This window comes from Gluconobacter sp. P5B12 (genome assembly GCF_018812035.1).
Classification (GTDB): Bacteria; Pseudomonadota; Alphaproteobacteria; order Acetobacterales; family Acetobacteraceae; genus Gluconobacter.
Map to the genome: position 1 here is coordinate 57,672 of NZ_JACRVV010000002.1, position 115,343 is coordinate 173,014.

The 115,343-nt window shown below is 54.7% G+C and carries 95 protein-coding genes, 1 tRNA gene, 3 pseudogenes and 1 riboswitch (2 of these 100 cut by a window edge); of the genes and pseudogenes, 45 read left to right on the forward strand and 54 right to left on the reverse strand.

From position 1 onward, the window contains the following. On the forward strand, window positions 1–1,722 hold the 3' portion of the coding sequence (gene htpG, locus KP702_RS04320; protein ID WP_215768561.1) for a molecular chaperone HtpG. It extends 144 nt beyond the left edge of the window; 1,722 of the gene's 1,866 nt are visible here — the last part of the coding sequence; its start codon lies off the left edge, out of view; its stop codon occupies window positions 1,720–1,722. Between the two features lie 85 nt (window positions 1,723–1,807). Here htpG and KP702_RS04325 read toward each other — a convergent pair whose 3' ends face one another. The 3 genes from KP702_RS04325 to KP702_RS04335 form a co-directional block, all read right to left on the reverse strand. Continuing rightward, window positions 1,808–2,671, reverse strand: coding sequence for a helix-turn-helix domain-containing protein (locus tag KP702_RS04325; RefSeq protein WP_215768562.1), 864 nt, complete (start codon window positions 2,669–2,671; stop codon window positions 1,808–1,810). Between the two features lie 151 nt (window positions 2,672–2,822). Then, window positions 2,823–6,230, reverse strand: coding sequence for an AAA family ATPase (locus KP702_RS04330; protein WP_215768563.1), 3,408 nt, complete (start codon window positions 6,228–6,230; stop codon window positions 2,823–2,825). Then, complete coding sequence (locus tag KP702_RS04335; protein ID WP_202206894.1) at window positions 6,230–7,462, reverse strand: DNA repair exonuclease; 1,233 nt, start codon at window positions 7,460–7,462, stop codon at window positions 6,230–6,232. The genes KP702_RS04330 and KP702_RS04335 overlap by 1 nt, the downstream gene beginning before the upstream one ends. Window positions 7,463–7,517: 55 nt before the next feature. Here KP702_RS04335 and KP702_RS04340 point away from each other — a divergent pair, with 55 nt between their 5' ends. After that, complete coding sequence (locus tag KP702_RS04340) at window positions 7,518–8,957, forward strand: discoidin domain-containing protein (protein ID WP_252348552.1); 1,440 nt, start codon at window positions 7,518–7,520, stop codon at window positions 8,955–8,957. Between the two features lie 18 nt (window positions 8,958–8,975). On the opposite strand, the gene KP702_RS04345 is transcribed toward KP702_RS04340, so the two are convergent. The 4 genes from KP702_RS04345 to KP702_RS04360 form a co-directional block, all read right to left on the reverse strand. After that, window positions 8,976–9,482: a DUF892 family protein gene (locus KP702_RS04345; RefSeq protein ID WP_202206896.1), complete on the reverse strand. Its 507-nt coding sequence runs from the start codon at window positions 9,480–9,482 to the stop codon at window positions 8,976–8,978. Window positions 9,483–9,642: 160 nt separating this feature from the next. Next, window positions 9,643–12,132, reverse strand: a complete 2,490-nt coding sequence (locus KP702_RS04350; RefSeq protein ID WP_202206897.1) for a TonB-dependent receptor — start codon at window positions 12,130–12,132, stop codon at window positions 9,643–9,645. Window positions 12,133–12,356: 224 nt separating this feature from the next. Beyond that, on the reverse strand, window positions 12,357–13,103 hold the full coding sequence (locus KP702_RS04355; protein ID WP_202206898.1) for a sulfotransferase family 2 domain-containing protein: 747 nt from the start codon (window positions 13,101–13,103) through the stop codon (window positions 12,357–12,359). 110 nt (window positions 13,104–13,213) lie between these two features. Then, window positions 13,214–14,209 carry a bile acid:sodium symporter family protein gene (locus KP702_RS04360; protein WP_202206899.1) on the reverse strand — a complete coding sequence of 332 codons (996 nt, stop codon included), beginning with the start codon at window positions 14,207–14,209 and terminating at the stop codon, window positions 13,214–13,216. Window positions 14,210–14,320: 111 nt separating this feature from the next. On the opposite strand from KP702_RS04360, the gene KP702_RS04365 reads away from it, so the two are divergent. The 3 genes and pseudogenes from KP702_RS04365 to KP702_RS04375 all read left to right on the forward strand — a co-directional run bounded on the left by KP702_RS04365 (window position 14,321) and on the right by KP702_RS04375 (window position 19,157). After that, window positions 14,321–16,255: a glycoside hydrolase family 32 protein gene (locus tag KP702_RS04365; RefSeq protein ID WP_215768564.1), complete on the forward strand. Its 1,935-nt coding sequence runs from the start codon at window positions 14,321–14,323 to the stop codon at window positions 16,253–16,255. Window positions 16,256–16,312: 57 nt separating this feature from the next. Next, window positions 16,313–16,744 (forward strand): annotated as a pseudogene (locus tag KP702_RS04370) (MgtC/SapB family protein); the annotation flags it as partial. A gap of 253 nt (window positions 16,745–16,997) precedes the next feature. Next, a complete protein-coding gene (locus KP702_RS04375; protein ID WP_252348553.1) occupies window positions 16,998–19,157 on the forward strand; it encodes a phage/plasmid primase, P4 family in 2,160 nt (719 codons plus the stop codon). 428 nt (window positions 19,158–19,585) lie between these two features. On the opposite strand, the gene KP702_RS04380 is transcribed toward KP702_RS04375, so the two are convergent. Then, entirely contained in the window at window positions 19,586–20,197 is a 612-nt protein-coding gene (locus tag KP702_RS04380; protein ID WP_215768565.1) for a hypothetical protein, read from the reverse strand. A 257-nt stretch (window positions 20,198–20,454) separates the two neighbouring features. Between KP702_RS04380 and KP702_RS04385 the strand changes: the two genes are divergently transcribed. The 7 genes and pseudogenes from KP702_RS04385 to KP702_RS16515 all read left to right on the forward strand — a co-directional run. Next, window positions 20,455–20,892: a hypothetical protein gene (locus KP702_RS04385; protein ID WP_215768566.1), complete on the forward strand. Its 438-nt coding sequence runs from the start codon at window positions 20,455–20,457 to the stop codon at window positions 20,890–20,892. A 94-nt stretch (window positions 20,893–20,986) separates the two neighbouring features. Then, window positions 20,987–21,529, forward strand: coding sequence for a hypothetical protein (locus KP702_RS04390; protein ID WP_215768567.1), 543 nt, complete (start codon window positions 20,987–20,989; stop codon window positions 21,527–21,529). Continuing rightward, complete coding sequence (locus KP702_RS04395) at window positions 21,526–22,770, forward strand: phage major capsid protein (protein WP_215768568.1); 1,245 nt, start codon at window positions 21,526–21,528, stop codon at window positions 22,768–22,770. Before KP702_RS04390 ends, KP702_RS04395 begins: the two co-directional genes overlap by 4 nt. A 3-nt stretch (window positions 22,771–22,773) precedes the next feature. Then, window positions 22,774–23,316, forward strand: a complete 543-nt coding sequence (locus KP702_RS04400; RefSeq protein ID WP_215768569.1) for an HK97 family phage prohead protease — start codon at window positions 22,774–22,776, stop codon at window positions 23,314–23,316. Next, window positions 23,316–24,644 carry a phage portal protein gene (locus KP702_RS04405; RefSeq protein WP_215768570.1) on the forward strand — a complete coding sequence of 443 codons (1,329 nt, stop codon included), beginning with the start codon at window positions 23,316–23,318 and terminating at the stop codon, window positions 24,642–24,644. Before KP702_RS04400 ends, KP702_RS04405 begins: the two co-directional genes overlap by 1 nt. Continuing rightward, entirely contained in the window at window positions 24,641–24,910 is a 270-nt protein-coding gene (locus KP702_RS04410) for an AlpA family transcriptional regulator (protein ID WP_146911312.1), read from the forward strand. The genes KP702_RS04405 and KP702_RS04410 overlap by 4 nt, the downstream gene beginning before the upstream one ends. A 449-nt stretch (window positions 24,911–25,359) precedes the next feature. After that, a pseudogene (locus KP702_RS16515) lies at window positions 25,360–25,899 on the forward strand (tyrosine-type recombinase/integrase); the annotation flags it as partial. Window positions 25,900–26,038: 139 nt separating this feature from the next. Here KP702_RS16515 and KP702_RS04420 read toward each other — a convergent pair. The 7 genes from KP702_RS04420 to hisG all read right to left on the reverse strand — a co-directional run bounded on the left by KP702_RS04420 (window position 26,039) and on the right by hisG (window position 30,641). Continuing rightward, a tRNA-Phe gene (locus KP702_RS04420) sits at window positions 26,039–26,114 on the reverse strand. Between the two features lie 61 nt (window positions 26,115–26,175). Then, complete coding sequence (locus KP702_RS04425; RefSeq protein ID WP_202206901.1) at window positions 26,176–26,352, reverse strand: DNA gyrase inhibitor YacG; 177 nt, start codon at window positions 26,350–26,352, stop codon at window positions 26,176–26,178. Beyond that, the gene (locus tag KP702_RS04430; RefSeq protein ID WP_215768571.1) at window positions 26,349–27,392 is read right to left on the reverse strand and encodes a ribonuclease E/G; all 1,044 of its coding nucleotides are present in this window, start codon (window positions 27,390–27,392) and stop codon (window positions 26,349–26,351) included. Before KP702_RS04430 ends, KP702_RS04425 begins: the two co-directional genes overlap by 4 nt. After that, window positions 27,389–28,036, reverse strand: coding sequence for a nucleoside triphosphate pyrophosphatase (locus KP702_RS04435; RefSeq protein ID WP_215768572.1), 648 nt, complete (start codon window positions 28,034–28,036; stop codon window positions 27,389–27,391). The genes KP702_RS04430 and KP702_RS04435 overlap by 4 nt, the downstream gene beginning before the upstream one ends. 13 nt (window positions 28,037–28,049) lie before the next feature. Continuing rightward, window positions 28,050–28,268, reverse strand: coding sequence for a translation initiation factor IF-1 (gene infA / locus KP702_RS04440; RefSeq protein WP_007282896.1), 219 nt, complete (start codon window positions 28,266–28,268; stop codon window positions 28,050–28,052). Window positions 28,269–28,641: 373 nt separating this feature from the next. Further along, window positions 28,642–29,940 (reverse strand): histidinol dehydrogenase, encoded by a 1,299-nt coding sequence (gene hisD / locus KP702_RS04445; protein WP_215768573.1) that lies wholly within the window; start codon window positions 29,938–29,940, stop codon window positions 28,642–28,644. Then, window positions 29,937–30,641, reverse strand: coding sequence for an ATP phosphoribosyltransferase (gene hisG, locus KP702_RS04450; RefSeq protein ID WP_233126082.1), 705 nt, complete (start codon window positions 30,639–30,641; stop codon window positions 29,937–29,939). The genes hisD and hisG overlap by 4 nt, the downstream gene beginning before the upstream one ends. Before the next feature lie 118 nt (window positions 30,642–30,759). On the opposite strand from hisG, the gene KP702_RS04455 reads away from it, so the two are divergent. Further along, window positions 30,760–31,200, forward strand: coding sequence for a GntR family transcriptional regulator (locus tag KP702_RS04455; protein WP_215768574.1), 441 nt, complete (start codon window positions 30,760–30,762; stop codon window positions 31,198–31,200). Between the two features lie 2 nt (window positions 31,201–31,202). Further along, window positions 31,203–32,126, forward strand: a complete 924-nt coding sequence (locus KP702_RS04460; protein ID WP_064275205.1) for a slipin family protein — start codon at window positions 31,203–31,205, stop codon at window positions 32,124–32,126. A gap of 1 nt (window position 32,127) precedes the next feature. On the opposite strand, the gene KP702_RS04465 is transcribed toward KP702_RS04460, so the two are convergent. Further along, window positions 32,128–33,030: a LysR family transcriptional regulator gene (locus tag KP702_RS04465; protein WP_202206906.1), complete on the reverse strand. Its 903-nt coding sequence runs from the start codon at window positions 33,028–33,030 to the stop codon at window positions 32,128–32,130. A gap of 131 nt (window positions 33,031–33,161) precedes the next feature. Between KP702_RS04465 and KP702_RS04470 the strand changes: the two genes are divergently transcribed. After that, window positions 33,162–33,935: an SDR family oxidoreductase gene (locus KP702_RS04470; protein ID WP_202206907.1), complete on the forward strand. Its 774-nt coding sequence runs from the start codon at window positions 33,162–33,164 to the stop codon at window positions 33,933–33,935. Window positions 33,936–33,982: 47 nt separating this feature from the next. On the opposite strand, the gene KP702_RS04475 is transcribed toward KP702_RS04470, so the two are convergent. From KP702_RS04475 to KP702_RS04485, 3 genes are all read right to left on the reverse strand, one after another. Next, a complete protein-coding gene (locus tag KP702_RS04475; protein ID WP_202206908.1) occupies window positions 33,983–36,601 on the reverse strand; it encodes a TonB-dependent siderophore receptor in 2,619 nt (872 codons plus the stop codon). A gap of 182 nt (window positions 36,602–36,783) precedes the next feature. Continuing rightward, complete coding sequence (gene gmk, locus KP702_RS04480; protein WP_202206909.1) at window positions 36,784–37,416, reverse strand: guanylate kinase; 633 nt, start codon at window positions 37,414–37,416, stop codon at window positions 36,784–36,786. Window positions 37,417–37,496: 80 nt separating this feature from the next. Then, on the reverse strand, window positions 37,497–38,762 hold the full coding sequence (locus KP702_RS04485) for an AI-2E family transporter (RefSeq protein ID WP_202206910.1): 1,266 nt from the start codon (window positions 38,760–38,762) through the stop codon (window positions 37,497–37,499). A gap of 174 nt (window positions 38,763–38,936) precedes the next feature. On the opposite strand from KP702_RS04485, the gene pqqA reads away from it, so the two are divergent. The 6 genes from pqqA to KP702_RS04515 all read left to right on the forward strand — a co-directional run bounded on the left by pqqA (window position 38,937) and on the right by KP702_RS04515 (window position 43,253). After that, window positions 38,937–39,017: a pyrroloquinoline quinone precursor peptide PqqA gene (gene pqqA, locus KP702_RS04490; RefSeq protein ID WP_010502998.1), complete on the forward strand. Its 81-nt coding sequence runs from the start codon at window positions 38,937–38,939 to the stop codon at window positions 39,015–39,017. 88 nt (window positions 39,018–39,105) lie between these two features. Beyond that, window positions 39,106–40,020, forward strand: a complete 915-nt coding sequence (gene pqqB / locus KP702_RS04495; protein WP_202206911.1) for a pyrroloquinoline quinone biosynthesis protein PqqB — start codon at window positions 39,106–39,108, stop codon at window positions 40,018–40,020. Beyond that, entirely contained in the window at window positions 40,017–40,736 is a 720-nt protein-coding gene (gene pqqC, locus KP702_RS04500; protein WP_215768575.1) for a pyrroloquinoline-quinone synthase PqqC, read from the forward strand. The genes pqqB and pqqC overlap by 4 nt, the downstream gene beginning before the upstream one ends. Continuing rightward, window positions 40,733–41,008, forward strand: coding sequence for a pyrroloquinoline quinone biosynthesis peptide chaperone PqqD (gene pqqD, locus KP702_RS04505; RefSeq protein ID WP_064275210.1), 276 nt, complete (start codon window positions 40,733–40,735; stop codon window positions 41,006–41,008). Before pqqC ends, pqqD begins: the two co-directional genes overlap by 4 nt. Continuing rightward, window positions 41,005–42,072 carry a pyrroloquinoline quinone biosynthesis protein PqqE gene (gene pqqE / locus KP702_RS04510; protein WP_215749663.1) on the forward strand — a complete coding sequence of 356 codons (1,068 nt, stop codon included), beginning with the start codon at window positions 41,005–41,007 and terminating at the stop codon, window positions 42,070–42,072. The genes pqqD and pqqE overlap by 4 nt, the downstream gene beginning before the upstream one ends. 20 nt (window positions 42,073–42,092) lie before the next feature. Then, entirely contained in the window at window positions 42,093–43,253 is a 1,161-nt protein-coding gene (locus tag KP702_RS04515; RefSeq protein WP_215768576.1) for a pyridoxal phosphate-dependent aminotransferase, read from the forward strand. Window positions 43,254–43,274: 21 nt separating this feature from the next. On the opposite strand, the gene ribH is transcribed toward KP702_RS04515, so the two are convergent. The 6 genes from ribH to KP702_RS04545 all read right to left on the reverse strand — a co-directional run bounded on the left by ribH (window position 43,275) and on the right by KP702_RS04545 (window position 48,467). After that, complete coding sequence (gene ribH, locus KP702_RS04520) at window positions 43,275–43,751, reverse strand: 6,7-dimethyl-8-ribityllumazine synthase (RefSeq protein ID WP_202206914.1); 477 nt, start codon at window positions 43,749–43,751, stop codon at window positions 43,275–43,277. Further along, window positions 43,748–45,001, reverse strand: a complete 1,254-nt coding sequence (gene ribB, locus KP702_RS04525; protein WP_215768577.1) for a 3,4-dihydroxy-2-butanone-4-phosphate synthase — start codon at window positions 44,999–45,001, stop codon at window positions 43,748–43,750. Before ribB ends, ribH begins: the two co-directional genes overlap by 4 nt. Then, a complete protein-coding gene (locus KP702_RS04530) occupies window positions 44,998–45,636 on the reverse strand; it encodes a riboflavin synthase (RefSeq protein ID WP_064275216.1) in 639 nt (212 codons plus the stop codon). The genes ribB and KP702_RS04530 overlap by 4 nt, the downstream gene beginning before the upstream one ends. Next, window positions 45,618–46,589: a bifunctional diaminohydroxyphosphoribosylaminopyrimidine deaminase/5-amino-6-(5-phosphoribosylamino)uracil reductase RibD gene (gene ribD / locus KP702_RS04535; RefSeq protein ID WP_252348572.1), complete on the reverse strand. Its 972-nt coding sequence runs from the start codon at window positions 46,587–46,589 to the stop codon at window positions 45,618–45,620. Before ribD ends, KP702_RS04530 begins: the two co-directional genes overlap by 19 nt. A gap of 183 nt (window positions 46,590–46,772) precedes the next feature. Further along, a riboswitch (FMN riboswitch) is annotated at window positions 46,773–46,934 on the reverse strand. Between the two features lie 185 nt (window positions 46,935–47,119). Then, complete coding sequence (locus KP702_RS04540; RefSeq protein WP_046900458.1) at window positions 47,120–47,311, reverse strand: entericidin A/B family lipoprotein; 192 nt, start codon at window positions 47,309–47,311, stop codon at window positions 47,120–47,122. A gap of 139 nt (window positions 47,312–47,450) precedes the next feature. Continuing rightward, window positions 47,451–48,467 (reverse strand): DUF563 domain-containing protein, encoded by a 1,017-nt coding sequence (locus tag KP702_RS04545; RefSeq protein ID WP_202206916.1) that lies wholly within the window; start codon window positions 48,465–48,467, stop codon window positions 47,451–47,453. A 197-nt stretch (window positions 48,468–48,664) separates the two neighbouring features. On the opposite strand from KP702_RS04545, the gene KP702_RS04550 reads away from it, so the two are divergent. The 5 genes from KP702_RS04550 (at window position 48,665) to KP702_RS04570 (ending at window position 56,581) form a co-directional block, all read left to right on the forward strand. Next, window positions 48,665–49,597 (forward strand): ribose-phosphate pyrophosphokinase, encoded by a 933-nt coding sequence (locus KP702_RS04550; protein ID WP_046900960.1) that lies wholly within the window; start codon window positions 48,665–48,667, stop codon window positions 49,595–49,597. 27 nt (window positions 49,598–49,624) lie between these two features. Beyond that, window positions 49,625–50,227, forward strand: a complete 603-nt coding sequence (locus KP702_RS04555) for a histidine phosphatase family protein (RefSeq protein WP_202206917.1) — start codon at window positions 49,625–49,627, stop codon at window positions 50,225–50,227. 140 nt (window positions 50,228–50,367) lie between these two features. Then, window positions 50,368–51,486: a hypothetical protein gene (locus KP702_RS04560; protein WP_237389871.1), complete on the forward strand. Its 1,119-nt coding sequence runs from the start codon at window positions 50,368–50,370 to the stop codon at window positions 51,484–51,486. 89 nt (window positions 51,487–51,575) lie between these two features. Continuing rightward, on the forward strand, window positions 51,576–53,513 hold the full coding sequence (locus KP702_RS04565; RefSeq protein WP_215768578.1) for a M61 family metallopeptidase: 1,938 nt from the start codon (window positions 51,576–51,578) through the stop codon (window positions 53,511–53,513). 254 nt (window positions 53,514–53,767) lie between these two features. Continuing rightward, on the forward strand, window positions 53,768–56,581 hold the full coding sequence (locus tag KP702_RS04570) for a hypothetical protein (RefSeq protein ID WP_215768579.1): 2,814 nt from the start codon (window positions 53,768–53,770) through the stop codon (window positions 56,579–56,581). 131 nt (window positions 56,582–56,712) lie between these two features. On the opposite strand, the gene KP702_RS16120 is transcribed toward KP702_RS04570, so the two are convergent. The 4 genes and pseudogenes from KP702_RS16120 to KP702_RS04585 form a co-directional block, all read right to left on the reverse strand. Then, window positions 56,713–57,498 carry a hypothetical protein gene (locus KP702_RS16120; RefSeq protein ID WP_252348554.1) on the reverse strand — a complete coding sequence of 262 codons (786 nt, stop codon included), beginning with the start codon at window positions 57,496–57,498 and terminating at the stop codon, window positions 56,713–56,715. Between the two features lie 852 nt (window positions 57,499–58,350). Next, window positions 58,351–58,728: pseudogene (locus tag KP702_RS16520) on the reverse strand (discoidin domain-containing protein); the annotation flags it as partial. A 14-nt stretch (window positions 58,729–58,742) separates the two neighbouring features. Then, window positions 58,743–60,704, reverse strand: a complete 1,962-nt coding sequence (locus KP702_RS04580) for a discoidin domain-containing protein (protein WP_215768581.1) — start codon at window positions 60,702–60,704, stop codon at window positions 58,743–58,745. A 100-nt stretch (window positions 60,705–60,804) separates the two neighbouring features. Next, window positions 60,805–61,917 carry a hypothetical protein gene (locus KP702_RS04585; RefSeq protein ID WP_202206923.1) on the reverse strand — a complete coding sequence of 371 codons (1,113 nt, stop codon included), beginning with the start codon at window positions 61,915–61,917 and terminating at the stop codon, window positions 60,805–60,807. Window positions 61,918–62,031: 114 nt separating this feature from the next. On the opposite strand from KP702_RS04585, the gene KP702_RS04590 reads away from it, so the two are divergent. The 4 genes from KP702_RS04590 to KP702_RS04605 are packed head-to-tail and all read left to right on the forward strand — an operon-like array spanning window position 62,032 to window position 66,275. Further along, window positions 62,032–63,501 carry a glycoside hydrolase family 32 protein gene (locus tag KP702_RS04590; RefSeq protein WP_215768582.1) on the forward strand — a complete coding sequence of 490 codons (1,470 nt, stop codon included), beginning with the start codon at window positions 62,032–62,034 and terminating at the stop codon, window positions 63,499–63,501. A gap of 49 nt (window positions 63,502–63,550) precedes the next feature. After that, window positions 63,551–63,925 carry a capsular biosynthesis protein gene (locus KP702_RS04595; protein WP_202206925.1) on the forward strand — a complete coding sequence of 125 codons (375 nt, stop codon included), beginning with the start codon at window positions 63,551–63,553 and terminating at the stop codon, window positions 63,923–63,925. After that, window positions 63,922–65,544, forward strand: a complete 1,623-nt coding sequence (locus KP702_RS04600) for a capsular biosynthesis protein (protein WP_215768583.1) — start codon at window positions 63,922–63,924, stop codon at window positions 65,542–65,544. The genes KP702_RS04595 and KP702_RS04600 overlap by 4 nt, the downstream gene beginning before the upstream one ends. Next, window positions 65,544–66,275, forward strand: a complete 732-nt coding sequence (locus tag KP702_RS04605) for a glycosyltransferase family 2 protein (protein ID WP_202206927.1) — start codon at window positions 65,544–65,546, stop codon at window positions 66,273–66,275. Before KP702_RS04600 ends, KP702_RS04605 begins: the two co-directional genes overlap by 1 nt. A 79-nt stretch (window positions 66,276–66,354) precedes the next feature. Here the strand turns inward: KP702_RS04605 and KP702_RS04610 are convergent, their stop codons facing one another. From KP702_RS04610 to KP702_RS04625, 4 genes are all read right to left on the reverse strand, one after another. After that, window positions 66,355–67,866, reverse strand: a complete 1,512-nt coding sequence (locus KP702_RS04610; protein ID WP_202206928.1) for an efflux transporter outer membrane subunit — start codon at window positions 67,864–67,866, stop codon at window positions 66,355–66,357. Then, complete coding sequence (locus KP702_RS04615) at window positions 67,863–70,973, reverse strand: efflux RND transporter permease subunit (RefSeq protein WP_215768584.1); 3,111 nt, start codon at window positions 70,971–70,973, stop codon at window positions 67,863–67,865. The genes KP702_RS04610 and KP702_RS04615 overlap by 4 nt, the downstream gene beginning before the upstream one ends. Before the next feature lie 19 nt (window positions 70,974–70,992). Then, window positions 70,993–72,129 carry an efflux RND transporter periplasmic adaptor subunit gene (locus tag KP702_RS04620; RefSeq protein ID WP_202206930.1) on the reverse strand — a complete coding sequence of 379 codons (1,137 nt, stop codon included), beginning with the start codon at window positions 72,127–72,129 and terminating at the stop codon, window positions 70,993–70,995. A 276-nt stretch (window positions 72,130–72,405) separates the two neighbouring features. After that, complete coding sequence (locus KP702_RS04625) at window positions 72,406–73,191, reverse strand: OmpW family protein (protein ID WP_202206931.1); 786 nt, start codon at window positions 73,189–73,191, stop codon at window positions 72,406–72,408. Window positions 73,192–73,461: 270 nt separating this feature from the next. Between KP702_RS04625 and KP702_RS04630 the strand changes: the two genes are divergently transcribed. Next, window positions 73,462–74,064: a Crp/Fnr family transcriptional regulator gene (locus KP702_RS04630; protein WP_306795930.1), complete on the forward strand. Its 603-nt coding sequence runs from the start codon at window positions 73,462–73,464 to the stop codon at window positions 74,062–74,064. A gap of 76 nt (window positions 74,065–74,140) precedes the next feature. Further along, window positions 74,141–74,587: a hypothetical protein gene (locus KP702_RS04635; RefSeq protein WP_202206933.1), complete on the forward strand. Its 447-nt coding sequence runs from the start codon at window positions 74,141–74,143 to the stop codon at window positions 74,585–74,587. A 46-nt stretch (window positions 74,588–74,633) separates the two neighbouring features. On the opposite strand, the gene KP702_RS04640 is transcribed toward KP702_RS04635, so the two are convergent. From KP702_RS04640 to KP702_RS04650, 3 genes are all read right to left on the reverse strand, one after another. Beyond that, a complete protein-coding gene (locus KP702_RS04640) occupies window positions 74,634–76,085 on the reverse strand; it encodes a deoxyribodipyrimidine photo-lyase (protein WP_215768585.1) in 1,452 nt (483 codons plus the stop codon). Window positions 76,086–76,164: 79 nt separating this feature from the next. After that, window positions 76,165–77,097, reverse strand: coding sequence for a hypothetical protein (locus KP702_RS04645; protein ID WP_202206935.1), 933 nt, complete (start codon window positions 77,095–77,097; stop codon window positions 76,165–76,167). 72 nt (window positions 77,098–77,169) lie between these two features. Further along, window positions 77,170–78,285, reverse strand: a complete 1,116-nt coding sequence (locus KP702_RS04650; RefSeq protein ID WP_202206936.1) for an energy transducer TonB — start codon at window positions 78,283–78,285, stop codon at window positions 77,170–77,172. 197 nt (window positions 78,286–78,482) lie between these two features. On the opposite strand from KP702_RS04650, the gene KP702_RS04655 reads away from it, so the two are divergent. Further along, entirely contained in the window at window positions 78,483–79,133 is a 651-nt protein-coding gene (locus KP702_RS04655) for a DNA-3-methyladenine glycosylase (RefSeq protein WP_046900471.1), read from the forward strand. Here KP702_RS04655 and KP702_RS04660 read toward each other — a convergent pair. Beyond that, the gene (locus KP702_RS04660) at window positions 79,130–79,909 is read right to left on the reverse strand and encodes an alpha/beta fold hydrolase (RefSeq protein WP_202206937.1); all 780 of its coding nucleotides are present in this window, start codon (window positions 79,907–79,909) and stop codon (window positions 79,130–79,132) included. The two genes, KP702_RS04655 and KP702_RS04660, sit on opposite strands and share 4 nt — an antisense overlap. A gap of 131 nt (window positions 79,910–80,040) precedes the next feature. Between KP702_RS04660 and KP702_RS04665 the strand changes: the two genes are divergently transcribed. The 6 genes from KP702_RS04665 (at window position 80,041) to flgA (ending at window position 86,297) form a co-directional block, all read left to right on the forward strand. Then, a complete protein-coding gene (locus tag KP702_RS04665) occupies window positions 80,041–81,816 on the forward strand; it encodes a chloride channel protein (RefSeq protein ID WP_202207250.1) in 1,776 nt (591 codons plus the stop codon). A gap of 65 nt (window positions 81,817–81,881) precedes the next feature. Next, window positions 81,882–82,349 carry a RidA family protein gene (locus tag KP702_RS04670; protein WP_010503058.1) on the forward strand — a complete coding sequence of 156 codons (468 nt, stop codon included), beginning with the start codon at window positions 81,882–81,884 and terminating at the stop codon, window positions 82,347–82,349. Between the two features lie 126 nt (window positions 82,350–82,475). After that, window positions 82,476–83,663, forward strand: a complete 1,188-nt coding sequence (locus KP702_RS04675) for a GNAT family N-acetyltransferase (protein ID WP_202206938.1) — start codon at window positions 82,476–82,478, stop codon at window positions 83,661–83,663. Between the two features lie 76 nt (window positions 83,664–83,739). Next, window positions 83,740–84,480 carry a flagellar basal-body rod protein FlgF gene (gene flgF, locus KP702_RS04680; protein ID WP_202206939.1) on the forward strand — a complete coding sequence of 247 codons (741 nt, stop codon included), beginning with the start codon at window positions 83,740–83,742 and terminating at the stop codon, window positions 84,478–84,480. Between the two features lie 33 nt (window positions 84,481–84,513). Continuing rightward, on the forward strand, window positions 84,514–85,305 hold the full coding sequence (flgG, locus tag KP702_RS04685; protein WP_046900475.1) for a flagellar basal-body rod protein FlgG: 792 nt from the start codon (window positions 84,514–84,516) through the stop codon (window positions 85,303–85,305). Window positions 85,306–85,340: 35 nt separating this feature from the next. Then, window positions 85,341–86,297 carry a flagellar basal body P-ring formation chaperone FlgA gene (gene flgA, locus KP702_RS04690; protein ID WP_237389874.1) on the forward strand — a complete coding sequence of 319 codons (957 nt, stop codon included), beginning with the start codon at window positions 85,341–85,343 and terminating at the stop codon, window positions 86,295–86,297. A 61-nt stretch (window positions 86,298–86,358) separates the two neighbouring features. Here flgA and KP702_RS04695 read toward each other — a convergent pair whose 3' ends face one another. From KP702_RS04695 to KP702_RS04705, 3 genes are all read right to left on the reverse strand, one after another. Then, window positions 86,359–89,664 (reverse strand): efflux RND transporter permease subunit, encoded by a 3,306-nt coding sequence (locus KP702_RS04695; protein WP_237389875.1) that lies wholly within the window; start codon window positions 89,662–89,664, stop codon window positions 86,359–86,361. An 80-nt stretch (window positions 89,665–89,744) separates the two neighbouring features. Beyond that, window positions 89,745–90,551 carry an SDR family oxidoreductase gene (locus KP702_RS04700; RefSeq protein WP_202206941.1) on the reverse strand — a complete coding sequence of 269 codons (807 nt, stop codon included), beginning with the start codon at window positions 90,549–90,551 and terminating at the stop codon, window positions 89,745–89,747. Beyond that, on the reverse strand, window positions 90,548–91,735 hold the full coding sequence (locus tag KP702_RS04705) for a lipase family protein (protein WP_202206942.1): 1,188 nt from the start codon (window positions 91,733–91,735) through the stop codon (window positions 90,548–90,550). Before KP702_RS04705 ends, KP702_RS04700 begins: the two co-directional genes overlap by 4 nt. A gap of 132 nt (window positions 91,736–91,867) precedes the next feature. On the opposite strand from KP702_RS04705, the gene KP702_RS04710 reads away from it, so the two are divergent. Genes KP702_RS04710 through KP702_RS04720 form a run of 3 tightly spaced genes read left to right on the forward strand, consistent with a single transcriptional unit; the run spans window position 91,868 to window position 94,344 of the window. Continuing rightward, complete coding sequence (locus KP702_RS04710) at window positions 91,868–92,119, forward strand: DUF3297 family protein (RefSeq protein WP_046900479.1); 252 nt, start codon at window positions 91,868–91,870, stop codon at window positions 92,117–92,119. Next, the gene (locus KP702_RS04715; protein WP_202206943.1) at window positions 92,116–93,069 is read left to right on the forward strand and encodes a nucleoside hydrolase; all 954 of its coding nucleotides are present in this window, start codon (window positions 92,116–92,118) and stop codon (window positions 93,067–93,069) included. The genes KP702_RS04710 and KP702_RS04715 overlap by 4 nt, the downstream gene beginning before the upstream one ends. Window positions 93,070–93,108: 39 nt before the next feature. After that, the gene (locus tag KP702_RS04720) at window positions 93,109–94,344 is read left to right on the forward strand and encodes an FAD/NAD(P)-binding oxidoreductase (protein WP_215768586.1); all 1,236 of its coding nucleotides are present in this window, start codon (window positions 93,109–93,111) and stop codon (window positions 94,342–94,344) included. 114 nt (window positions 94,345–94,458) lie between these two features. On the opposite strand, the gene KP702_RS04725 is transcribed toward KP702_RS04720, so the two are convergent. The 4 genes from KP702_RS04725 to KP702_RS04740 all read right to left on the reverse strand — a co-directional run bounded on the left by KP702_RS04725 (window position 94,459) and on the right by KP702_RS04740 (window position 101,576). Then, window positions 94,459–97,548, reverse strand: coding sequence for a TonB-dependent siderophore receptor (locus tag KP702_RS04725; protein WP_202206945.1), 3,090 nt, complete (start codon window positions 97,546–97,548; stop codon window positions 94,459–94,461). A 277-nt stretch (window positions 97,549–97,825) separates the two neighbouring features. Continuing rightward, window positions 97,826–98,344, reverse strand: a complete 519-nt coding sequence (locus KP702_RS04730; RefSeq protein ID WP_202206946.1) for a cupin domain-containing protein — start codon at window positions 98,342–98,344, stop codon at window positions 97,826–97,828. Between the two features lie 3 nt (window positions 98,345–98,347). Further along, window positions 98,348–98,911: a VOC family protein gene (locus tag KP702_RS04735; RefSeq protein WP_202206947.1), complete on the reverse strand. Its 564-nt coding sequence runs from the start codon at window positions 98,909–98,911 to the stop codon at window positions 98,348–98,350. A 76-nt stretch (window positions 98,912–98,987) separates the two neighbouring features. Then, the gene (locus KP702_RS04740; RefSeq protein ID WP_215768587.1) at window positions 98,988–101,576 is read right to left on the reverse strand and encodes an MMPL family transporter; all 2,589 of its coding nucleotides are present in this window, start codon (window positions 101,574–101,576) and stop codon (window positions 98,988–98,990) included. A gap of 71 nt (window positions 101,577–101,647) precedes the next feature. Here KP702_RS04740 and KP702_RS04745 point away from each other — a divergent pair, with 71 nt between their 5' ends. Then, window positions 101,648–102,247 carry a YigZ family protein gene (locus KP702_RS04745; RefSeq protein ID WP_202206949.1) on the forward strand — a complete coding sequence of 200 codons (600 nt, stop codon included), beginning with the start codon at window positions 101,648–101,650 and terminating at the stop codon, window positions 102,245–102,247. A gap of 102 nt (window positions 102,248–102,349) precedes the next feature. After that, a complete protein-coding gene (locus KP702_RS04750; protein ID WP_215768588.1) occupies window positions 102,350–104,044 on the forward strand; it encodes an alginate export family protein in 1,695 nt (564 codons plus the stop codon). Between the two features lie 7 nt (window positions 104,045–104,051). Here KP702_RS04750 and KP702_RS04755 read toward each other — a convergent pair whose 3' ends face one another. The 10 genes from KP702_RS04755 to pspA form a co-directional block, all read right to left on the reverse strand. Then, window positions 104,052–106,004, reverse strand: coding sequence for a glycosyltransferase family 4 protein (locus KP702_RS04755; RefSeq protein WP_215768589.1), 1,953 nt, complete (start codon window positions 106,002–106,004; stop codon window positions 104,052–104,054). A gap of 23 nt (window positions 106,005–106,027) precedes the next feature. Next, window positions 106,028–107,590 carry a Hint domain-containing protein gene (locus KP702_RS04760; RefSeq protein WP_215768590.1) on the reverse strand — a complete coding sequence of 521 codons (1,563 nt, stop codon included), beginning with the start codon at window positions 107,588–107,590 and terminating at the stop codon, window positions 106,028–106,030. A gap of 235 nt (window positions 107,591–107,825) precedes the next feature. Then, window positions 107,826–109,226, reverse strand: a complete 1,401-nt coding sequence (gene radA, locus KP702_RS04765; RefSeq protein WP_215749752.1) for a DNA repair protein RadA — start codon at window positions 109,224–109,226, stop codon at window positions 107,826–107,828. Between the two features lie 77 nt (window positions 109,227–109,303). Continuing rightward, window positions 109,304–109,507 carry a hypothetical protein gene (locus KP702_RS04770; protein ID WP_064275240.1) on the reverse strand — a complete coding sequence of 68 codons (204 nt, stop codon included), beginning with the start codon at window positions 109,505–109,507 and terminating at the stop codon, window positions 109,304–109,306. After that, on the reverse strand, window positions 109,504–110,292 hold the full coding sequence (locus KP702_RS04775; protein ID WP_215768591.1) for an ABC transporter ATP-binding protein: 789 nt from the start codon (window positions 110,290–110,292) through the stop codon (window positions 109,504–109,506). Before KP702_RS04775 ends, KP702_RS04770 begins: the two co-directional genes overlap by 4 nt. Beyond that, window positions 110,289–111,074 carry an ABC transporter permease gene (locus tag KP702_RS04780; protein ID WP_046900490.1) on the reverse strand — a complete coding sequence of 262 codons (786 nt, stop codon included), beginning with the start codon at window positions 111,072–111,074 and terminating at the stop codon, window positions 110,289–110,291. Before KP702_RS04780 ends, KP702_RS04775 begins: the two co-directional genes overlap by 4 nt. 48 nt (window positions 111,075–111,122) lie before the next feature. Then, window positions 111,123–112,538: a GIN domain-containing protein gene (locus tag KP702_RS04785; protein ID WP_252348555.1), complete on the reverse strand. Its 1,416-nt coding sequence runs from the start codon at window positions 112,536–112,538 to the stop codon at window positions 111,123–111,125. Then, on the reverse strand, window positions 112,538–113,749 hold the full coding sequence (locus KP702_RS04790; protein WP_237389877.1) for a hypothetical protein: 1,212 nt from the start codon (window positions 113,747–113,749) through the stop codon (window positions 112,538–112,540). Before KP702_RS04790 ends, KP702_RS04785 begins: the two co-directional genes overlap by 1 nt. After that, window positions 113,746–113,988: an envelope stress response membrane protein PspB gene (gene pspB / locus KP702_RS04795; protein ID WP_143412284.1), complete on the reverse strand. Its 243-nt coding sequence runs from the start codon at window positions 113,986–113,988 to the stop codon at window positions 113,746–113,748. The genes KP702_RS04790 and pspB overlap by 4 nt, the downstream gene beginning before the upstream one ends. Before the next feature lie 25 nt (window positions 113,989–114,013). Further along, window positions 114,014–114,697, reverse strand: coding sequence for a phage shock protein PspA (gene pspA, locus KP702_RS04800; RefSeq protein ID WP_046900493.1), 684 nt, complete (start codon window positions 114,695–114,697; stop codon window positions 114,014–114,016). Window positions 114,698–114,809: 112 nt separating this feature from the next. On the opposite strand from pspA, the gene pspF reads away from it, so the two are divergent. Continuing rightward, a protein-coding gene (gene pspF, locus KP702_RS04805; RefSeq protein ID WP_215768592.1) for a phage shock protein operon transcriptional activator crosses the window boundary here: on the forward strand, window positions 114,810–115,343 show its 5' portion. Its footprint extends 519 nt past the window's final position; only the first 534 of its 1,053 coding nucleotides appear in the window; its start codon is at window positions 114,810–114,812; its stop codon lies off the right edge, out of view.

Consider the following 115,343-nt stretch of genomic DNA (forward strand, 5'->3'; position numbering starts at 1 on the left):
AAACGTCGGTTTGAAGGGCTGACGAATTCTGCTCTCGCTCTTCCAGAAAATGCGTCAATTCGTATTGCTCCGGAAAAAGACAAGAAAGAGTTGGTCATTTCTGACGATGGCGTGGGAATGACACATGATGAACTGGCTCAAAATCTAGGTACGATTGCCCGTTCAGGCACACGCGCTTTCGGTGAAAAACTAAACGCAGCCAAAGCTGAAGATCGCCCAAGTCTGATTGGTCAGTTTGGTGTTGGGTTCTACGCGGCGTTCATGGTTGCCGACAGGGTGGATGTGACGTCCCGCAAGGCTGGGGCAGACGAGGCCTGGACTTGGTCTTCAGACGGGAAGGGCGCTTTTACCCTGACGCCTTCCACCCGCTCTACGCCTGGCACTGACATTGTTCTGCATATGAAAAGTGATGCGGAAGAGTTTCTGGATAGCTGGCGTCTTCGGTCGATTATCCGCAAATGGGCCGACCATATTTCCTGGCCGATCACCTTGCGTGAGGTTAGTGAAGACGGAACAGTCGAAGAAAAAGCTGCCAACGAAGGAACAGCCTTGTGGCGCAAGCCGAAGGCTGAAATTACGCCTGAGCAATATACGGAATTCTACAGGCACATCGCGCGTGCCTTTGATGAGCCTTATGCAACCATGCACTGGCATGCAGAAGGGACGACAGAGTTCACAGCCCTTCTGTTTCTCCCCAGCGCTCGACCATTTGATTTCATGGAACAGTCTAGGGAAAGCAAGATTCACCTGCATGTTCGCCGCATGTTCATCACGGACGACGCAGATCTGCTTCCCAACTGGATGCGCTTTGTCCAGGGCGTAGTCGATACGGAAGACCTTCCGCTCAATGTCTCTCGTGAAATGCTGCAGGCAACCCCAGTTCTTGCTCGTATCCGCAAGGCTGTCACGAAACGGGTTCTGACGGAGATTAAAACCCGGGCTAAGGACGCAGATGCTGGATTTAATGCATTCTGGGAAAACTTTGGAGCGGTTCTCAAGGAAGGCTTGTGGGAAGATAGTGAGCACCGTCAGGAAATTGCCGGTTTCGCACGGTTCCATACCACTCATGATGACGATCTAACGACGCTTGATGGCTATATCTCGCGCATGAAGGATGGACAGGACGTTATTTACTTCCTCACGGGCGATAACCTTGAGGCTTTGAAAGCATCCGCACAGTTGGAGGGCTTCCGAGCCCGTGGACTGGAGGTTCTTCTCCTCGCAGATCCGGTAGATGCATTCTGGCCAGAGCGATTACATTCATACAACGACAAAATCTTGCGGTCAGTCGTGTATTCTCATGGAGATCTTGAGAAGTTCCCTACGGACAGTGAGGAAACAGTCGAGGCAGCCAATGTAGACACCCTTGTTCCTGCGTTGAAGGAGGCTTTGGGTGATGCAGTGAAAGATGTTCGTAGTACGGTTCGTCTTACGGATAGCGCGGTCGTCATGACTTCTGAGGGCGGACCAGATCTGGCCATGCAGAGGTTAATGCGCCGGTCAGGCCAGGCTCTTCCAGAAACACTGCCCATTTTGGAAATTAATCCTCGTCACCCGCTGATCAAAGCTTTGGCTCAGCGTGTCGAGAATAAAGAAAACATTCAGGATCTTGCACGCGTGCTGTTGGATTTGGCTCGTGTTCAGGAAGGTGAGCCTTTGCCAGACCCGACCGGTTTTGCCCGCCTGCTTGCAAAGCTGCTTGCTGGCACTTCTGCTACTTAATTGAGTGCTAGTAGCGGTCTGGACAGAAAAAAGGCGGAAGATTACTCTTCCGCCTTTTCTAGGTAATTGGGTAACGAGTAATACTTTATCCTGTCAGTTTCTTCTGACGAAATTCCCTAGGCGAAAGTCCAAACTTTTGACGGAAGCGCCTTGAGAAATGAGCTGCATTTCTGAAGCCATGTTTGGCAGCAATCTCGGCGATGGTCATGGAAACGTAAGTGGAAGACTGAAGGTCTTTGTAAATCCTTTCCAATCTCTGGCTCAAAATCCACCCCGAAACAGCATCTGGTTCTCCATCAAAGAGTTGGTAAAGTGCTCGGGAAGAAATGCCATAGGCATCTGCAATGCTTTTTGGCGTCAGATCGGGTTCTTGCAAACGGCTTTCGATGTAGGATCGAATGTGTTTCTGGCGATGTCTACGTCGGCCTGCAACGCTGAGTTCCAGATCTAGAGAATCCAGAAGGGTTGTGATCAGAAGATCTGTCAGATGTTTGAACAGACGCGTTTGAGTCTGAGAAGGAGAGGCTTCTAAGGCGCCTTCAAGAATTAATTCACAACACGTGAAGAGAAAACGACCAGGTCCCGAGTGGACCTCAAAATGAACAACAGGCAGGCCGGACAACACGGGCAGGTGATTAAGCAGAACGCTTTGTGTCACAGATATAAGAATGCTGCCCGTAATTAAATTTTCATGCTCAGGACGGAACACCTCAGAACTATAAGATCTTCTGAGGTGTTCGCGATCTATATACAGGTTTCCACCGTTTTCTCGCGAGATTACGAAGAGAGCTTGTCCATTTTTGAAGTATGGAAAAAGGCTCTCGGGCATTTCTTGGAGGGAGCGTTGTTGTCTTTGGACAACCGGTTGCAAGCCAGAGGATGGAATGGCAAGCGTCGCAAGAGGAATGATGCGAGCGGGCAGCTCTGGGGAATGCCCTTTTTGGGTCATGGCAGAAACTCTAAGGAGCCTCCAGAGGAACACAGGAGTAGCCTGCTATAACGAAATTACTCATGTAGTGGAATGAAAATATGGAATTTCGTTTCATGTCGGCAGATAACATCTGAAAGATATTTATAAAGTATTCCTCGGATAGGATAAATTAGAGATTCGTGAGATGGCCGAAATTTTTTGCGATATCTGCAATATGTTCATGGTGTGTAAAGAATAATATTTGAGTTCTTTTTGCTATGGAGGAAAGAAGTTCAAGTCCTGAAAGAGACCTTTTCTCATCGAATGTTATAAAGAGATCGTCAGCGATAAAGGGAAGCTGAATGCCACGATCTAGAGACTGTTCTACGGACGCAAGGCGGAGTGCCAGATAAAGTTGATCTCTTGTACCTTCGCTCATGGCATGCACCGAGACGAGGGAGGATTCATCGGCAAGGAGACCAGATAGAGTCAGGTTGTCTGTTCCCGTGTCTTCCAGGGCAATCCCTGCATAGCGATGTTGTGTCAGATGTGAAAACATGGCCCCCGCTCTTTTCAACAAGGGGCCATGAGTCTCCTGACGCTGTTTTTCTACGAGACGACGTAACATCAGGCTTTGAAGGCGAAGAGAGACATATCGTGCTGCGCGATCGTTCAGGTCGGCTTCGACTTCCTGTATTTGCTCAGCCGTTTCATGCGATCCACTTTTATCCTCTAGGGTTTTTAAATTCTGACGGGCATCCCATAATTTTTTTTCAATTTCAGAATGCCTTTGTTTCAGAGAAAGATTCTGCTGCTCCAATTCATCCGACTCTTTTTCAAGAGTTTCGGGATCAGCCTGTTTCGCTTCTGATAGAAGAGTCTCCAGAGAGCGCCCGTTACCTGCGGAGAGAATAATCGCTTTCAGTTCTTCACGTCTTTGAAGAAGGTTGGCACGATGTCTGAGTTCGGTAGCGACACTATACAGGCCTTCTCCGAATGGAATTTCAAGCCGCGATAAAATTGGAGAAAGGGTCTGCTTTAGTGAAGTAAGTCGTGCATTGGTCGCGTCAAGTGTTTCCAGAAGTGTTGCCCGCTGCGCCATAAATTCTTCGCGTTTTCGTTCTGTTTCCTGAGCCTGTTTGAGTGAAGCGCACAATTCATCCAATGAGGTCGTATTATTTTTTTCGAGAACAAAATTGAGTGAATTTTTGAACTCTAGGATATCCGTATTATTTTTAAGCTGTTCGCTTTCTTCATTTTCCAAGCGAATTTGAATGGCTCGAGCTTCCTGTACATCCCCAAGGTCAACTTGGCGGGGACCAGCAGGATAGTGACAGGAGGCACAGGCTGTATCCCACTCGACTTGCCATAGGGCCAACTTATCCCGCAGCGCTTCAAGTTGATTTTCTTCAGCAGCAAGAGATGTTTCTAGTCTTTCCTGGGCCTGTTTTTTATCCCTAGCGGCTCTTAAACGATTTTCATACTCATCCTGGATATTTTGTGCATGTTGAAGACAGAGCGCAAAATTATCATTCTGAGTATCAGATATATAAGGTACTAACTCTTTGAGTGCCGAATGCTTTTGTTGCTGCTTTTGCTGCAGAATTTCGTAAACTCGATTCTGATCCTCTGATTTTGAAAGAGCATCGATTCTGGCATCACACCAACCGAGAAATTCTGCAGGCGCAAGTTCGGGCAAGCCGAGATATTTTAATTTCGCATACCAAGATTGCTGCCGAGATATCTGGTCTGATTTAATAAGAGAAACGGTTCTTTCAGCCTGCTCAATTTCTATTTTTATTGTGGTAATTTGCTGGCTAAGATCGTTTAATCGAGCAGACTTCTCAGCATATGCGTGCCGCCGATCCGCAAGTGTATCTGCATTTTCAAGTAAAACCGAGAAAGCGTTTAGAACGGATGATTCGGGATGCTGCTTAGTTTGCAGGAGGCTTTGAATTGATTCCCAAGCCGCATTACGCATCTGCCGCGCGTTTAAGAGCGATTCAGGAGAAACGGCTTCTCCATTTCTTTCCAAGGCATCGTAATCAAAACTTTTCTTCGAGAAGTCTTTTTGGAGCGTTAAAAGAAGATCACGTTCTTTGAAGTGTCTATCCTCAAGCTCACGCCAGACAAGGCACTCAGCGTCAATGATTGTTTTTTGTAGAATAGGCAGACCGTCAAGCGCTCTCCAGCGCGTAGATGGATCGGCGGGAGTCCAGGGAAGGAGACGATCAAAAGCGGCATTAGTGGCATGAATGGCAGCTTTTAGCGCCTTTTGCAGTTCTTGAAGATCATCATCAATGGCTCCAAGGTTGCGCGCGTGGTTCAGGCTGGCTTTTAAGCGTTGAAGATCGATCGTAGAAACACTCTTGGGTCCGTCGGACAGGGACTTTATGGCATCTTGCTCTTGTCTCAATCTCGAGATGCGAAGTTTTATTTCCTGCTCAAGAGTAATGAAATTTTCCCGCTTCTGAAGCTTTTTGTTTAAAGCCTCCAATGCGGCTGCGCTGGGAAGGCGGCAAGGGGAAGCATGATGACGCGCCCAGAATTGCTCCAACCAGATTTTGTCATTTCGAATTCGACTTGTTTTTAAGTTCGTATCGTTTTCGATCTTATAAATAAGATCGTTTCTGTTTTCTAATGAAATGATTTTCTCGCCATCATTCAGAATGGCGGATTTGTCCGGGAGTGATTTGATATATTCCGAAACCGTTTCTAATCTTAACTTTGTTTCGTTATCAATAGAAGTTTGAGTTTTGATTTCAGAGAGGATGGCTTCGAAGTTGTCGCATTCAGGGCTGGAAAATTCTGGGAGTTTGGATCCGGAGAGTTGCGATTGCAGATCTAACAATTGAAGGTAGGGGATGCTGATGTTTCTGGCGCGGCTATTCTCTCGCTGCCGCATCAAGAGACGCTGTTGTTCCGCGTTGCATTCTGAAAGAGCCTGCTCTTCTTTCGCTTGCGCTTCACGGGCAACAATCAGGTCATGAGGAAGGACGGCATTGCTTCTCAAGGCTTTATTGAGTTCCGAAAGGTCGCGCTTCGTCTTGAGAATTTCTGACTTGCTGCTCCCTTTTCTCCATTGGGTACTCGTTTCTTTATCAAGAGAGGTCATTAGACCCCCCAGACCGCCTATTCCCAGACCTGCTGATAGAATTTGGAGGCCGGCGTCGTCTTTGAGGCGTCTCATTTCTTCCCCGCCCTCACGGAGCCGGGTGTGGTTAAGAGCCCATCCAGCTTCGAAGCTTTTTGCGTCCAGGTCTCCCATCCAGCGCTTTAGAAGGTCATCACTTTGTGGGGTGAAATCGTCTGGCTCATAGAAAGTCTGTGTGCGTGCCCTTCGGCGCACGCCCTCCAGAACTTCTCCTTCATGGCTTACTTTTCCACCCACTCGCAGAAGGGGGGCAGCACTCATCCAGTCTGCGCTGATGTGATGCGGAAACTGGAAAAGAAAATCCCTTATAGCTGCAAGCATTGTGGATTTTCCGGCTTCATTATGCCCATGAATGACATGGAAATCCGCTTCCGATTCAGGGAAGGCAATGCTGCGATTTTGAAAGCCGCCATATCGGAAGAGGTCAAGACGATCAAACCGCATCAGGTGGTACTTCCCATAAGTCGTGCTCGTAAGGCAGATCTGGCCTCTTCCAAGGGCCAGTTGCTATCGTCAGCCATTAATGCGCTTTTCTCTACGCAGCTGGGTAATGCAGAAAAAAACATTTCAAACTCTTCGGGGAGCATGGCCAAAAACTCAGGATCGCTGATTAACTCTGCCAAAGCGGCATCTACATCGTGCAGTGTCTTTGCCGATGGTAGAGACGTCGTCTTGTTCCGGAGTTTTTCCAGCGCAATCTGGTTCTGACCTGTGTCCAGAGAGACAGCTATGCTTCGTAAGTCGTCTTGCCAGCATGTAGATGCACAGAGACTGTCATGAAGGGAGGATGCACCCGTTAACGTGACCCGTGCAATAACAGTACGTCCCTCTGCCTGAGTAAGTGCCTTCTCCATGTACCGTCTTGCAGCATGATTAATGTCCTCCATGTCATGCATGTCGGCTATATCTATGACGATATGGGTCCAGCGTACGACGTCACATGCGAGCGGCGTAACAGACTGAACGATGTTATTTTCGACAGTCACAAGTACCGCACCACACGAGCCTGTTTCGCGGATATGCCGGCCTTGCAGTACGCCTGGGAAAACGATCCAGGGATGGCGACAGACAATTTGTTGGGCATGAACATGCCCCAGAGCCCAATAGTCGTAGTGTTTGGATGTAAGTGTCTCTATGGAGCAAGGAGCATAGGTTTCGTGTTCGCCGTAGCCTGAAAGAGACGTATGCAGGACGCCAATATTGAACCAACCTGGGACAGGTGCAGGATATGCTGGCGTCATGTCTTTCCGAACATGTCTGTCCCGAAAGCTTTGACCATGTAGGGCTACCTGGATGTCTTCCAGCCGCACAGTTTCAGGAGCATCGTAACTGAAGTGATCAATGCCCGGGGGACGGGGAAGTTCACGTGCGATGACAGACTGGGCATCGTGATTGCCTGAGAGAGTGATAACTCGAATTCCAGCATTCACGAGACGGCTGAGCGACTTCATCATGTAGAGGCCGGTGCTGACGTCCTGCCAGCTCCCGTCATACAGATCACCTGCGAGGATCAGGAAATTTACCTTCTCTTCAAGTGCGGTATCGATAAGACGATCAAGAGCCCGTCGCGTTGCATTTCGAATTTCTTCCAGTGGAAGGCCCTCATAGCGGCTTAGTCCTTTAAGGGGGCTATCAAGGTGAATGTCGGCAGCGTGCAGGAAGGAGAAGTTGGGCATGCCAACACTCTAACCTGAGAGCAGAGTCGAACGAAGAGTGTTTCAGAAGGAGGCCTTGACGAGGCGAGACGACCCACCCTATGCCGGATTTATGGATAGTTGGACGGCCTACGGTACTGCCCCTCGTGAAGTGATTGCTGGAGGAGGACAACGACTTTCTCCAAAGCATAAATTTTCCTTGGTAACTACAGTCCGTTGGGAAACACCGTATATTTTGGAATGGCTTACCTATCATTTTTCGATAGGGTTTGATCATGTCTATATATATTGCAATGATGATGATCCGGCCGAACTTTACAATGAAATTCTTCCTTTAACTGTTGGACAAAATCCTAAAGTGACATTCGTTCACTATGGGATTGTCGGTGCCCAGTTTCAGATGTTCTTTCATTATTTACGCCACTACTCGACTGAAACCGAGTGGCATATGTTTTTGGATGTCGATGAATTTCTTTGCCTAAAAGATTGCGATGATATCGGGAAATTTCTTGAAAAATTTCCTCCGCTTGATGCTCTTTACTTTAATTGGTCATTTTTTGGTCATAGTGGGTATAAAACCAGACCTAAAGGTGCTGTGCTAACCAATTATATACGTCGCGAAGATGGAGCAACGCCTTTTACAAAAATTCTTGTACGTTCAGCGATGGTTCCGTACGAGGCTATATTTGAGAACCCGCATGAAGCTATTCATCATAACCTTCTTACTGTAGCGCCAGATCTCAGGACAATTAATGTTCTGGGAGATTCCATGAATGGGTACTATGACAATTTTCCTGAAAAAGCCTGGGCATATCTGAAGGAGAACCAGCGTAACCGCGCCATCGTGGATGTGGCCTTTATCGCTCATTACAATATCAAGTCTGAACAGGATTTTGAGATCCGGGCGAAGCGGAGCGTTGTCGGAAATTTCATTGCTCAAAAAACCTGGCAGAGTATGACGCAGGCAGAACGGGCAGTTTTTTTCTCCATGACGAATGCCGTTCAGGACACCTATCTAGCTGATTACTGGAAGAAATTGTCCGATGCTCGGCTAACCTGCGTTTTCCCAATTTCTACTTGGCCGCTGCTGTCAGAAGGTTGTTCCGCAACACAATCTTCAACGTTTTCGGAAATTTCTTCAGAGGATGACGCGGAAGGTCCTCTCTCGGGACAAATTGGAAATTTTCCAGCTCACCATACTGCTGAAGAGAAGAATCCCTGGTGGCAGGTCGATCTTCAGGAAAAAGCCTGTGTTCATGAAGTAAGGCTGTTTAACCGACTTGATTCCGCATTGGAACGCGCAGCTAATCTGACGATTTCCGTCTCAACTGATGGAGAATCCTGGACTGAAGTGCATCGCAAAGAAGATGGACAGATTTTCGGTGGTGCCGACGGCACACCCTATATCTGGACAACCCCGGAAGGGGTTAAGGCAAGGTTTGTAAGGATTACAGTTCTTGGCGAAAAGACATACCTGCATTTCAGCCAGGTCCAGGTTTATGGGAACGTTGACTGAAGCCCAAAAAATATAGTCTCAATGGTTGAGGAGATATTGTGTAACGATATCTGGAAGGTTCTCTTGCAGCGTTTCAGTCGAGGCTACTTCTTCACTACGGAGGCGCTCTAAAAGAGAAAGATCGCTGCTAAAACCCAGTCGATCTGCCAGGATCATAAGTATATTCAAAGATGCGATTTGATGAGCGCGGTAACTCACGTCTGTAAGAACGTTCTTGAGAAGATTACTTTCCTCGCCGGTGACCAGCAGACTGGAGACAGTGCTGAGAATGGAAGAAACCGTCTCATGGGTCGCGGGTGTGTGCCTGCCATGCCGGCTAAGAATCGCCGTAATGTCGCTGACATGCTGTCGGCGCAGGATGAGATCCTGCTTCATCTGGGCACTGACACTTCCATAGCGCTCACAGAATGGCAGTTCTGAAAGAACGGTTTCGATGGCTTTGGTCTCGATCGCCAGATGGTCCTGCAACCGCTCCAGATAAATATCCAGTGCTGTTGTTTCTGTGGACTTGGTTCTGCCAGCCATTGGTTTCCTCTAGCGTCACGATGACGGGATCTGAGCCTATATCTGTTCATGGCGAGTGAACTGTCAACGTCATGATCAAAATTGGAGAGCGGCATAAAAAAAAGTCCTCATGCCAAAGGCTGGCACGAGGACTGAATAACGCGGCGTCTGGTTCTGAATATCAGAAACCGGCGCTTACACTCGCAATAGCGGCGAATGGAGCTGCAATCGCATATGTTGGAGCAGAACCGCTGATAGTCTTGCCGAAGATACCAGTCTGCTGTTTTGCGTTGGTCTGAATGCCCTTGACGAAGCCCAGGTAGGCCTTGTCCGACAGATTGGAGAAGTTAATGCGAACGTTCGGAGCCTGCAAAAAGCCAAGGTTGCCGAAGCGATAGCCGATGTTCGCGTTCATCAGGACATAGCCCGGAATGGACTGGTCGTTCATGAACGTGGAGTACTGGCGGGACACATACTTCAGGTTGTAACCACCGAACAGATGGCCATCGTCATAATCAAGGTTGAAGCCAACCTGGAACTTCGGTGTTTCCGGAGCGAATTTGCCCTTGGTATGGAGATAATCGATGCCAGAGCCGCTACCAGCCTGAAGGTTGCTGCCCAGGCGGGCATCAACATACTCGAAGGACACATATGGGCGGAAGTAACGGAAGATTGGCCGCGTACCAATTTCAGCATCTACGCCGTTTGTTGTCTGACCGCCTGCATTGACGTTGGTGGAGACAAAGTTCTGGCAGAGGCTATCCAAACACTGGCTGGATGACATCAGACGGTTCGTGAAATCATAATGGAAGTACGTGATGGACCCCATAATGGTTTTGCCAGTGTAACGGTATCCAACTTCTTCTGAAATCGAGATTTCCGGGTTCTGGTTTAGGTTTGCCTGAGTTGCGTAGGCATGGCTTCTGGCACTGTAAACGCCAGCATCATACAGGGCGTAATTGGTTGGCATCCGGAAATTAGTGGCACCAGAAACAAAGATCTGGTTTTCAGGGTTGATCTGGTAACGGATGGCTACTGTTGGTAGCGGTTCCTGATACGTATGGCTGCTATTTCGCCCTGTAGAGGTATCCGGCAGCATATTCGTCCCACTTCTCAGAACGATTGCGTATTTGAAGCCAGCATCAATGGTCAGCTTGTTGTTCAGCAGCGACAGTGTGTCACCAATGAACATCGTATGCACGCGTGTCTGTGTCAGGCTATCGCGGAATTGGTAAGTCTGGCCATTGGACAGGATGGCATTTGCATCGCTCCCCCAGACATTCCAAGGGTTACCATCAGCACCAACGCCCGTATAAGGTGCCTGCTGCGCCTGCTTGGAATATTCGAACCAGTAACCGACCATCAGGCGGTTGTTGCCTGTTGTCAGGGTGAGCTTCGTGACAGCACCTGGGCGATACGTCTTGGTCAGGGACGGGTTGTAAAGCATCCGCCGACCTCCCGCGCCGTTCAGGGAGCCTGTTACAGACTGCTCACCATAATTCAGGGAGTCCAGGTTCGTGTAGCGACCACTTCCGCCGCTGCCATCACCATACCAGAAATAAGGCGTTTCAGTCAGAACAAGATGGTCTGTCAGCTTAAAGGTTGACGGTGCGCTGGCATAAATATTGGTGAACGGGTTCTGATGGAGCTTGTAATAAGAAGCGCCATTGTCAGACGCGGAGGGATCGTAGGAGGAGTTCCAGACAGTATTGGAAATCGATTGACCCGCTGCGTTTCGTCCCGGAGCAACGTAGCGATCCTTAACCCCGCGGCCATAGGCATCCCAAGAGGCCTTGTTCACGTTCGGGGTCAAGTAGTTGTATAGTCGGTTCCCCACGATCGCGAGAGAGACGCGGTTTCCATCGCCCCAGTCGTTCACGATCTTGGTTTCTGCGTGCAGCTTGCGGTTTGTCGCATCGCTGTTGTTCACGCCTTCCGTGGCATAGGAGCCTGAGAAGTATGCGCGGAGATTGGTGTTACCGATTTTGCCCGTATCCAGGCGCAGAAAGCCGCGGGTGTAATCATAGGACCCGTAGCTGACTCCAAGACGACCACCACTCTTCATGGTGGGATCAATCATGTACATATCGACCACACCGCCGGTAGAGCTGATATGTGGGCTGTCGAGGTCAGCGGAGCCCTGGGCTACGCGAACGGTACGAAGGTTTTCGGAGTCTACGATTTCCTGAGAGTAAACCGCGAAGTTACCGATGTCGTTGATCGGAAAACCTTCGAGTGTAAAGCCGATTTGGGACTGATCCAGTCCGCGCATGCTCATGGAACTGCCCGTCAGGCCTGCAGGGTCACCAGACGAAACGTTTGCACCTGGAAGCAGAGAGATCAGCTGCATTGGGTCAGCGCCAGGAACCTGCTTCTCGATGAAGTCGCGAGAGACGGCCGAGACAGATTTGGCGCTATCCTGCTTCTCCATCAAACCACCACCCACGGCACGACGCGTTACGCCATCGAAAGAATGACGGCCGCTGACGGAGACATGCTCTTCATGCACATCGGTAGGAGCCGTACTACCCATCATGGATGGAGCAGCTACTTCCGTTTTCGGATGGGATTTTTGAGACTGATGTTTCGTATCTGAAACAGGCGCTGCAAGTGCTGGCAGTGTGCCAAATGCGATCAGCGCAGAGGTCGAGAGGAGGCGTGTAAGGCGCATCGTCTGTGGGGTCTTTCTCGGCCAGGTGGGGTTGGTATGGCTGAGAAAGACCATGGTTTGAAATGATCTTCAATCAGATGATGTCAGTCACACTATGACATTTAGTGTGTATGGTAATTTCGCAACAATGCAGTCGTTCGGAAGCTATTTATAGAGCGATAGCTGTATGCTTTGTGACAGTTTAGAGAAAAGGAGAATATTTCTCTTTTCCTCTATTCTTGGCCTTACGGCCGTAACGCTTCGTCCTGTTGGTACAGCCTGCGGATTCTGCGTTCCTGAAGTGCCGTGACTTCGATTGCGTGCGGGTTCTGGTTTAAGTGAGGGATGATGTGTCCCTTCATGGCTGGAACAAGCTCCGGAAGCTGCGCAATTTGTTTCATAGGAAACAGGCGATCTACTTCCAGCTTTCCGTCTTTTCCGCAAATGTACCAAGCCTGCGGGCGGAAAACATGATCCACATCATATGGGGATGACTGGCTTTCTACATGTGTGATGGCATCATCCAGCGTATCGAAAGAGCGGTAAAGTGCATTGACAGAAGGGTGAATCCTGACCGTTGAAGTGCCGCCTTTTCTTGCAAAGGCCCACGCGGAAACAAATCGTTCTACCGGGTCGCGCCAGATGGCAAAGCTCGGTAGTTCTCTGGAGAGTTCCGGCGTAACATGACGATAGTACCGGAACGTCTGATGCATCATGGAACAGCCGTAAAGCTGGTTGCAGATGGATGTGCCCCCGTTCTTGGGAACATGAATAAACAGTGCGCCAGCACTTCGAATACATTCCAAGCGTTTCAGGCGCTTTTTGCCCAAGGGCAGGCGAAGATGCAGTTCTGCAGCCCGTTCGTGAATATCATTGAATTGCTGAACGCGGAAAAGTCGGCAGAGAAGGGATTGTGGAACGCCGTCTGGTACAGGCCTGAGTACCGACGATTCAGGAATTTTTTCCTGAACCAAGGTCGAGTATGACGGCATAGTCTGTAGCTCCGGTTTTCAAACTGGGGCCACACTGGTCTACGAACCTGAGGGGGTCAAAGACCACCTCGTGACAAAAGGAAACCTCTTTAACAACTCTGACATGAAGCTCAGGAGTGGGGCTTTGAAGGTGCTTCCAAACCGATGCGTTTTCCGTAATGGCGAGCCAGAAGCGTGCAGGTGAAAAGCTGGATCTGGTGATAGATCATGAGAGGCAGAACAATGATGCCTACCGAGGCAGAGGGAAAGATAACGCTCGCCATCGGAACACCAGAGGCCAGCGATTTTTTTGAGCCACAGAACTGAAGCGCGATGCTGTTTTCCGTGGATTGATTCATGCCCTTGCCCATGAAGTGCGAGGCCACCAGCACCAGCGCCAGCATGAGGCTGTCCAGCAATGCCACCTCAAGCAAATGAAGCGGTGAAACGCGGTGCCAGATGCCTTCGACAACGGCTGAACTGAACGCGGTGTAGACGACCACGACGATGGAGCCACGATCTGTGAACGAAATCAGGAATTTGTGGCGTTTGACAATCGGGCCAATCCATTTCTGAAGGATCTGCCCAAGAAGGAACGGAAGAAGCAGTTCCTTGGCAACGTCCAGAACGCTCTCAAGGGGTGAATGACCTGCACCAACGTGACCAAGGACAATGCCTGTCAGAAGAGGGGTCAATGCAATGCCTGCAATATTCGACACAGTGGCTGCGCAGATGGCCGCAGGAACATTGCCGCGTGCAATCGAAGTCAGGGCAATCGAGGACTGAACGGTTGAAGGCAGGCAGCACAGGAAAAGAATGCCAGCCCACAGATCTTCCCCGAACAGCGCATTCGGGAACAAATTGCGGAAGAGCAGATGCAGCCCAATGCCCAGAAGCGGGAAGAGAGCAAATGTGCAGAGCAGAACCGTTCCCTGAAGGCGCCAGTCGCGCACGCTTTCGATAATGGCGTGGCGCTCAAGTTTGGCTCCCTGGAAGAAGAACATCAGGGTAATGAGAACCGTGACGACCTGCTGCAGGATATGTTGCATTTCCCCGCGGCAGGGCAGGACGGAGGCCAGGATGATCGCGCAGATCAGGGCCATCAGGAAAGGGTCAAAGCGCTTCATGACGCTCTTATGTGCGTATTCGCAACGGACATGCAATGTCCTTCCTCTTTTTGAAGACGGGTACTTTCCTGAAAGGCTTCCGGGTTAAGCATCCTTCTGTATGGTGGAGGTATGACAGATCGAAACGACAGGCCCGAACTCGGGCGCCGCACGGCTCTGGCCAGCATTTTAGCCGCAGGAGCTGCTGTCGGCAGTAGCCGGATTGCCAGAGCCGCCGAGGAAACGCCGATGTCTGCAATGACCCCTCATCACGATGAACCCAGCAATTCCCATCAGGAGCCAGGCAATCATCCGGGGATAGCAAGCCAGCCCGTTGTCAGAACGCAGAGTGACTATCTCTATCGCCCAACGGTTCATTTCTCGCCGCAGACCGGGTTCATGAATGATCCCAACGGACTGATTTTCGATGGCCAGACGTATCATCTCTATTACCAGTACGACCCTTTCGCACCCTATGCGGGTCAGGTTCACTGGGGTCATGCAACCAGTACGGACTTATACACGTGGCAAGATCAACCTGTCGCGATTGATCAGACAGCCGCTGGCGAAGCGTATTCAGGGTGTGTGGTTCTGGACCGGAATAATGCTTCTGGTCTTTTCCCCCCGAAGGCAAGCTCCCCTACGCAAGGGGACACTCCACCTGCTCCCAAGACGGCAACGCAGGCGGCAGTTGAGGCCTTGGCTCCCGGCTTGACCAAGGCCACGTCGGATGTGCCATTTTCGCCGGAAAACATGGATGTTCTTGGTCCGGGGACTAGTGCTCCTTTCGGGCATGTTTTTGATCCACCAACAACCGCTGAACTTCCGCCAGCGGCTCCTTCGGTTCCGCCGTTACCATCCATGCCGGGTGGTCTGGTTGCTCTTTACACGCGCGCTACACCCCAGAAGCAGACGCAGTATCTGGCATGGAGTCCGGATGGCGGTAAGCGCTTTATCGATTACGAGCACAACCCTGTTCTGGATATCGGGCTGAACTCTTTCCGAGATCCGAAAGTGTTCTGGCACGAACCTAGTGGAAAGTGGGTCATGGTCGTCGTGAAGGCGCGGGCTCACAGGGTGGCCTTCTACGGATCAATTGATTTGAAACACTGGATGCATCTCAGTGATTTCGGGCCAGCAGGTCTGTTCGGCGTGGATTATGAATGCCCCAATCTTATTGAATTGCAGGTTGAGGATGAGGGGAAGGCATCCCGGTGGGTTCTGTTCGTTTCAGTCAATCCCGGTGGACCTCAGGGCGGAAGTGTCACGCAGTATTTTGTAGGGGACTTCGACGGTGAGCGCTTTATCCCCGAGAACACGGTCATAGGTCTGACGGACTTCGCCAAAGACAGCTATGCTATGCAGGTTTATGAAAACATGCCGGGCAACGAGGCCGTCTATTTCGCTTGGTTTGGGAACTGGCAGTATTGCGAAGAGGTTCCGAACAGAAGCTGGCGCGGTCTTATGACCCTTCCGCGAACCTTGTCGCTCAGGCGGGACGATATGAACTGGCTACGGTTGGTGCAGCGTCCTCGAGGACTGGAAACGCTGAGAGGCGAGCAGATTCCCTTTCGGGTTGAGCGTATTGCTGCTCAGAGCGGCGTTCAGGTCTCCATCCCCACAGGGCAGGCTATTGAACTCTCTCTGACGGTAACTGTGGATGAGCGTAGAAACCCGCAACCTGATGGCAACAAGGGGCGAGCGGGTCGTTTCCTGATTGTCTTCTCCAACGGTCAGGGAGAGTCTCTGTCTATCGGGTTTGACGCATTTTCAGCGCAGCTCTGGCTGGATCGCGGAGATCTGCATGGCTTTTCGCAGCCATTTTTCACGGAGAGGTTTTCCACGCCACTGACAGCAAACAGCCGACGTTTCTCGTTGAAACTGGTTCTGGATGCGTGCGCGCTCGAAATCTTCATCAATGATGGCTTGTCGGTTGGGACAGCTCTGGTGTTTCCTGCAAGTCCCTTGGATACACTCAGTCTTCAGGCAACAAACGCTGGTGCAACCATCGAAAATCTCAGTCTGTATCCTCTTCGGAAAACCATGGATCGTCCGACCGCCGTATGATCGCAAACAGCCAAGGCTTCTGAACCGCGATACACGGCAGGCAGCGAAAGAGTAACAATGCATTTTACCCAGACCTTTGATGCGCACTCCTTTCTGGATACGTTCGGAAGCTATCTGGCTGCTTTTGTATTTGGGACGCTGATCGGGGCGGAACGTCAGTTCCGCCAACGGACCGCCGGGTTACGCACCAATGCGCTGGTCGCGATTGGTGCGTCTGCTTTCGTAGATCTCGCAGAGCGTATTGGCGGAGATGTCTCGGCCATTCGCGTGATTGCCTACGTGGTATCAGGCGTTGGATTTCTTGGCGCCGGCGTCATCATGAAAGATGGCCCCAATGTGCGGGGCCTGAACACTGCGGCAACACTCTGGTGCTCAGCCGCCATCGGTGCGTGCACAGGGTGCGACATGATTGCGGAAGCAGCTCTGCTGACCGTCTTTATTCTTGGTGCCAATACGGTGTTGAGAGTTCTGGTGAAATGGATCGATCGCCGCCTGCCGCCACAGATTGATGCAGTGGATCAGGAATGACGGCTCTGTTCATGAGTCTCGGCGCAGCTAAGACGAGCTAGGCTTTAAGGCTTAGCACAAACATATTTTTTGTTTTCTGGAAAAAATGGTGCCCAAGACCGGCGTCGAGAAAGGCAGTTCAAGCAAATAGTTACAAGGGCGTGGGTCAAAAATTCCGATATGCTTTTGTTAGATTTATTTGGGTTCATGTCCCACTCAAAAGCCGGGAGTGTGCATGATGAGTGGCACGAATATCGCGGCATTTCAGAAAAATGCCAAAGAGGTTGCCTTGGCGCTCCTTGGTGGCCCGAACCGCAAAATGTCGAAGCCGCATGAACTGCGCTTCGGCTCCCGTGGTAGCCTTGCCGTCGATGTAGAAAAAGGCGTCTGGCAGGATCATGAAAGCGGGACCGGCGGCGGCATGATCGAACTGGTCATGCGGCAAAAGTCCCTGGACAAGTCAGCAGCGGCAAAGTGGCTGCGAGACGGTGGGTTTTTGCCTGAACGGGACCAGCAGCCTTGCTCGAAGCCTCGTGTGGTCGAAAATTACGACTATCTGTCGGCGGATGGAGAAGTCCTGTTTCGTGTCGTCCGGCTTGAGCCAAAGGACTTCCGACAGCAGACCCCTGACGGTCGAGGCGGCTGGAAATGGGGCGCTAAGGGTGCAAAGCGCGTTCTCTATCGTCTTCCGCGTGTCTTGCAGGCCATGGAAGCGGGAGAAACTGTCTGGATCGTTGAAGGCGAAAAGAGCGTGCATGTTCTGGAAGCTATCGGCCTGACGGCAACCTGTTCGCCTGGCGGCGCTGGAAAGTGGAATGATGATTACGGCATGGCCTTGAAGGGGGCGAACGTGGTCGTCATGCCGGATAATGATGATCCCGGCCGGAAGCATGCAGAAGAGGTTTGTAAGGCTCTGTCAGGGCTGGTTGGGCGTCTGCGCATGCTCACGCTGCCTGACCTGCCGAGCAAAGGCGATGTTGTGGACTGGCTGCGGAAAGGCGGCACGGCTCAGGAATTGCAGAGACTGGCGGATAAGGTCGAGCAAAAGGCTCCTGTTGATCAGGTGGATATTTCAGCATTTCCACCGACAGAAGACGGCATTGCATTGGCTTTCGAAGCCCGGTTTGCGGACCAACTGCGCTACGATCACAATGTCGGGGCATGGTTTGAGTGGGCTGGCTCTCACTGGAAGCGTGAAGAAACCCGGCTGGCCTATCACTGGTGCCGAACGATTGCCCGTGAGCTGGTGTCGTCAAATTCGGATGGGAAGACTGCGGCGATCATGGCGCGTGCAAGTGCGGCAAGAGGTGTCGAGGCTTTTGCTCAGACTGCACGCGCCTTTGCGGTTACTTCCGCGATATGGGACACCGATCCGCTCTTGCTTGGCACGCCTGACGGAACCGTTGACCTCCGCACTACACAATCAAGAGCAGCACGTCAGGAAGATTATATCACACGGCATGTTGCTGTGCGACCAGCAGAACAGCCAAATTGCCCGATCTGGGACCGCTTTCTGTTTGATGCGACAGGCGGCGATCATGAAATGATCCGCTTTCTGCGTGCCTGGTGCGGTTACTGCCTGACGGGCGATACTCGGGAACACGCATTGTTGTTTATTTACGGTCCGGGCGGAAACGGCAAGTCGGTGTTCATCAATACCGTTGCGGGCATCCTCGGTGATTATGCGAGCAATGCTGCGATGGAGACGTTCGTTGCTTCTGGCGTGGATCGTCACCCTACGGATCTGGCGATGTTGCGTGGTGCGCGTCTCGTGACGGCATCTGAAACCGAAGAAGGGCGACCATGGGCAGAAGCACGGATCAAACAACTAACGGGCGGCGATACGATCACGGCACGCTTCATGCGTCAGGACTTCTTTCAGTATCGGCCTACCTTCAAGCTGATGATCGTCGGGAATCATAAGCCGATCCTGCATACGGTCGATGAAGCCATGCGGCGGCGGTTCAATATTCTCGGGTTTGAACGCAAGCCAGACACGCCTGATCCCCGCCTGGAAGCAAAGCTGCGCGATGAGTGGCCTGCAATTCTGCGCTGGATGATTGAGGGCGCGTATGACTGGCAGATGAATGGTCTGGTCCGTCCGCGTGCTGTCGTGGAGGCTACGGCAGAATATTTCTCAGAGCAGGACGTGCTCGGTCAGTGGCTCGATACGGCCTGCAATGTATCGCCAGAGCGTGAGGACACGACGCAAGCACTGTTTGCAAGCTGGTCTGAATTTGCCAAGCGTTCGGGGGAAGAGATCGGGTCCGCAAAGCGGTTCAGTTCTGCCTTGCAGAAACGTGGTTTCGTTTTTTGTCGCAATCCAAAAGGTTCACGTGGGCAGCGTGGTTTCCGTGGTTTGGAAGTCAAGCCGATGTCATGGGCGGATCAATAACCATGACACGGCGGGTGCTTGTGAAAGTCGATGCGACACAAAAACGAAATTGGAAAACGGCAGAAAACAGCCATTTTTCACTTATTCCTGTGTCACGTGTGTCAGATGTGTCAGATAAAACCTATTATCGCCCTACACGCGTGCGCGCATATAAGGGTTATAGGGAAAATCCGACACATCTGACACATGTGACACAAGGCGATGAATTAGACGCGATTGCAGAGGCCGTTTGTCGGCTTCTGCCTGACCATCGAGACCCGGAAGCCTTTCACCTGGCGAAAGCGGATGCAGTCCGTCGCCTAGCGCGCAGAACTCGGGCCGGGCACTGAAAACGGGGGGAGGGTGAGCAATGGCCGAGGGGCGGGCACCGGAACCGCGTCAGGCTCACGCGCAGATTTTTTACGGATGTTTGAAAACAATCAAAAAAATCAAAGATCGCAAGGATATATTAGAGGGTCAGGCTCGGTTTTTATTTCAATATCATCTTCATCTTCTTTATTAATCCCCGCATCTTTGAAGGCTATACATGCTTTTTTTAGGATGATTTTTTGCTCTATCCGAGTTTTGTTTTTTATTTCCGGGAATATATTTCTATATGGTGCTTTATCTACTTTCGGGTCTAATTTTTCTTCGTTTAACGCATAAAACCATGTTTGAAACACTTGAGCTTCAATCGGAAGTTTCTTTGTGTATGACGAATAATCAGTCCACGCTAATAGTAGTATAGAGTCATTTATTTTGTCAGAAAATCCTTTTAATAGTGACTCGTCATTTCTCAATAGATTTTTGTTTTTTGATGTAGCATGTTTAAATGCGTTCCAATACTTTGATCTAATTTTTCTAAATTCCTTTATGTCTAACCCTGGGTTTTGTCTTATAAGTTTATTTGTAAAAACATCAATATTTTCATGGTTTGATATGCTTTCTATTACTTCTCCCGCAGAGCAAGCTAGGCAATGTACTGATATTGGGTCCATATTTTCAATAAAAAGTGCTAAAGATGTTCCTAATTGATGTCTGGCTATTTGTATTTTGCGCATTTTGCAAACCCTTGACAAGTAAGATTGATGACCTCACCATATCGCTCGGAGCTTGAACACTCCATTTTAGGCTGTGGCGGTCGCTGCTCGATAGCAGAATCCGTTAATAGAAATTCGCTCCGGGGGCGATTAGGGATGTCCAAGAGGGCAACCTCTAAAGCCTTTTCGGCCTGACTACAGCCAGGTGTTCAACCCCCGGAGTGTATGCCTTGAACAGTATGCGCTTCCGGCAATCAATGCTGTAGGAGCTGCATATCATGCGCTCGGTAAATCGTCGTGACATTTTCCCGGCCCTCGGGACCGTCCTGCTTGGCGGCATCGCCACCGCATCCCTCGCAAAGCCTGAAAGTCTGTCCGCCGCACCCGCGAAGCCGGAAGGCCACAAATCGGACGCGCATCTGATTGCGCTGTGCGAGCAGTTCATTGAAGTGCAAGACAAGATCGACGCTGCTCATGCTTCCGTCGATACGTACGAGGAAGAGCAGCGGGCAGAGCCGATCTTCACGGCGCTCTACAAGCGCGAAAACACGTTGTTCCAGCAGATCATCAAAACGCCCGCCGTGAGCATTGCCGGTGTGCGTGCCAAGACGAAAGCCATGGCGTCCTGGGAACGCGAAGGGCTTGCTGATGATCCCGACGAGTTCTGGAACGTGCGAGCCTATAACTCGATTTTACGCGATCTTCTGGCCGTCTGACGATAGTCCCACCAGAGTTCTTGTTTTTAGGTTTGGGTTCACGATAAACCGAAAAGGTTATTTGATGAATAATCCTCTCCTGAAAGGACGCCCAATGTCTGTCGATAATGACGAACACCTCTACCGCCTGCCTCACCTGTGCGCAGGCGCTAAGATTTCTCGCGGCACTCTGCTCGGTTGGATTAAGCGAGAAGACAACATCATCTTTGCTGATCTGGACCAGAAGGAGACTTCTGGCCGTGGCGGCGCGATCATCTTCTCACGGCGTCAGGCTATCCAGACGGGCCTTGTGGCCGAAGGGCAGCGTCTTGGCTTGCCGGTGGCTCTCGCTGCAAAGGTTGCTGCGGGCTTTGCCTATGTCGGGCGCTCCGAAATCGGTCCGCTTCCCGGCTTCGTGCCCGGAGAACTACTTAAGGGCGGTCGTCGCACGTATCTGGTCCATTTCGAGGGGGCTGAAACAGCATCGGTGCTGGCTGGTCTCTCTGACCTGGAATTAGCCGCCGCTGCCGGTGAACAAGGCGTATCGGCTCTCAACGCCTTCCATGTCATCAACGTGAATGCCGTTGTGCAGCGTATGGATGAGGCGCTGGAAGCCAATGTTGGCCCTCATTCTCATGATGTTGGCGGTGTGGCATGAATAGCTCTGCAACCCGTACTCTTTCCGCCGTTCTGGCGGATATGGAAGCGATCAAGGGGCAGGGCGGCCCGGAGGTCGACAAGCGTTGGTCTGAACTGGAAACGGAAGCCAATTCGCTCAAGGCTCGTGAAACCCGCCAACGCGCCCTGGACGATTTAGCGCGTTCGGCTCCGGGCGTTTCGCTTTCAGGTGATGCTCATTACCAGCGGGCACGCAACAGTTTCACCCTGGTCGATGCAGTTCGTGCCCAGGTGCGCGGGATCACGGATGATGATCGGACCGGGCGGGCGCGTGAAATGTCTGCCGAGATCGAGCGTCGTACAGGCCAGAAACCGCAGGCGGGTGGCATTCTGGTGGACCTCACGCCTAATCTGGAAACCCGCGCAACGCTGACGACTGGCGCTCAGGGGACCGCTGGTGAAGCTGCTAGCCTGATCCCGACACAACAGCGTCCGGATCAGTTCGTCAGCCTTCTGCGGGCGCGCCTGATTACGCAACAGCTTGGCGCGGTCGTGCTGGATGGCCTTTCCGGTAATATCGGTATTCCTCGCCAGACGGCTGCGGCGCAGGCGGCATGGGTTGGGGAAAACCAGACTCTTCCTGCGGGAAATCCGGCCTATGACGGCATTGTCATGAGCCCGAAGACATGCGGATCAATCGCTGAAATCAGCCGAAATACGCTGATGCTTTCCAGCCCTGCTGCTCAGGAATTGGTACAATCCGATCTTCTAGCAGTCATGGCGCAGGCTCTGGACGCTGCTGCTCTGGCTGGTGATGAAACCAACTTCACTCCTAAAGGTGTCATTCCGCAGGCTGCACATACTGCCGATTACACGGCAGGAAGTTTGTCCTGGCCGGAAATTCTTGCTCGCCTGACGGATCTAGAAACGGCCAATGCGGTGCCGAATGGGTGGGCGATTGGTGCAGGTGTTCGCGCATCCCTAATGGCAACTCCGAAGGCTGCCTCGGTGGGTGCCGGGTTCATCATGGATGATGGAACGCTGGCGGGCCTGCCCGCACAATGGAGCACCAACGTTCCGGCTGGTTCTCTTGTTCTGGGTGACTGGACGAACCTGCTGATCGGCATGTGGGGTGTCGTAGAAATCCTGGTCAATCCATATGCGTCTGAAGCCTTCCAGCGCGGTAACGTGCAGATCCGAGTGATCCAGAGCGCAGATGTGGCGGTTCGCCGTCCGCAGGCATTCTCGGTTCTTACCCCTAAAGCTGCGACCGGGGGCTGATCCATGATGCGCGGGACAATGGAAATGCGCTTTTCGGCAGGTGTGACGCCTGCCGGAAATGGCCTTACTCTCCGGGGTCTGGCGGTGCCTTATGAGAAGCCCGCGCAGATCGGCAATTTCTCCGAACGATTTACAGCCCATGCGCTCCGGTCGGCCTGCGATGGTCAGGATATTCTGGCGTTGCAGGATCACGATGCTGCCAAACTGCTAGGCCGCACGCGCTCTGGCACCTTGCAACTCGAAGACCGGTCTGATGGGCTGCATTTTGCGCTTGATCTGCCAGATACCGAACGTGGCCGGGATGTGTATGCCATGGCCAAACGTGGCGATCTTGGCGGCGTAAGTATTGGCTTTTCTGATGCTGTTGACGAATGGCACGGGCGAGAAACCCGCATCATTCATGGGGCGCGGCTGCATGAGATTTCGATCATTTCATCGCATCCTGCTTATGCCGAAACTTTCGTGGAACCGCGTAGTCGTCCGCTTGGTGAGATTTACCTGGTAGAGCGATACCGGGACCGCGTTCTGACGATGTTGAGGCTGTAATGGGCTTTTTCACGAATTCAACGCCTCGCAGTCGTGTGCGGAAAGAACCTATCCTGTCGATGGAAAGCCGGGTTTCAAGTCGATATTCTAACGGCTGGGGGGCTGTTGGTTCCGGATTGGGTGGTACGCAGACGGCGCATGGGCCCGTGCCTGTATGGCTGGCCGAAAGTCTGTCCGCTGTTACAGCTTGCCTGGAAATTACAACTGCTTCTATTGCAAGCCTTCCGGCTTCTATCGTCGCTGATGCTGAAGATGGGCGACAGGCCGCCCAGGACACTTTGCCAGCCGTCAAACTGATCTCACGCCCGAACATGCGGCAAAGCTGGCCGTCATTCTGCATGCAAGTCGTTGCTGATTTGCAGATGCAGGGCAATTCAGTTTCGTGGATCAAGAAAGATGCACGCGGGGCTGTGGTCAGCCTCACGCCTATTCCTTGGACGTGGCTTAGTCCGCAAGTTGTTGGCGTTGGCACACACTCTCGGCTCGTGTTCGACGTTGTGACCTCAACGCCTGAAACTCAGCTTCTGGGTTTGCCGCCGCGTCTCCTAGACACCGAAGTCCTTCACATTAAGGCACGATCAGATAATGGCCTGATCGGTCGAAGCGTGCTTGCGCGGGCGGCTGGCGTCGTTCGCGAAAGCCTCGAAATGTCCAAGGTGGCGGAAAAGACCTGGCGAAACGGTATGCGGCCTTCTGGCTACCTATCATCGCCTTCGTATCTTACCCAAGAGCAACGCGCCCAGGCTAAGGCATCCCTCCAAGATTACTCCGGGGCGCTGAACGCAGGCAAAGTTCCACTCCTTGAAGGTGGATGGTCTTTCAAGCCAGCAAGCTTGAACAGCGCAGATGCAGAGTTTCTCGCAAGTCGGCAATTCGGTGTTGCTGAAATCTGTCGTCTGTTTCGTGTGCCTGAACCGCTGATTCAATTAGGCGACCGGCTGCCGGCTGATTTGTCACCGTATCTGACGGCTTTCGCTCAACTCACCTTGGCGCCGATTGTGTCTGCGATTGAAGCCGAGTTTGACCAGGCGGTGTTGCCTGCCGGGTATCATCTTCTGATTGATATGGGCGGCTTACTGCGGGGCAATTATAGCGCGGTTGCTGCTGCTAACTGCGCTCAGGTGCAGAGCGGCATCATGACAGCTAACGAGGCGCGCAATGCGGTTGGATTGTCTTCGCATGCTGATGGCGATGCGTTGCGAAACGGTAGCGCGCCGAGCTGGCCTGCGGATGCGCCTGGCATGCCTTCTCTTGCGCCGAAACCCGGTCATACTGGTGACGGCTTTCCGGCTCCTGGCACGCATCAAAATGAAGGGGCAAGCGCGTGAAATACGATCATCTCCCGCCCGGTTTGGTGCCTATCTTTCTTCGGCGATCCGCGGCGGCGGCGTTCTGGGGCGTGAGTGAATCAACCTTTGATCGGATGGTCGAGGAAGGCCATGCGCCACGCCCGATCCGTTTCGGGAAAATCGTTCTCTGGCATCGACCTTCGTTGGTGTCGGCTGCGGCTCGGATGAGCGGGGCTAAACCGGATGAAACAGCGCTTTTTTCAGGATTGGAAAGAGCTAATGAGTGGGATTCGGTATTGAAATGATTGTGGTCCGTAAGCACTACAAATATGTGGTGGAGGACACTGACAGGCACGGGAAAACCCGTGTCTATCTGCGTCGTCCTGGACATAGAAAAATCCGTCTCAGAGAAGCGCCTGGAACGCCAGAATTCGACGATGAATATCGCCGTGCATTGGCTGGAGAAATTGCGCCTGCTCAGTCAAAGAGTGAGGTTTTGATACCGGGCAGCTTTCGGGATCTCTGCGTGACGTATTATCGATCGGCTGTTTTCGGTCGTCTCGATAGTCGCACACGATATGTGCGGCGGGGTGTCTTGGACAATCTGTGTGAGAAATGCGGTTCCAATCCTGTCAGCACCTTACTGCCGAAGCATGTAATGGCTTTACGGGATTCGAAGGCAGGTAAGCCGGAAGCTGGAAACGGCATCTTGAAGGCATTGCGTGCGCTGCTCGCTTTTGGCGTTCAGGTTGGGATGATCGAGAAAAACCCCGCGAAAGAGGTGGGATATATCCCTGCCAGTGGCAGCGGGTTTCATAGCTGGACGCCTGCCGAGATTGAGACGTTCGAGGCTTTCTATCCGATAGGATCACCAGCTCGCCTGGCGTTCGCAGTCTTGCTTTACACAGGGCAGCGTAGGAGCGATGCAGTCCGACTCGGTATCAAAGATATTCGGGATGGTTCTCTCACTTTTACACAAGTGAAAAACGGAAAGCGGAAGCCGGTTACCCTGACTTTACCAGTCGTGCCGGATTTATGGCGCATCATTGAGGCCACGCCTGGAGCATTAGAAGGCGAAACGTTCATTCAAGGAATGAATGGGCGTCCTTACACGCCGGAAAGCTTTGGCAACCGATTTCGGGATTGGTGCAATGCTGCGGGGCTGCCTCAATGCTCGTCACATGGCTTGCGAAAGGCTGCGGCTGCGCGGCTGGCAGAGCTTGGATGCTCGGCTCACGAAATTGCAGCGGTCACAGGTCACCGCTCTCTCAAAGAAGTTCAGAGATACACAAATGCAGCAGACCAAAAGCGGCTTGCAAAGCGTGCTTTCGAACGTCTGGTCAGTAACGAAAAGTCCCACTCACAGCACGAAAATCGCAGGTGGGACGGAAAAGACCGACAAGCTATTGATTTTGAAGGGGGAAGTTATGAAGTGGTGCCCAAGACCGGGATCGAACCAGTGACACTGCGATTTTCAGTCGCATGCTCTACCAACTGAGCTACTTGGGCACCGGGCTTAAGGTGAGACACCCGCTGCGGAAACGGGGTTTAGCTGATGATTCGCTCGGGATCAACCCTCAGTATGAGGATATTCTTCAGAGTCTTCTTCATTATCCTGCCTGAAGGACGGAACGCGGTAGTTACCGTTGAACCAGCGCCCCAGATCAATGTTTGCACAGTGCTGTGAGCAGAAGGGCCGAAAAGCCGGTTCCGTTGGACGATTGCAGATAGGGCAGGTGGCACTCATGACAGGCTCCAGCTTGCAGGGGATGCGTTTGGATCCATGACCAGCTCCAAGGGAGCGGCCCGGCGGGAAATGAAGTCGCTCATGGCTTCCGGATCGTTCTCCAGAGCCCTGACGAGAGAAATGGATGCTGTCAGAGTGCGACCCTTGCGGTCTTCTCGCAAAATGGTGCGGAGCACTGACAGCGCCCTCCCATGTGGGGAGGACAAAAGCTCATGCAAGGGAGGTCTGCGCCGCGGGCGAGTGATTTCCAGAAGGCCGGAAGGCGTGGCTCCGAGCACTTGCGACTTCAAAGGATCATCCAACAGGGCATTGCGCAGGAAGCTGACGAGGGCAGGTCTCTTGCGGGTTTTAACGCCTGCGGGATCAACCAGTAGAGTGCCTGACAGATTGCGGAGGCGGATCTGTCGCGCCAGGGCTGGAAAGCTTGCAACGTTTCCCTTGAAGTCAGGAGCGCTGGCGCTGTCCAGGTCTATGGCGACCAGGGCTGGGGTGGGAAAGATACTGGCCGTCAGTTGGCCAAGATCTGCAAATTCGGAGCCAAGTTCGTCAAAGTCGCTTTCCAGCGTGTCGTCAAAAGCCTGCCGGCATCGCTGAAACCGGGGGCGCAGTCGGGCCGGAAGGCGGGCGGCAATACCTGGCGCATCAACGTACAGAGGGGCGTCAGGATAGCGGTCTGCCAGCTCTTCCAGTGGTGAAGGACCGCATGCCAGAAGCGTCGGGGCAACAGGCATATCCGGCACAGGCTCTGCCTTACGCAGGCGCAGGCCCTTTCCATTCTGTGCGGAGCGGCTGACGCGGACGGAGATCAGTTCTCCTTGAACCAGCGCATCCCGGCAGGACAGAAAGCCATTATCTCCGTTGTGGAGTGTGACAAAGGCCCCACCCAGTGCAGGAGCTACCGTTCGGATGCGCGCAATATGCCAGTCATCAAACCCATCCGGAAGGCCGGGACGCCAAATGGCAGCATCCAGAAGAGTCTCATGGTCCGTAACCGCAATCCGCACATCGCCCGGAGAGCAGGCGGCGCGGATCTCGATCACGCGATCCACCCACCCTGACGACGGGGCTGCCCGCGCAGAAGCTGTGCAGTTTCGAACAACGGAAGACCTACGACAGCAGAGTAGCTGCCGCCAATCTGTCGGATATGAGCTGCGGCAGCTCCTTGGATGGCGTAGCCGCCAGCCTTGCCCTGCCAGTCTCCGTTGGCGATCAGTGCGTCGATCTGGCTGTCAGTCAGTCGGTGGAACGTCACGGCCGTTTCCACAAGGCGCTCATTAGCCACACCGTCTGGCCAAGCAGAGGTGGGACGCAGAGCCACTGCGGTCAGCACTTTGTGGTTTCGGCCTGAAAGCAGCCGCAGACACGCGCGTGCAGTCTGTTCATCCTCCGCCTTGGGGAGAATGCGTCGTCCAACCGCAACGACAGTATCCGCACCGATCACCAGAGCTGCATCCTGACGCTGTGCTGCTGCATGGTCAGCTTTCGCTCGGGCAAGACGCTGGACCAGCGCGCGGGGAAGTTCACCGGGGCGCGGTTCCTCATCCACATCTGTGCCGATGACGTCATCAGGCACGATTCCAATCTGCTTCAGAAGAGCCAGACGTCGGGGAGAGGCAGACGCCAGAACAAGCGCCGGGCGATCTGTCATGCCGTTTTCAGGCACAGGAGACTGGGAAAAGGGCATACGCCGCAGTCTCTTACTTGAAGCGGAACGTGATCCGGCCCTTGGACAGGTCGTATGGGGTCATTTCAACGTTCACGCGGTCACCAGCGAGAACGCGGATACGGTTCTTGCGCATCTTGCCGCTCGTGTGGGCGAGAATGGTGTGCTCGTTGTCGAGCGTGACACGGAACATGGCGTTGGGCAGCAGTTCCATGACGGTGCCGGTGAACTCGATAAGGTCTTCTTTGGACATGGGAATCCTTGCTTCAGGGACAGGGTAAAGGTCTGCGGATGGCAGTGGCCCCGATCGGAGCCTGAAAATCCAGTTCCGCTATGTGCGGACTGTCCGGCAAAAGGTCAAGCTTAACGCAGTTTTTCTGATGTTTTTGGCTGAAATGATCGTGGGCTTCCCACAAGACATGCGGATTGTCCATGCACCCGGTATGAAAAAGACAGTGGAGGGACGGCACCTTGGAAGGTGGATCATGTGAGCCGGTTCATGACCATCTTCGTCGCAAGGGAGAGATATCGTAGCTTCAGCTACAGAGGTTTTCTCTTTTCAAGGGTATAGAGAGCTATTTGCGAAGAGGAACATTTGCCCACCTCAATGAGAGGTGGGCAAAGACTTAGTGTTTGAGCTGGCCCAGACGAAGGGAAAGACTCAGAGCGTGAGCATCCAGCCCTTCCGCCTGTGCGAGAGCAACACCAGCGGGCCCGATCTTTTCAAGTCCGGCTTCATCCGCCTCAATGGTCGTTGTGCGTTTGATGAAGTCGAACACAGAAAGCCCTGATGCGAAACGGGCCGTGCGGCTTGTGGGCAGAACGTGGTTGGGGCCACCAACGTAATCGCCTACGGCTTCCGGGCAGTAGCGGCCCATGAAAATGGCCCCTGCATGGCGGATTTTTGCACTGAAAGCACGCGGTTCGTCGAGCAGTACTTCAAGATGTTCAGGAGCAAGCTGGTTCACAATCCGGGCGGCTTCATCCAGATCCCGAACGATAATGACTGCACCATGGTCTTCCCAGCTTTTGGCCGCGATAGCGGTACGGGGAAGGGTTTCCAGTTCTGTCTGGACAGCCACCGTTACGGCGTCTGCAAACGCGGCATCCGTGGTGATGAGAATGGCCTGTGCCTGTTCATCATGTTCAGCCTGCGCCAGAAGATCGACTGCTGCCAGACGGGGATCATTATTCCCATCTGCCACAACGACAACTTCCGAAGGCCCGGCGATGCTGTCGATGCCAACATGGCCAAAGACCTGTCGCTTGGCCTCCGCCACGAACGCATTGCCTGGACCGACGATCCGGTCCACCGGAGCAATCAGTTCTGTTCCGTACGCCATGGCGCCCACAGCCTGTGCACCGCCGATCCGATAAATTTCTTCCACGCCACAAAGGCGGGCCGCGGCCAGAACAAGTGGGTTCAGCACACCATCAGGAGACGGAACACACATGGCCACGCGTTGCACCCCAGCGACGCGCGCGGGAAGGGCATTCATCAGCACCGAGGAAGGATAAGCGGCTTTTCCGCCGGGCACATAAAGACCCACGGCATCCAGAGCCGTCCAGCGCATGCCAAGGCGGATTCCTTCGTCGTCCGTGAAATCCAGATCCTTCGGCATCTGTGCAGCATGGAACGCTTCAATGCGCCGGGCAGCGGTTTTGAGAGCATCCATCAGGTCTGAAGGGACAAGATCTGCCTGCGTGGCAATTTCTTCCGCGCTGATGCGTAGTTTTTCAGCAGGCAGAGTCAGGCGGTCAAAGCGGGCCGTATAGTCACAGAGCGCCTCGTCTCCGCGCTGACGAACGTCAGCTAAGATGGCTCGGACCGGCTCCGCAACGCTGCGCTCGTCGCTGCTGCGATCTGCCAGAAGGCTCGCAAGATCCTGTTCAAAACTGGCGCTCAGGGTGTCGAGACGTTTCATTTTGACGCTCCCTCAGTGTTGAGGGCTGCCCGGAATCGCTCGATCAATGCGCCAATCTCTTCAGGGCGCGTCTTGAGCGCAACGCGATTGACGATCAGGCGGCTTGTGACGTGCGCAATGGTTTCGGTTTCCATGAGGCCGTTGGCGCGGAGAGTGGAGCCCGTATCAACCAAATCTACAATCACACTCGCCAAATCAAGCGTAGGCGCAAGCTCCATGGCACCATTCAGGTGTACTATTTCTGCATTCACGGCGCGGGACGCAAAGTGACGGCGTGCAATGGTCGGATACTTCGTGGCGACACGCAGGCGTGACTGAGAGGCTGCCGGATCTTCAGTGACGGATTTGGGGCGTGCTACGGAAATTCGGCAGCCACCAATCCCGAGATCAAGCGGTGCGTAAATGTCCGGATAGTCGAATTCCATCAGGACATCTGCGCCACAGACACCGATATGCGCTCCACCATACGCTACGAAAGTTGCGACGTCGAAAGAACGGACGCGCACAACATCCAGATTTGGATAGGAGGTGCCAAATCGCAGCCGACGGCTGCTTTCCTGAAGGCAGTCCGCATCGGGTTCGATGCCTGTTCGTGTCAGAACGGGGGCTAACGCCTTGAGAATCCGCCCTTTTGGAAGGGCAAGGATCAGCGGAGAACCGCTTCGGTCAGAAGTGTCCGTTCCGGTCTGAGGCGCTGTCATGGGGCGTCTGTCCTTGCTGTCCGCAGCCAATGAAAAGAGAACAGCAGCGCATATCACGAAGCGGCGGTCTTCCAAAATTTCTTGACAGGGAGGGTGCACATCGATGCATCTTGTATGCATGTCTGCAAACATAGAGACATTGCTGTTTCCAACCCCTCTTTCTGCTGCGAGTGGCCTGCCCCTGCGCGCACAGATGCGGGAGCGTATCCTGACAGCGATAGGGTCTGGTCTGCTCTCTCCGGGAGACCAGCTTCCCACGATGCGGGCGTTGTCAGTTCATCTTCGGGTTGATCTCAACACTGTGCAGCGTGCTTACGCGGAACTGGAACGGCAGGGTGCCATCGAGACGTATCGGGCGCGAGGCAGCTTTGTGAGCCAGCATCCTCCATCGGCCGATATTGATCGAAAGAAGGGAGAGCTCATGGATCTCGCTGCGGCAACAATCGCCCGGAGCCATGCCTTGGGGCTCGATCCAGACGCGCTCCTCCGGGTCATGCAGCACCTTCTTGAAGCGTCTTCGCCCACAATCGCGCCAGATACCAGCGCCGGAAAGGCATAGTCATGATTTCGTATCCAACACTTCCATCGTCCATGTCGCGGCGCAGCAATGGCCTTCCTGTCAATTCGGTGTCTATTGCACTGGCTCTCGGGTGTATTCTGGCCGGCGGGGGCTTACAGGCTCTGACCTTTAACCTCGCCTTCTCGATCATCGGCGTGGTGCTGGGCGTTCTCGTCCTTCTGTCTCTGAAGATGTGTAATTCCTGGCAGCGTGCTCTGGTCTTGCGCGCTGGTAAAATTCAGGGTTTGCGGGGACCTGGGCTGTTTCTCATCATCCCTTTTGTAGATCAGGTCACCGAAGTGGTTGATCAGCGGATCAGGACGGTTCCGGTGCATACGCGGCAAACCCTGACGCGTGATACGACGCCGGTGGATGTGGATGCTGTTGTTTTCTGGATGGTTCATGATCCACTCCGCGCCATCACGGAGCTGGATGACTACGAGGGGTCCGTGTCCATGGTGGCACTGACGACCCTGCGTGAGGTGGTCAGCAGCTCTGATCTTGCCGTGTTACTGGAGGATCGTCGCAGAATTGATGACCAGCTTCGGGACCTGATTGAGGTCAAGACGCGCGAATGGGGAGTCACGGTGCAGGCCGTTGAGATCCGTGATGTTCAGCTGCCAGATAATTTGCAGGATGCGATGAGCCGTCAGGCGCAGGCAGAGCGTGAACGTGCAGCGCGTGTTACGCTCGCCAGTGCCGAACGTGCTGTTGCTGTGGAACTGGCGGCTGCAGCCAAAACATATGAAGCTTCCCCGATTGCCCTGCAGATTCTTCAGATCAACCGCGTTTTTGAGATGAACAAAAACCGTGGAACGACCATCCTGATGCCGACCACCATGGCCGACGCGATGGGCAGTGCGACCGCCTTTGCCGCGGCCGTGCAGGCTGCAACGCAAACGGATTCTGAAGCACCATCAGCCTGAATCACGTCAGAACATGGCTTTTGATGAGAGGCTCCAGCCAGTCCACGAATGTTGTCACACGATCACCAGCGGAGTGCCTGTGTGGATATAGAATGGTCATGGGCAGAGCCTCTGCGCACCATTCAGGCATCACGCTGACGAGCTCTCCAGCCTGAATATGCTGCTGCACGTCATAGGCCGGAATCTGGATCAGACCCAGCCCGGCCAGGCAGCAGGCAATGAGGGCTTCAGCATTATCAACCGTCACACGACTGGGTGGCGAAGCGGTTCTGGTCTCTCCGCCCTCCTGCCATTCCCATTCTTCCGGTCGGCCAGTAACGGGGGATGCATATCGCACCACATAATGATCGTTCAGGGCATCTGGGTGGGCAGGGCAGCCAAACTGGTCAAGGTAGGCCGCACTCGCGACGTTGATCAGATTGAGTTCTCCGATCCTGCGGCTGATGAGACCGGAGTCTTGCAACGGCCCTACGCGCAGAACGCAATCTGCTCTGTCTTCCACCAGATTGATGGCTCTGTCCGTGACGCCAAGATCGACGGACAAACCAGGGTGACGGGATAAAAAATCGGGTAAAGCCGGAGCAACAATGAGGCGCCCGATCCTGCCCGGCATATTGACCCTTACGACACCACTGAGGCCGTCACGGTCTTTCCGGAACAGCGTTTCAATGTCCTCCACCTCTCCGATGACGCGCAGGCACCGCTTGTAAAAAGCCAGTCCGTCCTGAGTGGGAGAGACCGCGCGCGTGGTTCTGGCGAGCAAGCGTGTTCCTGCTCGCGTTTCCAGATCACGAATGGCTGTGGAGATGGTCGAACGTGGCATGTTCAGCATGTCAGCCGTGCGTGTGAAACTGGAGGTTTCAACGACTCTGGTGAAAATGCGGAAGAGGTCGATCCGGTCCAAAAAAATCTCCGCAGAGCAGGGCCCTGAGTTTGTTCGTGATTCCTGACAGGTGTCGTCAGGAATACAGCCTTTGTTGTGTTCCGTCAGACGGTAGCCTGCGCGTTCCATTTCAAAAACGCGGAGACCGGATCATGACAGATCACAGTATCAAAGGAAAAACGGTTCTTATTGCTGGGGGCGCCAAGAACCTTGGCGGCCTGATCGCTCGGGATCTTGCGGCTCATGGGGCTCGGGCCATCGCCATTCACTACAACGGTGCAGCCACAAAACCCGATGCGGACGAAACGGTCGCGGCTCTCAAAGCCCAGGGTGTGGAGGCCGTCGCCTTTCAGCAGGACCTGAGAGCCGCGGGTGGGAACACCAAGCTGTTTGCTGACACTGTGGCTGCGATTGGTCGGCCGGATATTGCGATCAATACGGTTGGCAAGGTGCTCAAGAAGCCGATGGCAGAGACGTCTGAGCAGGAGTTCGACGAGATGTTCGACGTGAACACGAAGTCGGCTTTTTTCTTCATCAAGGAAGCTGGAGAACATCTTAACGATAACGGCAAGATTCTAACGCTCGTTACGTCACTTCTGGGAGCTTACACACCGTTCTACTCCACCTATGCGGGAAGCAAAGCGGCTGTTGAGCATTTCACCCGGGCTGCTTCCAAAGAGTACGGTGCACGAGGCATTTCCGTGAATGCGATCGGTCCCGGGCCAATGGATACGCCCTTCTTCTACGGGCAGGAAGGTGCGGATGCCGTCGCATATCATAAGACGGCTGCTGCCCTGTCAGCTCTGAGCAAGACCGGCCTGACCGATATTGAGGATGTTGTCCCCTTTGTCCGGACGCTTGTGTCTGATGGCTGGTGGATGACGGGTCAGACCATTCTTGTGAATGGTGGATACACGACCAAGTAAGAAAAAAGGGCTGCCAGGGGTTTTCTCCCTGGCAGCCCTTTGCAGGCTCAGAATGTCGCGTTGATACGGCCGTAATAGTAGCCGCCGTTGATCGGCACCTGTGCAGAGTTGGAGTCATAGACAGCGGCACCGTAGGAGCTCAGCTCTTCTGGCAGTCTGCGGGGACGAATGTTGAAGACGTTGTTGCCGCCAACAGCCACATGCCAGTGCTCGTTGAAGCGATAGCCGACTTCAAGATCGGTCAGCCAGCGCGGTGTGTTCTTGAACTGACCAAAGCAGGTGTTGGAGTAACGAAGGGCAGCTCCTCCCGCAGCAGCACAGGTGGCAGAAGCTGGCGTCCAGTCCTGATAGGTCATCATGCTGGTGGTTTCGCCGTAACGCGTCTGACGCACGTTGATGTCCCACTTGCCGACTGTGTAGTAGGCGTTGAGGATGATCTTGCTACGCGGGTAGCCCGTCGTGAGATAACCAATTGTCTGCGCATTGAGCAGCGGGTTGCCGTTTGTATCGCTGGCAACATGATGCATGCGGGTACGGTTCAGATCCAGCGCCATGCTGAGGGCGAGATTACCGTAACGATGCAGGTGGAACGTGTAGTCAGCCTTGATGTCCAGGCCCTGTGTCCGCGTGCTGGCAACGTTGGCAAAGTAATAGGCCGAGACGTTGCTGATATCAAAAGAGTTGACGGGCAGCGCGTAACCCATGGCCTGAATGGCGTCGACAGCCGCCTGACCCTTCGTGGTTCCACCTTGCGAAATGCGGTTGCGCAGATTGATCTGATAGACGTCTGCCTCCACATGGAAGCCCTTGACCGGTTCCACGACGACGCCGCCACTGGAGCTTACGGAATATTCGGGCTTGAGCGGGCTGGCACCCAAGATCTGTGCTGCTGCGGAGCTGACAGGCAGAAGGCCACTGGCGCTGGTCGGGCTCACACTCATCGTGCTGTAGTGCTGCTCGGCGAGGGTCGGGGCACGGAAGCCTGTGCTGATCGTTCCGCGGAAGGCCAGCCAGGGCGTTGCGTCGTAGCGTGTGGAGACCTTGCCGTTCTGGGCATTGCCAACGTCTGTGTAATGCTCGAAGCGGCCTGCGAAATCCAGATCCCAGTGCTTCAGAGGGTGGAAATCGCCGTCGATATATGCGGCCCAGATGTTTCGGCTCCAGGAGCCCGCATTCTGTGGTCGCAGACCAGCATAACCCTGCGTACCACCAACTTCGTAAGAAGCGGGTTCACCAGCGACGATGTCATACATCTCGAGGCGATGTTCACCCCCAAAGGCAAGAACCATCGGGACGGTGTTGAAGATGTTGATCTTCCGGCGGAAATCCAGATTGTTGGTCCACTGGGCATTACGGTAGTTCAGCGCGCGCACAGTCGTGGGAGACCAGCCACACCCGGTGGAGGAATAATTGGCGACGTTGCCGTTGTTGCAGGTAGAGCCCAGCATACCGGTGTTGGCCGTGTTCTTGTTGCTGATCTTATCCTGATCTGCACCGTAAACCGTGCTCAGATCCCAGTCGAAGCCATAGAAATCATGCCCTTTGAGGCCGAGTTCACCGGCGTAGTCGTCTTCATCAATGACTTCGAGCGGAGAAAAGCCGGAAGGATACAGCGTTGGAGCAATGCTGGGGACACGGTAATTCTGAATGGCTTCGGCATGCCGATGGGCGTAGGTCACCTGTCCATACAGATCGATTTTTTCAGTAATCGGCTTCCCGAAATCAATCCCCAGATTTTCACGGGTTTCTTCGGGGGTGCTCATGATTTTGTTAGAATTTTTCGGCACGTTCACGGCATTGGCCACAACGCCTGTATAGTAGCCATTGGTGTTGGCGCCTGCCGGCCAGCTTCCCAGAAGGCGATGGTCATTCGCGCCAGCAACAAAGTGATCCGTGTGATAAACCTGCCCGCTGATGTGCATGAAACCATCATGGCCAAGTTTGAAGCCACCATCAGCATTGAGCTGATACTGCCATCCGTCTCCGTTATAGGCGTTCGCGCCAGTTTGAGCGGACATGTTCAGGCCGTGATTCTGCTTCTTGGTGATGATGTTCACCACGCCTGCAATCGCATCGGAGCCGTACATGGCTGCTGCGCCATCTTCCAGAACTTCGATGTGGTCGATCATGTTTGCCGGGATCATATTCAGATCGACTGGCGTGGAGCCAAATTGGGGCCCGGCGTTCTGTACGATGTTGGCTGTGACGTGGCGGCGCTTGCCATCAATCAGGATCAGCACCTGGTTTGGGTTAAGGCCACGCATCCGGATTGAGGACGTGAGAGCGGCGGTATCACTTCCCTTCGCAGAGACGTTGATCGAAGCATAGGTGCGGGTCAGGGCATCAGCCAGATTCATCTGGCCGGACCGTCGCAGCGTTGCGGCGGACACGACTGTTACCGGGCTCGAGCTGTCTCGAGCCCTTTTGTTACTGGCATGTGTCCCCGTAACGATCATGCTCTCATTGCCGCCTTCAGCAGCGTGATGCTGCACAGCCTGTCGCTTCACTGCCGTGGGCGTTGTTGCTGCCTGAGGCGTGGCATGACGATGGATGGTTTTGGGATGAGTATTCGCCGTTGCCGTACGTGTTGCGGCAAAAGCATGGGTTCCGACGGTGGACGCCAGGAGAGACGTTGTTGCGAAGAAAAAGAGACGCCTTGATGACATACCGTCGACTCCCAATAAGCTACGGTCTTCTGCAGCACCAACGCTGCTGTCATTATTCATAACGAACTCGTTACGTCTGGCTATGCAAATTCTGATACCGAAATGTTTTGTCATTCTGAAAAAGAAACAAAGGCCGTAATCAGTAAATTGCGGCCTTCTGGAACATTCAGATTTTGAAGATGTCAGGCGGTCTTGTTGAAGGCCGCTACAATATTGGAGAGGTTTCTCTGCCTTCGTGTCGCAAGCCGTGCAGCAGTCAGAACAGATCTGGCTTGAGAGATAGCTGTATCGAGGTCAGAATTAATGATCGTGTGGTCAAACTCTGCCCAGTGAGAAATTTCATCCAGCGCGGCTTTCATGCGCTTTGCAATTTCTGCCGGGTCGTCAGAGGCCCGTTTGTGAAGCCTGCGTTCCAGTTCTTCAAGCGACGGTGGCAGAACAAACAGGCTCACTACGTCTGCGGGGAGGGCGGCTCTCAGCTGGCGATGGCCTTGCCAGTCAATGTCAAAGACCATGTCATGACCGGCCTCTAATGCCTCCTCAACGGGCGCGCGTGGCGTGCCATAGCCACGGCCGAAAACTTCTGCCCATTCCAGAAGCTCTCCGGCGTCTGCCATTGTGCGAAAGGCTTCGATATCCCGGAAGTGGTAATGAACCCCTTCGACTTCCCCGGGGCGCGGCCCACGGGTCGTCACGGAAACAGAGTGCTTCAATGATGGCTCTGACGCACGAAGGGCGTTTGCAATCGTGGATTTACCCGCACCGGAGGGGGCTGAAATCACCAGGCAGACACCGCGTCGGGGCTGTTGGATCATGAGGGTCTCCTTGATGTTTCCTGAGGCAGGACAATGTCGCTGCCTCTAGCCTGAAAACCCCTTGTCTGACCAGATGTTCCTCAGGTTTCGGACTGAAGCTGGGCTGTTATTGCGCTGCTGAGAGACCGTCTGCGGGATCCGCCAAGGATGTGGCCGAGGGGGGCCAGAACCTCGATATGGTCACAGATGATCTTGAAAACGGCGAGCATCGGGACGGACAGGAAGGCGCCGGAAATGCCCCACATCCAGTCCCAGAACAGAAGAGACCCCATGACGAAAACCGGGTTCAGCGTGAAACGCCGGGCCAGAAGCATAGGGGTGATGGTTTCTCCTTCCAGCACATGAATCAGCAGGTAGATGGAAGGGGGAACCAGTGCATAAAGCAGGGACGGGAAGGTAAAGAGCCCTACAACGAAATAAACCACCATTCCGGTCAGGGGGCCGATGATCGGGATGTAGTTGAGCAAAAAAGCCAGAACCCCCCAGAGCAGGGGATTGGGCATGCCCGTTGCCCAGCACTGGATCATGTTCGCAAGCCCCACCAACAGGTTCATCATCGTGATGGTTGCAAGGTAAAGCGAGACATTCCGTTCGATCTGGGTCGTAATCTGAACGAGCCGACGCTTCTTCCGGAATGTGGGCATGATTTCCACAATCCGGCGTAGCAGTGTGTCCCCTTCCGTCATGAGGAAGAAGAGCATCAGCAGCATGGAAAAGAAGCCGCCTGCAATTTCCCTGGTGCCCGCGAGAACCGACGTTCCAAGGCGGCTGAGGGCATTCTCTCCACCAATCGGAGCCGCTACGGCATGAGAACCAGAGGGTCTGTAGCCGCCGAACATCCCGGAAAGCCGCATGTAATCCCGCTGCATGACTTCAATCGGCCCTCGCATGACGGCCAGTTTGCTCTGAAGAGCAGGGAGGGTCTGTGGTGCGCGGGAAATCCATCCCGCCGCGGGGACGGAAATCGTGGTCGCAATCCCTCCAACCACGCCAAACATGGCAACGATCAACAGAAGGGCAGCCAGATGTTTGGGAAGATGAAGCCTCTGCCGAAGGAAGCGCATAGGGGCGATCATCATCAGATTGACGACTAGTGCGAACACGAACGGCAGAAGAATGGGGGCTGTGAAGTATAGAGAGTAGAATACGGCCAGAATCGTCAGAATCAGAACGCAGATGTCCCGGACGTTCAGGTGCTGACGTAATATGTTACGGTCGAGCGTCGGATCTGGCAGCTCATCGTTATCCCGCGGAGGGGGCCAACTTGGGCCGGATGCATCCTCTTCCGGCGGAAGAGAGCCTTTCTGGCTGGAAACTGCGGAAGGCTCTGTCGGACGGCCGGACATGTTTGATGCCTGAAGCGGAGAAGGGTGACGTCAGGGTAAAAGCCCTGACAGAGGACACAGTTGCGTGTTCTGCCCAAAAACCCTCTTGAACTCCAGTGGGAAGAGGTAACTAAATAATGATCAGAGCTGGTGGGGGTCTGCCCTGCTGGCGAACCTGGAGCTAGGAGAACAGCCATGGCTTGGAACACGCCGAAAGTTACCGAAATTCCGCTAGGCGCAGAAATCAACTCGTACGTCTGCGGCGAGAAGAAGTAATTATCTTTTCCCTTTCGGGGAAAATGGCGGCCGCCTCCCACAGGGGCGGCCGTTTTCTGTTCATGCTTCCCAGACGGTTTTCTGAAAAATGATTGATGTCATCGTGCTCGGCTCCGCGGCCGGCGGTGGTTTCCCCCAATGGAACTCCGCAGCGCCGGGTTGTGTAGCCGCCCGCACGCGACAGGGCGCACGCCCTCGCACTCAGGCCTCCATTGCCGTGAGTGCTGATGGAGAGCACTGGTTTGTTCTCAACGCCTCCCCTGATCTCCGGCAGCAGATTATCGAGACTCCGGCCCTTCACCATCAGGGCAGTCTGCGCGGGACCCCGATCCAGAGCGTCATTCTCACCTGTGGTGAAATTGACGCCATTACGGGTCTGCTGACCCTGCGGGAACGTGAGCCTTTCACGCTCATGGGGAGTGACTCCACACTGGAGCAACTGGCGGCCAATCCGATCTTCGGTGCGCTCGATCCTGCAATTGTCCCGCGCGTTCCTCTGACGCTTGATGCGCCTACCGCTTTAAAGCTGAAGGATGGCAGCCTGTCAGGTCTGACGCTCACAGCCTTTGCTGTGCCGGGGAAAGCTCCGCTTTATGCAGAAGCCGAAGGTTCCCGACCTGATGAGACACTGGGTGTGTCCATCACGGATGGAAAGCAAACGGTTCTGTTCATCCCCGGCTGCGCTCACATCACACCAGAAATCATCGAACGTGCCGCTCAAGCGGATCTGCTGTTTTTTGACGGCACCCTATGGCGCGATGATGAAATGATCCGCGCAGGGCTGAGTCCCAAGACAGGTCAGCGTATGGGGCACGTTTCTGTCCGGGATAGTGGTGGCCCGGTGAAGTGCTTCGCGTCCTGCTCAAAACCGCGTAAAGTCTTGATTCACATCAACAACTCGAACCCGGTTCTGATGGAAGACAGTCCGGAACGCAAAGACGTCGAGAACGCGGGGTGGACCGTGTCCGAAGACGGCATGACTTTCAGACTGGAAACACCATGACACTCCTGACCCCTGATCAGCTCGAAGCTCGTCTCCGCCAGATTGGTGCTGAGCGCTATCACAACCGTCATCCGTTCCACCGCAAGCTGCATGACGGGCTTCTGACGAAGCAGCAGGTGCAGGCCTGGGCCCTGAACCGCTACTATTATCAGGCGAAGATCCCGGCCAAGGACGCCACGCTCCTTGCTCGCCTCCCGACCGCCGAGCTGCGCCGCGAATGGCGTCGCCGCATCGAGGATCATGACGGTACAGAGCCGGGAACAGGTGGTGTCGCCCGGTGGCTCGTACTCACGGATGGTCTGGGTCTTGATCGGGACTATGTGGAGAGCACGGACGGCCTGTTGTCCGCGACGCGCTTTGCTGTGGATGCGTATGTGAATTTCGTGCGTGATCAGTCCATTCTGGCCGCTATCGCATCCTCCCTGACCGAGCTGTTCTCCCCCACGATCATCAGCGAACGTGTCTCGGGGATGCTGCGGCACTACGACTTCATTTCTGAAGAAACGCTGGCCTATTTCACCCCACGCCTTACGCAGGCTCCTCGGGATTCCGATTTCGCGCTGGCCTACGTGCGGGAGAATGCTCGAACGCCAGAACAGCAGCGCGAAGTTTTGGGTGCTCTGGAGTTCAAGTGCTCCGTTCTGTGGTCCATGCTGGATGCGCTGGATTACGCGTATGTGGAAGGGCACATCCCGCCGGGCGCTTTCGTCCCATGAGCGTGACGGAAGAGACCGTCCTGTCCTTTGCGCGTGGTCATCGGTTGCAACATGACCGTGTTCGGGATGTCTGGCTTGTTCAGGCTCCCGAAAAGGCTTTCATTATCGAAGGCGCCGCCCCACATATCCTGGGTCTTGTGGACGGGGAGCTGCCTGTTGGCTCTATTATAGAGAAGCTGACGGAACAGTTCTCCGCCCCGCGCGAAGTCATCTCCACAGATGTTCTCGCGCTTCTTTCTGATCTGACGGAAAAGGGCGTTCTGCGCGCATGACCTTGCCCCAGCCACCGATGAGCCTTCTGGCTGAACTGACCCATCGTTGTCCGCTTGCCTGCCCATACTGCTCCAATCCGTTGGATCTGGAACGCAAGGCGGCAGAGCTGGATACGGCTGGATGGAGGCGGGTGCTTGAACAGGCGGCGGAGATGGGCGTCCTGCAGGTTCACTTCTCGGGCGGTGAGCCTATGGCCCGGCCGGATCTGGTCGAACTGGTGACGCTGGCACGAAAGCTGAATCTTTATACAAATCTCATTACGTCCGGCGTCCTGCTGGATGAAGCCAAACTTGATGCACTGGATAAGGCCGGGCTGGATCATATCCAGCTTTCTTTCCAGGATGTGACGGAAGAGGGCGCCGAACGCATTGGCGGCCTGAAAGGCGCGCAGCCTCGCAAGCTTAAAGCCGCCCGGCTGATTCAGGCGTCCGGGATGCCCATGACGTTGAACTTTGTTGTTCACCGGGAAAATGTCGCGCGCATTCCACAAATGTTTGAGCTGGCACGTCAGCTTGGGGCTGGCCGCGTCGAAATTGCTCATACCCAGTATTATGGCTGGGGCCTCAAAAACCGCGATGCGCTGCTTCCCAGCAGAGAACAGCTCGAAGAGTCTACGCGTGCTGTAGAAGCCGAGCGTGAGAAGGGAGGTCTGGCCATTGACTATGTCACGCCAGATTATCATGCAGACCGTCCCAAGCCCTGCATGGGCGGCTGGGGGCAGCGGTTCGTGAACATCTCCCCGTCTGGTCGCGTTCTTCCCTGCCATGCTGCGGAAATCATTCCGAATGTAACCTTCCCGAACGTACGGGATGAATCGCTGGCCGAGATCTGGAACAATTCCCACCTGTTCAACATGTTTCGTGGAACGGAGTGGATGCCGGAAGCCTGCAGGGCCTGTGACCGCAAGGAGATCGACTGGGGAGGCTGTCGTTGTCAGGCGCTGGCTCTGACAGGGAATGCCGCCAACATGGACCCGGTTTGCAGCCGCTCACCATTTCATGACATCGTCGAGAAGGCGGTGGAGCAGGCAGAAACGCCTGAACTGGTTTACCGTCGCTTCTGAAGTTTTGTACCGAGTTTCCCATGCCCGTTCCGGACATTGACCAGTTTCACGCTATCTCCATTAGTGCGCTTGCTCACAAGCTTGCGGCGGAGGGGCGCAGCATCATCCATATGGAATTTGGTCAGCCCTCCACTGGTGCGCCGAAGGAAGCCATTGAACGGGCACAGCATATTCTGGCGACAGATCCCATGGGATACTGGGAAAGCCAGCCACTCAAGGAGCGTATTGCCCGGCATTACCAGGAGACCTACGGCGTCGCCGTTCAGCCAGAGCAGGTAATCCTGACCTGCGGCGCCTCTCCGGCGCTTGTCCTGGCTCTGACGAGTTGTTTTGTGCCTGGGCAGCGTATTGCGCTCGCGCGACCGGGTTATGTTGCTTACCGCAATACGCTCCGCACACTTCATATGATGCCGGTGGAAATGCCTTGCGGAGAAGCGGAACGCTTCCAGTTGACGGCAAAAGCCGTGGCCGAGCTGGAACCTGCACCAGACGGTCTTATTATTGCCAGCCCTGCCAATCCAACGGGGACAATTCTGCCAGACAGTGAATTGCAGTCTATCATTGATGTCTGCAAGGCCCGTGGAATCCGGATTGTATCAGACGAGATTTATCATGGTCTGAGCTACGGGGAGCCCGCCCATAGTGTTCTGGAACATGACTCAGACGCGCTTGTGATCAACAGCTTTTCAAAATACTTCAGTATGGCTCCGTGGCGGCTGGGATGGCTGATTGTGCCATCGGACAAGATAGATGCTGCCCGGGCGCGCATGGGAAATCTTTTCCTCACACCATCGGCGCTGAGTCAACATGCAGGACTGGTCGCTTTTGACTGTCGGCAAGAGCTCGATGGCCATATTGAGACCTATCGTCGAAACCGCGATCTGCTTCTTGAAGCTCTGCCCTCGCTTGGCCTGACGCATATCGCACCACCGGATGGTGCATTCTATATTTACGCGGATATTGGACATCTCACAGAGGATAGTCTGTCGTTCTGTCGTAAGCTTCTTCTGGAAACGGGGGTCACGACGGCGCCTGGTGTAGACTTCGACCCAGTCAATGGTAATCGCTTCATGCGGTTCAGTTTTGCCGTTTCCACTGATCGGATTGAAGAGGCTGTGCGTCGCATGACGCCTTGGTTTCGGCAGCAGGCCAACGAGAGGGCTTTAAGCCAAGACGACTGAGACCGTCTTGGCTTATTCGAGTTAGGCTACCGGCACGTTCCGAAGGAAAGCTACGCTTTCCACGCAGGCCGCGGCAGCTTCACGGCCTTTGTTCTCAGCGTCTTCGCGTGAACGGGCAACAGCCTGTGCTTCGGTGTAAGTTGTCAGGATACCGAACGCGACTGGTACTTCCGTTGCGAGCTGAGCCTGCATGATACCGATGGTTGCACCCAAGGAGATAAACTCAAAGTGCGCGGTGTCTCCCTTGATGACGCAGCCGAGGCAGATCACGCCTTCATATTTGCCCGATTTAGCCAGTCGCTGAGCAAGAAGCGGCAGCTCAAACGCCCCCGGAGCATCATAGACGTCCACATCCGTGATGCCGCGCTCTTCCATCCATTCGAGCGCCCCATTCTTCAGGCCACCTGTAATGCCAGTGTTAAAACGGCTGACGATGATCGCCATTTTGGGGGCTGGAGAAAGGCGCAGGTCAGGGGCGACGGGGATATGCTTGCTCATGCGGGCTGTTCCTGAAGGAAATGGCCCATCCGCGTCCGCTTGGTGGCGAGATAGGCCCGGTTAAAAGGGTTGGCTTCAATTTCCAGTCGCTCGCGGGACTGCACATCAAAACCGAAGCGAACAAGATTGGATTCCTTGTCCGGATTGTTCGTCAGAAGGCGAAGGGACGTGACGCCCAGATGCCGGAGCAGGTCAGCGGCTGCATCCCATTCACGGGCATCCGCGGGCAGGCCCAGAGCCTCGTTTGCCTCCACTGTGTCCATGCCACCATCCTGAAGCTCATAGGCCCGGATCTTGTTGGCAAGGCCAATGCCCCGGCCCTCATGACCGCGCATATAAATCAGCACGCCACATTCAGACGCCGAGATCCGCTCAAGAGCCTCCCGAAGCTGAGCGCCGCAATCGCACCGCAAAGACCCCAATACGTCACCCGTGACACATTCTGAGTGCAGTCGAACCAGCGGGGTTCCCTGAGACGGATCTCCCTTCACGAGGGCCACGTGTTCGACACCGTCTACGGCCCGGAAGGCATGAATCTTCAGATCATGGCCACCGAAAATGCTGGGAAGAGCAGACACAGCCACCATTTCACCGGCAGCAGGGACTGGTGTGCTGATCAGTTGAGCATCATCCACGGAGCCACGCCCGTGCTCGCGGCACCACTCCTGCAAGTCCGCAATACTGACGACTGGCATTCCATGCTTTGCGGCGAAGCGGCGTAATTCGGGCAGGCGCATCATGCTCCCGTCGTCCGCCATGATTTCGCAGATCACACCAGCAGGCTCGAGGCCAGCGAGGCGCGCAATATCGATCGACCCTTCGGTGTGGCCGTTACGGGCGATTACACCCTCTGGGTGCGCGCGCAGAGGAAAGATGTGGCCCGGCGAAATGACATCGGCTGCTGTTGCGTCAGGGCTGGCAGCAACAACGATTGTCCGGGCACGGTCTGCGGCCGAAATGCCAGTGGTTACGCCTGTGGCCGCCTCAATGGAGACCGTGAAGGCCGTGCCGCGCGGGTCACGGTTGCGGCTAACCATGGGGGGTAGACCAAGACGGTCCACCTGCTCAGCTTCCAAAGGAAGGCAGACCAGACCCCGCGCTTCACGCACCATGAAATTGATGGCTTCCGGAGTAGCGAACTGTGCCGCCATGACCAGATCGCCTTCATTTTCACGGTTCTCGTCATCAACCATGACGACCATGCCACCTGCGCGAATGGCTTCGATGGCAGCTTTCAGGGATGGCTTCATGACGCAACCTTTCCAAGTGTAGGCGAGAAGCGCAGCAGGTTTTCGACGTACTTGGAGAGTACATCGACCTCCACGTTCATGCGTGTTCCGACTGTGAGGGACGAGAGGTTGGTATGGTCCCAGGTATGTGGGATGATTGTCAGACCAACCTCAAATCCGGACTGGTTTCCCCGAACAACATCATCATGCAGTTCGTTAACCGTCAGGCTGATCCCATCGAACGTGATGGAGCCTTTTTCCACGACATACTGGCGCAGGGCCTGTGGGACGAAAATGCGGAGGGCGTAAGAATCTCCGGATTTTTCGACACTGGCAAACGTCGCAACATTATCGACATGTCCCTGCACGATATGCCCGGACAATCGGGTATTGGCTGCGACCGCACGTTCCAGATTAACGCGGGAACCGGCTTTGAGCTGCTCGAGAGGCGTCCGGGAGAGAGTTTCGCCGCTCAGATGAAATGTTGCCACCCCAGCCGCATCGAACGTTTCAACCGTCAGACAGACGCCATTCACTGCGACGCTTTCGCCTAGCTCAAGATCAGGAAAGCCTGTCTCGACAGTCAGGTCCATGGCCTTGTCACGGAGGGAGACGGCTTTGACAGTACCCAGACGCTCTATGATTCCAGAGAACATGCGCTTTCCCTCAGCAGTCGTAGCGGGCTCTCGTCCCGCGATTGAAGTTCGATGTGATCAGTGTCGCCGTCTTTGCGGATGGTCAGCCAGTCGTCCCATAGACCAGCGTCGGACACTGTTTTCAGAAGGGATGGACCGGCTTCCACCATGGCCCAGTTCACGCCGCGCTCGGCCAGCATGGCAGGGACGGAGAGAAGGTCAGGAGTGACCAGAACCGTGAACCCGGCCTGTTCCATCCCGTTTTTCCAGTCTGCGGGCAGGCGCCCTTTCCGGTCACACACCACAAGAAGGCGTGGGCCTCGATCCGCGTGATCCGCTACCCGACGCACTGTAAAGCGCGGCTTGTCAGCCAGAACCGTACCAATGCCCGTGATGATGGCATCGGTAGCGCGGCGAAGACGATGAGCCAGCGTCAGTGAGGCTTCGGACGTGAACGTCGTCTGTCCCATCGGCGGAATCATCGTACCATTTGAATCCAGAGCCTGCTTGACGCTGATCCACGGACGATGACGAACGACGCGGCTCAGGAAAGGCGCCAGAAGGGCACGGCAATCGCGCTCAAGATCAGCCATTTCCGGGACATCCGAAAGGAATGTCACGCTGCGCCCGTTTGGCATCTCCCGCAGCCGCTCTGCGCCGCCCGCAGCCTGCGGATTAGGATCAGCAACGCCGATCCAGACATGCTCGACGGGACTATTGCGGAGCGCTTCACTGCAGGGAGGTGTACGCCCCGTGTGATTGCAGGGCTCAAGCGTCACAATCGCGGTGCGCACATCGCCCAGAACGCCGGCATCGCGAGCCTGTGCAAGAGCCATTGCTTCTGCATGAGGCTGCCCGACCCTCGGATGAACGCCGATGGTGAGAACACGACCTTCTGCATCGAGCAGTGCGCATCCGACAGACGGATTGGGAGATGTTGCTCCCAATGTGTCGGCCGCACGGTCAATAGCCATCCGAAATCCTGCTCGGATCTGGCTGGCACTGACGGCACTGGAAAAGGCGGTTTGTTTCAACAAGGCTGCGGTCACGGTCCCATTATTCGGGACGTTCGCAGGGCGCACGCCACCCTTAACCGATGTTCGCAGTGGGAGAGTGCGAAAATGCACGGTCCTCCCACCCGAGCAATCGGGCAAGTGCTGCGTTCTCTCTCATCCGGACTATGACCGTCGGCTCCGGAGTCTCACCGGATCTGCTTGACCCTTCCTATCCGTGGATAAGAAGGCGCTCGCGGGCTTAGGAGGGACCGAAATCCCTTCAATACCGCCGGTGGGGAGTTTCACCCCGCCCCGAGAACGTCTGTTCAGTCAGGAATATGAGACCGGGAAATCACAGATTACAAGTGGAATCGCACACAAAGAGACGTGAAAACCGCTTATGTGTCATATTTCGTAATCTTGTAGGTTTCCTTAAGCACCATAGAAAAAGCCGCCAGAGAAGACTCTGGCGGCTTTTTCTGACTGTTCTCCCTGAAGAGAGACAGCAATCAGTGCGTGGAGGCATCCGTGTGACGCTGAATGGCATCCTGCGTTGCGTTCGCACCGCGAGACACATTGTGGCCCACGGAACTGACGTCCTGACCAGCACCCCGAACAGTGTTGCAGGCCGAGAGAGAGACGGCGGCACCAGACAGTAGCGTCAGGGAAAGTGCAACACGGGCGACGGACTTGATGGACATTGGGTATAACTCCTTGAAGAAGCGTTCGTTATCGAAACGCTATTCGCGGAGGAAAGTTCATCCGCGACAAGACGTTTGTGTGGCCCGATTGTTTCAAAATGAAACAGAAATCGAACATGCCTTCGAGGGGTTGATCCGGTTAACCCAAGGTAAAGTCCGCCAGTTCATCTGCAAGTTTCTCGGGGTCAGGAATCCGGTAGTTCATATGAAAGCCACTTCCTGCGCCAACTGGCTCCAGGCCGGCACTGTCGTACAGATAGCGGGCGTGATTGTTGTTCGCCTTATCGACCAGGCACTGGTTGACCCACATATCCGGACCATGTGCCAGTGTGACAACCCTTCGTTGAGGGAAGAAGAGGCTCGTATGCAGATAGGCGTCATTATACCCGATCACGAGGGGATTTGACGCCCAGAGCTTGAGCTGATCCCGGAAAGTCATTTCACTTGGATAAACGGTTCCAATTCCCTTCGCTCTCAACGCGGACGTCAAAAGGCTTTCATTTTCCACCCTGACATTGCCCTCGGGCAGCTTCTCTTGCGAGAGAAAGAGCACGCGCCCCGGGTGATTCTGTTCGCCTTCGGGCAAAATTTTTCGCCCAATGCTGTGCGCCAGATCTGCAAAGACATCATAAATGAAGGAAAGCTCTTCAAATGCCGCCGCTGCAACTGTGATCCTTGGAAAGCGGACTGGGGATAAAACCTGCAGGAAATGATCTGCCGTCAGATCAAGGGCCGTCGTGATCGTCCTAAAGTAGCTCTGCGCCATCAACTGAGCCACAGATTGCGGACTGCTAAACACCAGCTTCAGGCGTGATCGTGCGTAAGGAGGAAGACCCCACAGGCGAGAGAAGACGTTGGCGAAGAAATAAGGATATGACGGATTCAGGTTTCCAAGGAAAAAATAATCAAACTCATCACTCAGAACCGGGCACGCCGGAATATCCGCACAATCTCTGGAACAGAGTGGTGTGTGAAGCGCACCTGCGCCGGTATAGAGCATTCCCTCAGGAACACTTCGGCCCGAGGGTTCGAAAAGTCCCCACTGCGGGGCAGTTCCAGGCGGGATAAAGACAGCATTTCTGACGTCCCGCTGGTTTGGGAGGTCCTGAATCAGAAGTCTCCGACCAACGAAACCCGTACAGTCTTTCAGGGCCATATCCCGACCTTTCCTGAAGCTTGAAGCAGCCTCCAGCAGGCCGCGCAGACAGTTCTTGAATGTGTTTCGCTTGCATCGGTCAGCACATCAAGCCCAACTTCCGTGCAAAGAATGGCTCAGAACTGATGACAGCAGGGGGGTGCGCTGTTAGAAAGCGCGCAATTCTCCCCCTGACGGATACCAGACGAGGCCGTTTCATGAAGATCGTTGCCTGCAACAGTAATCTGCCGCTGGCTCGTGCGGTGGCGAGTGAACTACGGCTGCCCGTGTGCAAAACCGTGGTCAAACGCTTCGCGGATGGCGAAGTCTTTGTCGAAATTCAGGAGAACGTCCGCGGTGAGGACGTTTTCGTGGTGCAGAGCACCTGCATGCCGACAAACGATCACCTCATGGAACTGCTGGTGATGCTCGACGCGCTGCGTCGTGGGTCTGCCCGCCGGGTAACGGCTGTCATGCCGTATTTTGGATATGCCCGACAGGATCGCAAGTCCGGCCCCCGTACGCCCATTAGTGCAAAGCTGGTTGCCAATCTGCTGACAGAAGCAGGTGCCAACCGTATCCTGACAATGGATCTGCACGCCATGCAGATTCAGGGATTCTTCGATATTCCGACGGACAACCTGTACGCGGCTCCGCTTTTCGTGCGTGATCTTAAAACGCGCCTTCCAGACCGGGAACTCATGATCGTGTCTCCTGATGTTGGTGGTGTTGTTCGTGCCCGTCAGCTTGCACAGCGTCTGAACGTTGATCTGGCCATCATCGACAAGCGCCGTGAACGCGCCGGCGTGTCGGAAGTCATGAACGTGATTGGCGATGTCTCAGGACGTTATTGCGTGCTGGTAGACGACATTGTGGACAGTGGTGGATCACTCTGTAACGCGGCCAATGCTCTCATGAGCCGGGGCGCGGAAGGCGTGGAGGCTTATGTCACTCACGGCGTTCTGACTGGTAATGCCTGCGAGCGCGTGAAAAACAGTCCATTGAACATGCTGACCCTGACGGACAGCATCCCAGCCACCCAGGCGCTGCTCGATACGCCAAACATTCGCCAGATTACGACTGCTAATCTTCTGGCTCGCGCCATGAGCGCCGTTGCAGACGAAAGCTCGGTTTCCTCACTCTTCGACTAAGCTTTCCCATCTCTGGAGGTTTCATCCATGCCGAAGATCCTGACCAAGCCTTACTGGTATCTCCGGCACGGTGAAACAGACTGGAACCTCAGAGGTCTCTCCCAAGGGCGGACGGACATTCCTTTGAATGCCACGGGGCTGACACAGGCGATCCGTGCAGGTCAGATTTTTGCGGACCTGTTCCGGAAGGGAGAAACACCTTTCGACCGGATTATTGCCTCCCCCCTCTGCCGCGCCCTTGTCACCGCAGAACACACTCGTGATGCCATTCGTGACAGCGGGGGGCCTGATCTTCCTCTGATCATTGATCCCGAACTCAAGGAAGTCTGCTTCGGGGTGCAGGAGGGGCAACCCATGGGAGAATGGTATGACCCATGGATTGAAGGTGGCTATACGCCCGAAGGTGCTGAAAGCTTTGCAACCCTTCAGGCACGTGCTGTTGGAGCGGTTAACCGCTCCCTGCAAACTGACGGAACACCCCTCTTTGTCGCACATGGCGCCTTGTTCAGAAGCCTGCGGGCGGGAATGAGTCTACCCGTCAATGTTCGTTTGCCAAATGCAACCCCGCTTTATCTGTCACCCTCAGAGGCGGGATGGTCCATTCTCCCTTACATTCCAGAAGACGCGTAATCTTCCTCTACCGCTTGGGTTCTTCATGGAATGGACCCCTGTTTCAACAAATGTTATGGTCTAGCTGAACCATAACTGTGCTACAGGCCATGAAGAACTTTACAATCAGAGTATCTCTGTACGGAAATACCGGGAACATCATGATGATGTATCTTTCGGCTCTGAAGCTTCAGTCGGATCTTGGTTATGGGACCATCTGCAATGTAAGAATTCCGCTTTTCGATATTTCAATTCCAGACATCGACACCAGAAATCAATTTGGCTTGCATGACACAGAGGTTATCAACTCTCGGGTTCATGGACGTGTCTCAACAGATGGTTACTGCCATATTGTCCCCCGCTCCAATGCGGCGTTTATCAGTCTGGAAGGGTATAGCCAGCATATCGACAATTTTCCTGATCGCAGAATTACGGACTATGATAAAATTTTCCCATACTGCTCCGATAATGAGCAGTATGGGGGGCCTGATGATCTTGTCATTAATATCCGTGGCGGAGAGGTTCTTTCGGGTCTGCATCCGGATTATACAATGCTCCCTCCGGAATTCTATGAACACCTCATCCAGAAAACCGGCAAGAAACCAATTTTCTATGGTCAACTGACGCCATCACCTTATCTGGACGAACTGAAACAGCGCTTTCCAGATGCACGTTTTATTTCCTCCCGCGGGGAGGCGCTTGATTTTGATTATATTCGTCGATCACACTACATCGTTCCAGCATTGAGTACGTTCTCTTGGCTCGCTGCGTGGCTTTCAGATGCCAGAAAAATCTTTTTTCCGGTCGCAGGCGTGATGTCACCCCAGCAGCATCCTTCATCAATGCTGCTGCCTTTGGATGACCCCCGATACGAATTTTATGTCTTTCCTATTTATCACTCGCGAGACATCGCGAACTATCGGGACTATCTCGATCCCGTACGAAGAACATGGCAATATGTTCCAGCAGCATCCATATTACAGAAACGCCAGAGCAACCGCCCCACACTGAATGACGCGCTCAGTGTTTTCAGTGTGGCAGATTATCTTGGAATGTACGGAGATATAGGGCTGTTTGGAACTTATGGAGCTGTAGGGTCAATCAATCATTTCTGTAGCGCTGGGTTCTGGGAAGGGAAACATCCCGTTCACCTGGACAACAAATACTATGCTACCGCTTACCCCGCTGCTGCCATGGATGTCGCAATGGGGCGTTACGATACGCTTCTGGATCACTATATTCTTGTAGGATCTAAGATGGGTTACACGCCACGAGCCTGAAAACCCGTTCGACACTATTACCCCTTGTGCATGCCTGCGAGGGCAATTAGGGCAGGAAGGACTTTGATTTACAAATCGGAACCTTCCTTATGATGCGTATGCGCTTTCTGGTGGCATTGACTGCGTTCAGCAGCCTGGTTGCCCCAGCCTTTGCCCAGCCTCAGCCAGAGCCGCTCCCTCTGCCTGCCGCCATCCCAGACCCGCAGGACAAGCCCTTTCCCGGCGCTCTGACGGTTGCTGTTGATGCGACAGACACGGCCCATCACGTCATGTCCATCCATGAAACGGTTCCCGTTCCGAAAGAGGCTGTAGAGAAAGGCGAACTGATCCTTCTGTATCCCATGTGGATTCCGGGCGATCATTCCCCAACAGGCGTCATTGAGCAGCTTGCCAGCCTGAAAATCCAATCAGGTGGCAAGACGATTCCCTGGAAGCGCGACACGGTCAATATCGCTGCGTTTCATATTCCCGTTTCCGCCACGACCCCTACACTCGACGTTCATTTCCAGCTTCTGTCTCCGGTTACGCCGGGTCAGGGCCGTGTCGTCATGACGCCATCCATTGTCAATGTTCAGTGGGATCAGGTTTCTCTATACCCGGCTGGGTATTTCACGCGGGATATTACGGTCAAACCAAGCGTTCTGGTGCCGCATGGATGGCAGATTGGCTCCGCTCTGCGCGCCTCTGCCTATGGCGATGAAACCCACTTCAATGCGACGACGTACAATACCCTGGTCGATTCCCCGATTTACGCGGGTCGGTATTTCCGTAAATTTGATCTGACCGGGCCAGACAATGTCCCTGTCGCGCTCAATGTTGTTGCAGACGATGCAGAGTCCTTGAATGCGACGCCGCAGCAGATCGAAGCTCATAAGAACCTCGTCAAACAGGCTACGGCTCTTTTCGGCTCCCACCATTATGATCATTACGACTTCCTGCTCGCCCTGACGGAAGAGCTGGGCATGATTGGGCTGGAACATCATCAGTCCAGCGAGAATGCTGCTGCTCCGGGATATTTCACGGAATGGGATAAGACCTTCCCCGAGCGTGATCTCCTCGCGCATGAGTACACGCACTCCTGGAACGGAAAGTATCGTCGCCCGGCTGATATGTGGGCTCCAAACTTTAATGTTCCACAACGCGGGTCTCTACTCTGGGTGTATGAAGGTCAGACCCAGTATTGGGGAAATGTTCTTGCAGCCCGTTCAGGGCTTGTGACGAAGGATCAGGGCTTCGAAGCACTGGCCTATATGGCAGCAACCTATGAGAACCAAACAGGTCGTCTGTGGCGCCCGCTGGAAGATACCACCAATGATCCCGTTATTGCTCAGCGTGCCCCTCTGTCATGGCGCGACTGGCAGCGTTCGGAGGACTATTATGTGGAAGGTCAGCTTGTCTGGCTCGACGCAGATACGCTGATCCGCAAGCTTTCCAACGGGCAGAAATCTCTGAACGATTTCGCGAAGGCCTTTTTCGGCACGAATAATGGAAGCTTTATCGTCAGCCTCTATCAGTTCGATGAAGTGGCTTCGACCCTGAACAGTATCCAGCCCTATGACTGGGACAAATTCCTGCATGATCGTCTGGACACTATCCGACCGCACGCTCCGTTGGATGGCCTGACAAACGGTGGGTACAAGCTTGTTTACACAGACAAGCCAACATCATTCATCAAAGCATCGGAAGCTGTTCGTCACAGTGTGGATTTGACGTTCTCGCTCGGTATGAGTGTCACACGTGATGGCAAAACAGCACGTGTTCACTGGATGAGCCCTGCATACAAGGCGGGCCTGGCGTCAGGAGAGACAATCCTGGCTGTTAATGACATGGCCTACACAGGGGATCGTTTGCGTCATGCCATCGCGGACGCACAACAAGACCCGAAACAGCCAATCAGACTTGTCGTGAAATCTGGCGAGCACATCAGCACGATTTCTATCCCATATCATGATGGCCTGCGTTACCCGCGTCTGGATCGCGTGAGTGGCACCCCCGATTATCTGGGAGCAATTTACGCACCACTGTAATGCAAACTGTTGAACAGCCCCGTATTCCTCTAGCGGGGCTGCCAGTTTGTTAGGTTATGTGTTTTAAATGCGTTGGAAAGTTTAATTGATTCAGAACGCGCAATATGGTAGAAGAAAAGAAGATAGCCGACATATGTAACGGCTGTTTCAAGTAAAAATAGCAATAAATTCACGGTGATGGCCTTTTCCTCTTCTGGGGAAAGGGCTTTTTTTGTGTCTCGTCGTTACAGAAAATCTAATTAACAGAGAATTCGATGACGAAAAAAAATCTTCTAATAATTTCATCATTATTAATTCCTCTGCATTCTTTTGCTGCGTCGCCTGCGGCTTACAAAGGAACTGATGGCAGCTACCAGCCGCTTAAAGTGGTGTCAGCCGTTGGAAACAACGAGAAACCTGTCGTTCCGGCATATAAAGGAACGGATAATCAATGGCATGCCACAACAGTTGTCATGATGACATGCGGGTTGGATGATGCAGGTCATCCTGTTCCGTGTCAGGCTCCTACGGGCGTAGAATCCAATGCCGTGGTACTGGACAGTTCAGGGTACATCACGGCACCGGTCAGTGGTTCTATCGACAAGGGTACTGTTGGCGGCGCACAGCTTTCAGGTCTTCTGAATACGCTTTCCACAACAATGGATGCCTTTCAGGCGAGCAATCAGAAAGACGTTCCTAACGGGGTGGTCGGGCGCGATGCCGTTGGGAATATTCTTTTTGCACAGCAGCAAAATAATAGCGGACAGACGGAGGCAATTCACTTCCATCCGGGTAATCCCTATATCGCAAATAATGATGTCTTTATCTGGTGTGACACTGCCACTGGCAGCGACGGCCAGGGGCATTGTCATTTCGATAATTTATCATATGGAAATACCTGGGAGTTTAATAACAGAATTTCCACCGGGACGGGAATTTTTGGTGCAGACGTCACGGTTAATGGGCAAAGCGTTGCTGACGCACTTGCAAAGCTGGATCGAACTTTGGAAGTTGGATACGAAGGACAGTCTGTTTATCAGAGTGCGACTACTACTCCTTTTATTACCATGTCCCGCAATCACTGGGATGCAGTAAACCAAAACCCTAATACACTGATGTTGGGTGGATCTACGGCAAATTCTCTTGTGCATCTGAAAGCCTCGTGTGCAAACACCAGTGGTGGAGATGAAGGCGGGTCCTGCTATCAGTTCACGGATATGGGGGGGCCAGAAATCAATAACCGTTCCGGCGCGGGTATTACGGACGGAATTAATATTGATGCCCGGTCCAGCGATGTTTCCCCACTGGATGCTTTGGGAGGAAATACTCTGGCTACAGAAAGTGACGGATCCTATCGTGTTGTAGGAACCTCATACAGCATCGGGACAGATGCTGCTGCCGGGGCCTCAAGCTTTACGCTGGTCGGTGCTCTAGGGTGTGGAGTTCAGGCGGCAAACAGTTTGGCAGGCTGCCAGATTTCAGGCCTCTCGCTGGCAGGAGCGTCCGGCACTGTGTCTTCTGAAACTGCAAAAATCACGCAGGCGGCTTATAACCCTTCGACCAACCTTACAACAGTCACTCTGCCATCCGGGTACACGTTGGCCTCCGCAGTGGCAGCCAGCACAGGTGTAACGGTCCAGTATCTGGCATCTGACGGAATTGCTCATGCCATAAGGTTCCTTGGGGCGAACGAAGTGTCTGTGTATCCAGCGCTTAATACGCTTGAAATGAATTTGTTTCAAAATCGTATGGCTATTTGGACAAATTACGCAAAAGGAATGAATAGCACGGAAGGGGGGTACAATCCTGATGCTACGAATGTGGATCTCCCTAACTACTATCTTGCCTATTTCTCTGGTTGGGATGCGGCGAACACTGATAGTGCGCACAGCACATTTTTTGTAGAGAGCGGATACTACCCAGGGACATCGTCCGCCCAACCGGGATGGTGCACTGTTGGTGAATGGGGTGCCGCTGCTACCGCAGCTCCAGGGCAAAATAGTGGAGACCAGATAGACAATCAGATTACTTATACCCACCCTGCGACCGGACAAGAAACCCACACTAGCCAGTATCATAATTATAGCCAGCCCACGCTTTTTCTGGGCATGAACAATAAGAATTTCAACAACTACAACCTTCAGTATCGCGTCGGAAAAACCGATAGCGTTACCCGTTCCTTCGATAATGAGTGGGACTTCTGGGCGAATCAGGATCATCCAGGCGAAGTGTCCATGAAGGGGCTCACCCTTGCCTATAATGGCACCTCAGGACCCTTGGCTAATGACAGCTATATGCTGAGACTGTCAGGGGCCAATACTCTTGGTATCGGTCTTTGGGTAGGTGGCGTTATTCCAGGAGGCGAAACGATCAAGTCAGATAGTGGGTTCTTTGACGTCCGCAATCAGGCCAACATGTCTGCAGACGTTAATGCAACACAGCCAATCTCTATGATGGGTAATGGTGTTGTAAATGGGAAATACACAGAACTTTCGTTCTATGGTTCGCAGGATGGATCATCAGGAAACGGCTCCTTGCATCTTGGTGCGCTGGAAAGCAGTAACCCCAGTCTCCAGTACAACGCTGCTCCTCTTTGCGATGGAACAGCTTATATGCTGGATTCTGGAATCAGTGCCTCACAATGTGTGCAGGCTGGCCAGATCGTATTTGATCCTAGTGGGTATACCGGCGGTGTCGCTCTTGCTGTTGGCCAGGGCAGCAATACCAAGCTGGGACTTGTAACGGAATCTGATGGTACTGCGCGTGCCCCGGCCGGGCTTAGAGTTGGCGCAGGGAACGCTCCCAGCTTTTCTCAGGTAGACTCTCAGACGATCAGTCTGACCAATCAGGCAGGAGATGCCAATGGGTTTTTGCGCCTTGCTGGTATCGTAACAACCGGGGTCAGCACGTTTGGTGGAGATACTGTTACGGCGACCACGGCAACAGCCAGGGCCTTCAGGGAAACGCTTTCAACACCATCATCCTCAACGGCGGATTGCACGCCTGGCGACTTCACAGATGATGCAAACTATCATTATGTCTGTGTTGCTTCGAATAGCTGGAAGCGTGTTGAACTTCAGAGCTGGTAACTGATTAACACCCCCTTTGCAGGGGATATTGAAAATTGGGCTGTATTGCCGTGCCCAATTTTTTATTGGCCAGTCATTGTGTGTGAGCAGATAGTCCCTGTCTGCCACACACAATGCTGAACCCCCGTCGTTCAAACGGGAGCAATTCCAAAAGCGAGTTCCATGGAAATGGATGTTCTGAGGAATGCAGGAATTCCGATCCAGATTTCGCCCTTATGGTTCTGCGGACGCAGGAAATAGAAGTGGCGCATATTGCCTTCATCTTCCTGCATGATCAGCGGCCATGCAAAATTGGACCGCCCATCAGACCGCCTGACATTGTGCATGAGTTGTTCATGGGCGTGTTCAAAAGGCCGGCGCAACGAAAGACGGAACACCTGAGCTTTTTCTCCTGCCAAGGGAGAAAGAAACAGAATAGCCCGTGTATCTCCCCACTCGTGCCGTCCAAAACCTTCGCCTTCTCGGCTCACCTGAAGAGAAAGGGTCGTATTGGAAGGCTCTTCTGCAACGACGGCTTCATATTGCAGACCATCGTGCATGGGGTCTGCGGAGAGAACCCACGCAGATGAAATTCCATCCTCCTGCATAGGGGTGCCCGGAAACGCGGGAGATACCTTTGTTTTTTCGCCTTGTGGAAGCAGAGAAGAGTAAATCCACTGAACGCGGCCCCACCGTGCATCGGAGCGCCAAAGGCGTGTCAAAGGCGTATAAACTTCATTTTTACGAACGGCATCAGAAAAGCTCTGGGTCAAAACACGGTTCAGAAACCGGTCATGATAAGCTTCCGGGGTCTCTTCATTGGAGAGTGTTTCCAGAAGAGCTCGGCTCCATGCGTGAGAAAGTGCGGCCGTTGGCGTGGAATCAGGATCCCGACTGAACCACTTGACCTGACACATATGAGCTGGAAGTTTCTGCACGCATTGAAGAAGATCTGGGAATATGATTTCCCGGATTGGGTCCCAGAGCATATAGCAGATATTGGCAAATCGCCCTTTTCCAAAATGGCGAAAGAAAGTTACCGGAATGAATTCTTCTAAAGCAGGGGTTTCGAATACAGGTATGCCGAAGTGCTCATTGCATTTCGTAAGCTCGTTTATTCGTAAATATAATTGGTCCCATTCATAGCTTTCCGCAAATAAACCTTCGATTTGGTTGAGGGAAAATTTGGTAATTCCCAAATTTTTTTCAAGATATTCATCCAGGCCGTGGGAATTTCTTAAGTTATTCCAGACCCACATATCTGCCCCTTCCCGCGGTAGCGTTTTGAGGTCTGCATCAATCAGATATGGCCGGGTCATGCCGACGGGTGCGTCGTCTTTTAATTCTAGGCGTCGGACAGCTGCCGCGAAATCGAACGGACGTATGAATAACCCGTTTGACGCGCAGGTGCAGAAATAATCAATCTTTTCCAGCGTGCGTAGTGCTTCGCCATAAGATTCCATATGGCCCAGCAAGAGGGTGCCACCCCATTTCTTGCGTTCAATGACACCATTAAAAACGTGGACACGTGGATTTGGTGTTAGAAGGTCAGTTGGTATTTGGCGTGATTTTGGAAAATTGATAAATATATGGCAATTTTCAGAAGTAAAATTCAGAAAATTATCGATATAAACCGGTAGGAATCTGTCTTCTTCGTTGTAGTTGGTCGCGAATACTACGACCCCTTCAGGAGAAGATAAAAGCGTTTCAGGTGTGTTGGTAGACAGGGTTGCTCGACATGGCTCCCCATAAACGCGGACACTTTTCAGATGGAGATGGTCCCAGTTATCCAGTCTAACTCTTACGAAGCGTCCGATAACGGGCTCTGGAAACACGACCTTGTAAGCAGTGTCGTCGTTGTCACCGAAAACGCTGTGATCCGTTTTTGAAAAGACGTCTTTCCAGGTCTGGCCGTCTTGTGAGACCAGAATTGAAAACATACGGGCCCGGCCCGGCCAGAAAGATGAATTGTACAACACTACATTTGAAATGATGCAGAGTTCTTCGAGATCAACCTGCCACCAGGGAAACCACTCTGCAGCCGTTTGGAAATGAGCATCAGAGCGATCTGGCCGATTTGCATTGGCAGCATCAACGGTCAGTGGCAGCAGAATATCTGGATGCTTGGAACTCTGGGTAGCTGGTTTGCCGAGCGCGAGGTCAATCATATCAGTGTCAGATCTCAGACGGATAAGCTGCGGTTGTTGCGATAGTCCGGGCCTACTGAGAGGCCGACTTCTACTGTGGCGTTGCAGTGAATAGGAAGACCAAGCCAGACCTGCCCCTCTGCTCCGCGCGCTTTGCGCACAAAATAACGTTTTTCAACATCATCAAGATGCTCAATACGATCGGCGTAATCGACCGTGTAACCGTGTTCATCGTGGAAAACGGTTCGAGCCAGCGCATCATGTGGAAAACATTTCCCACGAGGGATGGAGAGACAAAAGACGGTGTCTCCCTGCAGGCCGGAAAGATAGAGATAGCCTTGCAGATGCACCCCTGAAACGGGCGCGCCGTCTTCTGTCAACGCGCTGCAGGATAGCCGTAAAATGGTTTCGGCCTCTGCAGTTTCCCGTACATTCAAGGCCACAGAGATACGTTGGTTTGTGGCTTCCATGAACAGATATGCTGGAGCCACCCGGGAAGGGGACCGCTCAGGGATATCCAATTCAATATGCTGGCGGTTGCATATCAGATCCCTGACGGACCAGTTAAAGCCCTTTTTCCCTTGTGCATCGGTCGGCCACCAACGGTTTGTCAGTGGGCCGAAATGTTCTGCTTCATACGCTTTTGCAAGCAGGGTTTTGGCAAGGGTAACTTTCTGGAACTGTTCGATATCACTGTGTTGGCTTTGACCCATTTCCAGAAGGCTGCGGCCCCAAGGTGTTGTCACCGCAACAGTGGATTGGGCAATCCGGGAGCGGTCAAACCACTTCAGTGCACAGAAATGATCCGGCATAGTGGGGACCATTTCCAGAAGGTCTGAAACCGTTGTCTGGCGGGTGCCTGACCAGAGAACACGACAGATATGCGTGTATTGGCCCGTTCCAAATCGATCGAAAATGGACGTTGGAAGCACTTCCTCGATAGCCATATAGTTTTCGAAGGAAATGAAGTCTTCCAGCCCTTCAATCAGGCTTTTGCGTGCATGGAGCTGGTCCCAGTCCTGCCTGCGCGCGAAAAGACCTTCGATCTGTGTCGCAGAGACCTTTTCTACGGCCAGTTTCTCCCGGAGATAATTTCCCAAACCGGTAGAGTTGCGAAAATGATGCCACATCCATGTCCCATGGTATGTCGGCTCCAGCACATCTACATCGAGATCTCTCTCATAGGCCCGCTCGGAGGCGACAGGAACACGACAGGCCAGCGGAAGCTGCTCGATTGCGGCGGCAACGTCCATTTTTCGGACCATGAGCCCATTGGAGGCCATGGTGGCGAAATAATCAAAATTGGGAAAAGCGGTTTGTGCTTCTTCAAAGGCTTCCAGATGCCCCAGAAGAAGCGTGTGCCCCCATTTCTCACGACGGATTTTCCCGTTGAAAACATGTACACGGGGGCTGATCGTCTTGATGTGGGGAGGAATTGCACGTTCAGAAGGAAAATTTAGCGCTACACAGACATTCTCAGGGGTGTAGGCCAGAAAATTGTCAATGTATTGTTCAAGGAACTCATCGCTTTCGTTGAAAAGCGTTGAAAGTACGACCTGTGAGTTTGCGGCAGTTTTTTTATAGCCGCGTAATGCCTCTTCAACTGTTTGTTCATGCCCTGTGAAAGCAGAAGTCTCAAAAACAGCTTTTTTAAAACTCAGGACGCCGAACGCATCATACCGAAGGCGGATGTGGCGAGCAGAAAATACCTGCTGAAAAGAGACTGAGGTTATTGCGCGGGTGTCGGGTTCGTAGAGAGGTTGTGTCCAGACAGGAAGCCAGTTTTGTCCGTCGTCTGAAATAAGAACCGTCATGAGAGGAGGCTGGTCTGTGCCTTCCAGAAAGCCTTCAAGTCTTATGCCTTCGACGCGAACGGGCTCTTTGAGGCTGATCTGCCACCAGGGAAACCATTCGCGCTGAGAGGAAAATTCTTCGTTTACCTGTGGAGAGGTCTGTGAGCTCGAAAGAATGCTGAATCCGGTAGTGATATTGCCCACGAAACTTGCTCCACCTTACCAAACGTCAGTACACGCGCCTGAAAGCATTATGCCTATTTTGACTATTCTTAAAGCGTCCAGCCAAAATAGGAAGAGGAGATCAGGGTGTAGAGACAGTTTTGATCTGCGTCTCCACATTCACGCTGCCATCAATCGATTTATCAACTGTATTGGGCAGAATGGCTGAAACAACACAGTCTCCGGTCTCTAAAGAGACAGGCAATGTCTGTATGCCATTAGCCTGCTTCATTACTGAATCAATCCCGTTACCATCCAGAACAATATCGAGTATTTTCTGCGCTGTGGGCTTTAGCGCATGAGAAGGATTGGGTTCAGTGCCATTGCCGCTATGGTCATTCCACATGAACTTGTTTTCCGAATGGTGAGGAAAGGCTTGGTTACAGCTGCCCCGGCGGTAAACAGAGACAATTTCCCGAATGCTCCAGCGACCCGATTTTACAGGGGCTCCGGAAAATCCACTGGATGATGTGGCTGAGACGTTTCCGTAAACATCGAGGAGGAGCCCGGGGTGTAAGGGGCCCTTTTCTGAAACGGGAAGAACGGTATAGGCGTTGAGAACCGGGCCGCGTGCGGTGCTGGGCGTAACCACGAACTCTGCATCCAGTCCGTTGACGCTGTAAGACGGCCATTTTGGAGGCTGCGTGTCGTAAAGCAACGAGAGATTGCTGGTCATTGTATAAGGACGATTGGCAAAATCTGTTCCGTCAAAACTCATGAACAGGCAGCCGCCGGGTGGTAGGCGCATTGGAAGACCGGCGGGTAGTTTGATGGCCACAGGGATTGTCACGGTCCCTGGACCCGACTGTTTGACAATCAGCCCCGCCAGCCCCTGACTGGGGAAGCTGGAGAAAATTTCAGAATAGCTCCCAATCTTTTGGCCAGATAACGGGCATACGGACCGTGTTGTATACGCCAGCCCAAAGAGCGTTTCGGACCAAACCGGCTTATGTGTTGTCTTGTCCGGGCTCGTGGTTGTGGACAGTGTTCCAATCAGCCCGCGAAAGTTTGCGGGTGCGGGAAGGTTGGCGGGTAACTGGAACGAAAAAAGATTCTTGACCTGGAATGACGGGGTACTTTTCGTCAGTGTTGCCTTGAGCGGAAGAATTGATAGTTCTTCAGCATGGCTGGTGGGAAAGCAGGCAAAACTGCTGCCTGCAATCATGACTGCCGCAAAGAGTCTACCTGCCTTCAATACCGTTTTCCCACCTTTGATAGAGTAGCTGGACGTTCTCTGGTGTCAGTTCAGCGTCTCATGTCATAGTCTCTCTCGCAATAGACAATTGCGGTCACGACAGGGAGACGTTCTGTGTCCAGGTACTTATTAACCGATGCGTTACCTGCACGGCTATCACGCCGGTCTCTCATGGTTTCTACGGCGGCCGCTCTGTTTGGGTATTCTGCTCGTGCGTTGGGGAAAACGGGGCATTCCCCCCCAGCCTATCTTCTGATGTCTGATCCTTTCAGGCCGCAATCCCATCTGCTGCCACCTCATGGCTGGATGAACGATCCCTGTGGACCCGTCTTCGCAAATAACACCTACCACCTTTTCTATCAGTGGAATCCTGATGCCGCCGTATGGGGTAATATGCATTGGGGACATGCGACCAGCCGTGATCTGGTGAGGTGGGAGCATCAGGTCGTTGCTTTGTCGCCACAGCCTGATGGTCCGGATTCAAGCGGTGTCTTCACAGGAGATGTCGTGCTGGATGGACAGCAGGCAATCGCTGTTTACACCGGTCTGAAGACAGGGCGGGCGCCGGATCAGGTTCAATGTATCGCTACATCTGATCTCACCATGACGCACTGGCGGCAGGAAGCTCATCCCGTACTGCCAGTTGGGCCGCCTGGATTAAAGATCCGTGGCTTTCGAGACCCGAAAATCTGGCGTGAAGGCGATACCTGGGTCATGCTTGTTGGTAGCAGCATTGAGAACCAGGGGGGCGTCATCTTACGCTATGAAGGCCGTGATCTTCGAGACTGGTCTTATAAAGGAATTTTTTACGGTCCTTCGGATTTGCGGGGTGGTGATGATGCGCTGGAATGTCCGGATTTCTTTCGGGTGGGCGCCCGACATGCTCTGATTTTTTCCATTAACTGGGTCGTGCATGTTGTAACGGGTGATTACGTGAATGGAAAATTCCGCCCCTTAACGCTGGATGCGCTAGGCTACGGTAATTTCTACGCAGCTCGCAGTATGCTTGATGCTCAAGGGCGGCGTACGCTCTTTGGTTGGATTACTGAAAAGCCCTGGCAGGCAGGCGCTGCCGCGGATCGTGGTTGGAGCGGCGTCATGTCTTTTCCTCGGCTGCTTGTCACCGGGCCAGATGGAAAGGTCCGTTCTCATCTTCATCCCTCGGTTGAGGCACTTCACGGTGAGATTCTGTTCTCCGGATCTCCCAAGGAACCTGTAACGCTTCCAGGGCCGTGTGTTCGGATACGTGTCAGATTCGATGCGAACTCAGCGGGCGAATTGGTCTTCAGTCGAACTGATCGTTTTCTGCACCTTGACTACAATCCGCAGAAAACCGGAGCGGAAGTGTCCTGCAATGAAGATACAGTTCCGTTATCCAGTTCACGCTCGGCAGAGCTAGATATTTATGTGGATGCATCGGTCATCGAAATTTTCACATCTGACGGCTCTGCCCTTAATACAAGGGCTTATGGCGATCCGGGCGGCCCTTTTACGCTAAAAAACTCCGGATGTTTTCAAAATGCCGATTATGAAATCTGTCTCTTGAAGCCTGTATCAGGCAATCGGCTTACTGGTATTCTCTAGAAACCCAAGATAAAAGTGAAACTCAAATCCTCGGAGGCTGTGCTGAACTATGAAGCGTCTAGTTGTTGATCTTGATGATACTCTTACGAAAAACAACCCTGACCTCTCTTACAGTGATAAAGAGCCCAATCTTCCCCTGATCGAGAAGCTTCGGGAGTACAAGTCTGAGGGTTTCGAAATTCTGATCCAGACAGCGCGTAACATGCGCACCTATCAGGGGGCTGTTGGTAAGATCAACGCCAATACACTGCCTATCATCATCGAATGGCTGAAAAAGCATGACGTACCGTACGATGAGATTTATGTTGGCAAGCCGTGGTGTGGGACGGAAGGGTTCTATATTGATGACCGTGCCGTGCGCCCGTCCGAATTTCTCTCTTTGTCGCTTGAAGAGATCAATACGCTGATTGAGACGCACAAATGAGTGCCCCCTCCTCCATTGGTCTGATCACATCAGGCGCCTTCGTCGATCAAGAACTGGTTGCGGAGTTCGGCCTTTTACCCCCTTCATTTCTGCCGCTGGGCGTAGGCCGTCTGTATGACATGCAGATAGACTGTCTTCGGAAAAACTTCACCGAGACATTCCCTCTGTACATGACGGTTCCCGAGAGTTTTGACGTTCCGGCCTACGATACTCAGCGTCTGAATGAAAAGGGAGTTACCCTTCTTCCCGTTCCAGATGACATGCAACTCGGCGAAGCGATTGTTTACGCCATCAATGTGATCAACGCCTACAATACATGCGTCCGCATTTTGCACGGTGACACCGTTCTGAGCCAGATCCCAACCCAGCTCGACGTGATTGCCGGTCACGCGGAGGGGGATGACTATTCGTGGGCTGCGATCAAACATAGCGACAATGTTATCGTCAGTTTGCAAACGTTTGAGGCCACAAGCGAGCAGAATACCGAAAATCCCGTTGCCTGCGGCTATTTCGCATTCTCCAATGGTGCAGAGCTTGTTCGCGCCATCAGCCAGGTGCGCGGTCGTTTCATTGACGGCATAAACAACTATTTGCAGCGTCGTCCCATGAAGATGGAGGAAATTAAGGAATGGTATGACTTTGGTCATATCCAGACTTATTTCCGCTCTCGTCGGCTCGTAACGACAGCGCGCGCGTTCAACTCCCTTCAGATTACCCGCAATACGGTTCGTAAGCTTTCGGCTGACACCTTCAAGATGAAAGCTGAAGCTGAATGGTTTGAGAGTGTTCCACCAAAGGTACAGCCCTACGCGGCGAGATTGCTGGACAAGGGGGAGCAGGGGCAAAGGGCATTCTATTCAACTGAATACCAGTACGCGCCGAATCTGTCGGAACTCTATGTTTTCTCTGCAATCGGGCGTGTTTCCTGGAAGAAGATCCTGACCTCCTGCGCAGAATTTCTGGAAATCTGTGCCGCGACACCTGGGGACAAGCCGAGAGACGATTACTCGCGGCAGCTTATGGGCAGCAAGACGGTCGAACGGCTGGAGCGGTTCGCTAAGGAAACCGGCTTCGATATAGAGCATGAACTGGTTTACAAGGGACGGAAGATGCCGTCTCTCTTAGAAATCAGCCGCCAGCTGGAAACGATGGTATCCTTTGATCCTGCAGCTTCATCTACCATGATGCATGGCGATTTCTGCTTCAGCAATATCCTTTACAACTCCAGAAATAGTCGTATCTCTGTCATTGATCCCCGTGGGTATGTCTTCAGCGAAAAACGCGAAATCTACGGTGATTGCCGATACGATATCGCAAAATATTCTCACTCAGTTGACGGACTGTATGACTTCATTCTTGCCGGTCGGTATGACCTGAAGCAGGATGGACTTTACAATTTCGACCTGAATTTCGATACGTCCTCTCATCGTCAGTGGCTGCAAAGCGCGTTCTCTGAAATGAGCATTGCTGGTATTTCTGTTTCCAGCGCAGAAATTCGTGCAATCACGACGTCCCTGTTCATTTCCATGCTGCCTTTGCATTCCGACAGACCAGATCGACAAAAGGCGTTCATCGCCAATGCCTTGCGTCTGTATTCGACTCTTGAAGGAAAAATCTGATGATCGTCATCCCGATGGCTGGTCTATCCAGCCGTTTTACAAAAGCCGGGTATACCAAGCCGAAGTATATGCTGCCTCTGGCTGGGAAAAGCGTGTTTGCGCATTCCATCGAAAGCTTTTCAGCCTATTTCGAGACGATGCCATTCATCTTCATCGCTCGGACTGTGGCAGATACAGAAGCTTTCATCAGGGCAGAAACAGCCAAGCTTGGCATCAAGGATGTGCGTATCATCATTCTTGATCATGAAACGGCTGGGCAGGCTGAGACAGTTGAATTTGGCGTCAGGAAAGCCGGGCTGGATTTGGAAACGCCACTGACAATCTTCAACATTGATACATTTCGCAAGGACTTCCGGTTTCCGGATGCACCATGGTTTAAGACCTCTGACGGGTATCTGGAAGTTTTCAAAGGCGAAGGGGCCAACTGGTCTTACGTTGGACCTGAAGAAAACAGCAATGAACCCCTGGCAGCCAGAACGACCGAAAAGCAGCCCATTTCAGATCTGTGCTGTGATGGGCTTTATCACTTTGCTCGCGCTAGCGATTTTCTGAATGCTCTCGCGCAGGAGCGTCTGACGCCTTCCTCTCCGGAGCTCTATGTCGCACCGCTTTATAATCACCTGATCAACGAAGGGCGTAAGATCCACTACGATCTCGTGCCTCAGGACGTGATTACGTTCTGTGGTGTCCCTGCCGAATACACAGCTCTGCTGGATGCTGTGAAGGACTGAACGATTTCCCCTCTGTGGCGTACCCTAGAGGTACGCCACAGAAGATCGTCATATCAAAAACGACCTGAGTGGCGCTTCGTCACCATGGTAGCAACGATTTCCCGAGAGCTTTCTGTGCTGCAGGAGTCATCCCCAGGTCATTACGGTTCCACCAGCCGCCGCCAAGGGATTGGAACAGACCCACACTATCAGAGAACCTTGCGCCCTGTGCCTGAACATAGGCCAGGCGCGCCTGAGCATGAGATTGCTGGGCTTGAAGCACCATCAGCTCACTGACATCTCCCAAGCGAAGCTGAGCCTGAGCGATCTTCAGACTCTTCCCCGTAGCAGTATAGGCACTCTCATTCGCCATCAACGCATCAGCATCAAAGTCCAGTGCATGAAGGCTGTCCGCGACGTCCTGAATGGCACTCAGGACTGTGGCCTTATAGGTCTCGTTGGCCTGTAGCAGGTTATCGCGGGCCTGCCGCTCGGCATGCAGCAGGGAGCCGCCCTGGAAGATTGGCTGCATGACAGTTGCAGCGATCGTCCAGTTTCCATACCCGGGTTTGAAGAAGTCGCTCATGGTCCCGACGGCTTGCCCTGGGAGGGCACTAAGCTGCACGTTGGGCAGACGGTTGGCGATCGCCACACCAATCTGCGCACTTGCAGACTGGATCTGCGCCTGTGCCGCTCGAATATCCGGTCGTTGATTCAAAAGGTCTGAGGGCAGGGAGACCGGCAAGGTCTGCGGAAGCGTAAACTGCTCAAGCCTGAAGGTCGGCAGCGGAGTATTTGGTGCCACCCCAACCAGAACAGCTAACTGATCCCGGGTTTGAGCCAACTGAAGATTCAGAGAGGGAAGGGTAGCTTCAAGCTGCGCGACCGAAGCAAGCTGCGCCACCATATCCTGTTCGGAAGCATCGCCGAACTTCTGTCGGGCCGTAATCAGCTTGAGGGCTGATTTCTGGCTGGCGATCAGATCCTGTGTCGCTTCGATCTGCGCACGAAGCGTGGCCTCGTCAATTGTTGCGCTCACCAGATCGGAGATCAGAGTGAGAGCGGTAGCTTCAAGCTGAAATTTCTGAATTTCAGCCTGCGCGCCCGCGGCCTCAATCGCTCGCCGCGTCCCACCCCAGAGATCCGGAACATATCCGATCGTCAGCTGAGCGGTATGAACATTATACAGCCAGGTGTTGTTGTTCGGAACCGGAGAGTAAACGCGTGAGGTCTTGTTGCGTGTAGGATTAAAAGAGGCCGAGACGGTTGGGTACAGACCAGCCCCTTCAATACGCCGTTGCTCCCATGCAGACTTCAGTCCTGTCTGCATGGCTTTCATGGACTGGTTGTTGGTCAGAGCCTGCTCAACAAGCGCATTAAGCTGCGGGTTGCGGAAGACTTCCCACCACTTTCCAGGAATATCTATGCCGCTCTGGAAGTGTTGAGCCACTCCTGTCCCGCTTTGGGCATTGCCGGACGTCCCCGCAAGCGGCGGAGCTTGATAGTTTACGTCCTTTGGAAGGTCCGGACGATGAAAATCCGGACCGACTGCGCAGGCTGATATCAGAACCGACCCTAGAAGGGCGATCGTATTTTTAAGAACCCGCTTCATGTCGGGGCTCCATTCTCTTCAGAGGGGCGCGGACGACGGGCATCCCGACGCTCCACCCACATTTCAAGCTCACTGAAATAGACGGGCAATGCAAAGAGGGTCAGCAGTGTGGCAATCCCAAGCCCACCTACGACGACTGTCGCAAGCCCACGCTGCACGTCTGTGCCAACGCCAGTTGCCAGTGCTGCGGGGAGCATGCCAGCGCTTGCAACGGTTGCCGTCATCAGAACCGGTCGGAAACGCTCACCCGCTCCCATAATCGTAGCATCCCGTACAGAACGGCCTTCGGCACGGTGCCGGTTGATGCTTGAGATCATGATGATGCCGTTCTGCACCGCCACACCGAAAAGGGCGATAAAGCCCACAGCTGTAGCGATATTCAGGGTCTCTCCACGCACATGCAGCGCAATCAGGCCACCCAGCGTCGCGAGCGGAACAACGCTTAGAATGAGCAGTGCCTGGCGGATTTTGCCGAATTCGATGAATAGCAGCACCAGCATCATGGCAAACATGACGGCCAGAGCAATGGCAAGACGCTTCTGCGCGCGTTCCTGCTGCTGGAATGTACCTGCCCATTCCAGGGTGTATTTCTGTTTGTCGTAATGCACCGATTGCTCAATGCGAGCCTGAGCATCAGCAAGATACTGTGACAGGGGACGCTGGCCATTATCGACCCGGATGGTGATCTGACGATGGCTCATCTCGTGAGCAATATTGCTCTCACCCATGCGCAGACCGACCTGGGCCACCTGGGAGAGCGGCACAAAAGCGCCCTGTGCAGTCAGTAGTGGAAGCTGCGAAAGACTTTGGAGATCCTGCGCGTCTTTCCGGGGAATCCGCAATGTCGCGTCATAGAAGCGATCATCTTCATAGACTGTGGAAATCGGGGCATCCCCGATTGCGTAGGACACGATATCCGAAATATCGGAAATATTGATTCCGTAGCGGGCAGCCGCAAGCCGATCAGCCGTTACGTCGATCTGGGGAATTCTGGGCTCCTGAAAGATCGAAGCCTCAGCCGTACCAGGAACCTTATGGAGGACATCTACAATCTGCTGTCCAACGTGGCGAAGTTCCTGAAAGTCATTGCCGTAGACACGAAGGACCAGTGGGCTGTGCGCCCCGCCAACAAGATCACTCATCTGATCTTCAATCGGCTGGCTGATACCGAAATCGATGCTTGGTATCTTCTGCAGCCGATCATGTAGCCGCTGGACGAACTGTGCCTTCGTTTCTCCTGAAGGCCATTGGTCATAAGGCTTCAGGCCAACTGGCATTTCGATGTGAGATGGCGTCCATGGATCCGTGCCGTCGTCAGAGCGACCCAACTGAGTGATGGCATAAGAGGTTTCCGGAAACTCTCTCACGGCATCCCGCAGTTCATTGGCGATCTGTTCGCCCTTCTCCATCGAAATCCCGGTCGGCATCTGGACCTGTAGCCACAGGGCGCCTTCATCAAGGTCAGGCAGGAACTCACGGCCGATCGTTGCCCCGAGGAAGACCACAGCCACCAGAGCGCCCAGACCGGCTCCGTAAGCAAAGAGGGGGCGATCAATGAAATGCCCAAGCCAGTAGCTGTAACGACCATGCAGCCATTCGAGCGGGCGATTGCGCCAGATATGACGGGGTTTCTGAAGTGCCAGAAAGCTCAGCGACGGGATCAGGGCCAGTGCGCAGAGCAGCGCCCCCAGGAGTGCGAAACTGACCGTATAAGCCATGGGCCGGAACAGCTTCCCTTCGCTTCCTTCGAAAGCAAAGAGCGGGCTGTATGCCAGAATAATCACGAGCGTGGATGAGAAGATGGCATGCCCGGCTCGCTTGGCTACTGTCAGAACTTCAGAAGAGTCCAATGCTTCGGTGGGCTTTTCCTCACGAACACGCAGAATGGTCTCGGTGATGACGATGGCGCCATCCACGATCACGCCAAAGTCGACGGCACCGAGCGAAAACAGATTGGCGGACATGCCAAGGAAATGCATGAGCGTGAAGACGACGGACAGCGCAAGTGGAATGGTGATGGCCGTGACAACGGCGCTGCGCGGACTTCCCAGAAAGAGCGTCAGGATCACGACAACCAGCAGAATCCCCTCAATCATGGTTTCCGTGACCTTGTGGGTCGTGGAGAGAACCAGATTGTCTCGGTCGATATAGGGAACGACGCGGATATGCTGGGGGGCAAGCTGCGTCTGAAGCTTCGCAACCGTCTGGTGCAGGTTTTCCAGAACTACGGAAGGGTTTTCACCACTCAGCATGGTGACGACACCCTCAATGGTATCGGGATTATGATCCTTCCCTAGAATGCCTTCGCGAACCTGATGCCCGAATTGCACCGTTCCGAGGTCCCGCACCAGCACGGGGACACCATTTCGCTGGGCTACGGCGATGTTACCCATATCTGCAAGTGAATGGATCATGCCGACACCACGAACGATGTAGGATTGCTCGCCTCGTGTGACGCGACCACCACCGGCATTGATGTTGTTATTGCGGATGGCCGTCAGAACATCTTCCAGGCCAATATTATAGCGGAACAGCGCGGAGGGATTGAGGACAAGCTGATATTCCCTCGTGAACCCGCCGAAATTATCAACGCTGACCACTCCTGGTACGTGAAGCAGGGCAGGAATAACCGTCCATTTTTGGACGTCCGACAACTGCATCAGGTTTTTGTCGTCTGACTCCAGCGTATAGCGATAGATCTCGCCCGTCGGGCCGGAAATTGGCCCTAGGGAAGGCTGCGCGCCATTGGAAAGCGGGTTGCTGGCAAGGATGGTTTCAACCTGCTGTCGGGCCCAGAACACATCTGTCCCATCCCGGAAAATCAGCGTGATGAGAGACAGCCCAAATGTGCTGGTGGAGCGACTGTCCGAAACACCGGGAACGCTGGCAAGCATGCGCTCCAGAGGAATCGTGACCTGCTGCTCCATTTCCTCCGCAGCCAGACCGGACTGCTGGGTCGTTACAAGAACGCTGACAGATCCAAGGTCCGGATAGGCTTCAACAGGCAGGACACGCCACGCAATGCTTCCCATGACGGCAAGCAGGACGGCGGCAAAGAAGACGATGTTCCGGCGCACGAAGCACCAGGAGATAAAACGTTCGATCATGATGGCTGGCCCGTTCCGGTCAGTCGTCGTTCAGCAGGATGGCGCCGCTGGTCACAACACGCTCACCCGCTGACAGGCCGGAGAGAACAAGTACATCGTCACCTTCGTCGTAATTGATGGTGACCTCACGCCGACGAAAAGTCCCAGGAGCAGTTTCGACGAAAACCGAAACCTGGTCATTGTTCATCAGCAACGCGGATTTTGGCACCTGGACAACATCGTTTTCCGAAACACTCAGATTGGCCGAAGCGAATATACCCGGCCGCAGCTGGCCGTTCGTATTGGGGCAAACAACGTAAACGTTGAGCCGCCGTGTATCAGGCTTCAATTCCGGGTCCAGTGTTGCAACCGGGCCGGAGCAGGTCTGACCGGGGAGGGCCGGGAACGTGACATCCAGTGTGGCTCCTGCCGTGATGTCAGCTATGCGGCTTTCCGGCACGGCCGCAGCGACCCACACGGAAGAGAGATCCAGCAGCGTCATCTGAATGGCCGTTGAGTCCGTGATGTTCTGCCCCACAGCCATGTTGGCGGCGGAAACAACACCATCAATGGGCGATACGAGAGGGACCTGTCCTTTTGCAGCGTAATCGGAGCGCGCGCCCAGAACCTGTAGCCGCTGATGGGTTCTCTGGGCTTCTGCTTCTGCCTGAGCCAGATCATTGCGTGCAGATTCGAGGTCTTTCACGGCATTTCCGCCAGCAGCGAGCACGCCGCGCGCCCGGTCATAGGCACGTTTGGAGAAATCCAGTGCAGCGCGGGCCCGACGATCGTCGGCCCAGGCCTGATCCAGATCGCTGGCTGCAATCGTCGCCAGTACCTGCCCACGTGAAACATGCTGGCCGAGCTGAACTGCCACACTCATGATCCGGCCCGTTGCTGGTGCCAGCACATTGACCTGATGATCGGGTATGGCAACCACCTGCGCAGGCAGAGTCACCCCTGCCGTGGCATGCGACAGGGAAACCGGAGCGATCACAAGGCGTTTCTGCAAAGGGCTGCCATCCCGCAAGACGAGACTACCATTCTGCCGGGCAAACATAGGTTGCTCGGGGATAGCCGCATGAGGCGGAGCGAAGAAATAGGTTCTCAAGAAAAGAACAAGGAAAACCAGACCCAGCAGGCCGAGAGCCAGAGCGCTGGCGCGCGCAACACGCATACTTTTTGAAAACCCCGTATCTGCCAGACGACCAATGCCGCAAATGCGGCAGAAGCATGAACCGTCCTGCTACTTCAGAACCCCGACGATTTCATGGCAAGCGCTACGTGACATAATCATCGGTCAGCATCACTAGAAGCTGAAAACTTGGATTTTCTAAAGGCTTCCAGCAACATATTGCAAAAATTTTATCGTTTTGACCCAAAAATTACATAAAAAAAGCAGCTCACTCCCAGAGGATGAGCTGCTTTGGCCGTCTTGAACTGCTGGAGCAGATCAGAAGCGGTATTCAATACCGGCTGCAACCGTGGTCGGGTTCAGACTGTCACGGGCGTGGATGTATGGGCCAGAAGCTCCGCCGCGCTCGTTGATGAAGGCCGGAACGGACAGCCACATCTGCTTGGCGTCAAAGTTGAAGAACCAGTTGCCGACGAGCTGATAATCAAAACCAACATTGGCAGCCGGACCAACCGTCGTACGCAGATCAAGCTTTTGAACCGCACCACCAGCCGGGCTGATATTGTGGAAGAACGCCAGCGTCAGGCCGACACCCACATATGGGTTGAAGCGCTTGTGCGGGCGGAAGTGCCAGGCCAGCGTCAGCGTCGGCGGCAGAACCCACGTGCTACCCAGATCAACCTTGCCCAGAGCCGTGTCTTCAGCGGCCAGTTCATGACGGGTGCTGGCTGCGATCAGATCCAGAGAGATATGATCCGTGAAGAAATATTCGAACGTGAATTCAGGAGCCACCTGATTGGTTGCTTTTACGCGGCCACCGATCACCTTCACGCGGGAAGACGTATCCTGCGGAAGAACACCCAGAGCAGACAGACGGATCAGGAAATCACCCTTGCCCAGACCGATCTTTGTGTTCGCGCAGGTCTCAAACAGACCGCAGTGGCCGGATGACGGGGGAATGATGTTGACCTGTGGTACCGGAGCCGCGGTCATCGGAGCGGAAACAGTAGCCTGAGGAGCAACGACAGGGGCCGTTGTCTGAGCGAAAGCAGGTGATGCCACCAGACCTAGGGCGGCGACCAGCGCAAGAGCTGAAGTCTTCATGTTAAAGAGGTTCCATCAACAATAGTTGACTTCACAAAGCACTCCTCCCCACGCCTCACCTTGACCTGGATCAAGTCTGGGGAATTATGTGCTATGGGTGTGGCGGCACAGCAAATGTTACAGGCCGGGAGAGTTCCAATCATCATGACATCAACGCGTATCCCGGACGAAGTCCACGATCGCTGTGCCCACTGCATTGGTCGCGAACATAGTATCTGTAGTGCAATAGACGATTGTGATCTTGCTATACTTGCCAGTGAATCTTCAAAAATGACTGTTCCGGATGGGCGTTCATTTATAGAAGAGGGCGAGCCAGCCCATGATTTTTTCGTTGTGACTGGTGGACGCGTTAAACTTTTTACACTTCTTCCAGACGGACGCCGCCAGATTACCGGTTTTGCTGAAGGTGGAGATTTCCTTGGGCTTGCAGCGTCCACGAGCTATGCATTCGGTGCAGAGGCGCTCGGCACTGCGGTTCTGTGTCGTTTTCCCCATGCGTCGATGCAGCGACTCACAAGCCGCTTTCCCAATCTGGAGCATCGGCTGCGTCAGGAAGCGTCTCGTGAACTGACCCTGATGCAGGCTCGTATGACCCTGTTGGGCCGAAAGACGGCGCGCGAGCGTCTTGCAACCTTCCTGATGGAGCGCGCCCGGCTGCTCTCAGCGCCAGTACCAGAGCCTCATGCGCCGATTGAGCTGGATCTACCCATGCCACGGACCGATATCGCGGATTATCTTGGACTGACTATTGAAACAGTCAGCCGTGTTCTGAGCGCCTTTAAACGGGAAGGTCTGATAAGCATTCGTGGCATTACTCACATTACAATTATGCAACCTGACCGCATCGCTATAATTGCGGAAGGCCTCGAATAGAAGTTTATTTACCGGGAAGCCACATTCCCGCCACGAAGTGCTGGTGTCTTCCTGCCAGATGATTACAGGAGACTTCATGAAAAACCGTATTTTCTTCCGTTCGCTTCTTGCTGTCAGCCTGCTGACCGGTTCGGTTTCAGTAGCCTCCAAGGCCTACGCAGCCGATCCGGCTGCAGCTACGCAGAGCACTCAGAATGACTTCCTTGGGAATCTTGCCCAGAAAGAAGACAATCTCAACAACCGCGTGAAGAACTACCAGACGCAATCTGCTGCGGCCCAAGCTGAGCGCACCCAGAAAATCCAGGCACTCAAAGACAAGTACGCGAATGCACCGGCCAACGAAAAAGCCAACATTCAGAACAAGATTAACAGCGAGCGTGACAAGCTGAATACAGCCCGTACCGCACAGACGGAAAAACTTCAGAAGCTGCGCAATGCGCCGCAGGAACAGAAGAACCGTCTGAATGCACTGGGCAAGAAGAGCCGCAGCGATGCGACGAACTTCCTGAACGGCGGTCTCTGAGACAGCCTCACCAGCCGGATTACTCCGGCTGGCATTCTTTCTTACGTTACAGAGAGCGAAACGCTTTCATAGCCCGGTCCCGACCTTCCTGAAGCTCGACGATCGGATGTGGGTAAGTCTTTCCCAAAATGACGCCAGCGTGGCGCAGTTCATTTTCCCGCGCGTTCCAAGGCTCGAGCAGTGCCTTTCCTGAGAGCTTCTTCAGCTCTGGCACCCATTGACGGATATAATCGCCGTCTGGATCAAATTTCACACCCTGTCTGGTCGGATTAAAAATCCGGAAGAACGGCGCGGCATCAATGCCCGTGCCAGCAACCCACTGCCAGTTCATGGCATTGCTTGCCCAATCCGCGTCCACCAAAGTGTCACGGAACCAGGCTTCCCCTTCACGCCAGTCAATCAGCAGATGCTTCGTCAAAAATGACCCGACGATCATTCTTGCCCGATTGTGCATCCATCCCGTCACCCAAAGCTGTCGCATGCCAGCATCCACAACAGGAATGCCGGTACGTCCCTGTTGCCACGCTTCCAAGTCTGTCTGGCTCGAGCGCCACGACATAGATGAAAATTTCTGATTCAGGCTGGTCTTGGGCAGAAGAGGTTGATGAAAAAGGGTGTATTTCGCGAACTCTCGCCACCCGATTTCGGAGAGAAAAATTCTCGCGCCTTCTTCGGAAGCGCCTTTACGCTGAATCGCGGCCCAGACCTGCCGCGGAGAGACCGCCCCGGACGCCAGATAAGGGGACAGGCGCGAAGTTCCTTCACGCCCTAGCTCGTCCCGGCCGGTTCCATAACGGGTACAGTCATGCTTCACGAAGTCCTCCAGGTGCTCCTGTCCCTCGGTTTCCCCCGGCTCCCAGTTAGACCGCAACCCGGCGGCCCAGTCAGGCTGGGTGGGGAGGAGACTCTTCTCATCAAGACGATGATCCGGAAGCAAATCGTCCTTAACAGGGAAGAACGACAGGTGGGATGGCGCATCTACAGGATCCGGAACGTCCTGAAGCTGAAACGCTTTCCAGAAGGCCGTGAAAACGCGATAGAATTTTTCTTCCTTCGTGCGGACCCGTTCAGGATCCAGCAGGACTGTTCCCCATTCTGCCTTCGCCGAGACGTCGTTTTTGCTGAGCGCATCAGCAATACGGTCGTCCTGTTCCCGTTCTTTGGCATGAAACCGGTGATGCCAGAAAACGCAATTAGCGCCGGTTTCTTTTGCAAGCGCAGGGATCAGCGTCTCTGCGGAGCCATGAAGCGTCAGGAGCGCACCATGGTGTTGAGCCAGAGATTTTCTTAGCTCGGCCAGTGCGCCATGCAGCCACCACCGGGATGCCGCTCCCAGACGGTGGAGTGCAGGTGTCTCATCATCAAGAACGTAAACGCAGATCAGCGGTTGCCCGGTTTCCACAGCAGCCTGTAGGGCGGGATGATCGGCAAGGCGAAGGTCATCCCTGAACCAGACGATGACAGGGGATTCTTTAGTCTGTGACGCGCGGGCAAGCATTCGGCTCTCTTTCCGAGGGTATGAAAGGACTGAGGGTCAAAACCTCGAAAACAGCGCTCACAGAGTGCGTGAGCTGAAATTAAGCGTGCTTTGCGTCGGATGGTTTCACAGTTTGTGTCGACGCGGGCAGCGGCTTGTGCTCCCGGCCAGAATAATTGGTGATAATGGTCCGTACAGCGCCTGCAGCTTCTTCAGCAGCCATGATAGCCGTGTCGCCCCACGCATTATCCAGGGAATGAGCTGGAACATCGTGAAGCTGTGTTGCTGCCCCGGCTTCCTTGCCATCTGGTGTGATGACATGCCAGACGATCTCGATGTGCTGCATCAAAGTTTTATCGACTGTCCCCGCAGTTGTGACCTTCACGACGCCCTGAACCGTAAAATCCGCGTTTTTGGCGTTGGTCTGCACAGAGTTTGTCTTGTCGGGCAACGAGGCATAGAACGCCCGGGCTAGAGAGGTATTTCCGTCGCCGGGCGCTCCTTTAACGCCTTCAAAATAGATATGAGCGGCACGGCGCATGAGGCTGTGAGGGTCCTGCTGCATCATATCCGCCTGAATACCGGTCAGGAGATTGGCCAGTTCCGGAGCTTCCTGCATGGCGGCGCCCTTAATGGCCAACGGATCTCCCGCACTCCAGCCTGCCATATCAACTGGTGCACCATCGCCTTCAGCACGCGCTTTCCCCTCAGGCGTCATGATGACGTAGTGCGGCACTACGGCTCCGTTGCGGGTGCTTGCGCTCAGTTTCAGCCACCAGTCACCAGGTTTTTTCGGCTGGGCAATAGCCGGAACCGACTGCGCCACCATGGCTTCCGCAACGTCATGAGCCCACAGATTTGCAGCATCATCGGACAACAGGGACTCAGAAGATGTCGGAACGGCCAGTCGGGCAGGAGGCAGGTTTGCCGTTGCGAGCTGCCGGGCCTGTTGTCCCGGGTCCGAGAACGGGCGAGGCATGCTGAAGCAGCCAGCCAGACAGAGGGGCAGCAGAACAGGCAGAAAACGGCGCATCAGGGCTCCGGAACAGTGATAAAGAGACCGGCGAAGTGTAAGGGATCACTTCGCCGATGTCGAAACTGCGGATCAGCGGCGGATCAGAATGTAATTGATCGTCACATCGATATCGAAGTGATCGCCCTTCATGTCAGGCGGCACGGGCGGCAGTTTGGCCCCCTGGAACATACCCGTCGTGGCAGCATCCAGTGAGTAGGAGCCGGACTGGCCCGTTAGCCGGACTGTTTTCACATGCCCGAATCTGTCCAGAACAACATGGACAGAAGACGGACCATCCTCTCCGGCGCGGGCGGCATCTTCCGGATAATACATGTGAGACCGGATCCAGCGATCAATCTCGCTGCCGTAGTCTTCACTGACGCCCTTCACGCTGGTGCGTGTCTGATAAGGCGCGTTAATAGCGCCATTCATGCTGAGCGGCCCCAGCGACATGTCAATCGGTCCGCCCGATCCCGCCGCACGTCCACGACGATGCCGGTAGGGTGACGGCTGTTCACCGAAGGACAGATCCATCGGATGGGCGAGTGGATTGTTGTTCTGCGATCGGTTCGAGCGATGGGCACGATGACTGTGCGACGTCGTCTGCGTGCTTCGCTGGCTGGGTGCGGCGCCCGGCGTAACCTGCTGAGACGGCGTGGTTTTGGGAATCTCGGACGACGACTCTTCGGGCACAGGCGGGGCCGATGGCGTTTCAGGCGTCGGCACGGCAGGTGTTGGCGCAGATTGCTGTTGCTCTGGCTGCTGCTGTTCCTGCTGGGTTTCTTCCTGGCTCTGGGCAGGCGGTGGTGGCGGAGCGCCCCCCTGATCATTGGCGCGCGGTCCCTGCATGCTGCTTTTTGAGGGAGGCTGATCAAAGACCATCTCAACCTGCGGCTGCTCACTTCCTGCAGGTGAACCATGCACGCCCTGATGCTGCGTAAGCAGCAGGGCGAGGACTGCCGCATGAAGGCCAGCAGAAATGCAGAACGGAACAATAGGCCCCGGTTCCACAATGGTCTGTGGGCGCATCATGGGCGTCAGGACGGGACGAACCGGGCTTTTCGCAGGTGGGACATAATCCTTCAGCCGGGACCGGAATCCCTTCGGTGACTGAAGATGTGCATTCACAGGGCGTAAGGACGCAGCGAACAGCTTTGGCTCGCGACGCTCCACCTTGCCATTGGCAGACGGCATTTTCCCGCTCATAGGTTGCGGGCCTGCTCAAAAGAGGAAAGGTGGCGGCAAGTCATCGCCAGGCTTTATGCACCAGGGCGGGCGGGTTCGTCATCCGGCAGGCTGGTATCCGGTCTGGGGGTGGGCATCGCGTCTGTCACTATCATGGCAGTAATGGGCAGTTCACGAAAGAGACAAAGCGCCATGTTCCTGGCAGGAAAGACAGCTTCATGACAGACAGTCTCATATCGTGTCTTTCCGTTGATCCGGATGTTGCAGCCGCAGTTCGCAGGATTGGTCCCTGTCGCCTTCAGGGAAGAGGCGATCAGGAGCCATATGACGCCCTCCTCCGTGCCATCGCCGGGCAACAGCTCCACGGTGTGGCTGCGCGCCGTATCTTCGGGCGGCTATGCCTTCTTGGCCCTGAGGCGTCCGAGGATGGCACGCCTCCAGCACCTGATGCCCTTCTTGCTTTGTCCGAAGATGCTCTGCGTGCCTGCGGCCTGTCTGCCAGCAAGCAGAGCGCCATGCGGGGCGTTGCGCAGGCTCGCTTGGATGGACTTGTGCCCAGCCGACAAGATGCTGATGCACTGGAAGACGAGGACCTGATCCAGCGGCTTATAACCCTTCGTGGTGTCGGACGATGGACCGTTGAGATGCTGCTGATGCTGACGTTGAACCGGCCCGATGTGATGCCGGTGGATGACTTTGGTGTCCGGGAAGGCTGGCGCCGGATTAAAGGGCTGGACATTGCGCCGAAGCCCAAAGCCCTGAAAATTGAAACGCTTCCCTTTTCCCCACATCGCTCCGCGCTGGCCTGGTATTGCTGGCGCGTGGCGGAAGAAGGGCGAAAAACTGCTCCCAACGTGTTGACGGGTTAGTCTGGAGAGTTGGCCGGTTCGTTGAGGAACGTCATCATTTCAGCAATGAAAGGGCGGGGCTGCTCCGCATGAAGCCAGTGACCTGCGCCCTCCAGCGTTTGTATCCGGGCATGGGGAAACAGTGCCATGATCAGGGGGTGGTGCTCCGGCCTGACATAGTCGGAATTGCCCCCACGAAGGAAAAGAGCAGGCCCTTCATAAGGAATAGCCTGAATTTCAGGCCAATCTTCGATCAGACGTATCCCGTGCGTAATGTCATCAAATCCAATGGCCCAGCCCGGCGTGCCGTCGAGGCGAACATTCTGAGCCATCAGTTCCGCGACGGCTCTGCTGCCTGTGACGGGTTCCAGCAAGTCCAGCGCGCCACTCCGGGTCAGGTCTGGCGGAAACGTGATGGCATCCAGTCGGGCAATCATATCTCCATGGCCCTGCTGGGTCCGCGCGGGGGCCATATCAGCGACCATCAGGCGGACTACACGGTCTGGCTCTGCCAGAGCGAGCATCATTGCAACCTTCCCACCCATGGAATGTCCGACGACCGAAAAGGAATCGACCCCGAGATCATCAAGGGTTTCCAGCACATCGTGCGCCATGGCGGCGTAGCTAACGGGACCGTGCGGACTGTCTCCGTGATTGCGAAGGTCCAGGGCGATCGTCCGAAATGTCTGGGCTGCCTCACGCTGAAGAAAACCAAGATTACGGGCGCGTCCAAACAGTCCATGCAGGAAAACGACCGTTTCCTGTCCATCCCCGCGTTCGATGGCGTTGAGTTTCATGCATGATCCTTCCATGACAGCGGTTGATCGCAAGCAGCGTTCCAGCCAAACAGAACTACACCTGCCGCCGGGGAGACCTCTTGTCCACCAGTCCCACCCGTAACGAATTGCGTTTTCGCGTGAGTCGCCATCTGCGCGAGCTCCTTCGTCACCCCACTCAGGCTCCCGTGACGCTGCGTGCGATGGTGCGAGCTGACGAGATCTGGCTGACTGTTCTGGCTGCCGTGGTCGGGGGACTGTCCGGGCTGTGTGTTGTGATTGTTACAACCGTCACCCTGTTTCTTCACAGCGAACTATTCGGTCGCGGGAACACTGTGGACGGTCACCTTTCCGGCCTGACATGGCTCCCTCCATGGCGTCTTCTCCTCGTCCTGACACTGGGCGGCCTTGTCCTTGGAATATTCGGTGCGGTGGTTGCAAAAGTTATGCCACGCCGTCCGGTCGATCCCATTGAAGCCAATGCTCTGCATGGTGGTCGCATGTCTGTGCGAGACAGCACGATCGTTGCGCTTCAAACGATCTTGTCCAATGGCATAGGGGGCTCCATCGGCCTCGAAGCAGGGTTTACACAGATTGCCTCTGCTCTTGGGTCCCGCATTGGCCAGTCTTTCCGGGTCCGTCGTGAGGATCTGCGTGTTCTGGTGGGCGCGGCTGCTGGCGCGGCTATCGGTGCGGCATTCAACGCGCCCGTGGCAGGGGCTTTTTACGCCTTTGAACTCGTGATTGGCTCTTACTCTCTCGTCAGTTTGTCACCCGTCGCTGTGGCGGCTCTTGCCGGTGTGGGTGTGGCGCATCTGTTCGGTCACATGCCTGCCGCGGTTGTGATTGCAGACCCGGGGACCCTGACGTGGGATGGGAGTGTCAGTGTTGTTGTCATCAGCATTCTGTCTGCTCTGACCGCCATCGGCGTCATGTATTGTGTGACCCAGACCGAGGTTCTGTTTCGCAAGCTCCCTGGCCCTGTGTGGCTGAAGCCTGCTGTCGGCGGACTGATGGTTGGTGGGTTAGCAGTCATTCACCCATCAGTCCTGTCGGCGGGACATGATGCCATGCGAGTGGTTTTTGCGGGATGGATTACGCCCCGTCTGGCCCTTGGCCTGCTGATATTGAAAGCGCTGGCCTCCTGCATTTCCATCGGCTCCGGATTTCGCGGGGGGCTGTTCTTTGCATCTCTGTACCTCGGTAGCCTTGCCGGGACAGTGTATGGCGCGCTGCTTGAATGGATCGGCTTGGCGCCAGTGTCCCTGACGGCTTGTGCTCTGATTGGCATGAGCGCCATGGCCGTGGCCATCATCGGTAGCCCCATGACCATGGTGTGCCTGCTTCTGGAACTGACAGGCAGTATTTCCATGAGTGGTGCAACATTCGTGGCCGCTGTTTTGTCGCTCCTCACTGTGAGGCGTCTGTTCGGCTACAGCTTCGCCACATGGCGCTTTCATCTGCGCGGTGAATCCATTCGCTCTGCCGTGGATATCGGGTGGATGCGCTCTCTGAACGTTCGGCGCATGATGCGCGGACAGGTGCGAACCATCTCTTCTGACACCCCCCTGAACCGGGCACAGGCTCTTTTTCCGTTGGGCTCCGCGCAGAGAATTGTCCTGCTGGATCGGGACAGCCGCTATGTGGGGATGGTTAACGTGGCAGAGCTCCAGGCCGTTCCCGCGGCCTCAACGCCTGTTCAGAGCCTCGCCCATTTCGAAAACGCCATGTTGACGCCTCTGCTGACAGTTCGGGAATCTGTAGAGCTGTTCGAACGTGCAGAAGCCGATGCCCTCGTTGTCGTGGAAGATCTTCAGTCCCGTCAGGTGGTTGGTATCCTGACGGAACAGCACGCTCTGCGTCGCTATGCCGAAGAGCTTGAGCGCAGTCGCCGAACACTGGCCGGCGAAGAGGGATCAGCCGTGTGACGGTTCACCCTTGGCATTGACGTCTATGCGCTTCAACATGACAGTCCATTCACAGGAGAACACTCATGTCCAACACCCCTGAAGATCGTCTCGCCGCCCTTGAAATCACGTTGCCGGAAGCTGCTGCACCGGTTGCGAATTACGTCACGACTGTCCTGACAGGCAATCTGCTGGTCGTTTCGGGGCAGCTTCCTCTCGTGGATGGCAAGCTGCTCATTACCGGCAAGCTGGGCGACGAAGTCTCTAATCATGCAGGTGTAGCCTGTGCACGCGCATGCCTCATCAACGTCATTTCCCAGGCCAAGGCCGCTCTGGGCGGTGATCTGTCCCGCATCAAGCGGGTTGTGCGTCTCGGCGGTTTCATTGCCTGCACACCTGAATTCACGGAACATGCTGTTGTCATGAACGGTGCGTCCGATCTCGCGGTTGAAGTCTTCGGAGATGCAGGTCGTCACGCCCGTTCCACAATCGGCGTTCCAAGCCTGCCAGTGAATGCACCGGTTGAAGTGGAAGCCCTGTTCGAAGTCGTCTGATTTCACCGGACTGGATGGGCTTCTTTCCCATCCAACTTCATGGAAAAGACAGCAAAACGTTGTCTTTTCCATGCCTGATCAACACGTTTGCCCTATGGGTTATGTACGTTTGCAGGATCAGCCGTCATGAGCGCCTCTACTCCCCCACCATCAGAAACGACTGAGTGGACGCTGACGCTTCATGCGTCCATCCATGAAATCGGCCCGGCTGAATGGAATGCATGCGCCGGCGACGAAAATCCGTTTGTGTCCTTCGGGTTTCTTTCGGCTCTGGAAGACAGTGGATCCGTTGCGGATCGAACCGGATGGCTTGTCAGACATGCTGCACTACGCGCTCCCAATGGAACGATCGCAGCGCTCGCTCCTCTCTATGGAAAAGCCCATTCCATGGGTGAATATGTCTTCGATCAGTCCTGGGCCCGGGCCTATGAGGCTGCTGGAGGGCACTATTATCCCAAGTTCCAGTGCGCGGTTCCGTTTTCTCCAGTCCCCGGTCCGCGCCTTCTTGTCCGGCCTGATCAGGTGGAACCACAGGCCGTCGCACGAGCGCTGGCATCGGCTTTAATGCAAGCGGCCGGGCAGCTAGGTCTGTCCTCCGTACATGCGACATTTTGCGATGACGCCTCGATGGAGGCATTTGAAAGCGCTGGATACCTCAAGCGCTTAGGCATTCAGTATCACTGGCAAAATCAGGGATATGCGTCTTTCGAGGATTTCCTGAATGCCCTGTCATCCCGTAAGCGCAAGGCCATTCGCAAGGAACGAAAAACAGCCCAGACCGCTGGCCTTACATTCGTGACAAGGCAAGGAGCGGACATTACCGCTGCGGACTGGAAAGCCTTTTATCGATTCTATCAGTCTACGGTCGATCGAAAATGGGGGAGTGCTTACCTGTCTGAAAGCTTTTTCCCGATGCTTTCAGAGCGCTTAGCCAATAGCGTCGTCCTGATGCTCGCGGAGTATGAAGGTCGCCCTGTGGCGGGGGCCCTGAATCTGATGGGGAAAGATACTCTCTTCGGGCGCAACTGGGGATGTGACGGTGAGTGGCCCTTCCTCCATTTTGAGTTGTGCTACTATCAGGCCATCGATTTCGCCATTGCCCATGGGTTGACCCGTGTGGAAGCTGGCGCTCAGGGGGAACACAAGATCCAGCGTGGCTATCTGCCAGCTCTTACGCGCTCTGCGCACGCCTTTTTGGATCCAGGACTAGGAAGAGCTGTTGCGGCTTTTCTTGAAGAAGAGCGGAGCGCTCTTCTGGATGAAGCCGAAGCCCTGGCAGCAGGCTCTCCATACCGTCAGGACGACTCGTCCTGACGGGTGCAGTTAACGATTGGGAAAGGGTCTGACAGTTAAGCTTCCTCCATGACAGTGGAATGCCGGAGCTTCAGCCGTGGAGAACAGCACCTATATTGCCCTTTCGCGCATGGATGCCCAGCAACGCGCCATGTCGGTGGTGGCAGACAACATGTCCAATGCTTCCACGGTTGGTTACAAACGCGAAAACGTTCTGTTCAGTGACTACCTTTCCCGGCAGCACGGAAGTACCCAGCCCACGGGCGCTGAGACCCAGGCCTATACTCAGGATCGCGCGACCTATCGTGACTTCCAGCAGGGCGACATGCAGCAGACGGGAAACCCGCTCGATCTTGCCTTGGGTGGAGAAGGGTATTTCCAGGTGCAGACCGCCAACGGTGTGCGACTGACGCGCGCTGGCCGCTTTGAAAAGCAGCAGGACGGAACGGTCGTTGACGAAAGTGGTAACGCCCTTCTGGACCGGGAAGGGCAGCCCATCGTGCTGCCCGCAACGGATCATCAACTCACCATTTCTTCGGACGGTGTCATAACCACTGAAACCGGTGAAACCGGGCAGATCGGTATCGTGACTGCACGGGACAATAACACTCTCCAGGCTGAGGGCAGTCATCTTCTCCGATCAGACCAGCCAACCGATGCCGTGGACAGGCCTTCGATCCTGCAAGGCATGGTCGAAGGCAGTAATGTGCAGATGATGTCCGAGGTCACGAAGATGATGGATATCCAGCGCAATTTCGATTTCATGGCGCAGTTCGTCAACGCCGAGGCGACACGTCAGCAGAACGCCATCGATAAAATCGTTCAGGTCTCCGCCTGACAGACGTCCTGACGGGACAAGGATTAAAGCCACATGCGCGCACTCGATATCGCTGGAACGGGCATGCAGGCCCAACAGACCAACGTTGAAACCATTTCCAACAACATCGCGAACATGAGTACGACCGGATACAAACGGTCCCGTGCTGAGTTCCAGGATCTCATCTACCAGAATATCCGTCGGGTCGGCACGAGTTCGTCTGATACAGGCACGACTGTGCCTGCTGGTGCACAGGTTGGTCTGGGCGTGAAAACAGCCGCTATTTATCGCATCAACGATCAGGGTAGTCTTGAACAGACCAGTAACTCTCTGGATCTAGCCGTGCAGGGCAAGGGATACTTCCAGATCCAGCTACCCTCCGGACAGTTGGCTTACACGCGAGACGGCACATTCTCGATGGACAATACGGGATCGCTCGTCACAGCAGATGGTTACCAGCTAAGCCCGACCATCACGATCCCCAATAACGCCCAGAGTGTCAGCATTGATCAGTCCGGGCAGGTCAGCGTAACCGTCGCCGGGCAGAACAATTCAACGGTTGTCGGTCAGCTCCAGCTTGCGACCTTCACGAATGAAAATGGCCTGGATGCGATGGGTCAGAACCTGTTTACGCCCACCACAGCTTCTGGCGATGCGATGCTCGGAACCCCGAACACAACGGGCTATGGCAGTGTCATGCAAGGCTATGTTGAAAATTCGAACGTCAATGTTGTGACGGAAATCACAGATCTCATTACGGCGCAGCGTGCATATGAAATGAACAGCAAGGTCATTACGTCAGCAGACGACATGATGCAGACGCTCAACAATCTTGGCGGCCGCTAACCGTGAAAGGAGGGTGGTGGCAAGTCGGACTGCTGGTGTTTTCAGTTGTCGCAACGGGTTCCGTCCATGCGGCCACGCTCCGCACTAATATCAGTATCGATCATGCCCGTGTTCATCTTTCCGATCTGTTTTCAGGCCTGACGTCAGCGCAGGATGCCGATATCGGAGACGCTCCTGCACTTGGCGCGAATTATGTTGTAGGTGGCCCGCAACTGACAGCGATTGCTGCACAGTTTGGTGTGGACTGGCCAGACGCATCCCCTTTGGTCTCCACAACCGTGACGCGGGCAACACGTTTAATCGGGGAAGATGATATTCTACCGGTTTTGCGCCAGGGGCTGGATCTGCCTCAGGATGCACATGTTGAAATTACCCTAAGTGGTTTTCGGCTCGTGCCGGTTCCTGCGCAGGAGCAGACGGTTCCCATTCTTCTGCATCTGGAGCGTCCACCACGAGGGGGTGGCCATTTCAATGCTCGTATGGAAGTTCCATCCAGATCGGGTGGGAAAGCAACATCCTTTTCGGTGAATGGCTCTGTGACCATGGAGGTCCGGGCCGTGACGCTTCGTCATGGGCTTCGTCCGGGGCAGCCTGTGCTGCCTGAAGATGTGAGTGTTACTTTGGTCCGGTCATCCGATGTGCCTGAAGACGCGTTGCAGACCGTTGATGATGCAGTTGGCCTGGAAGCAAGAGGCAGTCTGTCTGCGGGACAGGTTCTGGCATCCTCGCAACTTGTGCACCCTCAATTAGTGCGCCGGGGATCGCCCGTGGTTCTGTCGTACACCTTGCCGGGAGTTCGCCTGACAGTGTCAGGAACTGTTCTGGAGGCAGGCGGCAAAGGCGATACTGTTCATATCTACAATGCCAACAGCCACATGGTTTTGACGGGGCGCGTCATCGGACGAACTGAAGTAGAAGTCATCCCGGACATTGCCCCTCTTTCTGCTGACAGCCGAAACCGTCCCGCAGCCATGAGCTTGCCTACGTTATAAAGAAGCCTGAAACGCTGATACATTTCAGGCTCCAAAATGAACAGCAGTCCGCTCGTCTGGCTTAACTCTGGTTCTGCACACTGTTGGGCATAGCGCGGTGCTGGAAGAGCTTTCCAATGCGGAGCATCATTCGCCGGACCCATTTTCCAATCGCATCCATCCAGAGATAGACGATCGGAGTAGTATAAAGCGTGAGCAACTGACTTACGATCATGCCTCCGAGCACAGAGACGCCCAGCGGGGCTCGCATCTCGCTCCCGTAACCATGTCCGATGATAAGCGGTACGGCACCGAGGGCCGCAGCGAGAGAGGTCATGAGAATTGGGCGGAAACGCGTGATGGATGCTTTGAAAATGGCATCCTTGGGCGACAATCCATCATGGCGCTCTGCATGAATGGCAAAGTCGATCACCAGAATAGCGTTCTTTTTCACAATGCCTGTCAGCAGGATGATGCCGATAACAGCAACAACGCTGAAGGGCATTCCAAAGCACCATAGCCCTATGATGGCGCCAATGCCGGCAGAGGGCAGCGTGGAGAGAATGGTGATGGGATGAATCAGGCTCTCATACAGAATGCCAAGCACAATATACATGACGGCAATGGCTGCTGCGAACGCCAACAGTGCATTGATCATGACTTTGGTTGTATCGCCCGCTGTCCCGGTGAATTCGCCCAGAACACCTTCTGGAGCATGGGTGCTTTTTAGCGTGTCCTGAATGAGCTGAACACCTTGGGCGTAGGTCACGCCGGGCGCCAGATCGAAGGAAATAGCGGTCGAATAGTACCCCGAACGATGGGTGACATCGAGCGGCTGCTGTTTCCAGAGAATGGAAGCCACGTTTTCAAGCGGGATCATCTTTTCTGTCGAAGACGATACAGCGGCACCGCTGGAACTGTTGCCGGAAATCTGGTTGGCCAGTGAGTTCTGAATGGACGCCGTTGCAAGAGATGCAAACGTGCTTTCAGTTCCGCTGGTGGAGGCCTTGGCTCTAATCAGGTTGGACGCCACACCACCTGCCGCTGTGCCAGCAGAAGTTGAAATCCAGACCTGATGCAGCATGTTGGGATCAGTTCGATACTGCGGCCCCAGAACCATGACGACCCGGTGTGTCGTCAGGGGAAGGTGGATCGTGGAGACGATGGTCTGGCCGTAGGAATCATATAGAACATTCTGGATGAGCTGCGGTGTGATGCCATACCGTGCTTCCGTATCGCGATGGACCGTGACGTAAGCAGCGACGGACTGGCTTTCTGTCGCAGAAGAAAGGTTGACCAGCTTTCCTGAGGCCCGCAGCGCCCCAAGCATTTTGGGAAGATAGCCCGTGAGGCTGGCAATATCTTCACTGCGCAGAACATAGCGGTAAGCACCGGTGTTCTTCTGGCTGCTTCCCCCTTGGCTATTGCCGCCGACATTCCAGAACATCACGTCTGCTCCCGGTTCAACGGGAACAGCCTTGCGAATACGGGCCAGCACTGTGGCTACCGGAGCGCGCTCGCTTTTTTCCTTCAAATGCAGGTAGAGCTGACCGGAGTTTTTATCGTTACTGAAAATAGTCGTGGATGTTACGTCCGGGTCCCGCTGCACGATTGCACCGACAGCACGCAGCCTGCGGTCAATTTCATCAAAGGACATGGTCGCATCGCCTTGGATGCGACTGCCAATCAGGGAAATATCCTGCTCAGGGATAAATTCCTTGGGCATGACGATGACTGAACCCACGAGCAGGATAAAACTCAGGGGAAGGGTCAGACCCATAAGGATCGTGTGCCGCAGACACCAGTGCATGGAGCGAGCGTAAAGACGTACGAGGCCATCCAGCCCCGCTTCAGTAAAGCGCACGATGGCGCCTGTAAGACCCTTACGGGGAGCGGTCCCATGATCAATTTCAAGCATGCGGGCGCACATCATGGGCGTCAGGGTGAGGGACAGCCACATTGAAATCACGATGGCTGAAATCATCGTCATGCAGAACTCGAACATGATCGAGCCTGCAGTACCCGGCAAAAACAGCAGAGGAATAAACACCGCTACAAGCGAGGCACTGATGGACAGGACCGTGAAGCCGATTTCTGACGAGCCAACAATGCTGGCTTCGTAATGATCCATCCCGTCTTCAATGTGCCGGGCAATGTTCTCGAGCACCACAATGGCATCATCGACAACGAACCCGACAGCGATCGTCAGGGACATCAGAGATAGAACATCCAGAGTAAAGTTGAAGTAGGCCATTGCGGCCAGCGTGCCGGACAGGGCAATCGGCACAGTGACGGCCGGGATGACAGTGGTCATGACCCTGCGGAAGAAAAGCAGGATAACCAAGACCACCAGAATGACGGAAATGATGAGGGCGTCTCTCGCATCATCAAGGGCAGCGCGAACGGAGCGGGATGTATCCAAGCCAACAGTTAATTTGACGCTACCCGGCAGACCCTCTCGCAGTTTGTCCAGATTAGCGTTGATCCCATCAACGATCGCCACTGTGTTGGCGTGGGGCTGGCCGGAAACGATGAGCGTAATGGCCCGGTGACCATTGATGTAGCTCGTTTGATAAACGTCCTGCACACCATCGTAGACGTTTGCGACGTCCTTGAGGCGGACGGGATACAGTCCGTTCCGGTAGCCGACAATCAGATCCCTGTATTCGCTCGCTTTGACGGCCTGATCATTGGTCGACAGCAGCATGCGTGTGCCATGACTGTCGATGAAACCCTTTGGGGTGAAGGCATTGGCAGAGGCGAGGGCCGAGCGGATATTCTCAAGCCCGATGCCCCATTTATACAGAGGTCCCGGATTAAGCTCCACACGAACGGCCGGGTTCGATGAACCAACGACCTCCACGCGGCCTACCCCTTTGACCTTCGCCAGATAAGGTTTGACCTGAATATTGGCCACATCATAGAGCTCGGCCTGTGTCAGCTGGTCTGTCGTGACACTGAGCAGGTAAACCGGGAAACCACTGCCATCCAGTTTGAAGGCCTGCGGATCATCGTCGAGTGTGCCAGTGGGAAGATCGCTGCGGGCAGCCCGAAGAGCTGCCTGTACGTCTCGCAGGGCACCGTCAATGTTCCGGGAGGACGAGAACTCAATGAAAATCTGCGCCTGACCCTGGCTCGTGTCAGACTCAATGCTCTTCACATCGGCAATGGAGCCAAGACGCCGCTCCAGCGGGGTCGTGACAGATGTTGCCATCTGCTGCGGGTCCGCACCCGGCTGTGATGCCACGACCATGATATTGGTTGTGGTGGCATCAGGCATCGTCGCAACAGGCAGAAGAGGATAGCAGATGACGCCGGCCATGAAGATGGCAAGAGACATCAGGATTGTTGCGACGGGGCGGTCAATGAAAAAGCGGCAGAAATTCATGCCGACAGCTTATCCCCGATTATGGTCTTTGGGTCATTACTATTAGGACACGAAAAGTCATTTTCGTACCGTGAGAGTGGTCAGTAATCGGGCATTCCGCCTGGTTGGGATGAAGGCTGCCTGCAATAATAAAGTTCAGCTAGGCGCGGCGGCAAAAGGTCTGTCAGGCGCGCTCCTAACCCCAGCCAGAAGGGAAACATAATTCGCCTCTGACCGCGCAGGGTTCCGCGTAAAATGCGACGGACGGCCTTGTCTGTGGAGACCAGCCCCGGCATGGGAAAACGATTGGCCTGTACCATCGGGGTTTCCACAAAACCGCAACAGACGCTTGTAAGTGAAATGCCCTGTCGCTCCAGACTGGGCGCACTGGCAACAATAAAGCGATCAATTGCAGCTTTGGACGCTGAATAAGACGGTGTGCCGGGATAAGAGACGAAGCTCGCGACCGAAGACATCACACAGATGCGGCCTCGCTGGCCATTTGCATCTGGTTTCTGCTGTCGCATCTGCTCGATCGCTGGAAAAACGGTATTGAGGGCACCTGTCAGATTCGTCTCGAAAATGGCTCTGGCGTGCTGTTCCCGTTCCGCGACCAAAGGAATATCCCCAGCGGTAGGAGGAAGGCCGCCAGTCAGGCCCGCGCAGGCAAAGACCATGTCCAGTCTGGAGGGTGCAGACTTTTTGATCCAGTCCTCCATTTCTGGTCGGTCTCGAACGTCTAGAGTGCGCGTGTGAACCGTTGAGCCCAAGGGCTCACACTGGGACTTAGTGAGCGCCAGACCTTCCGGATGGATATCGCCCAGAGACAGGAACTGCCCAGGCCGGGAAAGGCGCCGTGCCAGTCCCTGACCAATTCCAGAACCGGCTCCTGTAATAAGGATCGTCATTGTGCGGGGCAGTTATTCGCGGGCTTCTGTCCGGCAAGAAGGGTCCGCGCGAAACTGTGGGCGTCTGTCGTGACAGCAGGCAGGGTGCCGCTGTGGCTGGCTCCGCCATAGGTTGTGTGGCTGACGGAGGTGCCTGCTGCACACAGCGCATTCACCAGACGACGCTGCTCGGTTGGGGAGGAATGCAGATCCTGCGCGCCCGTCGCAATCATGACAGGCGTTGAGAGCGACAGGGACGGATATTCAGCCCATTTCAGTGCTGGCGCCAATACAGCATCGGCGCCGGGCTTGAGCATCGTCGCGGGGGTCAGGCCTGAACGATGGACCAGCGGAAAAAAATCCGAGCTGCATGTGTTTGCGGCATCGTGCATGAGGGCAAGAGCCCGGTTTGTGAAGACAGCGTTGGCGTCAAACGATGGGTCGGCCTGAGCCAGAGACGCGCCAAGAGACAGGAGCTCCGGAACAACTGGGGAAAAACTGCGCGGATTACGAGGATGCAGAAGATCCTGAATACCCTGCGCATCCAGATAGGGCGGGGCAACAGCGATCGTTCCCAGAATATGCAATTGAGGCGCGTAGGATGCCGCCATTGCAGAGGCCGCCAGAGCAGCCTGAGCGCCTTGCGAATGACCACTGAGAAGCACTGTCGTTGAGATCGAAGGAAGGCGTTCGTGAGCAGCTCGCACGGAATCCAGGACGCTCATCCCTTCTGAACGGGCATTGAGAAGCAATGCCTCGCCGGGCTCCCCAAGACCCGGATAGTCTGTGGCAACGATCGCAAAGCCCTGTCGCAGCCAGGGACCATAAAAGCGTTCCTGCACAGTCCCGAGGCCCATAACAGAAGGCGCACATGTCAGATGCAGGCCACTTTCTCCATGAGCCCAGGCCAAGACAGGCCACCCACCAACGGGCGGCTTGCCTGCGGGAACCAGAACTTCCGCTGACACCCGAACAAGCTGCTTTGGATTACGGGCATCTGCGCTGCGATAAGTGAGGCGCCAGGCCTGGCCCGGAACATGGGAAATCATGTGATCCAAACGCATGGCTTGACCCGCTGCCACCGGCACGCTGACGGAATAGGAGTCTCCGTCATCCTGCGATGCACAACCGGACAGGGCGGCACCGAGAGAGGTAAGGCTGAAAAGTGTAGCGCCCATCGTTCGGCGGAAGCGAATGAATGTCATGGTAACTCATGGTCTCCTGAGGAGGAAAACGCATCATAGCAGCGCCGGTTGTCTCCGGGGAGCCATCCTGACTTGGAGGCGAGGCCATCCGGCGCTACAGAAGATGCCACAGAAGACAGAAAGGAACCGACTATGAGCGATACCCCTCCCGACCGCCTGTGCGCCAGCCCGGACAGCCCATACTACAATGAAGACGTGCTGAACCGCGGCGTTGGTGTTCGCCTCAAGGGCGAAGAGAAGACCAATGTTGAGGAATACTGCATCAGCGAAGGCTGGGCCCGTTTGTCTGTTGGCAAGGCCGTGGACCGCAAGGGCCGTCCGATGACCCTGAAGGTCACGGGGACGGTTGAGGCCTGGTTCAAGGACGACGAAAAGGACGCATGATGACGCAGGTCAGCCCCCGCCGGATTATTATCGACACGGATCCCGGTCAGGACGATGCCGTGGCGATCCTGCTGGCGCTGGCCTCGCCAGAACTGCAGGTCGAAGCGATCATGACCGTTGCTGGCAACGTGTCGCTCGCCCAGACCACGAAAAACGCCTGCGCCCTGCTCGAACTGGCAGGGCGTGAGGATGTACCGGTTTTTGCCGGTGCCGCACGGCCTCTTCATAAGGCGCCGATCAGTGCGGAATACGTGCACGGTGAAACCGGAATGGGGGGCGCTAACCTGCCAAACCCTCGTCTCCGTGAGCAGCCGATGGACGCGGCTACCCATCTGATCGATGTGCTGCGGAAGGAGCCGAAAGGCGCCATTACGCTGGTTTGCCTGGGTCCTCTGACCAATCTGGCACACGCCCTGACGCACGCCCCGGATATTGCGCCCAAAATTTCCCGGATTGTCGCAATGGGTGGCGCGCAGCGCGAAGGTGGAAACATCACACCAACTGCGGAATTCAACTTCTTCGTTGATCCCCACGCTGCGAAAATCGTGATGGGTGCAGGCATTCCTGTCACGCTGCTCCCGCTCGATGTGACCCATCGCGCCATCGCGACTCCTGCGCGGCTGGCACCGATTGCTGCGCTCGGAACACCTGTGGGCGATATGGTTGTCCGGATGCTGGGTGCTGAAGACCGCTTTGAGAAGCTGAAATATGGATGGGAAGGCGGTGCACTCCATGACCCGCTGACGATTGGCTGGCTGCTGCGGCCAGACCTGTTCTCCGGACGGGCCTGTAACGTCGAGATCGAGATTGAAGCACCGCTTTGTCTGGGACAGAGCGTTGTCGATCTTTGGAAGGTAACCGATCGCCTCCCTAATGCGTTATGGATTGATCACATTGATTCCGACGCGTTCTACACTCTTCTTACCGAAAGACTGGCCCGTCTGGTTTAGGGTCTTCTTTTGTCAGCCCATGACTCTGGAGCATCGAACATGACAGATTCTAACCCGCAGGATCGCTTCTCCGTCGTCATCGTTGGTGGGGGTGCTGCAGGCATCACCATTGCAGCGCAGCTTCGACATCAGCGACCCAACCTGTCGATTGCCATTATCGAACCGTCTACGACGCATGCCTACCAGCCGGGCTGGACGCTGGTTGGAGCCGGCGTGATGACGCTGGCGGAAACGCTCCGTCAGGAAGGTGGCCTGATTCCGAAAGACGTAACCTGGCTGCGAGACAGTGTGGTGTCTTTCGATCCTGACGCGAACACCGTGACGCTCGAAAGTGGCCGTGTGGTGGAATATCGTCGGCTGGTTGTATGCCCCGGCCTTCAGTTGGACTGGGATAAAATCGAGGGACTACCCGAGACGCTGGGCCGTAATGGCGTGACATCCAACTATTCCCGTGAAACGGCTGCCTACACGTGGGAATGCATTCGTCATCTTGATGGTGGAAAGGCGCTCTTTACACAGCCTCCTATGCCCATCAAGTGTGCTGGGGCACCGCAGAAGATTGTCTATCTGGCAAGCGATCACTGGCGCAAGGAAGGGTCGCTTCACCGCACGGAAGTCGATTTCTGCATGGCGGGAGACGCGCTGTTTGGCGTGGCATACTACGTGCCTTCCCTCCAGAAGCAGATCGATTTTTATGGGGTCAATCTTCATAAGAAAGAGAACCTCATCAAGGTCGATGGGGAGAAACGTGAAGCTACCTTCCAGATTGTTGGCGCGGACGAAACTGTTGTTCGTTCATTCGACATGCTGCACGTTGTTCCGCCACAGTCCGCCCCGGACTTCGTCAAGAAAAGCCCCCTTGCCAATGCCGCTGGCTGGCTGGATGTAGACCCTACAAGTCTGCGTCATGTGAAGTACGATACCGTTTTCGGCGCTGGAGATGTTCTGGGCACAAGTAATGCCAAGACAGCTGCTGCCGCGCGCGAGCAGGCTCCCGTTGTGGTCGCGAACCTGCTGGCTTCTCTCGACGGCCGCCCTCAAACAGGGGCGTATGATGGATATGGTGCCTGCCCACTGACAGTGTCTTACGGCAAAGTCGTGTTGGCAGAGTTCCTGTATGGCGGGAAGGTTGCTCCGAGCTTTCCGTATGATCAGCGGAAACCCAGCCGCTTTGCTTGGCTCCTGAAAACCGAAGTTTTCCCCCGCCTGTACTGGCATGGAATGCTCAAGGGGCATGATGTCAAGGTCAAGCACAAGGTCAAAGAAAGCGCCTGACCATATGGGTTGATAGAGGAATAAAAACAGGCCGGGAGAATATCCCGGCCTGTTTTTATTTTTTTTTCAAGAAGGGTAGGCTTATTTAATAGGCCCCCCTCTTAAATTTACGCCTTAGAGAGACACATTCACACCGAAATGGAACGATCGCAACACAAGTCCCTTCTGGCTCCATGCGGAGTTGTACAGATAGGAGCCATACGTCGCGAAGTCGTATGGGGCTCTGAAACCAAGCAGGTTATAAACGTTCGCGTAGACGCTCCAACGACTATTGATCCGGTAGTTGACGTTCAAATCAACATCCCAGAATGCCTTGGTATGGCACTGGCTAGGCGTATAAGCCTGCTGGATGGAACTGAAGCTGGAGCAGGTATTGCGGGTTCCTGGGCCCGTTTGATCTTCAGCCACCGTCTTGTAGCCGCTGGTGTAATAGACCGTCGGCGTAACAGCGAGGCTTTTGTAAATGAAGGTGTTTGACCAGTTTGCGCGCCAGCGAGGCGTTCCCGACGCTGAAACGGCACCATAAGGACCAATTGTTCCAGCATAATGCTGCACCTGCCCGTCAGGCGTTGTCAGATTAAAGCTGTGAACATACGTAGCGCTGCCAGTGCTGATCCAGCGCACATCATGCAGGACACCTGGCAGACGGGATGTTGCAGAAACTTTGAAATCTACACCATCTGTGACGACCTTATTGGTGTTCAGGTAGCCAAGATTAATGAGGGCAGGGCGTGGCGGCGCATCCGGATGCTGTGCGTCGACGATTTCAGGAGTAACGCTGACGCCAGCCGGAAGACTTTCACCGGCCAGATAGGCTTCAGCAACGGAGGTGGTGCTGACTGGGTTTGGTGCGATGTAATTTGATTTCTTGATGTAATAGTAATCGAAGCTAAAGTTTAGCCAGTCGGTTGGCTTGATTAGAGCACCACCAGTGAAATTGGTGGCAATTTCTGGTTTCAGGTTCGGGTTGCCAGCAACATTTGATCCGATGCTGTATGATTGAGCATAGGTATCCGGTGTCCCGTTCGGGTTTAGATGCTGGTTAATCCAGGCCTGATTGCGGGGCTGATAGGTCGTGTAACCGACGTTGGAACCGCCCGTTTCTGCAAAGCTTGGAACGCGGAAACCACGGGAGAATGTGCCGCGTAGTGAGAACTGCTTGACGGGGGTAAAGATCAGGCCAGCCTTCGGCGTGTAGTGGCTAAAGCCTTCTGAATAATGATCGTATCGGCCAGCAATGTTGCCAGACAGCATTTTGTGGAACGGAAGACCGAGCTCGAAAAAGCCGGATTCAACCCAACGGCTGCCTTGCGCATTGAATGGATTGATCGCACCTGTGTACTGCGCTGTCGGATCGGACGGATCGTAAGGGTTGGCACTGGGGTCGTTGAGAGATTCGTAACGAACGTTGCCACCAATCGCGAGATCGACCGTTCCACCAGGCAGTTTGAACAGGCCTTTGCTAAGCGACATTTCTCCAGAATATTCCTGCGTGCGCGCATTCATGACGTTAGGCGGCGCAATGGCTTTGCGAACGGCATTGGTATTTTTGGAGGGGTCGACGAAGTTGTAGGTGCCATTGGTGATGGCATCCTGAATTCCGCGAATTGTCGGAACGCCCAGAATGGTCTGTTCAAGCGTTGTGTTCATGCCGACGAAATTAACGTCGTAATTCCAGTCAGAGCCCCAGTTGGATGCGGCGGAGCCATTGTAACGTGCGGAGCCGCGGAAATTCTGGCTCAGCTGGGTGTTCACGCGCTGAATATCGCTGAACATACCAATGACCTGCGCCGCCTGACCCTGCGCTGCAAATGGGTTGTTGGGGTTAAGCGATCCATCAGGCAGATACACCGGCAGGGGCGTGCTCAGTGTATTCGCTGCTCGGGATTGAGACTGCGCGCGGATACTGACAGGTGTACCTGTATAGGTTGAAAGAGCCTGAGAATAGGTAAACATCGCGGTCAACTGGGAGCGCGGGGTGACCTGCACGGTTGTATGAATGGTTGCGTTGATGCGGCGCAGGGACGGAGAGACCTGTGAATAATCGCCCACAGCATTCTGAGTGCAGGCCTGACTGATGGAACCTGCTGGCGTTCCTGCCGCGTTTCCGCTGACCAGGGAGCCAAAAGAGCCGCACCCAGCAGCAGGGTTCAGAAGTTGATAAGCTCCAATACCTCCGCGACCGCCATCACTCGGGCGGACGACTGTTGCAGGCGTGGCACCAAAATTCGCAATGGAGCCATCAGATGCAAGAACGTTTGTGTTTCCGTTTTCGCCGCCGAGTTTGGTCAGATCTCCGGTTTTATAGGGATAACCAAGTTGACGGTTATAAAGGGCATCGTCCTGCTGGTATTCGGAGTTGATATAGACGTTATATCCATCCCGGTGCAGATCACCGAAGCCGTAGGTTGCATAAAGCTTCTGATGTCCGGTATCGCCGCGTTGAGACAGGCCACCCTCGGCATTGCCTTCAAAACCCTTGATTTCTTTGCGGGTCACATAGTTGATGACACCAGCAACCGCGTCGGCACCGTAACGGGTAGCCGCACCGTCTTCCAGAACATCAGTGGATTCCATGATGGAGGACGGGATCCAGTTGGTATCGACGAAGTTGCGCTGTCCGTCATCCGAAAGGGGATAATAAGACAGTCGCTGCCCATCCATCAGCACCAGCGTTGAATCGGAACTGAGACCACGGAGCGAGGGAGCGGAAGCGCCACCTGCGAAAGCGCCATTGGCGGAGAAAGCGTTGGTCAAACTGCCCGCGCCGTTGGAGGACAGGGCCTGCAATGCGTCTGTTACGTTGGCAAATCCACGCCGCGCCATGTCTGCCCGGCTGATATGCGTGATGGGTGACATGCTGTTGACGTTGGGATCATGCAGCAGCGAACCGGTCACCGTGACATTTTCGGAGCGGACAGACTCGATCTGTTGCAGATCCTTTTTCTGCACACGCGTAACTCTCGATGCCGTAGCAGTAGAGCCTGTTGGTGGAAGTGCAGGAACTGACTGCTGAACAGGAGCAGTAACTTTCGGTGCACTCTTTTTGGTAGTGGAATGTTGTTTGGCAGGAGCCTGCGCATGAGCTCCTGCGACTGGCAGAGCACTATATGAAATGCCTGCCAGGAGCGTAATTTTTAGAAAACCTGTTGGCATGCTCCGGAAAATCCCGGCGCGACCTTGCTTGGGTGGAGACGCTGACATGAAAAGCGGTTTCCTTGCGCGTAACGTTTTAACTGTATCTTCGGTTACAAAATTGAAAGGAAACGTCACTGCTCCGCAATAGAAACAAACACATCCAGCATCAAGAATTTCTAATGTGTGTCATAACCGACACTATTGTTTCAAAGTGTGTTATACTTCTGTATCGCAAGTATTGGCAAGTGTAGTTCAATATAACTACGGAATGTTATCGGATAAAAAACTCCCCTTTTTAGGATAACAAACAGAGTTTTCTCCAACCCACTCTGAAACCATCACCTCATTTGAACCGGCAGGGCTGATCTGTGGTCGGCTGTTCATTAGTCTGAATGACCATGAGTGTCACAGCATCATCGCCGACATTTCCTGCAAAATGTCCGATGTGACCTTGTGAGTCCTTACGGCTCATTTGGTCTTCACCCAAAGAAACATCCCCTGGTCCCATCTCGACACGTGTTCCGTCCATTGCGGTAACGTACCATGTGCCTTTGAGAGGAATGATCCACTGGACTTTCGGGTCAGGGTGCCAGCTTCCATCCCAGTGTGGAGGTTGCACGGTAGAAATGATCTGGGCCTGTCCGCTCTTGAGGCGGTCCTGCCATTGCGGGCCTGCTGGCTTGGACATGGTTTTCAGAATGTAATTGTGAAACGGACAGCGCGTCATATGGCTGACGCCATTATGGTCCGTCCAGTTGTGCCAGTAATATGCTGTGGGAGGTGCAGGATCTGCAGCTTCAGCCGCGTGACAAAATGCGGTAACGCCAAGAGCAAAAGCGAACAGCAGAGAGATAGGGCGCATGGCTTATTGTTCCTCATGTCGTGCTGGGGGCTGATAGCGAGGCTTTGGGGCGATATCGTCAAAGCGGCTGCGTGAGGGCGTGGACAGAAGCTCGATAATCATGCCCCACGGCGCACGGCCGTAGCAGAACATGTTACTAGGGCCAGCTTCGAGAGAAGGCTGCCCCTGTGGCTCTGTCAGAAGTTCGCCACCCGCTTTGGTGAAGCGGGTGCAGGCCGCATGAATATCGTCAACATAGACGGCAAAGTGCTGTACGCCGAAGTCACAGGCGCGGACGGCCGGTCTCTGGTCTGGGCCATGAATTTCAAAGAGTTCGAGCCCAGGTCCATGCCCCAGAGACATCATACACATCTCCCAGACCACGCTGCCGGTTGGCAGCCCGAGTATCTTCTCTGTCTGCGGACCCTGTTGGGGGTGGGTGTGGGTAACGTTGCGGTATAGCGCAACAGCGCCTAGTGCGGCTTCGAGAAAGCGGATGGCAAGGTTGATGTCGGGTACGGTCACACCGACATGGTCGATACCTCGCGGAAGTCCTGAATGGTCTGCACTCACGGAGAGATCCTTCATGGTTATGAAGGTCTCAACCTGTGAGTTAAAGAACGGTTGCGGTCAGCCGTTCACATTAGTGACGAACTATGTCAGTTCAGGCGTCGTCGATCGGACGTTTCGGGAGGAGCGCCGGTACGAAGAAGAGTGTGCAGATCAGTGTGCAGCCCAAAGACATGAGAAGCAGACGGCCCATGCTCGCAGTGCCCGGATGAGCAGATGTTGCTAGCGATCCAAACGCCGTTGCTGTTGTAAGGGCAGAAAATAGAACAGCGCGTGCGGTCGGAGAGGTCAGCGGTCCCTTGATGCCTTCGCGCCAGTTCATCACGAAATAGATATTGAAAGACACGCCAACCCCGAGAAGCAGGGGAAGAGCAATGATGTTGGCGTAATTCAGTGTCTCTGGAACCGTGACAATCAGGATGACAGTCAGGAGAGCCGAGAGCAGTAGCGGTGCCATGACAAGCGCTGCATCCAGAATGCGGCGCAGCACCACCAGAAGAATGATGCCGATCATGATCAGAGCCGAAATGGCGGCAATCGTGAAGGCATGGACGATGGTGTTCGCGCTTTCGGTGATCTCCATGGCCGGCCCACTGATATCCGGATTGACCGAACGCAACTGGGACACAAACCTATGCATCACGGGCGTCTCGGAAATCTGTCCTTTGGGATGGATCGTCAGGCGCTGGCGACCATCAGGAAGTGCGTAATCCTTCCGAATATCGTCGGGGATATTGTTGATCGTGATGGGCTTCGGCTGAAGCGCCGTGCGGAGCATGGAGAGCTGATCCGGCAAAAAGCGTGTCAGGGCATGGCTGGCATTGACCAGTGTTGCGTCAGGGGCTGTCGAGAGCGTGTTGAGAGCCTGGCGGATTTTTTCCAGCGGTGCGGGGAGCTGATCTTTGACGCTGTCCAGTTTAGCCGCCGCTGCAATGGCAGAGGCCCGAATGGCCGCGGCATCCGGCGCAGGTAATGGGTCCTGAACGGTAATTGTCGGGAGAAGGATGGAAGCCGTGTCCTCGATCATAGCCAGTTTGTCGGTCTGATCATCCGGGACAAGCGCCCCCAGCCACAACACATCATGGACGCTCGACAGCTTGGAGAAAGCCGCCGCGTTCTTTGCCGCATCCTCAACATTCGGCACCAGAAGTTGAGCAAAATATGGGGTGGTGAGGGGATTATCTTCCAGAAGATGAAGGGCATGCATGCCCTCCGTGTTCGGGTTCTTCGTGTGGAGAGGATCTGCATCGAACTTCAGCAACGGCATCAGGGCAACGCCCACGACCCCGAGAAGTGCGAAGACGCCCACGACCTTTCTGCGCTTGTGACGCAGCATGTGATCGACGGGCGCCATGAACGTGAAGCCGGGCTCACCTTTCCCGAGCTTCGCCCGGAAGAGCGTCAGCAGGGCCGGGAGCAGTGTCATGGTGCACAGGAAGGCAATCAGCATCCCGAACCCTGCAATCAGGCCCAACTGAGCAACGCCGATGAAGCTTGTCGGGGTGAAGGCCAGAAAGCCCGCAGCGGTTGCAAGTGACGCGACCAGAATCTGTGCGCCACTCTCCTGTCCAGTGAGAACGAGGGCGTCATGCAGAGACGGCATGGAGCCATCTTCGTTGCGCTGTCCCCGGAAGCGGACGCTGTACTGGATGGCAAAATCCACTGCAATGCCCACGAACAGGATCGCGAACGCCACCGAGATGAGATTGAGTTCCTTCACGCTAAGCGCAGCAAAGCCGGTCGTCAGCAGAAGGCCTGCAATCAGAGTCAGCAGAATGGGAACAATGACGCGGATGGAATGCACGGCCAGAACCAGCCAGAGTGCGACCAGAACCAGCGAAATGACCAGACCGAACACCATGCCATGGGCAACGGTCGAGAACTCTTCGTCGTTGAGCTTGACCTCGCCAGTAATGCTGCCGGTGGCCTGACCGGACTTTACGAATTCAAGGCTGTCGATCGCCTTGCGCATCGCCGTTGTGGCGCCCTCTCCGGGTTGAAGGGAGCTATAATCCAGCTTGGGCTTTGTGACGACGAATTCGTAGCGGCTGCCAAGCTCGGCCAGACGACCGACAAGAAGATTCTGCCAGGACAGATCCTGAGGCTGACCAGCCGCGGCCTTGGTCAGAGAGTCCGCAAAGCCGTCCAGAGCGCCGTTGAAGCCACTAGGAATGCCTTGCCCGGCCTTGATACCGTCCCCAATCAGGCCAAGGGCACCGAACAGGCCGCGGGCTGAGGGATCTGCTGCCAGAGTTCCAAGAAAAGGCTGGGCTGAAACGATGGAATCCAGAAGGGGTTCGAGGTCCTTCTTATCCAGAAACAGGAAGCCGTGACTGTTATAAAACGGATTATCGCCCGGCAGGCTGACCATTTCGAAGTGCGCATGGTCTTTGCTGAGTTCGGCAGCAAGGGCGCGGGCCGTGGCGCGTCCCTGTTCGGGGATGCGGCTGTCGATGATGGCGACGAGCTGATTGTCATCCTGCGGGAAGAGACGGTTCATCTCATCCGTCCGCTGTTTCCAGGGCAGGGTGCTGGCAAACATCTTGCCAGTATCAGTTGTCACACTCAGGCGCATGATACTCAGTGCGACACATCCCGCACAGAGGAGCGCAAACAGAACCACCACCAGTGGCGCACGACGTGCACAGGCGGCATTTAGCCGGCCGATCAGATCCGAAAACATGGGGCCTACCCTTAACAGAACGGGCAGAATTTCCCTACCCCAACCTGACATTTCCGCCATCATGGGGCACAATGGAAGCCATGACGTGGACTCTCGATGGCTTGGCTGAACATGAAAGTGTAATCAAGGGCAGCACTTTCCTTGCGCGCGCGGCTCCTGTTGCAGATGAAGCCGCAGCACTGGCGTTCTTCGCCGAGGTTGCTGTCCCGGACGCGACTCATAATTGCTGGGCCTTCCGGACGGGTCAAAGATACCGTGCCAGCGATGATGGAGAGCCCTCCGGAACAGCAGGGCGCCCGATCCTTTCTGCGATTGAGGGGCAGGATTTCGACAATGTGATGGTTGTCGTCACACGGTGGTTCGGTGGTGTAAAGCTGGGAGCCGGTGGGCTTGTTCGGGCATATGGCGGTGCGGCTGCGGCCTGTCTGCGAGAGGCAGCCAAAATCGAGCGGATCGAAACTCTGCCCCTGCGGTTTCATTGTCCCTTCTCGGTTTACGCGCAGGTTGAAGCCAAACTGCCGGGGTGGCGGGCAGAAAAGACACTGTGTGACTTTGATGCAGAAGGTGCGTGGTTGACTGTCGCTGTGCCTGTTGACGAGGCAGACATGATCACGGAGTACCTGCGAGATCTGACACGTGGCCAGATGGCCATCTCTCGCCCGGATCTATAAAAAACTAAATAAAAAAGTTATAAATAAAATCTCTCTTTACATACTGTGTAATATGAGGCTCACTCGTTTTCGTTGCCTCTTCATGTCAAATTGTGGTTCTCGATGCTTCTTTCTGTCGTCTCTTTCCGTCATGAAAGAAGCCTCATTGCCGGAGTGCTTCTGTTGACGGCTAATCTGGGCCATCACGCAGGCGCCCAGACGGCTCCTATGAAAACCAGCCCGATTGAGTCTCCTCCCATTGAGGAGGAATGGATCAAGGTTCCTTCCACCGAGCGACCGATCATTCAGGATTATCCTCATGCCGGCGTGGTCGGTCAGCCACGGCGAATCACTGCCAAGCAGAACCGTGCACCGAATGGTCATCAGGGGCCGTGGGGTGATTTCAACTACGGAAACGGTGAAGCCGCCGGGTTTGGCCCGGTTGGCCGCTATGGCGCGGCGGCTTGGGCGGAGGACTGGAGTTACCTGCGAGACAAGAGCAAGCGTACGGACTTTTTTGATCCGCTCAAATTTATTGCCCTGAACAATAGTCGCACGATCTGGCTGACCTTGTCGGGGGAATCGCGGTTACGAAACTGGTATGAGGAAGCGCCATTTCTGGGGCGCAGTGGAAAAGCCCAGTCAGGCCGCTTCGGCATTCGGAACCTGATCGGGGCAGACTTGCATCTGGGTGAGCATGTCCGTCTTTTTGGGCAGCTCATCAATGCGGATGCAGGGGGCTGGAAGGGGTTTGGATATGGCTCGACATATCGCAAGAGGCTGGACCTGCAACAGGGCTTTGTTGAGCTGAAGGGCAAGGTTGCCGGAGCACATACAGGCTTTATGTTTGGACGCCAGCAGTTCCTCGATGCTCCGTCCTACATATTGTACAATCGCGAAACCCCAAACGTTCCTCTGTCCTGGAATGGTGGTCGGTTTTATGCTCTCTGGCCCCGGATCCGTGTGGACGCATATGATTTCGTTCAGACGAAAACAGACAGTCGTCTCATGTTCCACAATACCGAGGATTACGGAACGCGTCTTTATGGTGGAAACACCACGATGATCGTTCCAGCATTTTCCGTTGGAGGCGAACGCGTGCATTCGTTTCTGGACCTGTTCTACATTCGGTACAGATACAGCAGCGGTCTCTCGGCGGTGCCAACAGCAGCACGTGTTCTTAAAGGAACATCCTCTCGGGGCAATCTGGGATTTCGCTGGTATGGAACATCCGCCTCCGTCGAATACTCGGTGGGAGCACTCTACCAGAACGGAACATTCCAATACGCCGGGACAGAGCGGAAAAGCAGCGTTCGTGCGTGGGCCGTCAACACGATCATAGGCTACAGACATACACCTTCTCCCTTGCATCCCTTCCTGGGTGTGCAGGCAGATATTTATTCCGGTGGGTCAGATGGTCAGAATGGAACGGTGCACACTTACATGGCACCGTTTAATCCACAGACCAACTATCTGGATACGACAACCTATATTTCACCGTCCAATCTGGTGAGCCTGTCTCCGGTTATCAGCATCACACCCTGGAAAGGATTTGCGTCCCTGCGTCTGAAGGCACCGTTTATGTGGCGGGAAAACGCAAACGGGGCGATCTGGAGTTCATCCGGCCCATACACATTCGCTCATGCTTATCGGGGAGGATATGTGGGCGTCGTACCGCAGGCCTCGCTGACGCTTCAGATCAACCATCATCTGACCTGGCAGATCTATGGAGCGCGGTTCATGGCGTCACAGAGTTTGCGCAAAGCGGGCGCGCAAAGTGGCAGCTATGCGCAGTCAAACGTGACATTCAGGTTCTAGAAAACTATCAGTTCAGGACGGGTTCTGACCTGTCCTCTGGCAGTGGGGGCGTCTCAATCATCACGGGCGGAAGGATATCTTCCAGACTGGCTTGGATAGCTTTCTCGGAAAAACGCTCTTTCAGCAGCTTCCTTGCGGCCGCTATCTGAGCCTTTGCCGCAGATGGCACCAGAAGAGCAGCTGTTTTTTCCGCAAAATCTTCCGCACTGTCAGCGATGGATTTTGCCCATAGCGGATTGGACGCATCGACCAACCCCTCTGCTGCAATGGGCGTCATGACAATTGGCAGCCCAACAGACCACGCATCCAAAACTTTCCCCTTGATCCCTGCACCATAACGGAGTGGAGCGACACAGAGCGACACGTCAGACAAGGTCTCTTGAAGGTTGGACACGTGCCCCGTCACTTCTATGTCTTTGTCTGCAAGCATGTGAACTGCATGCGGCATGGCGCTGCCGATGAGGCGACAGACAAGATTGGGAATGCGTTTTTTAAGGCGCGGCAAAATATCCAGAATGAGCCATTTTGCAGCGTCTGTGTTTGGGGCATGGGCAAAGTGAGCAACAAACGCAATGACGGGCTTGTCCTGGTGTCGACGGGAACGGGTTTTGACGGGAACCGCCCAAGGGACAACATGGATATTGGCCGTAGGAACCATCCGCTCCAGTTGTTTGGCTTCGATCGAAGAATGCGTCAGAACGCTATCGGCCAGCCAGGCACACATGTTTTCCCGCACTTCAATTCGCATTGCTGTGCGCACAAGCTCCGGACGGCTTTCCACAGTGGCCTGACGGTGCAGGCGAAGGGACGCCAGATCCGCAACACTCCAGATCAGTGTGGCTGTTGGGGCAAAGGCGCGGCACAGGGCAGCATAGCTTTCAGCATTATTCAGGCGATGTAGGTAAACTACGTCTAACCCAGGTCCGAGCCGTTTGAGGGCCTCTTCAGGTCCCGTGAAAACCGGGGGCATAAGGCAGTCGATATTCATAACTGCCAGATGCGCCTGATCCTGCTCTGTGGGGGGCTGGCGGGAGGCTATGAAACAGCATCGGTAGCCCAATGCCTGCGTCGCTCGCATGTGAGACAACAAAGCGACCGATCCTGCATCTCTTGTGGAGTCAGGAGCTCTGTCATCTATGAAAAGCGCACAGGGAGCAAAAGAGAGAGCGTCCTCATGGCGGCGGCTGGCTTTTTGAGCGAGAGTGCGAGCCTCGAGACTGGTAATGTTTGACGCGCTCTGGTGTCGAAGCGCATCTGCTGATTTTGTGAGAAAAGACAAGGCGTCACGTCTTGCCTGCGGTGTAATCAGGCCTTGGATCAGGGCGTTGAAATGCTTTTTGAAAGCATCATCCAGGTGATCTGCCCGTGGTAAGAAAACGGGATCTCCGAAACGCTCCTGTCCATGCAGAAGCTGGATAGTATGGTCTTGCAACGGATCAAGCGCAGTGCTGAACACGTATTCGAAGCCGTATCGGCCGGACTGGAAACCAGCGTCCCGTAAATCCCGCCGGAATTGGTTCGCTGGAAAATGTGCGGTGGGAGCGCCATCAATGACCGCGGTCAGCCAGACTGTTCGATCCAGATTCAGGTCATCTCGGACCCAGCCTGCAATACGTAGGCGGTCAGTAATATCTATGGAGCCGACAAGAGCACTGGGCAGAGGCTCAATATAAAAAGGGGAACCGTTCAGGGGGTAGTCATGCTTGCTGTCCCGAATTTCAATAATGCCTCCTTCATGAGGAGGACATTCAGGCCAGGACCAGTCAAACGCGCAATATCCTGCTCTGGCGAAGTCGGTCAGGTCAGTACGGAATATTTCAGCGGTCACCTCATCGAGGAGGCGGCCATTCTGAAAAAACCGCAGGCAGACAGGCTGATCAGGCTCCTCCAGATCTAAAGCCCATCCGGCGATACGATTGCGATTGCAGACATCAATGTAACCTGCCAGAGGGTGCGGCACGGTAGCGAATTATCCTCGGAGTATCAGGCGGCTTTAAGGGGTAAAAAATTCCGTGCGTATTGCTTCAGGCGATCGTGAATACGTGCGAGTTCCGGCCCGTCTTCCAGCCTGGGGGCACAATAGCGTGGAGGCTGTTTGGAAGTCTGCGGGTATAGATCATCGTATTCGCTAGCGTTGTGGAACATCCCGCGTGAGTTATCGTCCAGAAAGCTTTCTGATGGTGCTCCCTCTGCGAGCAAGACGTCATGGCTTTCAAGCTCGATATGGATGTAGCGGATCTCTGAGGGTTTCTCGATCTGAAGAATAGAAAGGTCGTTGACCAGATGAAGAGCCGGAATGAGGCGTCCGTCGATGAGCATCGCGTGCAGCGGGGAAACCATTAGATCCCGACGTGGCAGTCCGTCGCCAAGAGAACCCGCACGAAACAGAATAGGCAGGATATCCCGGTTTCCATAGGCAAAAATCGGATCATAGGCCCGCCGTCCGATCCAGCGGATTGGATGATGCTTTCCCGAGGCAGTGAGAACGATGTCGCCAATAGAAAGCTGTTCGACAGGCCGCTCTCCCTGTGGTGTCGCGATCAGGGTTCCGGGGCAATAGCAGGGCGTGCCGACAATCAGATCCAGTCCGTTTCCCGAAGGTGCAGTCTGGAAATAATAAGGAGAGGAAAAATCGTCTGCCACCCCAATGCTGTGCAGAACCTGGCCGCCAGACATGATTTCCAGAGTAGAGCCACTGAAGGGGCTGACGCTTCCGCCATTATGGACCAAAACGCCACTGACTGTAGATGCTGTATTTCCCAGGTCGGTAAAGCTGATTGTCGTCTGAGCGTTATTCTTGAAAATTCCCGTTAGATTAGCGTTGTGATCCAGAATGATCGTTCCGCCATTGCCTGTAACGTTTGTAGCATTTTGGTCTGCGCTGACGGATAGGACGCCCTTAACGCCTACCGTGACGTCCGAGAGTGTGCCGGATTTCTGAAGAACTGCGCCGCTTCCTATAGTGATATGGTCAGCGCTTCCTCCAGACAGGATCAGGGTTCCGCTTGCTGGTTGCTGACTGGAGCTTGTTATACCTACCGTTGCTGTGTGAAGTGTTCCACCATCGGAGACGATCTGTGTTGCTGCATACTGAGCATACTGAATCGTCATAAGGCCCCCGGAGGTCAGCCAGCCGCCACTAATATTGACGTTGTAGGAGATACCCCCGTTTTCGATAATGGACGTCGCTAATGGGCCAAGCGTTGTATTACTGGCGAATGCTCCAGATTGAATGGTTTGGGTGGACGATTCAAAAACGAAGTGCTGCTCGCTGATCATACCCCCGCCGCCTGGAAAACTTGTCCCGGAGATTATGGTGTTGAGTGCACCTGCAGAATTTTCGATAATCTGCGAGCCGGGAACGCCCGTATAGTGAGGGAGCGCTGACCAGTCTGGAGAGACGGGCGTGGAACTTGCTATGATTTTCGCGCCATCTACGACAGTCCCGCTTGTGACGACCTGTGAGGTAGTGGAAGTCGAGCCTCCCGACACAATCGTGTATGTTTGTCCTGTCTGGGGGGATGTATAAGTGGACGAAGTTGCCATGAACGATGTCACCCGAAAAATGTAGAGAATCCATGGCAATATCCGTTCCTGTTTCAGGATATGGTATTTGCAGAATTCTTACTTGTATTTCTGATTCCCCCTCGATTGGAGGGATGAAAGGAATGTAATAATTTAATACGGGTTTTTTGAATGGGAGTGTCGGTAATAATTCGTTAATTTAACTGCTTTTTAGCAATTAAATGATGAATTTTTTCATGGATGAAGGCTTTTTACTTCAGCTTTCGGAAGGGCTGAATAATTCTACCAGATCAGTGAGATGCCCGATTTCCCGTAGCTTGAGACCGGCTGGCGGTTTGACCCGTGCCGAGGCAGAAGATACTCGCCTTGGGAGAATGGCTTCTCCAAATCCCAGTTTTGCAACTTCCTTGAGTCTCAGATCAGCCTGACTGACCTGCCTGATCTCACCTGAGAGACCGACCTCGCCGAAATACGCGGCTGTTGAAGATGTTGGGTGGCCTGTCGCTGCGGAGATCAGGGCTGCGGCAACGGCCATGTCTGCGGCAGGCTCATTGACTCTTAACCCACCAGCCACGTTCAGATGGACGTCCATATTGGCGAGTTTCAAACCGCATCTCGCATCCAGCACGGCCAGCAGCATGTTCAGGCGAGAGGTATCCCATCCGACAACGGCGCGACGTGGTGCCCCGTCGCCAGCTTTTGGGGATAGCAGGGCCTGAACTTCCAGAAGAACGGGGCGTGTGCCTTCAAGGCCGGCAAACACAGCCGATCCAGCAATGTTGCCGCGTCTCTCGGCGAGGAACAGGGCGGAAGGATTAGGTACCTCCGTCAGCCCCGTATCAGTCATGGCAAAGACGCCGATTTCATCGGTTGCGCCAAAGCGGTTTTTGGCTGCACGCAGGATGCGGAACTGATGACCGCGATCACCTTCAAAATACATGACAGCATCAACCATGTGTTCCAGCACACGTGGCCCTGCCAGAGACCCTTCCTTCGTGACGTGACCGATCAGAATCAGGGCGAAGCCAAGCGTTTTGGCCAGACGGATGAGTTCAAAAGCACTCGCCCGGACCTGCGCTACGGACCCTGGAGAGCTTTCTACGCTTTCCAGCCACATGGTCTGAATGGAATCAATGACCACGACAGTATGGGACCGATCGTTTTCCAGCGATCCCACGATGTCTCCGACATTGATGGAAGCAGCCAGATCCAAGGAATCCAGTGTCTTGCTGTCCCGGTCCAGCTCCAGTCTCTGCGCGCGAATGCGGATCTGATCGACGGATTCTTCGCCCGAGACATACAGAACCTTGTGACCACTCCGAGCCAGCGCACAGGTTGTCTGGAGCATCAGGGTGGATTTACCAATACCCGGATCACCGCCAACCAGAACAACGGACGCAGGCACAAGACCGCCGCCAAGAACGCGATCCAGCTCTGCAATGCTTGTCGTGATGCGTGGGGGCGGCTTGGCCTCGCCATCAAGGCGAACGGTCTGCAGGCGTCCGCTGCTCAGCTTGCCCGTTTTGCGGGCTGTAGGTTCAGACGTTTCCTCAACCAGCGTGTTCCATTCCCCGCACGCTTCGCATTTGCCCACCCATTTGGAATAGACAGCCCCACAGGACTGGCAGACAAAGCGTGCGGTTGGTTTCTTGGCCAAGGGAATCTCTCTTCACATGGACTCTGGGTGCTCCCGATATAGGGAGCGTTCCCGTTATGATCCAGTCAGAGAAGGCGTTAATCGTCTGTCCGGATGATGATGCGGGCCATGATGCGGGCAGCCGTCACGATCATAAGCAGGATGAGCGCCTGAATAAGGATATTCTGGCTTTTGGGCGGGTGCATAAACAGAATGAACACCATCGGCAGCGCGATGAGATATGTCAGACCAAGACGCTGCCAAACTCTGCGAGATATGGGAGGGCGTCGGAACGGCTTCATTTGCGAAGTTCCATGGTGATCGGACCTTCCCGGCGTCCATGCGTGAACTGGTCCACCATTGCATTGCCTGAGTGCATCAGGTCTGCGGCCAGCCCCTGCCAGACCAGTTTACCCTGGTAAAGCATGGCAGCCTGATTGCCGATCCGCTGCGCTGAAGCCATGTCATGCGTGATGGCGATCGCCGTTGAGCCCAGCTTCTGAACACAATCCACGATAAGTCCGTCAATGACGGCCCCCATGATGGGATCAAGGCCTGTAGTCGGTTCATCGAAGAACAGGATGTTGGGCTGTCCGGCAATGGCGCGAGCCAGCCCGACGCGCTTTTGCATGCCGCCCGACAGTTCAGAAGGGCTGAGCTGCCCAACGGAGGGGTCCAATCCAACCTGCTGGAGGATTCCGCCTGCCAGTTCACGCGCCTTGGATCGGGACGGAACTGGGCCGTCACGGTCTGAGTGCTTGGCCCGAAGCCCGAATGCAATGTTGTCCGCAACGTCCATGCTGTCGAACAGGGCGGCGTTCTGGAACAGCATGCCAATCTGTCGCCGCAGGACTTCCTGCCGCCCGCGTGGGGCAGTGAGAACGTTCTCGCCGTCAATTTCGATAGTGCCAGCATCGGGCTCGATCAGGCCAAGGATACACCGCAAAAGAACAGATTTTCCTGAGCCGGAGCCGCCAATGATGACCATGGAGGTGCCGGTCTCGACATCAAGGTCGATCCCGTCGAGCACGACCTTGGAGCCGAACGCCTTCGAAAGGCCGCGGATGCAGATTTTGGGTGTGCTCATTGGGAGAAGAACAGATCTGTGAGGAGGTAATCAAACAGCAGAAGCAGAATGGAGGCGCCCACGACGGCCGCTGTGGTGGCTGAACCCACACCTTCCGCACCGCCGCGGCTGTTATAACCGTGGTAGCAACCCAGAAGAGCAATGAGGAAGCCGAAAGCCGCTGCTTTAACCAAGCCGACCACTACGTCCATGGTCTTCAGCGAATCCAGCGTGGCCGTGATGTAGGTGGATGGTGAAAAACCTAGTTTTGCGACCGATACGGTGAAACCGCCAAGAACACCCAGAACGTCCGCCACGATGACGAGACAGGGCAGGGCGATGGTTCCCGCCAGAAGACGTGGCGTCACCAGATATTTCATCGGGTTAGTCGATAGTGTCGTCAGGGCATCGATCTGATCGGTGACGCGCATGGTGCCGATCTGGGCAGACATTGCAGCACCGACACGCCCGGCAACCATCAGTCCTGCCAGAACCGGCCCCAGTTCGCGGGTGACAGCCAGAACCACAATCCCGGCGATGGCGCTCTGGACGTGATACTGCCCGAACCCGACATAGGACTGCAAAGCGATGACGGCTCCGGAGAACAGGGCTGTCAGGGCCACAACCGGAAGGGAGAAGAACCCCGTTTCGATCAGCGTGGACAGGAAGATGCGCCAGTAGAACGGTGGCCGCACGAGATGCGACAGCCCTTCCAGCGCAAACATGGCGAGAGCACCCGACTGGCGGACGAGTCCGAGGACGGCACGGCCAAGGGCCGCTATGGGATCAAGAACGGCATTCACCCTTCAGCCCCTACCCTGCGCGCCCGGCTACGTCAAAGTCTGTCTTGCTCAGGCGGAGCGTTCCAGGTCCCGGAACTGGCGCTCCAGCGCAAAATCCGGGGAGGTTACGAACTGTTCCATGCGGGCCAACCTGGGTTCCATACGGGCTAGGCGGTCGTTCAGGCGCACCAGATTATGGTTTGAACTGAAAGATGTCGTCTCCGGGGCTTGGCGTTGCTTATGACGCGCGCTCTGATCCCGGGCTGTGTGAATAACCTCTTCATACAGATCGACAGCACGGCGTGTGTAATAGACATGTGGCGCATCGCCTGAGGATGATTGTCCTCCCGTGCGACGGTCAGCCATTCGTGTTTCCCAATTTCGTGTGAAAGCAGAAAGGCCTTCAGCAATATCGGTCCAGAGAGCACCAAAAAAGGATTGCCCAGTCCGTTTGCGATAACGCTTGGCGTGACGCAGGACTAGCCAGACGCAGACCACGATCAGAACAAGACGAAGGCCGCCCAGATGGTGGCCGTTGCTATGTTTGCCGAAAGAGCCAAGAGCCTCCCAGCCTTGCTGCGTGCCGGAATCGAAATTCACGGACTGACCGAGGCTGGCCAGAATGTCTTTTGCGATGGCCTGCCCGTCCACTGGCGCGGCTGCGCCGACGTGAACTCCCGGGCTGGTCGTGTGAACCGTCAGGTCTCCGGAGCCATAATGACCGCGGGATAATGTTCCTGAAACACTATCGACCAGAACGTTCCCAGAGCCATAAAGTGACAGGCTGGCTGAGATGGCACTGACATGTGCTGTAATATCGGACGAACCGAGATCCCGAATGGAGAGGTTCTCTACTGAGCCACTCCTGAGCAGCATGTTTCCTGATGATGTCGCGGACAGCTCAACACGAGGTGCTGTTACCAGCCCGACAAGCAGGTCTCCGCTTGAGAAATTGAGAACGTGTACATCGCCTGTCACCGTAGCAATGGAAACATTGCCGGATCCGGTCATCCGCAGATCCACACCCGTTGCGCTGTTGACGCGTACGTCACCGCTTCCGGACAAGCCGCTGAGATGGCCGGATGGCCCTGTGACAGTGATGTCGGTCTTGTTGCCGCGGAGATGGATATTCGTCCCGGCTGGAACCTGAATTGTCGAGCTGGCTTCGGTGCTGCAGGACGGGTCACTCAGAGCAAGTTTGAGTGTCTTGTCCTCGGCGGCTGTCAGGTTGCCATTGCCCTGAAGAACCTTCGCTGTATCACCCTCAACAATATGAAGGTCTGTCAGGCAGGTCGGTGCCAGTTCCAGCGTAGCTCCCGTGACGGAGCTTACACGTTCTGGACTTGCAAACGCTGGGGGCGCCGGGGGAGCAGGAATGGCAGGGGCTGCGTCCTGAGAGAGGGCCGGGCTGATCGTTCCTGTAGCAAGCAGGAGGCCGAGGATGCTCCCTGCAAAACGTACCAGATCGTGGGATATCTTCATCATCAGCCTCCCTGTTTTGGTGTATCGCCTTGAGGCGGCATGACTGGAGCTGTTGGCGTCGAAGGAGCAGGCGGCGGTGCCACAGTGTCCGGAAGGGGAGTCTGCGGCAGCTTCTGAGGAGTTTCCGACGGCGTCGTGGGGACATTGACTGAGGGTGTCTGCTGTGTCGGGGTGGGGGTACTTGGTACGACGGCAGCCGGGGGTGATGCGGCGACAACAGGAGGTTGAACGGCTTCCTGTTCCTGCTGAGCCGGTTTCTGAGGCACTGGTGCCGGTGTCGGTGGCGCGGATGTTGATGGAGCCGGAACAGAAGGCTGGCTGATCTGCGGAGACGTTTCTGTTGAGGCTGGCGGCTGAGGAGCCGGCACCGAAGCTTTGGGAACGGGCGGAGGAGCGACTGGTAGCGTCGTCGTAACTGGTGGTGCGGCCGGTGCCACGACAGTCGGCGGCGGAGCCACTGCCGCCGGGGTTCCGACATTTACCGCGCCACTGCCAGACCGAACGATCGGGCCGGAGACGCGCTCAATATTGACGGCGCCTGTGCCGTTGGCTGTCACCGTTGCAACGGAAGCGTTGCCATGAACGGTGGCGGTCGCATTGTCTGACGTCACGATCGTCAGGGCTTCGATACTACCCTGCGAAACCATGAAAGAGGCGTCGTTCGACAGTTGTGCAGATAGAGCGGTCAGCTGTGCAGAGTCGGCGATCAGCGTTGATGTGCCGGAAGCCACGATCTGGGCCGCCCGTTCGAGAGAGCCGATATGCACACTGGAGGCACCATGCATGCTCAGATCAAGGGACTGCGTATTCTCGATATCCATTGTCGCGGAGTCGAGGCTGGCATCAAGGGACGCCAGTTTTCCTTTGATGATGAAATGTGTGTCATGGCTGTCATGGATTGAGACGCCAGTATAAGGCGACACACTGATCGTGACCTTACCATTGGGCGCGCAACTTTTCGTGGCGATGGAGATGCGGCTGTCTGACTCTTCCTTGCCGCTGCGCATCGTTACCTGCGTTGCATTGCTGCTGTCTAAAGTAGCGCCGTCTTTCATGCCTGGGTCTACGACGATCCGCACCTGACCTGTGCAGGGAATCGCCATATCCAGATCAGATCCGGACATGGTGACGCGCGCGGCCTGAGCCGGGTAGGCAGAAACTGCTCCTGTCAGCATGGACAGCAGCAGCATGCGCAGGGCGGTGCGGGATGTCATCGTGAACTCCTAGCTCTCCAGCCCGGGATATCCTCGTCGAGGATGCGTTCGAGCTGGTCGATCCTTTCTTCCAGACGCGTAGCATGGGCCTCGGCCTGTGTCAGGGCAGCCTGCAGATGTGGGTCTGCGATGCCTTGATTGGGAAGGTTGCCCGTCCGGGCACGCAACAGGCGCGGGCCTAGGACGAGCGCCGGGATAAAGCCAAAAAGCAGGACAAGAGCGACGATATCCTCATTCATGACTCAGACTTTCTTGCAGCAGTCATCAGGCTTCGCGCTTCTTTTCTGCAATCCGGCGTTTCAGGGTCTCGAATTCATCTTCTACTGCTGCATCCGTTTCCAGAGCGGCCAACTCTTCGTGCAGGGAGGGGCGACCAGACCGACGTCCCAGATCATAGGCCTCGGCTTTGCCTTCCAGTTCATCCAGAGCGCGCTCGACCTGTTCGAAACGGTTCAGCGTGTCGTCAATGCGGGTATCGTAGAGCTTTTCACGTGTCTTGAGGCGCCCTTCTGCCGTGCGGGCACGCATGGTCAGGGTTTTCTCACGGGATTTCGCATCCGCCAGTTTAGCCTGAAGTTTGGTGATGTCGTCGTTTTGCTGCTCAAGACCTTCCGTGACCTGCGCAATCTGGCGTTCAAGCCCTTCGCGGGACTGTTCGACCGTGTGACGTGCTGAGAGCGCCGCCTTGGCCAGATCGTCCCGGTTGCGTTCGATGGCCAGTGTGGCTTTGCGGTGCCATTCGTCTTCTTCGTGCATCATGGTGCGCACGCGACGTTCAAGCTGTTTGCGCTCGGCGATGGTGCGGACGGCCTGACTGCGCACTTCAACGAGCGTGTCTTCCATCTCCTGAATGACAAGGCGGATCATCTTCTGCGGATCTTCTGCCGTGGCGAGAATCGCATTGAGATTGGAGTTCACGATATCGGCGAGCCGAGAAAAAATACCCATGACGCTTTCCTTCCTGAGAACTGGATTAGAGCACAATGACCTGTCTTGTCAGTGGGCTCGTTTTGGGGATGTTATGGTTGTGACAATCTGAAGTGGCGAACGAGGCTCAGAAATGGCGAGATCCACCCAAGCGGACGAGGTTCCGACACCCATCGGGCGGGCTCCGGCATTTCTGGCGATGCTGGACCAGATCTCCCGTCTTGCTCCCCTGAAGCGCCCCGTTCTGGTGATCGGAGAGCGCGGGACTGGCAAGGAGCTGGTGGCCGCCCGCCTTGCTCTCCTGTCGGATCGTTGGGACGCGCCTTTGGTCAAGCTGAACTGCGCGGCTCTTCCGGAGGCGCTGTTGGACAGCGAACTGTTCGGACATGAGGCTGGCGCGTTTACGGGTGCGCAGAAGCGGCGTTTGTCCCGGTTCGAGCGTGCGGACGGCGGAACGCTGTTTTTGGATGAAATTGGCACGGCCTCCATTGCCGTTCAGGAAAAACTGCTCCGCGTTATCGAGTACGGCAGCTTCGAACGCGTTGGCGGAAGTGAGACGATCCGCGTTGATGTGCGCTTGATTGGTGCGACCAACGCTGATCTTCCGGCCATGGCGCGGGACGGAACATTCCGTCCGGACCTGCTCGACCGACTGGCATTCGATGTG

Excerpts from the sequence above, each read along its gene's own strand:
- KP702_RS04620 (WP_202206930.1), bottom strand. The coding sequence starts at position 72,129 with ATGCGTGTTGCGCGCGCCAGCGCTCTGGCTCTCGGCCTGCTGGGTCTG.
- KP702_RS04540 (WP_046900458.1), bottom strand. The coding sequence starts at position 47,311 with ATGTCCATCAAGTCCGTCGCCCGTGTTGCACTTTCCCTGACGCTACTG.
- KP702_RS04640 (WP_215768585.1), bottom strand. The coding sequence starts at position 76,085 with ATGCTTGCCCGCGCGTCACAGACTAAAGAATCCCCTGTCATCGTCTGG.
- KP702_RS04380 (WP_215768565.1), bottom strand. The coding sequence starts at position 20,197 with ATGCGCAAAATACAAATAGCCAGACATCAATTAGGAACATCTTTAGCA.
- KP702_RS04405 (WP_215768570.1), top strand. The coding sequence starts at position 23,316 with ATGGGCTTTTTCACGAATTCAACGCCTCGCAGTCGTGTGCGGAAAGAA.
- KP702_RS04730 (WP_202206946.1), bottom strand. The coding sequence starts at position 98,344 with ATGCGCCCTATCTCTCTGCTGTTCGCTTTTGCTCTTGGCGTTACCGCA.
- KP702_RS04485 (WP_202206910.1), bottom strand. The coding sequence starts at position 38,762 with ATGTCCGGCCGTCCGACAGAGCCTTCCGCAGTTTCCAGCCAGAAAGGC.
- KP702_RS04715 (WP_202206943.1), top strand. The coding sequence starts at position 92,116 with ATGATGACGCAGGTCAGCCCCCGCCGGATTATTATCGACACGGATCCC.
- KP702_RS04545 (WP_202206916.1), bottom strand. The coding sequence starts at position 48,467 with ATGGCCCTGAAAGACTGTACGGGTTTCGTTGGTCGGAGACTTCTGATT.
- KP702_RS04605 (WP_202206927.1), top strand. The coding sequence starts at position 65,544 with ATGATCGTCATCCCGATGGCTGGTCTATCCAGCCGTTTTACAAAAGCC.
- KP702_RS04710 (WP_046900479.1), top strand. The coding sequence starts at position 91,868 with ATGAGCGATACCCCTCCCGACCGCCTGTGCGCCAGCCCGGACAGCCCA.
- KP702_RS04775 (WP_215768591.1), bottom strand. The coding sequence starts at position 110,292 with ATGAGCACACCCAAAATCTGCATCCGCGGCCTTTCGAAGGCGTTCGGC.
- KP702_RS04635 (WP_202206933.1), top strand. The coding sequence starts at position 74,141 with ATGAAAAACCGTATTTTCTTCCGTTCGCTTCTTGCTGTCAGCCTGCTG.
- KP702_RS04645 (WP_202206935.1), bottom strand. The coding sequence starts at position 77,097 with ATGCGCCGTTTTCTGCCTGTTCTGCTGCCCCTCTGTCTGGCTGGCTGC.
- pspA (WP_046900493.1), bottom strand. The coding sequence starts at position 114,697 with ATGGGTATTTTTTCTCGGCTCGCCGATATCGTGAACTCCAATCTCAAT.
- KP702_RS04475 (WP_202206908.1), bottom strand. The coding sequence starts at position 36,601 with ATGTCATCAAGGCGTCTCTTTTTCTTCGCAACAACGTCTCTCCTGGCG.
- KP702_RS04460 (WP_064275205.1), top strand. The coding sequence starts at position 31,203 with ATGATTTCGTATCCAACACTTCCATCGTCCATGTCGCGGCGCAGCAAT.
- pqqE (WP_215749663.1), top strand. The coding sequence starts at position 41,005 with ATGACCTTGCCCCAGCCACCGATGAGCCTTCTGGCTGAACTGACCCAT.
- KP702_RS04655 (WP_046900471.1), top strand. The coding sequence starts at position 78,483 with ATGACAGACAGTCTCATATCGTGTCTTTCCGTTGATCCGGATGTTGCA.
- pspB (WP_143412284.1), bottom strand. The coding sequence starts at position 113,988 with ATGAATGAGGATATCGTCGCTCTTGTCCTGCTTTTTGGCTTTATCCCG.
- KP702_RS04570 (WP_215768579.1), top strand. The coding sequence starts at position 53,768 with ATGACGAAAAAAAATCTTCTAATAATTTCATCATTATTAATTCCTCTG.
- gmk (WP_202206909.1), bottom strand. The coding sequence starts at position 37,416 with ATGATCCAACAGCCCCGACGCGGTGTCTGCCTGGTGATTTCAGCCCCC.
- KP702_RS04785 (WP_252348555.1), bottom strand. The coding sequence starts at position 112,538 with ATGATGAAGATATCCCACGATCTGGTACGTTTTGCAGGGAGCATCCTC.
- KP702_RS04375 (WP_252348553.1), top strand. The coding sequence starts at position 16,998 with ATGATGAGTGGCACGAATATCGCGGCATTTCAGAAAAATGCCAAAGAG.
- pqqD (WP_064275210.1), top strand. The coding sequence starts at position 40,733 with ATGAGCGTGACGGAAGAGACCGTCCTGTCCTTTGCGCGTGGTCATCGG.
- pqqA (WP_010502998.1), top strand. The coding sequence starts at position 38,937 with ATGGCTTGGAACACGCCGAAAGTTACCGAAATTCCGCTAGGCGCAGAA.
- KP702_RS04360 (WP_202206899.1), bottom strand. The coding sequence starts at position 14,209 with ATGAAGCGCTTTGACCCTTTCCTGATGGCCCTGATCTGCGCGATCATC.
- ribB (WP_215768577.1), bottom strand. The coding sequence starts at position 45,001 with ATGAAGCCATCCCTGAAAGCTGCCATCGAAGCCATTCGCGCAGGTGGC.
- KP702_RS04625 (WP_202206931.1), bottom strand. The coding sequence starts at position 73,191 with ATGAAGACTTCAGCTCTTGCGCTGGTCGCCGCCCTAGGTCTGGTGGCA.
- KP702_RS04325 (WP_215768562.1), bottom strand. The coding sequence starts at position 2,671 with ATGACCCAAAAAGGGCATTCCCCAGAGCTGCCCGCTCGCATCATTCCT.
- KP702_RS04610 (WP_202206928.1), bottom strand. The coding sequence starts at position 67,866 with ATGAAGCGGGTTCTTAAAAATACGATCGCCCTTCTAGGGTCGGTTCTG.
- KP702_RS04385 (WP_215768566.1), top strand. The coding sequence starts at position 20,455 with ATGCGCTCGGTAAATCGTCGTGACATTTTCCCGGCCCTCGGGACCGTC.
- KP702_RS04345 (WP_202206896.1), bottom strand. The coding sequence starts at position 9,482 with ATGGCTGGCAGAACCAAGTCCACAGAAACAACAGCACTGGATATTTAT.
- KP702_RS04560 (WP_237389871.1), top strand. The coding sequence starts at position 50,368 with ATGATGATGTATCTTTCGGCTCTGAAGCTTCAGTCGGATCTTGGTTAT.
- KP702_RS04615 (WP_215768584.1), bottom strand. The coding sequence starts at position 70,973 with ATGATCGAACGTTTTATCTCCTGGTGCTTCGTGCGCCGGAACATCGTC.
- pqqC (WP_215768575.1), top strand. The coding sequence starts at position 40,017 with ATGACACTCCTGACCCCTGATCAGCTCGAAGCTCGTCTCCGCCAGATT.
- KP702_RS04600 (WP_215768583.1), top strand. The coding sequence starts at position 63,922 with ATGAGTGCCCCCTCCTCCATTGGTCTGATCACATCAGGCGCCTTCGTC.
- KP702_RS04390 (WP_215768567.1), top strand. The coding sequence starts at position 20,987 with ATGTCTGTCGATAATGACGAACACCTCTACCGCCTGCCTCACCTGTGC.
- KP702_RS04355 (WP_202206898.1), bottom strand. The coding sequence starts at position 13,103 with ATGCCGTCATACTCGACCTTGGTTCAGGAAAAAATTCCTGAATCGTCG.
- KP702_RS04745 (WP_202206949.1), top strand. The coding sequence starts at position 101,648 with ATGGAAGCCATGACGTGGACTCTCGATGGCTTGGCTGAACATGAAAGT.
- KP702_RS04365 (WP_215768564.1), top strand. The coding sequence starts at position 14,321 with ATGACAGATCGAAACGACAGGCCCGAACTCGGGCGCCGCACGGCTCTG.
- KP702_RS04675 (WP_202206938.1), top strand. The coding sequence starts at position 82,476 with ATGAGCGCCTCTACTCCCCCACCATCAGAAACGACTGAGTGGACGCTG.
- KP702_RS04335 (WP_202206894.1), bottom strand. The coding sequence starts at position 7,462 with ATGCCCAACTTCTCCTTCCTGCACGCTGCCGACATTCACCTTGATAGC.
- KP702_RS04760 (WP_215768590.1), bottom strand. The coding sequence starts at position 107,590 with ATGGCAACTTCGTCCACTTATACATCCCCCCAGACAGGACAAACATAC.
- hisD (WP_215768573.1), bottom strand. The coding sequence starts at position 29,940 with ATGAAACGTCTCGACACCCTGAGCGCCAGTTTTGAACAGGATCTTGCG.
- hisG (WP_233126082.1), bottom strand. The coding sequence starts at position 30,641 with ATGACAGCGCCTCAGACCGGAACGGACACTTCTGACCGAAGCGGTTCT.
- KP702_RS04395 (WP_215768568.1), top strand. The coding sequence starts at position 21,526 with ATGAATAGCTCTGCAACCCGTACTCTTTCCGCCGTTCTGGCGGATATG.
- ribH (WP_202206914.1), bottom strand. The coding sequence starts at position 43,751 with ATGAGCAAGCATATCCCCGTCGCCCCTGACCTGCGCCTTTCTCCAGCC.
- KP702_RS04695 (WP_237389875.1), bottom strand. The coding sequence starts at position 89,664 with ATGAATTTCTGCCGCTTTTTCATTGACCGCCCCGTCGCAACAATCCTG.
- flgG (WP_046900475.1), top strand. The coding sequence starts at position 84,514 with ATGCGCGCACTCGATATCGCTGGAACGGGCATGCAGGCCCAACAGACC.
- infA (WP_007282896.1), bottom strand. The coding sequence starts at position 28,268 with ATGTCCAAAGAAGACCTTATCGAGTTCACCGGCACCGTCATGGAACTG.
- KP702_RS04530 (WP_064275216.1), bottom strand. The coding sequence starts at position 45,636 with ATGTTCTCTGGAATCATAGAGCGTCTGGGTACTGTCAAAGCCGTCTCC.
- KP702_RS04630 (WP_306795930.1), top strand. The coding sequence starts at position 73,462 with ATGACTGTTCCGGATGGGCGTTCATTTATAGAAGAGGGCGAGCCAGCC.
- KP702_RS04660 (WP_202206937.1), bottom strand. The coding sequence starts at position 79,909 with ATGAAACTCAACGCCATCGAACGCGGGGATGGACAGGAAACGGTCGTT.
- KP702_RS04550 (WP_046900960.1), top strand. The coding sequence starts at position 48,665 with ATGAAGATCGTTGCCTGCAACAGTAATCTGCCGCTGGCTCGTGCGGTG.
- KP702_RS04725 (WP_202206945.1), bottom strand. The coding sequence starts at position 97,548 with ATGTCAGCGTCTCCACCCAAGCAAGGTCGCGCCGGGATTTTCCGGAGC.
- KP702_RS04470 (WP_202206907.1), top strand. The coding sequence starts at position 33,162 with ATGACAGATCACAGTATCAAAGGAAAAACGGTTCTTATTGCTGGGGGC.
- KP702_RS04435 (WP_215768572.1), bottom strand. The coding sequence starts at position 28,036 with ATGCCCTTTTCCCAGTCTCCTGTGCCTGAAAACGGCATGACAGATCGC.
- KP702_RS04565 (WP_215768578.1), top strand. The coding sequence starts at position 51,576 with ATGATGCGTATGCGCTTTCTGGTGGCATTGACTGCGTTCAGCAGCCTG.
- KP702_RS04670 (WP_010503058.1), top strand. The coding sequence starts at position 81,882 with ATGTCCAACACCCCTGAAGATCGTCTCGCCGCCCTTGAAATCACGTTG.
- KP702_RS04350 (WP_202206897.1), bottom strand. The coding sequence starts at position 12,132 with ATGCGCCTTACACGCCTCCTCTCGACCTCTGCGCTGATCGCATTTGGC.
- KP702_RS04595 (WP_202206925.1), top strand. The coding sequence starts at position 63,551 with ATGAAGCGTCTAGTTGTTGATCTTGATGATACTCTTACGAAAAACAAC.
- KP702_RS04740 (WP_215768587.1), bottom strand. The coding sequence starts at position 101,576 with ATGTTTTCGGATCTGATCGGCCGGCTAAATGCCGCCTGTGCACGTCGT.
- pqqB (WP_202206911.1), top strand. The coding sequence starts at position 39,106 with ATGATTGATGTCATCGTGCTCGGCTCCGCGGCCGGCGGTGGTTTCCCC.
- KP702_RS04705 (WP_202206942.1), bottom strand. The coding sequence starts at position 91,735 with ATGACATTCATTCGCTTCCGCCGAACGATGGGCGCTACACTTTTCAGC.
- KP702_RS04455 (WP_215768574.1), top strand. The coding sequence starts at position 30,760 with ATGTCTGCAAACATAGAGACATTGCTGTTTCCAACCCCTCTTTCTGCT.
- KP702_RS04330 (WP_215768563.1), bottom strand. The coding sequence starts at position 6,230 with ATGCGGTTTGATCGTCTTGACCTCTTCCGATATGGCGGCTTTCAAAAT.
- KP702_RS04650 (WP_202206936.1), bottom strand. The coding sequence starts at position 78,285 with ATGAGCGGGAAAATGCCGTCTGCCAATGGCAAGGTGGAGCGTCGCGAG.
- KP702_RS04515 (WP_215768576.1), top strand. The coding sequence starts at position 42,093 with ATGCCCGTTCCGGACATTGACCAGTTTCACGCTATCTCCATTAGTGCG.
- KP702_RS04425 (WP_202206901.1), bottom strand. The coding sequence starts at position 26,352 with ATGAGTGCCACCTGCCCTATCTGCAATCGTCCAACGGAACCGGCTTTT.
- KP702_RS04555 (WP_202206917.1), top strand. The coding sequence starts at position 49,625 with ATGCCGAAGATCCTGACCAAGCCTTACTGGTATCTCCGGCACGGTGAA.
- KP702_RS04720 (WP_215768586.1), top strand. The coding sequence starts at position 93,109 with ATGACAGATTCTAACCCGCAGGATCGCTTCTCCGTCGTCATCGTTGGT.
- ribD (WP_252348572.1), bottom strand. The coding sequence starts at position 46,589 with ATGGCTATTGACCGTGCGGCCGACACATTGGGAGCAACATCTCCCAAT.
- KP702_RS04770 (WP_064275240.1), bottom strand. The coding sequence starts at position 109,507 with ATGAAGCCGTTCCGACGCCCTCCCATATCTCGCAGAGTTTGGCAGCGT.
- KP702_RS04750 (WP_215768588.1), top strand. The coding sequence starts at position 102,350 with ATGCTTCTTTCTGTCGTCTCTTTCCGTCATGAAAGAAGCCTCATTGCC.
- KP702_RS04735 (WP_202206947.1), bottom strand. The coding sequence starts at position 98,911 with ATGAAGGATCTCTCCGTGAGTGCAGACCATTCAGGACTTCCGCGAGGT.
- KP702_RS04790 (WP_237389877.1), bottom strand. The coding sequence starts at position 113,749 with ATGACATCCCGCACCGCCCTGCGCATGCTGCTGCTGTCCATGCTGACA.
- KP702_RS04700 (WP_202206941.1), bottom strand. The coding sequence starts at position 90,551 with ATGACGATCCTTATTACAGGAGCCGGTTCTGGAATTGGTCAGGGACTG.
- KP702_RS04400 (WP_215768569.1), top strand. The coding sequence starts at position 22,774 with ATGATGCGCGGGACAATGGAAATGCGCTTTTCGGCAGGTGTGACGCCT.